Genomic DNA, 115343 nt, shown 5'->3' on the forward strand with positions numbered 1-115343 from the left:
TTTGGTAAAATTGAAATCTAGTTCCAATTCAAAATTCTTATAAGCTTTTGTGGTCACAATATCTCCTCCGTGTTCCGACTCACCTCCACCAGAAGCATGAACTGTTAATACACCATCTTTCATACTCCATCCTTTATTTGGAAAAGCATCACTTTTGGCACCTCTCCATCCTTTAGATGTTTTTCCGTCCCATAAAAGTTTCCAACCCTCTTTTTTTTCTTGAGCGGTTAATTCATTTGGAATATAACTAACCAATGGAGCTGTTAAATTTCCAAAATCAGGTTCCGACTTTAATTCTGTTACAGTAATATTTCTCCATTTGTTTAACTTACCTGCTTTGCCTTTGCTATTTCCGATACTATGAATTTGTAAGGCAAAACATCCTGTCTCAACCGTTTCTTCTAAAAGATTGGCAACATTGACTCCATTTAACCAAGTAGCAACATGGTGTTCATAGGCAATAACTTTTACTTTGTTCCATCCTTTTTTAGCAGCTGTTTTAGCTGAAGGATTATACTCTAATGGGTAACGCCAACCTTTTCTAGCTTGTTCATACAAACCACCAGACCAAGCTCTTTCAGAATCATCTGCTTCTACCTGCAAACCATAAAAATGATTCTCTTTCGTATTATGACTTCTAATTTGAACACCCGAATTTAAACCTTCACCAATTTGATATTCATATTCTAAAATAAAATTGGTGTACTCTTTTTTAGTAGCTAAAAAAGTAGTGGGTGTATTCATGGTTGAAACACCTATAATTATTTTGTCCTCAACTTTAAATTCTGCTTTTCCATTTAACACTTCCCACCCTCTTAAACTTTTTCCATTAAAAAGTGCTTTGGATTTTTGAGCATTTACGTTTAGCAGGGTTAAAGCTAAAGCTAATAAGGTAATTGTTTTTTTCATTGTTGCTTCTTGTTATAGTTTATAAAATTTTCTATTCTCTTTCAAATGTATTGAACAATAGAGGTGTTCGTGTTCCCACACGTAAATACTCCGAATTGCACCGTCTAAATTAACTCATTTGTCAAAAAGAACTATCTTTAACCAAAATTAACTGTACTTGTAACGGTTAATTTCACTAAAAAAAACTATTTTTCATCAAAAAAAAAGTATGCTTTCTAACGAAAAGAAAACAGAACTTACCGAAGAAATTTTAAAGAGTTCGCTCTTTATAAAATCACCCAAAAGCTCAGCATTGCTAAGGTATTTGGTAAAAGCAACCCTAGAGGATATTTATTTAAAAGAAGACATCATTGATCTCGAATTTTTTGGTGAAAAATCTGATTTTGACAGAAACAATCCTCGGGTACGTGTAAACATGTACAATCTTCGAAAAAAAATTGAAAAGTATTACGAGCAGGAAGGCAAAGAGTCTGTTTGGAGATTAATTCTTGAAAAAGGACAATACAAAGTTCACTTTGAAAAACAAATAAAACCAAAATCTTTCTTTCGGAAGGTGAAACCAAAATATTTGATTCCTTATATTTTGTTGCTCATCGTTACTTCCACCTATGTTTATCAAAATTACAGCACACATTATCCGAAAATTTGGAAGGTGTTTTTTACCAACGACAAACAGACTACCTTAATTATTGGAGATGTTTTTGGGATTTTAGGGAAAACAATAACAGGATCGTATGGATTTACCCGAGATTACGGTTTGAATAATATTAGTGACTACTTAAATCTAATTTCTAAAAAACCTGAATTAGAAAAAATAACGAGACCCTCTAATTACACCTATTCTTCTAGTATGGGAGTAATTTCTTGTCATTATTTAACCCAATTGTACAGTAAACATAATGCTGCATTTGACATCCGATTTTCTTCAAATACTTCCGTAGTAGATATAAAAAAAGGAAATATTATTTACGCAGGTCCTTTAAGAAATGAAAATAAATTTATTTCACTTTTTAATACCTTTAATACATATTTCACTATTGATGAAAGTAGAGTTCTTTACAAAGATTCCATCTCAAAGAAATATAAATTTTTCAGATCTGATAACGGAGGAAGAGACAATACCGACATGGCCATAGTTTCAAAATTTAAAGGTCCGTTTAACAATGAATATTTTTTATTCTTTTCAAACCACGATATTGGTGTCAAAGCTACTGTAGAAAAATTCACCAACTTAGATTCTTTAGCAGCCTTTGACAAAAAACACAAAATTGGAAACAAAAACTTTACTGCCGTATTTGAAGCCGAAGGAAAAGAAAGAACCAATTTAAACCTAGTTACTTTAAAGGTGGTTACTTTTTAATCCTATCAATACAAAGCAAAGCCCCCATTGGGAATTCCAATGGGGGCTTTTTTAAATGCTAAAATAGCATTCTACTTTTATTCGTATCCCGGATTTTCAATTAAAGCAGGGCTTCTTTGAATTCTATCTAATCCGATAGGAAAATAATAGTGATGGTCTTCAAATATTCTATCCCAACTATCCGTTGCCGTACCGGTTGTTGTATGAATAATTTCGTACATCCCAGGGTTGTCATAATCTTTTCTCCAACGCACACCTGAATATTTATTCCCTCTACGGTCTAATTCCAAATGCGCAATTCTCCATCTTCTTAAATCCCAATAGCGATGTTGTTCAAAAGCCAATTCTACAGCTCTTTCACTTTGAATTACCTCCCAAGAGATAGCTGGTTTATCAGGCATATTTACACGTCTACGAACTGTATTTAAAGCCTCTAACGCTTCTGCATCTTTCTCCAAAGCAAAAGCAGCTTCTGCTAGATTCAAATACATTTCTCCCAAACGAAACACCATATAATCAGTTCCTCCTAATTCAAATCCAGGACCTACCAAATATTCCTCATTTGATCTTTTTTTATTGAAAAAACCAGTACGTTCAATATCACGAGCAGGGCCTTTTGCAGGAACATCAATTCCATCTACATTAGCCGTCTTTAACTCTCCGTTCACATAAAGACCCTCATGCATCCAAACAGTTTGGCCTCCATAACTTGATTCAGGTAAAAATATATTGGCTCTACATCTAGGATCTTTTTTTCCTATAAAATCTGCCATATCATGAAAGACTCCTGGAACCAATGTAGTTCTATCTAATTTACCCGAAGAACCATCTGTATATTCATACATTTCAAATGTTTCTAAATAGGTATTCAAAAAAGTAGTTCCACTAACCACCGCTGGGGCATTCCAACGTTCCCAGTCTTCCGACTTAGAACCTTCACCTATAAAAACCTCAGCCATAATGGTTTCGTTATTCTGTTCCGCTTTGGTAAAAAGTTCATAGTACGATTTTTCAGCTTCCTCAAAACTGGCAGCTCCAGTACCATACAATGCAAAGCCTCCTTGTTCAATTATTTTTTTTGAAGCATCATAAGATAATTGCCAGTATTTATCAGCGTTATTTATTCCTAACAAACCATCTAATTGCATATTTCCAAATTCACCAACACTTCCTGCGTACATCATGGCTCTACTTTTTAAAGCTAAGACTGCCCAAGATGTTGGCCTTCCATATTCCAAATCCTTACCTTCCAATAGCGCTTCTGCAGCATCACATTCAGCAGCAATAAAGTCATACACTTCCTGTTCTGAATTTCTTGGAACCGATATTTCGTCGAAAGACAATTCTAACGACTGTGCGTTTTGTATAATTGGCACACCTCCATATCGTTTCACTTTTTGAAAATACACCCAAGCTCTTAAAAAGTGTAATTCTCCTAAACGAATATCTTTGTACTCTGTAGATAAGGTATTCGTCGTTTTGCTCAACTCTTCAATTCCGGTATTAATATCACGTACAAGGTCCCATTTCCAATACTCATTGGAACCATTTCCTGTTCCTTGGCTACTAAAAGCGCCTCTCGTAAACTGATATCCCGTTGGCCAACCTCCAAATGTTCTGCAATATCCACCAGCACAGGCGTCCACAACTAAAGCTCCTACATCACCATTTCCGGCACCTGGCAAAAAGTTAGTTCGCGCAAATACATTTGCCACAAACAAATCAGTTAAACCTTCATCTTTCCAAACATTTTCTTCAGAAAATATTCCTACTGCTGTTCTATCTAATGGATCTTCACAAGAGAATAAAATACTCGCAATTGTGAAAATTGTTATATATATTTTGATACTTTTCATACTTGTTAAATTTTAAATTATAGTCCAATATTTACACCTAAACTAATGTTCCTCTGCACAGGATAAGTCGCTACCCCATCATTCCCTCTTGCTTCAGGATCTAGGTCGAAAATACTTGAGGTCCTAAAGGTGAATAAATTATAACCAGACACATAGAGTCTCGCATTTTTTAAACCTACTTTACTTAAGAACTTTTTTGGAATACTATAACCCAAAGTGATTGATTTCAACCTCAAATAAGCACCGTTTCTTACATAAATATCTAACACCTGATTATTATGTATATTCAAACCCGAAGTATTAGGAGCGGGTAATTTTGCAACTGACGGGTTGTCTGCCGACCATGCATTATCTACTTGATATTGAAAAGGCACTTGACCTATACTCGTATTAGCTCCAAGCTCTCCTGTACTGGCTAAAACATCAAAATTACTAGCTCCTTGTAAAAGCATCGAAAAGTCAAATCCTTTATAATCAGCATTTACACCCAAACCAAAAAACAATTCTGGTGTTTGTCCTCTCCCAATTAATTCCTGATCTCTCCAGTCGATGTTTCCATCTTTATTTTTATCAACATACTTTACATCCCCTAAACTCGCTTCACCAATGCTAGGATCGTACGTAATTCCGTCATTGTCAATTTCTTCTTGAGTATCGTAAAAACCATCTGTTCTATAGCCAAAACGACGATTAGCCCATTGACCATTTTGTTGATTTATTCTAGCATCATCTGGCTCTTCTGCATCAAATTCTCTTTCCACATTGTCTACAATTTTCTCTCTAGTCCAAGTAACATTTCCTGAGATATTGTAGTTCAAATCGCCAATGCTATTTTTATGTGTCAACACCAATTCAAAACCTCTATTGTTTCTTATCCCTAAATTTTCTTGAGGTAAATTGGCTCCAAAAGTATCTGGAAATTGTTGCAATCTATTTCTTAAAAGCCCAGAACGTTTTCTATAAAACACATCAAACTCGACCCCTAACTGAGAATTCCACATATTGGCATCTACACCTAAATTATACGTTTTCATGGTTTCCCAAGTAATATTTGGATTTGCCAATCCGATAGTTCTTAACGATGTATTTACACCTGTAGTTCCATAAGCATAGGTATTTGCTCTACCATTTTGCAAACCAAATCCGCTTAAATAGTCAAAACTAGAAGTCCCATCAAATCCTAAACTAGCAAACGAAGTTCTCAATTTTAAAAAGTCAATGACTGGCGAATCTTCAAGAAATTTTTCTTTTGATAATAACCAACCTAAAGACACCCCTGGAAAATAGCCCCATCGTTTTGCTTCAGGAAATTGAATATTAGCATCTGCTCTAAACAAACCTTCGATTAAATACTTATTCATATAATCGTAGTTTACACGAGCAACAACTCCTTTACGTCCATTTTCAGAAACACTATCACCATTTTCTTGCGTACCTGTGGCAGCAAAAAGGTAAGGAATATCTGAAGATAAAAGATTTGTTCTACTGGCATTGAATGCATAATTATCGATATACCTATTCTCTAAAATCAATGCTCCAGCTAGATTATGGTCGTTAAAACTTCCTTTGTAATCCAATCCGATTTGTGTTGTTGTTTGCGAATAATTATTACTCCAAGAACTAACTAAATTCTCTGCGGTTGTAAAACCTTCAGTATTTTCACCTGTTTCAAAATTATGATGATAGGTAGTAAAAGGAACTCTGGTTAACCTATTTAATGAGTTTACCGTTTGGTGCGCAAGTGTTCCATTTACATTTAAACCTTCGATATAAGGCAGTTTGTATTTAAAATTTAATACGGCATCAAATTGCTTTCTTTTGGTATCATTTATACCTGTTATAGCACTTGTAGAATAAGCAACAGCATTACTTTCTAAAGGATGTGCTGCCGTTAACAAACTTGGATCTGGGTTCTGTTGAATGGTAGGATTCATGGAAGCCAAAAATCTAAAAATCCGCATATAACTATCATTATCACCAGAAATTCCACTTGGCCTTCCTGTTTCTTCTTCTCTGTATTTAAGATTTACTCCGATGTCTAATCTTGAATTAATTTCAGCATCAATGGTTGCTCCGACGTTGAATCTTTCAAATTTTCCATCACCAGATTCTAACAATGAGTTTTGTTCTAATTTACCAATAGACGTAAAATATTTTACTTTTTCCGTTCCACCTCTTACGTTGAAATTATGTTGCTCTGTTGTAGCCCAATCTTTTAAAACCACATCTTGCCAGTCGGTTCCCTTATAGCCTTCTTCCGTAGCTGCTTTATATTTGGCAATAGCTTCATCCGAATATGTTAAGTCTGCAACAGCAACACCTTCTAACAATTCTGCTTGTTGTTGGTATTTAGCAAAACTACTAGCACTTGCAAGTTTAGGCAAAAAGGTAGGTTGTTGAAAAGTAACACTCCCTGAGTAACTAATTTCTGGAGCACCAACTTTACCTCTTTTGGTGGTAACAAGCACCACTCCATTACCTGCTCTTGCCCCGTAAACCGCTGCAGAAGCATCTTTTAAAATGGAAATAGATTCTATTTCATTAGGATCCAATTGTTGGTAATCTCTAGGAACACCATCAACAATAACCAAAGCATTTCCAAATCCTCTAATACTAATATTTGCTTGATCTCCACCGGGCTGACCATTATTTTGGGTAACTACCAAACCTGGTAATCGACCGGCCAACATAGCACTTGTATTTGTTGAAGGAACGCTGGTTAGTACTTCAGACTTTACCGTTGCAATGGATCCAGTAATACTTTCTTTTTTTTGAGTTCCATACCCAACAATAACAACTTCTTCTAAACTAGCGGCATCTGGTTGCAATACAACTTTTACGCTTGTTTTATTTGTGATAGTAATGGATTGTGTTTTAAACCCAACATAAGATATTAGTAGGTTTGTTGTGCTTTCAGAAACGTTTATGGTAAAATTTCCATCAAAATCTGTAGTAGCTCCAGTTGTACTTCCTTCTGCTATAACAGAGGCACCGGGTAGTGGCATTCCGACCTCATCATGAACAGTTCCTGAAATTGTTTTTTGTTGCTCTTCAGCTTCTAAAGTCGCTAAAATATTCGTGTCTAACTTTAAAACAATATTTCTGTCGACAACCTCATAAACAACAGCTGTGTTTTTAAATAGGGAATCTAGTATATCAAAAATTAATTTTTTATCAACACGAACAGACACTTGCCTTTTGTAATCAATTTCTTCATCACTGTAAAAGAAATTAAATTCTGACCGAGCTTCAATTTGATTCAAAGCTTCCTCTACTGTAACATTTTCTAAGCTCAAAGTGATTTTTGTTTTTTGAGAATAGCTTGTTGCATGTATTTGAAACAGCGATAGTAAAAATAGAAATACGGTTAATTTCATTGTCAGATTTCTTCTTAAAAGAGCGTAAATCTTCCCTCTTAATTTAATAAGTTTTTTCATACTTTTGTGATAGTTTAAGTTATTTAAATGAATTGTTTAAATGCTTTATAGGGTCGGAGTATGTTGGCGCATATTTCGATCTTTTTTATAAAGACTTTTGGTTACTTGTTTTTAAGTCATATATAGTTTGTTTTAAGTTATTATTACTTTGTTTCCCTGAATTGTATAGTGTATATGGTAACTCCTTTTTAAGGTTTCTAATACTTGCACCAAAGTGGCGTCTTCAAATCTTCCTGTAAATACTCTTTCGTTTAGTTCAGCATTTTCAGTTTTAATGATCACATTGTATTTTCTTTCTAGCTTTACTGCCATGTCTCTAAATTTTATATGTTTAAAGACTAATATTCCTTTTATCCAATCGGTATAAAGAGAAGTATCCACTTCTTTTACCGTTAACTTTTGGTTCGATTTATTCCAAGCAGCTAATTCGCCAGGCGCTATTCGTTTCGTTTCACTTTTATTTTCTTCGGAGACATCAACGATACCCTCTATCAAAACTGTTTTAACTTCTAAGTCTTCTTGGTAGTTTGAAACATTAAATTTTGTTCCCGTGACACGGATATTCATTTCCTTTGCATTGACAACAAAAGGATTTTCTTTGTTTGATGTCACTTCAAAAAAGGCTTCACCATCTACAAAAACAAGACGCTCTTGATTTTTCAGAAAGCGCACAGGATAACGTAAGGTGGATCCTGAATTTATATGCACCTTGGTTCCGTCAGATAAAACCACTTGATAAGTTTTACCATAAGGCACTATTAATTTGTTATACACCAACTTCTCCTCACTGGCTCCAACAACATCTTGATAATCGATTCTTCGAGCATTATGAACGCCGATCGTTTTTCCATTGGCTTTAATGACTTTCTGTGATTCCGTAGTTTCTAAACGTACTGTTTTCCCCGATTCAAGTTCTAAAATAATTTCTTGAGTTGCCCCTATTTTACTATAGTTAGAAGGACTTTCATTTATTTGAATTATAAAAAAGTAGGCCATACCGATAAACCCGACAAAAATAGCCGCATATTTAAACGCCTTATTTAACCATCGATCTTCTTCCAATTTCAACGTACGCATTGTTTCGGCTAAAGATTTTTCTTTGTCAAACTTTTGCTTTGTATTCAATAGAAAATTCATTTCTACAAATGCATTGAAATATTCTTCGTTTTCCGATTGTTTCAACCATTCGTTTAAAAAAGCCAATTCTTTTTCAGTACTTTTATCTGCAAGATATTTAACGATAATCGTGTCAATTTCTCTATTGCTCATTCTTTAACATTTGTAGGTATGACGAATAATTTCTAAATTACCCTCGCTTAAAAACATACAAATTTTTATTTTTTTTGGCTAACCATAAATAATTAATGACCAAACAACAACCAAACCACTCATTATCAATACTTAACTTAAAAAAAGGAGATTCTAAAATTTTTAAAAAAATTTACTCAGAGTATTTTGAAAGCCTGTGTATTTATTTACTCAATTACACTCAGAACAGAGAATTAATTGAAGATATTGTACAAGATACTTTTATCAAACTTTGGCTAAACAAAGAAAAATTGAACATAAACACCTCCCTAAAAAGTTATTTATACAAGTCTGTTTTTCACAATTTTATTGACAACTACAGGGTCAAAAAAAAACGTGATCAATTTTTAGATGCGTATTACCAAGAGTCATTGATTAAGTTGGTAGAAATGGATACGGAAGAAAAGGAAAAAAGATTGTTTAAGTTAGAAACCTGTATTCAAAAACTTCCTGATAAATGTAAAAACGTATTTGTACATGCTAAGTTTCAGGGCATGAAACATAAGGAAATAGCCCATTTATTTGATATTTCTATCAAAACGGTAGAAGGTCATATTAGCAAAGCCTATTCCCTAATAAAAAAATGTTTTTCTTAAAAAAGGGCCTCTAACCAAGTGCTAAAACAACTTAATTAATAGCCCCTATTTTACGAAGCTATTGCAGGAAATGATTTACTCTATTTCCAACAATTCTTTTGTAGAAGCTTTTTCTTGAAGCTCCTCATATAATTTTTTATACATCTCTAGTCGTTTCTTTTGATACGTACCAGATTGTAAAAATAAATTGGGTTTATTTTCTTTGTTCCAAGCATTCCAAAGTTTTGCCAACTCTTTGCGTTTCTTTTTTTCTTTGAACACAATATCAGTAGATTCAAAAGGATCTTTTTCCATATCAAACAACTCAGGTTTTGAGGTAGGTTTGTTTAGTTTTAAAAATTTAGCATCTTCTGTTCTTACAGCCCAACCTCTTCCGTCGTCCATTCGCCAATACAAAGCATCGTGCGGAGAACCTTTCTTTTTACCTGTCAAATAGGGAATTAAATTTGTTCCTTCTAAAGCATAGCCAGAAGTATCTCCATGACCAACAGCAACTGCAGTAGCGGCAATATCTAAGGCAGACACCAAGCCTTTAAACTCACCATTTTTAAATTTTCCATTTGGCCAATTTACAATAAAAGGTACATGGCAACCTCCTTCATACATACTTCCTTTTCCTTCTCTAAAATTTCCGTTGCTGGCAAATCTTTCACCACCTTTTCTCGGACCTCCATTGTCGGATAAAAAGAAAATTAATGTGTTTTCATACTTACCAGATTTTTTTAAGGCATCTATTACAATTCCAATTCCTTGGTCTAACTCATCCACCATAGCAGCATAGACTCTTCTCTTTTTATCTTTTATATCTTTGTATTTCTCTATCGTTTCTTTTGGAGCTTCTAAAGGCAAATGGGGTGCATTATAAGCCAAATACAAACAAAAAGGGTCTTTTCCTTTAGATACAAATTTGGCCGCATCTTTACTTAGAGCTGTGGTTAAATATTCTGTAAACTCTCCTGCTTTGTTGTTTCTTGTCAATGGCCAGTAACTTCCTTCATTAGCACCGTAATGTGGTTTATTATCTTTCGAATTAATTAAAGGCATATGCGTTTTTACGTTTTGCGGAAAATACGAATGCCCACCCGATAAGAATCCATAGAAATAATCAAAACCTCTATTGTTTGGATGGAAAGGATCAGAACCTCCTAAATGCCATTTTCCAACAACTCCTGTTTTATAACCCGATTTATCCAATCGTTTTGCAAAAGTTTGTTCGGTTAAAGGCAACCCACAATACATATCATAATAGGAATTAGTCAAATTAATTTCCATTCCGAAACGAGCTTGGTAACGCCCAGTGACAAGCCCAGAACGAGAAGGTCCACAATAAGGATGTGTTACATACCCGTTTTTTATAATAACTCCTTGATTGGCCAACTTATCTAAGTTTGGCGTTTTTATATCTTTTGCCCCCGTAAAACCTAAATCTGCATAGCCCAAATCATCTGCTAGGATTACTAGAATATTTGGTTTTTCATTTTGAGCAAATGAGATTTGTACACTTATTAGAAGTGCTGCTACTGAAGCTAAAATACTTTTTTTCATCATTGTCAATTAAAGTTCCACAAAAATGAGACTTCTTCATGAAAACATAGAAAGCAAATGATTTTCTTTCTAACACAAATGATTAAAACCCAAAAAAGCAGAAAATAAATTCTGCTTTTTTGGGTGCTATGCTATTGAATTCTATTTTACTTTAATTTTATAAACAATGGCAGCATCGCCTTCTAGTGGTTTCTTTTTTGGAGAAGTTACTAATAAACCTTGACTCGTTTTCCTCCATGTAATTCTTTCTTTAGAACCTAAAACAGACACTGATTTAATTTTAAACTTTTTCGATTTTTCGGAAAATGTTTCGAGAACAATTTCTTTCTTAGAACCTGGCCATCCTAACTGAATTGCATACACATATTCGTCTTTTTTAGTATAGCGAACGTCTTGACTATTTAAGTCATTCAAGCCTGCTTTGATAGAACCATAAGCATTCCAATCATCATTTGGGTTTCTAACCAATTTAGTTGGCCCTTGTCCAAACTCAACAAATGGTTTTGTATTGTAAATTGCCTCTCCATATAATTTTAGCCAAGCACCAATACCTTCCATTGTTTTGGCTTGTTCCACAGGAATAACACCTTCAGCCATTGGGGCAGCTGCTAAAATCATCACCCCATTTTTACTAATTACTTCAGCTAAAATTCTTATGAGTTTTTTCGGATCAACAGCTGTACGTTTGTTTTTATTATAGCCCCAAGAACTTCCCAATTGAAAATCGGTCACCCAAACAAATGGCATAATATCTTCCATCGTCGCTCTTTCAACATTCACAAGCGCCAAATCTGTTGGAAAAAAGTCTCCTTTTGTGTTTACCACAACCTCTTTGTTTAACTCCTTAGCCTTGTTGAAATAGTTTGCTAAAAACTGTTTGCGATACTCTTCTTGAATATAGCCTTGCGCAAAATCCATCCAAATATAATCAGGACAATAGGTGTCTATTACCTCATTCAGTTTTCCTAACCATAAATCACATTCTTCCGTATAACTGATATTTCCATAAAGCAAGCGATATTTTTCATCTTGCGGAACTTCTGGATTCTTATACACCACATTGTGCTCACTTAATGGTCGAAGTGCACTGTTTTCTTTTTTAGGATAAAATAGCATATGAAAACCATGATGAAAAGTGGTCATAAACTTTAAGTCACGTTTTTTAACCTCCTCAGCAATAGCTTTAACAATATCAATTTTAGGTCCTTTGTCTTTCGAGTTCCATGGATTCACTTCGCTTTCCCACAAAGAAAATCCATCGTGATGCTCGGCAATTGTTCCTATAAATTTGGCTCCCATATGTTGAAACATGTCTACCCATCGTTTTGCAGAAAATTTTTCAGCTTTCCACTGAGGGATAAAATCATGATACTGATGCGCTCTTCCATAAGTTTTGGTGTGGTAATCGTAAACATCCTTACCCCAATTTTTTTGACGGTCTTTTTCATACATAAAACGACCATACCACTCATTTCCATTTGCAGGAACATTGTATACACCAAAATGAAAATACACCCCCAATTTGGCATTGGAAAACCACTCTGGAGCAGCCTTATGTTTATTTAAACTCTCCCATGTAGGAGTAAATTTTTCTTGTGCTGAAACTGTAGTAAAACCTATCAATAAGAGTGCGGCTACAAATTTATTTATTTTCATTTTTCATCTTTGAAATTAATAGTGCATCAAAAATGAACATTCTGAATGAAAAAGATAAAAACATATGGGTTTATTCCTAGTACAAACAATCAACAATTAAAAATATTGCTTTTAACATTATCCAAAGCCCATGAATTCTAAGCAAGCAGGTCTAGGGGTTTCCTGTATAGCTATTCTTAAGATACTTTATTCCATATGGTATAGCCTCCGGATAGATTTTTTAATTTTTTAAATCCTTTTGCTTTTAGCTGTAAAAAAGCCAAATACCCTCTCATTCCTTTGGCACAATAAACCACTGTTTCTTTTTCTTTGTCAAAACGACTCAAACTAAGTTTTCTGATCGCATCCAAAGGCAGGTTGATACTATTGGAAATTTTTCCGTTTTTTAGCACTTCATCAGGAGATCTCACATCTATGATCTGATATTTTTCTTTAGAGGAATCTTCCAAAGCTAATTTTAATTCCTCTACAGAAATTTCATCATAATCATCATTTAAAGCATTGCTACTGACAAAACCAGCCACCACCACAGGATCCTTAGCAGGAGAAAAAGGGGGTGCATAGGCCAAGTCTAAATTGCACAAATCTTCAATAGTTAATCCACCATAAATAGCGGTACTCATCACATCAATTCGCTTATCTACTCCGTGTTCACCATAGGCTTCACAGCCTAGTATTTTTCCTGTCGTCGCCTCGTAATAGGTTTCTATAATTATATCTTTTTGATTAGGAAAATACCCAGGCGTTGCCCCCGCAATGATCAAATTTGTTTTGAAATCAATTTGATGCTTTTTTAAATATTCTGGAGACAAGCCAGTTCTTCCCAACACGTTTTCAAAAACTTGAATAATAGCCGTTTTATAGCCCCCTTTAAATAGTTGATTTCCTCCTCCTGCATTTGCACCAGCAGCTCTACCGCCTTTGTTAGAATGGGTTCCAAGTGGTAAATAATCATGCTCGTTGGTCAAGGTGTTTTTAATACTTGCACAATCGCCGGCTGCATAAATATCAGGCAATGATGTCTCCATTTTTTCGTTCACTTTTAAAGCCCCATTACCAATATGTTCTGCTCCTTTTTCTAACAATAAATCTGTGTTAGGCTTGATTCCTACACTCATAATTAAAAAATCTGTTGCAATATTTTTTAAGGGAGTCACTACAGAAGTTATGACGCCTTCCTTCACCTCAACTTCCTTAACAAAAGTATTTGTTATTACCTCAACGCCGTGTTGTTCTAAAGTATTCTGAGCAAATTTCCGAAACTTTGAAGTCCACATAGGCAATACACCATCACCTCCTTCAATAAGAGTTACTTTTTTACCGAGCTCCACTAAATTTTCTACAACTTCTACCCCTATTAACCCCGCACCCATAATAGTAATATGCTCGGCTTGGTCAATCGCACCTTTCTTCATTATTTTATCAAAATCTTCTAGAGTTCTGCAAGGAGACCAATTAAGAGCATGTTCCAGATTAGTGATTTTTGGCACAATTGTTTTAGCCCCTGTGGTAAAAATTAATTTATCATAGCTATAGCTTGTTTTTGTCGTTCTAATTTTATGTTCCTTTGGCAATATCTCAATAACTTCTTCCTCTAAATGCACATCGATATTAAATCGATCTCTTAACAAATCGGCTTCAACAACTAGTAATTTTTCTCTTGTTTTAATAACACCCGATAAAGCATAAGGAATACCGCAAGTAGCATAACTAATATTTCTACATTTTTCAAACATCTTAATGTTTGCATTTTCATTCTGTCTTCTTGCTTTTGCCGCAGCAGAAGGCCCTGCTGAAAGACCTCCAATAACTATAATCTCTAATTTCATTTTCGATAATTTTCTTATAGCAAATGTAGACAAGTACAAAAACGAGTACAGTAACAAAAGTCACATAAAAGACTAAATTGTATTATTTTTCATCTTACAATTATATTTCCTTCTAAAACAGACGAATTTTGATCTTCTTGTAAAATGGTAACTCGGACTCTAGCTGTATCGTCTCTTTCCGCAAATTTTCTTGCATTGAAAGTCAGCATCGTTTTTTCGAATGGCGCCAAAATCGGAACTATACCTTTGATAAGTTCTTTCCATGTACCCTCTTTTAAATATTCAATCTTCATCTTTGAAGGCTCCGAATATACTTGTCCAAAATTTTGGACTTCAATTTCGACTTTCCAATTGTGTTTACTTACGCCATTTAAGACAGGGAATTTAGCCGACAAAGCTTGCATTTTATAATTTACCCATGGAAGACGCGCATAACCAAAAAGTAATTTTCCATTCTTCGTTTTTCCTAATAATTTCCCTGTGAAGTTTTCTTTCGTCAATCCATTGCCTTTGGCATTGAAAACCAAGACTAGATCATTTTCTAACTTTATTGTCTTTTTTATTTTCGAACCTCTTCCATAATTCACTTCTTCTGAAGCTCCAAAACGAAGTGACTTTAAATCTAAATCTTTGTGTGCATTGAAATTCTTTTCTGATTTTATTAAAACCTCGATACTCTTTGTGGAAGCATCCACCTTTTCTTTATTCAAAACTGTTAATAAACGACCAACAGTAAAAGGAATTCCAATATTTTTAGAACTATGGCTGTCACTTCCTTTGTCTTGTTTTTTTATGGTATCTGCCACAGCAAAATTTACTTGATAAGCACGTCCATATTCATCTTGTAACACTTTCATACGCTCAAATTTATACCAATCTTCAACTTGTCCATTTTCATAACGAGCAATTCCCGGCATATAAGCTTCACCAGTATCTTCTTTCCAATTGATTCCGTCTTTTGAGCGTAAATAATAAGCAATACGTCCCATCCAGTCATTTACGACCATATGGTACTGAATATTTGTTCTCCAAACCACAGGATCTTCATAATGCCCTTCATAAGGTGGATAGGTACTTTTTTCGCTAACTTGGTAATATGGAGGCAAACCTGATTCACTGAAATAAACTTCACCACCACGACAAACCATCAAATAAGATCCATCTTCACGTTGTGCAAAAGTGTTATTTGTCACATGATCTACAATAGCACGCTCTCTTTGGTCAAAAGTAAATTTTTGATATTCCCAAGGTCCGTCTAAGCTGGCTGACAAATAACCGCCACCATTTACATATATAAAATAACGCCCGTCTTTCAATTTATAAACTTCAGGATTGTGTCCTTTTCCAATGACTTCTTTAGGAGTAAAAGGTCCCATTGAACTTTCAGAAACAGCATGTACCACTTCAGATCGAGGCCACTCCATATGTCCTTTTTCAGAATCTTCACGCCAACGACATAAATACTGGTGGTACTTTCCGTTGGCATCTTTTAGTATATTCCCTCCCCAATAAGACCAAGTTGTATCTTCAATTCCATTTTGAATATATCTTGGTTTTACTGCTTTTGCTCCCCAAGTATCATGACTTAATTCACCCATAGCTGGCATGGGTAAAAAACGATCCATTAATCGTCCACCAAAAACCAATCCTTCCCAATGTTCAGGTCTAGAACGCTCAACATCCTGCGCTTGTATTTTGCCTATAAAAAGGAAAACAACCAATGCAATTACTATTTTCAATTGTTCTTTTTTCTTCATTTTATATTTTAATTAATTTTGATTGCCATTGTATCATTTCTCTAAAAATTGATATTTATATGCTCTATGATATTCTTTTGAAAATCATTTTGAACGCCAACAAATATCGTTTTAAAAAGCCTTAAAAATCAATTTACCACCTTAGCATAAACATAGCAATGAGCAATTTTCACTCATTTTTAAACACAGCATTAAAGATAAAGAAGTACTTTTATCATAGGCGTTATCAGCGGCATATACAATTACAAATCTTTCAATGAAGACATTTTTAAAAAAATACATCTTACAAATTGGCCTATTAACACTAATTTTATGTTTCGCGAAAAACAATCTTTACGCACAACAAAAAAAAGACAGTGTCCGTACCAAACTAGAATTAAAAATTTTGAAAGCCTTAGAAAATAAGGACACTTTAGAAATCATTAATTCAAAACTAGATCTTGTACAGCATTTTTCAGGAATTGGTTTGTACAGCCATAGCTATGATGAAATTTGGACATTGCTTGCCATGGTAGAATCTCCGAAATACACCATTCAAAAAACTGAAATTTTATACAGACTTATTACCCTTTATATGGTTTTGGAACACTATGAAAAAGCAGAAGAAAGCTATCAAAAAGCGAAAAAACTAGCCTTAGATCAAATTACAGATAAACAAACACAAATAGAATTACTCGCCAAATTATATACAAAAGGTGCTTGGATTCAACTAGAGGCTCACAAAAATTACTCAAAGGCCGAGCAACTAGCGCTAAAAAGCATCACCTATAGCAAACAATTAGAAAACTATAAAATTGCCGTTCATTATGGTCAATTACATCTTTCGCAAGTTTACTTAAACATGGGCGACTTAGCAAAAGCTAAAGCTTATCTTTTTAAAGTTAACGATGCCTATCCTTTACCCTTACAACCCATTCACGGTTTGTTATACGAGCGATTGGGCTTGTATTATAAAATGCAACAGAAACAGGATTCTGCCATTTATTATTATGAATTGAGTATTGCTGCAATTGACACCTATAATATTCATGCGGATAAAAAATTGCAGACTTTAAAAAACCTTTCAAAAATATATTCTCAAAAAGGGAATTACTCAAAAGCTTACCAAAAACTAACAGAGGCCTTTGCTTTAAGCGACCAATTATTTAACAGCAATAAATCGCAAAACAAGGAACTTTTTGAAATAAAGAATAAATATGAAATTCAACTTCAAAAACATAAAAACGAATTGCAAAAACAACGTCTTAGCTCATTAGAAAGAGAGCAATTATTCTGGCGTTTTAAAATAGTACTAATCATTACTGTTTTAAGTAGTTTTTTCGGCTTTGTATTTTATCACTTCAAAAGAAAAAATAAAATTAAAATCGTACAACAGCAACTTGAACTTCAAAAAAAAGAAGAAATTCTTGAATTGAAAAACAAAGAACTTTTGACCTCGGCTACCCAATTATTGGAACGAGATTCCTTGCAAACTGAAATTAAAAAACAGCTAGACAAGTTAAGCGTAAAAGGTGACAATATAGCCATTGTAAAAGAATTAAAAAGCTCGCTAAAAATTAATACAAATACCAAATGGAAGGAATTTGAATCGCATTTCACCTCTGTAAACGATGGTTTTTACACTTCCTTAAAATCAAAATTCCCGTTACTGACACCAACCGATTTAAAAATGTGTGCTTTTATAAAACTAGGTTTTAGCAGCAAAGACATGTCGCAAATTATGGGTTTAAGTGTTGAAGGAATTAATACTTCGAGAAGCAGATTGCGCAAAAAGATGCAACTTCCAAGAAAAACGATTCTTACCGAATTTTTACAAGCAATTCAATAAATGTCAAGCGCTAGCATAAAAAAATGAAATATTGAATGTGTTGATTTTTTTAAACACATTCAATATTCAAGCCTTCTACCTTCAACAGAAATAAACCAAACTATGCACTTTTTGAAGAAAAAAAATTCGCCCAAGAAAATGACATACATTATAGCTATTTCTGCCTATAGTGAGAATTTCGTTGGCTAGAGGCTTAGAAAAAAAGGAACCTAAACCTACCAAGCCAACCAATAACTAATATAATCCGTTTCTGAAATCCTTAACTAGACTTTCTAATTATTTCAGAGATTGTAAACGCAGGCTTTTCTCCAGGTGGTATAATTTTCACAGACTCATGTACTACCTGCCCCTTTCTTGTTTTAATTCTTAATCGCACTGGCTTTCCATATTCTGGAGGAATAGGGATTTTAATTTTTAATTTTCTTTGATTATTCAAAATCGTGTAGGTTTTAATAGCATTACCCGCCATAAAAGTTTCTACAATAGCTTCTTTTGAAGCCGATTTAAAACGCAACTCAGCATCCCAAGTATTCACATAAAATCCTGGATCTACAAAGGTAATTTCATATTCTACCCATTCGGAATTATCTGCTTTTATGCTTCCTGAGGAACCCATTTCAGTTTTATTTTTATACAAATAATCCCAATTCAATCCATGCTTCTTAGGGTCAAATTTATAAAAGGCACTTTTTTGCCCTACTTTAATTTTCGGAACAATTCCTCCTTTTACTTTCACCTTTTCAACAGCGGTAATATTGTCACTTGCATTTCCTACTAAAATTTCAAATTTACCTTCTTCAACAGTATATTGCTCTTTAGTTATATTGTAATACGTAAATGCTTCGTAAGGAATTTTAATTTCAATAGACTTTGACTGTCCAGCTTTTACAGCTACTTTCTGAAAACCTTTCAATGCTTTTTTAGGTGTTTTTTGAGAGGACTTTACATCTTTGACATAAACCTGAATTACTTCTTCACCATCCTCTTTACCAATATTTTTAACATTTGCAGTAATCGTTAAAAACTCCGACGGATTTAACGTTTTCTTATCTAAGGAAACGTTATTGATCTCAAAATCTGTATAACTCAAACCAAACCCAAAAGGATACAATGGCTTTCCTTCAAAATACATATAGGTTCTACCTTCTTGAATGTGATAATTCTCAAAATCGGGTAAGTCATTCACCGATTTATACCAAGTCGTATTCAATTTCCCACTTGGATTTACATTTCCAAACAATACATTAGCCAATGCATTTCCTTGCTCTTGTCCATTCGCCCAAGCACAAATTATTCCAGGTACATTTTTTTGTTCCCAACCAATTTCTGTGGATCCGCTTGGAATGACAGCCAAAATGACATTTTTATTAACTTTTCGAATCGCCTTAATCAACTCATGCTGGTTCCCAGGTAATTTTAAGGACATACGATCTGTATTCTCAGTTGAAGTATCTTCATCATTTCCAACTACCAAAACTACATAATTCGATTTTTTTGCCAAGGCTACAGCTTCCTTTATTTTTTGAGTATCGTCCACACCTTCTTTGATAGAACATCCCTCAGCATAAGACACCTTGCCTTTTGCTACATTTTTAATTCCTTGTAAAGGAGAGACTTTTGATTTAGGATTCCCAGAATAAATCCCCATCCAACACCTGTTCGCAAAAGGCCCAATAACTGCTAAATCCTCAATATCTTTTTTTAATGGTAAAATATTCTTTTCGTTTTTCAACAAAACTATCGTCTGCTCAGCAGCCTTTAAAGCCAAATTTTTATGTGCGTCGCATTCTAAAACACTGGTAGGAATTTGAGAATAAGGATTCAATTTTGGATCGTCAAAATCACCAATCATAAAACGCAATCTCAACAATCGTCGGACAGTAATATCTAATTCAGCTTCTGTAATCAACCCTTGCTCTAAAGCACTAGGTAATGCCTCCACAAAAGGAGCTTTTTTAACCTTATTTCGAAAACACTCTTGATCTACACCTGCTTTTATTGCCATTGCAGCGGCTTCTTCTTGAGTTTTGGCATATTTCATGCGCTTCTCAATGCCCTGTATTGCAGCCCAATCTGCAATCACATAACCTTCAAATCCCCATTCTTTTCTTAAAACATCGTTGACCAACCAATCATCCGCAGAACAAGGAACCCCATTTAGTCCATTTAAGGCAGTCATGATGCCGGTTGCCTTTTCATCAATTATACAGGTTTTGTATGCTGGAAAATAATATTCATACAAGTCTTTCTTCCCAATATAAGACTGTTTAATTTCTCTCTTATTCTCTATATTATTTGCGACATAATGCTTTACTGTGGTCACTGCTTTGATATACTTTGGATCATTCCCTTGCATCCCTCGGATATACATACGTGCAATTTCAGACATTAAAAAAGGATCCTCACTGTAACATTCCTCATTTCTACCCCACCTTGGATCTCTAGCCATATTTACAGTTGGAGAAAACATCATTACTTCTTTTTTACCCGCATTTTTTAGAGCTCTCGCTTCATTAGAAATTGCAGTTGCTACATCATACATTAAATCCGGGTTCCAGCTTGCTCCCATAGCATTGTTCTGAGGAAACTGGGTACAATTCCAACTAATGATTCCATGAAGTGCTTCCCCATACCATTCAAAATAGGGAATTCCTAATCTTTTAATTTCAGGAATTCTAGAGCCACAGTAATTGATTTTTTCTTCTAAAGTTAATTTAGATAATAGGTCATCAATACGAGTATCGAGATTTGCATTGGAATTTCTCCAAGTTTGCGAGTTTGCTAAATTCCCTATAATTAGGAAAAATAGAATCAAATGATTTGTTATAATTTTCATTTTAGGAATATTTTATCGATTACAATGAGAACAAGTTTACAAAGCTTTGAAAGTCTTCTATAAAATTTCATTAGAAAAACTGTATTCACAACTGTCATTTAACCGTTAAACACAAATCATGACTCACTAATTATCAATACACTAAAAACAAAAACCACTATTCCTTCAAATTTGGACTGAAAATATAGTTTTCAAAAAAACAGCTTCCTTTCCTTTCTATTACCAACTTCAAATTCTATTTTTGAAAAGGATGATTTCAATAGAAAAACGAAAAGAAATATACGAAGCATTAAACCGAATTCAAGGACATGAGCTGTTCAAACGCTCGTCTACTTATTCCTCTTTATTGACCTATTTGGTTGAAAAAGCTCTCGTTGGAGAAGATTTAAAAGAATACACCATTGGAACTGATTTATTTGGAGAGAATTATGAAAACGATAAAAATTATGGAACTGTTCGTTCAAAGATGTATAAGCTGCGTGAGAAACTCTCGAAATATTACGAAAATGATGGCAAGAAGGAACTTTTAATATTTGACATCAAAAAAGGGCAATACAATTTAACTTTTTTATCTGCTGATACTTATTTTGAATCAAAACCGAGAAAAGGCGAAAATTTAATCATCCCCATAAAACATCTTAAGATCGCTCTTGCTTTGCTTCTAATTGCCGTATTTTCCTTTTTTATTGTAAGAACTCTTATTACAAAACCAACATTTATTTGGGAGGCTTATTTTGAAAAAAAAGCAGAAAACTTGTTAATCATTTCTGATCAATTCATTGTTTATGAAAAAATGAAAGACGGGAAAATGTATGGAGTTTCATACCCAGAAATAAACAACTATAAGGACCTAATACAATACACACAAGAACATCCGAACAAAGATTTAAAAATAACAGATTATACTTTGATGTCTAAAATGGCACCTTATACTGTTAAAACATTAAGTAAGTGGTTTGATTTTAATGATAATGACTTTCATCTTCAACTGGAGAGTAAACTTAAATATGAAGATCTACAAAAGTATAATACTATTTTTATTGGTCAGTATAAAACTATGAATCTATCTAAATCTTTATTTCTGAAAGACAGTAAAGTATTTTCAACTTTTAAAGATGGATTTAAGTATAAAACTGACAGTATTGAAAAATTATACAATACCAAGTTTGGAACGAACCTAAATGTAGAATATGCTATGGTTTCCTACAATACTTCAGAAAGCGGCCATAGTGCCTTGTATTTTGTTTCAAACAATGACATTGGCGTACTGGCAACAGTAAGAAAATTCACAAGTAAAATTTGGCTTTCAGAATTTCAAAAACAATTACAAGGAACTACTAAACACTTTAATGCTTTATTTGAGGTTCGGGGAATAGAGAGAAATGATTTTAACTGTAAGTTAATGGAACTGGAAGTGCTTAACTAAATTTTTGAAGCTTGCTTTTTTAGGAATCATACAAATAAACATCTTCAAAACGCCTAACAGGTTTCAATTAACTAGTTTATTATTTTTTCAAAGCCCACATAGACAAATTATCAAATAAGATATCGGCCCCAGTTATTGTTGGACCAAATTTATTCAATTTAGCATGCCCTATTCCTTCAGATTTTAGTTGCGCTATTTTATCTCCTACCTTGCATTCTAAAACAGTGCCTTGTTTCGTTATAACCGCATGATACCAGTTCCCTTCTTCAAATTTCATTTTTACGAATGATTTTTTAGCATCTAAAAACGCTTTTAATTCCTTTTTTCTTTTAGGATTGTCTTTAATCTGATTTCTAATATTCAAATCCATCGTTCCGGTTTTATCGTCTTGCACCATAAAACCTCCTTTTGAAAAAGAAGCTCTACAAATGTGACCCGCCCAAACTGATTTGCAATCGCTATCATCCATAACAATATTAAATCGAGTTCCGCCTTTGAATTGAAAATCAAATTCAATGATCACATCTTTATAATCAAAATGAACTCTAGCAGTAGAACCATGCCCTGCACCTGCTATTTCTTTCGTCACCCAAACGCCATTTACTTTGCTAAAAGCACCCGTAAATTTTTCATGCACCGTCCATGTTTTGTCGTCTTCAGATTTGTCAAAATTATCAGCGAATAACAAATCTCCCTTTTCTACTTTTAAGGGAATAGTTTGAGCATTTACACTTATGAAACCATTTACAAAAAACAGTACTACTAGTAATTTTTTCATTTTTATTTTTTTAGTTTTATAAGCTTCCCATTCGCTTTAATATTCCTTGTTGTAGCATTTCGTACTTGATTCAAAATAACAGGTAAACGTTTGTCTTCTTTCAAAGTAGTTATGAAAAAATTCTCCAAGTTTAAACCGTTAATATGTCTTGCATATACACCATAAGCCGGTAACTCCTTCACAACATAAAACTCTGGCCACCTTTTCATATTATCATGGGTATATTCTTTTACATCCTTTTGTTTAGCATCTTCCTTATTTACACCTCCGGCTACAATAAAATCTACATTCGTAATTGATATATCTTCAATTTCATGACCAGGAATACCCGTTAAGAAAAAAGCAGAATGGCGATCTCCTTTAGAATTATCTACAACAATATTATCAAATTTCATATGATGCATTCTCTTTAAAGGTTCGTACTCTCCCTTTGGCGTATCAACACTTGCTGTTTGTTGACAAAAAGTCATAAATATTGGTCTTGGTACATTTTCCATTACTAAATTACTAAAAGTCATATGACTCATTTCTCCTCCTTCATTTTGTTGAATTTTAAGACCTGAATCTTGAATATCTTTAAAAGTACAGTTTGATACTGTAACATAACCGATATCTCCACGGGACAATAAGCCGATTCGCATACCTCCCCATTTTGTTGTGAAATTACAATTGTTAATTGTTATATTTTTACAAGGTTTGTGAGGCAAAGAAGCTTGTAAACAAATACAATCATCACTATTATCAAAGTTTGAATTACTTACACGTACATTCTGGCAGCCATCAAAGTCCAATCCATCGCCATTAAAATTTGCTCTACTTACAATGGTAATACCATCTACAGTAATATTGTTACAATACAACCAAGCTGTTGTCCAGGCAACTGGATTTATTAAATGAATATCTCGCATAGATATATTAGAACAATCTTTAAAACGAATTAGCATAGGTCGTTTCATTCTACCTTTGCGAGGAAAATATTTATAGTGTCCATTTCCATCAATAGTTCCATGCCCTTCAATTGCCATTGAGCTAGCATTTTCTGCATAAATCAAACAAGCATCTTTAGAAGGCTCTCTGCTGTACATGTTTTTATGAACGCCTTCCAAGGGGTAATCTGCTTGATTTGTACTTCCTTGTAATACTGTTCCATTATCAACATGCAATGTTACATTACTTTTCATAAAAATGGTTCCAATTACATAGACTCCTCCACCATCTACCATTACAGTTCCTCCTCCATTTTTATTACAATCGTCAATCGCTTTTTGAACTACAATTGTATTTAGTGTTAGTCCGTCATTTATAGCTCCATACTTAGCTATATTATATTCTCTTGCAAAAAGTGAGACTAAAGAAAATATCGATAAAAAAAGGCTTAATTTAAATTTACTCATAACTTAGTCTTATTTTATTTCTGGAAAATACCGCATTGAAGAATACCTTTTATAGGTATCAAAAATTTCTTTATTAGAACCCACAATTCGAGGATCCTTGCTTCTTTTTAACTCTGCTAGTAATTCTTTTTTAAGAGATTTTTCAATTTTATGAATTTCTGCAATCCCTGATAAATTATTCAAACATGCTGCATCAACCTTAATATTATATAGCTCGTATTCTGGTCTTTTATCAGTTGCTAAATCAAAATAATAGCCATAGTCTTTAGAATTCTTGTTTTTTGCTAGAAACGACTTTGAAGGAGATCCATCAATATCTGCATATACATTATCCACCAACTTGCCTTGTTTTTTTCCTTTTGGAAACATTTTTGGATCACCAGCAGGATTGCGTTCTGGTTTTAGATTCCAAATCAACAAATAATCGTCTTTTCGAATACTTCTTTGAGGGTATCCCATATTTTCATATCGTGCAGAAGTATGTCTTTCTCTTCCTGAATACACCGCTTTTTTAGAACTCAATTTCTTTTTTCCTTTCAATACTTTCAATAAGCTTTTTCCTGTAATGGGTTGCATATTAGAAGGAATTACTTGCGCAATTTCAAGAATGGTAGGTGCCAATTCTACAAAACCAACCGGCTGACTAATTCTTTTATTTATTGAAAATTCTTTTGGGTAACGAATTGCCAAAGGAACGTGAACTCCGTAATCATAACAATTGGCTTTGGCTCTTGGAAATGGCATTCCATTGTCTGCCGTGACAATAACCACTGTATTTTCTAATTCACCTATTTTCTCTAAATACGTTAACATCTTAGTCAAATGCAAATCGAACCACTCAATTTCTACGGCATAATCTAATAGATCCCCTTTTATCACATCGGTATCAGGAAAAAATGCTGGAACCTCAACGTCAGATAATTTTTTATTGTTTTTTTTCCAAGAATCCTTTTCATACCCTCTATGTGCCTCGTGACCTCCATACCAAAAGAAAAAGGGTTTATCTTCGTTTGCATTTTCCATGAAATATTTAAAATTTTCAAAATAATTTTTGTCACTTATTTTATTGGTTGGCCTTCTATCATTTGCCCCCTTATAAACAATTTTACTATGGTAGGTACCAGCCGCATCTCCTTTTCTCCACAGCTTATCTTTATCACTCGTAGCATATCTAAAAGGACTTACACCCTTCCCCGCAACACCTACTGCGTATCCATTGTTTTTTAATTCATCTGTAAATGGCACATATTTCTTCATCCAAGAAGAACCATGCTGACCCGATTGTTCATTTTGCCAATGATGTCTTCCTGTTACAATAGAACTTCTTGAAGGTGCACATCCAGGAGAGCCTGCATAGCAATTTTCAAAATAAATTCCTTCGCGCGCAACTCTGTCGAATGAAGGTGTGTTTACGAATTTACTGCCTGCAAAACTAGTGTGCGGATAGGATACATCATCACAAATGGCAAATAATATATTGGGTCTTTTCTTGTTTTTTTGTGCAGAAACCGAAATCGCTAAAACAAAAAACAATATTGCCAAACTCTTACTTTTTTTCATACTTCAATTTTAATAGATTATCCACTCTTGTTCCTTCTGGAACTTCTTTTACGTTTAATAATTCTCTTGCCTTCAACACCACATCTCCCGAATCCTTTTGCCAATTAAAAAGCACTTTACGATAATTTGAGGTCAGTTTTTTAAATTTTTCTTGGGAAGCTAAATTTTCTTCCGACTGGTCATCAGTGTTTAAGTCATACAATTCTTCTTTAGGCTTCTTTTCAAAATATGCTTTTTGTAAATCTGTCAATTTATTTTCTTTGTACAATTTTGCCATACTTTTAAAAGTCAATGCTCTTTTTGCATAACCATTAGAATTATAGGCTAACTCAGGAAAAAAATGATGAATGTATTGATAGTCCTTAGAAATCACCATTCTTGAACAATCAAAAACACCATCCATTCCGTCTTTAGTAGCAAATAGATATTTTCTGTTTTTTGGTGCTTCACTCAATAAATTCAAACCTTCCATCGTTTTTGGAATCGTTGTTTTAGCCACAGCGAGACAGGTTGGAGCTACATCAATAATACTAGCCAATTCAGAATTTACCGTGCCTTTTTTAATGTTGTTTGGCCAACGAATTATCATCGGAACTTTGGTACCTGTTGTCCATAACTGTTGTTTATGTCTTTGCAAAGTAGCCCCATGATCCGAAGCCAAAATAACAACCGTATTTTCGGATAAACCTTCTTTTTCAAGTGCTTGCAAAAACTTCCCAACCTCTACATCTAAATGTGAAACCGCATCCATACTAGCCGCTAAAACAGAACGAATTTCATCGGTATCTGCATAATGTGATGGAACTTTTATTTGGGTAGAATCTACCGCAACGCCATTTTCTTTTGCCCAAATTCTACCAGGAATAAATCCATGTTTCTTACCGGTTTCTATATTTGCATAAGCGAAAAAAGGTTGTTCCTTATCTTTTTTAGTCCATTGACCGCCTTTGAAATAAGTAGCAATGTCTTTAGGATTTATTATTTGAAGATGTTCAAAAACTTCCTTTCCACTTTCTCTGTTATTTTCTGGTTTCCCTCTGTCAAAATTTAAATCTGTCTTGGCAGTTGCCCCGTATATTTTATTGTACATAAGGTCTCCATCACTGATAAAATTAACCGTAAAATAACCTGCATCCTTCATTAACTCAGTAAGTATATGATACCCTTTGGGCAACTTATCTATATAAGAACTTCTATGATTTGCTGCTCCAATAGTTGATGCATAACAACCTGTAAACAAAGTGGTATGACTAGGACTACAAACTGTTGCTGCGGCGTAAGAACGTGTAAATAGCATTCCTTCCGAAGCGAGTTTGTCTATATTGGGAGTATGCACCAATTTATTTCCATAACATCCAAAATTAGGATCTAGATCGTCTAAAAATAAGATTAAGATATTAGGCCTATCATTGGACTTTACTTTTTTGTTTTTATTGAACGTGTTACAAGTAAATAAACAAACAAAAGCAAGTAATAAAAATGGACTATATTTCGACTTAAAGATCATGTTTTTCAAATTAATTCACTTCCAAAGACGTTGTTCTTGGTCTGATTTTTTCTTGTATCTCCCAGACTTCAGCATAATCATGTCCTAAACTTTTACAGTAACTTTTGGTTGTAGCGGTAGTTTCATCCCAAGCACTGTACAAAGTTTTTAGCTCTGAAGTTGTATTTGTATATTTTTTTCCTTGATCAACAATTCCATAATAAGACATCGGTAATTTATCCATTCCTAAAGATGTTTTCATTTTTGTTTTTTGCCTTTTTAAAGCTTCTATTATGTTTAAACCAATGCTTCTTCTTTCAGCTAAAAGGGATTGATACTTTTTGTCTTTTGATAATTTATTAAGAATTACATGTTGTGCTTTGGTATAATAAGGTTGATAATATTCGTGAGATTTTAAAGATGTATAAGCATCTGTTTCATCAATCCAATTTCTATAAACGACATCTAAAGAGTCGACCAATTTAGGATATTTATCAATTAAATTAGTTGTTTCCGTTCCATCAGAATTCAAATTATACAACTCCCAAGGTTCATCTTTTAAATGTAAAATAGCACCATCACCACCGTTAGCTACAATTTTCCAATCATTGGCAATTAACATTCTGCTTCCTTGAAAATATCCTTTAAAATTTTCTCTATTTACTGCTTGATTCTTAAAAGCAGGAACCAGACTTTTTCCTGATAAAGGCCTTATTTCCCATGATGTTTTTAATTGTCCTTCAGCGGGTACTTTCCAAATTTCACCTGCTGGATAATTTACTTTTGCCAATTCTAAAAATGTAGGCATTAAATCTACAAGATTTCCTTTTTGTCTGGTAATACTTCCTAGTTTTAAGTTTCCTTTTGGCCAACTTACAATAAAAGGAGTAACCTGTCCACCGTTAAACGTTGAGCGTTTGTAGTTTTTAAAAGGTGTATTGGCTGCGTTTGCCCACTCAATTCCTAATTTAGCTTGTGAGTTTTTTTCTCCAGGTTTATTATTTGGATTTTTACCATCCCACATATGACCTTCTGCATTTCCTCCATTATCTGATAGGAAAACAATCAACGTATTTTCCTTTTTACCTGTTTCTTCTAATCTCTCAATCAATTTTCCAATATTCTGATCCATTCTATCTATCATAGCAGCATAGGTTGCCATGGTTAAATCTGCAATATCTTTATTTTGATACTCTTGCCAAGAAGTTACTTTTTGGTCTCTTTTTGATAATTTCCAATCTGCTTGAACAATTCCCATTTTTTGTTGACGAACAAATCGATCTTTTCTAATTTTATCCCAACCTTTTAAATACTTGCCTCTGTATTTAGCAATATCTTCTGGCCAAGCTTGTAACGGATAATGTGGTGCATTGTAAGCGATATATAGAAAAAATGGATCGTTACTATTCTTTTGTTCTTCTAAATATTTTAAGGCTTTGTTGGTAAAAGCGTCTGTAGTATAAAAATTTTCTTTTAGCTCTGGCGGAAAGGAATCCAACTCCTTTGCATCTTCCATATACTTTTGACTAGCACCTGGTTTGAAATAATTAAAAGACCCACTAACAGTCCCAAAAAAATGATCAAACCCTCTTTTTACAGGATGTTCTTTCCCGTGCCACTTTCCAGACATCAATGTTGCATAACCTGCTTTCTTTAGCATTTCGGCAATAGTAACCCCATTTACTATTTGATCTGGAGGCCCAACACAACCGGTTTCTACAGGATACAAACCTGTTAACAATGAAGCTCTTGAGGGTGCACATTTAGAACCATTTATAAAATGTGTAAATCGTATACCTTCATCAGCTAGTTTGTCAATATTAGGTGTTTCAATTTCTCCTCCATAACAGCCAATATCAGAATACCCTAAATCATCTGCAAAAATGACGACAATGTTGGGTCTTCCATTTTGTGCAAAAACACCTTCTTTTGAAAACACTAATATTATTAAAATAATTAATAAGATGTTTTTATTCATTTTAAGTCGGCTTTATTTTTATCGTTAATTAATGCTTTTAATTCTGATACTTTTTTAGGAAAATCTTTTGATAAGTCTTTTATTTCTCCAAAATCTGTTGACAAATCAAACAAGCAGATTTGAAATTTTCCTTGAGTTTGATCCCATCCTTTGGTTTTGGCGATATGTAGTTTCCAATTTCCTTTACGGACGGCTTCTATTTTACCATTGGTTGCGTAATAGAAAAACACAGCATCTTTATTTTTAAATGATGACATGTTGAATAACAAATTGCTAACATCACGTCCGTCTATATTTTTAACTTCAGAAAATTTACTCTGTGTTATATTTACAACTGTTGGAAAAATATCCATAGCCGTAACCAATTCTTCATTGGTGGTATTAGCTGGTATTTTTCCTGGCCAAGTAGCAATAAGAGGCACTCGCATTCCACCTTCCCAAGTAGTTCCTTTGGATCCTTTTAATGGCGTTGCTTTTCCATGATTTGTCCCCATCCAAAACCCTTGATCAGGTCCATTGTCTGATGTAAATAAGATGAGTGTATTATTTGTAATTCCTTGAGCTTCTACTGTTTTTATAATTTCTCCCACACTCCAATCTAACTCTTGAATAGCATCTCCGTAACGACCATATTTACTTGAGTGCATAAAATCTGGAGACACATGTACCGGTGTATGTGGCATGGGATGTGCCAAATACAAGAAAAAAGGTTGATCAGAGTTTTTTGTAATAAATTCAACGGACTCTTTTGTAAATCGTTTGGTAAAAAATCGTTGATCCATACCTTCATCAACAATTTCTGTGTTTTTATACATGGGTAGAGGAGGGGCTTTGTAATTCTGGTTTGGATAATTTCTAGCATCCATATCATTAGAATAAGGAATTCCATAGTAATAATCAAACCCTTGATTGTTCGGCATGTACTCTGAAGTTTCGTGTCCTAAATGCCATTTTCCTATACAAGCTGTTTTGTATCCATTCGATTTTAGAACTTCTGTAATTGTTAATTCAGAAGGTAATAACCCTCCTTTAGAAAAAGGAAATAACACCCCTTTATGCATATTACTTTTGATGGGATAGTTGCCTGTAAGTAAAGCTGCTCTAGAGGGGGAACACACCGATGCTCCTACATAAAAATCTGTATAACGCATCCCGTTATTAGCCATGCTATCAAGATTTGGTGTTTTAAAAAACTCGGCTCCATAGCTTCCTAAATCTGCATAACCTAAATCATCTGCAAAAATGACAATGATATTTGGTTTCGTGTTTTGTGCACTAAGTGCGCTAACAGTAACTATAAACAACACAATTGATACTTTGAATATTTTCATTTTACCTTCTTTTTATTGAATTTGACAAGCAATATTTTTTTATAATACTTGCTGTATTATTTTCCTGTTAGTTTGATTTTAAATTAATGATTGAAGATTCCAATCCCTTTGAATTAACTGTAAGTTTTATTGAACCTGATTCCTTCGTTGATTGTAAGATTACCAAACATTTGCCGTTAAAAGCTGTTCTTTTATTTGCTTTAAAAGGTTCTAACCCCATATTGTCACCATTACCAACACCAGCTATAGTAGCAGCTCCTTCAATATCAAATTCTAATAAATTATTAGCAGTTGGAACTTCGTTTCCTTCTTTGTCAAAAATGGCACATTCAACATAAATTAAATCTTGCCCGTTAGCTTTCATTTCAGTTCTTCTGGTTTCAATTTTAATTTTTGAAGGTTTACCTGCTGTACGCACAATTTTTTCTGCTATAATTTTGCCATTTTTATACGAAATAGCTTTTAATTCCCCAGGATTGTAAACAACATTCCAAGTTTGGTATTCAACTTTATTTACATCATTTTTTTGTTTCCCTAACGATTTTCCATCTTGAAATAATTCAACCTCATCTCCATTGGTATACCCATAAACTTTTACATTTTTACCCTCCATTCCTTCTAAATTCCAATGTGGAAAAATGTGTACCATAGGTTTGTCTGTCCACTGACTTTGATAGAAATAAAAACCATCTTTTGGAAATCCAGCTAAATCAATAGGTGCAAATGAAGATGAACGTGCAGGCCAACCAAAAGGAATAACCTCCCCTAAATAATCCCAACCTGTCCAAATAAATAGCCCCATTAAAAATGGAGTTTCTTTAACCAATCTCCAAGCTTCCATACCATTTTCCCCACGAATATCTCTTTTTTCCACCCAATTAAAAGCATCCTCTTTTTCATACCCAAGCTTATCCCACCAAGCTGTTTTTGCACTATTATACAAATAGGTAGAACGTGGATAAAATGATTGAGCTGATTCGTGCTCAGTGATAACTGCCATAACATTCGGAAGCAATTCACGTTCTTGATCTAATCGAGCTTGTTTGATATAATTAAACCCATAAATATCACTTGTTGCAGCAGCTTCTTGGTTAGGGCGTTTAGGATCCCAGTAACCGTGCACTCCGTTTGTTGCGGGACGATAATCTAATTTATGAACAATAGCAACCAATCGCTTACCTATTGGCGCTCCTTCTGGAGCACGCATTTGATCAATTTCGTTACCAATACTCCACATAATTACTGAAGGATGGTTTCGATCTCTCAATATAAAATCCGTTAAATCTTTATCGGCCCATTTTTTAAATTGATGTGCATAATTATGAACGAGTAACTTTTTCTTTTCACCATTTTGAATCGTTGCGGGTTCTTTAGGTTTTTCCCATTCATCAAAAGCTTCATTCATTACTAAAAACCCCATTTCATCGCAAACATCCATAAATTCTTCAGAAAAAGGATTGTGTGCTGTTCGAACAGCATTACACCCCATTTCTCGTAATTTTTCCAATTGACGCTCTATAGTTCTCCTATAAACAGCTGCTCCTAACGGACCGCCATCGTGATGTAAGCAAACACCTTTTAATTTAACTACTTTGCCATTTAATTTGAAACCTTCCGTAGTACTGTATTCCAATTTTCTAATACCTGTGCTATTCGTTTCGGTATACACAATTTCATTATTCAGAAGTAATTCTGTTTTTACTGCATACAAATATGGATTATCTGTATTCCATAATTTCGGATTATCCACTTTTAATGCAGTCTTATATATTTTTGAATCATTGGCTGCTAAACTTTGATTTTCTTTTTTTGAAGCAACAACAATACCTTTTTTATCTATAATTGAAGTAACAATTTCAAATTCTTTAGACTTTTTAAAATCATTGTTTATAGTCGTTTCAATTTGAAGTGTAGCTTCATTTTTTAAAACATTTTTTGGAACTATATAATTACCCCAAACCGGAATATATAATTTATCAGTTGTAATTAATTTTACGTGTCGATAAATTCCTGTACCTGTATACCAACGTGAACCAGGTTGGTTAGAATTATCTAATTTTACGGTAATTACGTTCTCTTTTCCAAAGTTGATATATTGAGTCATATCATAATGAAAGGAGATATAGCCAAAAGGTCGTTTTCCTAATAAATGTCCATTTAAATAAACTTCTGAATTACGGTAAGCGCCATCAAAATAAATAACCATCCGTTTATTTTTTTGATCCTTAGGAACTGTAAATGATTTTCTGTAAACTACTTTTCCAGTTGGCAACCAACCACCTCTAGAAAATGAAGGATTGGCTTTACTAAAGCTCCCTTCAATACTCCAATCGTGTGGTAAATTTACGGTTCTCCAATCTGAATCATTAAAAGCTGGATTTTCTGTATTTGCTATTTCACCTGCATAAAACTTCCAGTCAAAATCAAAATTTTCATTTTTATTCCCTTCTGTCGATTTACTGCACGCTGTACAAACTACAAGCATTAAAAACAGCAAAATATTTATCGTATTTCTCACTTTGTTCTATTTAATTAATTTTTAATAATAATCCCAAAAATCGTACGGATACGCATTGTGCTCTTTGTAATCATTCAATTCAATGGCTTTCTCTTTCATTTCTTTTTGCATAGAAGTCAGTAAACTTTTGTATTCCGGTAAAAAAGAAAGATTGGTAGTTTCCCAAGGATCTTTTTTATAATTGAAAAGCAGTGTGGTTTTAGTACCTGCTATAAATTCTGTTTTCGACTTGTTATCTATATCGGGTGCTCTCACAAATTCTATCAATTTATACTCCCCCTTTCTAAAAGCTCTTTGGTGTTGTCTATAGGCATGATACGTATAATCTCTTACCTGCTTTTTTTCTCCATTAATTACAGGTAACAAACTTTTCCCCGATACTGAACTTGGTATTTTCACATTGGCAATGTCACAAACCGTTGGATAAATATCATGAATATAACTTAAGGCATCGAATCTTTTTCCGTTTCCTTTTATCTTTCCTGAAATAATAAAAGGTACATGAATTCCATCTTCATCATACACATTTTGTTTTCCCATCAAACCGTGATTTCCAACCCCCAATCCACTATCTCCAGACAATACAACAATGGTGTTTTCATACTGTCCTGTTTTTTTTAAACTCTCTACTACACGTCCTATTTGAGCATCTAAATGTGTAATAATTGCATAATAATCTGATAATTCTTTACGAGCAATTTCTGGAGTTCTTGGCCAAGGAGCTAAAGCCTCATCTCTAATTGCCATATGTCCGTTATCAAAAGGATGTTGCGGCATATAAGAGGGTAACAATTGCATCTTTTTTTCTGGATACATTTTTTTGTACTTCTTTGGAGCCTGACGAGGATCATGAGGTGCATGAAAAGCCAAATACATAAAAAACGGTTTTTCTTTTTTGTTTTTGGTCAAATAATCTATGGCTTCATCCGCATAAATTTCAGAAGTATGTGGCCCATCATCTTCATTATTAATTGGCCCTCTAACTTCTCCTTTGCGTACAGACCGTTTGACAATTTTTCCTTTTTTATCGTACTCAAAAATATAAGCTTCCTCTTTTTTGTAATTTCCATCTGCTCTCCATTTCCACAAAGGCATTCTGTAATGATCTACTAAATAAATACCTCTGCTCATAACAGAACCTCCACTGCTAAACATTCTTCCCAAAGATTGGTTGTCTTGATGCCATTTTCCCACTATATGTGCATTGTATCCTGCCTTTTGAAAAGTTTCGCCAATACTCACATGCTCTTTTGGAATAGTTCTTCCAATCCCTTTTAAATCGAATAATTTTCTTCCTGACAACAATTGCGCTCGACTCGGCATACATGTCCCACCAGCATAAGCGCCCATCAAATAGGTATTGGTAAATACCAATCCTTCATTGGCTAACTTATCAATATTAGGTGTTTTTACCGCTTCACCTGCCAAAGCATGGACTCCAGAATAGCGATGATCATCGGTGTAAATTAATAGTACGTTTGGTTTGGTTTCTTTATTCGTTTGCGCTTGAAGTTTCGCAACAACAAAAAAAATACTGATTATAAAATATAGGTTTCTCATCTGTCATTTATTTTGCTGCCAATAAAAAAATAAACTCGTTTTTATTGACAGCTCTTATTTTTCTGAATTGGGCTATTTGAGTTAACTACTCAAATGTACCATTCAAATAAAGCTATACTACAGACAAATGATTTTGTTTTAGTAATAAATGAGTTTTTTCTTATATATGTAGTTTATCAGTAGTTAAATTATCGGTGTTTTCATTCCATAAACCATTTCTAAACTTGAATAAGAAAATGCTTATTTCAGATTTAGCAAGGCTGACACCGTTAGAAATTTATAACCTTTGGCTTTATAAAAAGCAATAATTCGTGGCAAGGCTTCCAATGTTTTCTGCTTTTCGTGCATTAAAACAATAGCGCCATCTCCAAGTTTTGGCGATTCTGTTGCGGCAAAAACAATATCATCAACAGAAGTAATTTCTAAATAATCTTTTGTACCTACCGTTGCATTAATGGGAATTAATTTTTGAGCAACAAGCACCTCCATTACCCGGTCATCGTATTGCAATTTTGGCGCACGAAATAGCTTTGGACTGTAGTCAAATTCTCGTTTGAATTTTTCTTGAAAACCAATAATTTCTTTTTTAATTCCCTCCATTGATAATTTGGGTAGCACAGGATGCGTCATTGAATGATTTCCAATTTCATGACCTTCCTGTAGTGCTCGTTTTATTAGCTTTTTATTGCTTAGTTTGGATCCAATCATAAAAAAAGTAACCGGGACAGCTTCCTTTTTTAAGATCGTCAACATTTTTTTATGAATCTCAGGTTCTAGACCATCATCAAACGTTAAGGCCACTACTTTACCAGCCGACAAAACAGCTTTTATCGGTTTTATTTTTTGTGCGTTCCCCATAGCAACGACAAGAATCCATAAAATGGAAAACGCAATTTTCCTCATCATTATCTTTTTAAATTGTTATTTCTTAGGAAACATCTTTTCATACTTAGGTTTGTAACCTTCTTTTTTTGCTCCTTCGGGAATTGCACTTTCAAAGAATGCATCACGCGCTCTATAATATTCAGCATATACAGGATTACGCATTTCTACGTTATTCGCATCCCATTGTCCCCAAAGTTTTTTCATCTTCGCTGCTCGTTCCGCATTGGCACCCAAAATATTATTTTTTTCTTCTATATCCTTTTCCAAATTGAAAAGTTCAGGATTTGATTTTCCTTTCTGAATATACTTATAACCACCTGCTATTATCGATTTTGTTCCAAGAAAACGCCAGTACAAAGCTTCGTGCGGTGCATCCGATTTTTTTCCATTTAAAAATGGAATTAAATTAACCCCTTCCATTTCATTTCCAGAAATAGCATAACCACCGGCAACTTCAACAGCAGTCCGACTAATATCCAATGAAATAACAGGTTGCTTATAGACTTGTCCAGATTTAATTTTTGCAGGCCAAGAAGCGATAAAAGGAACATGAACTCCGCCTTCATAATAATCGGTTTTTCCTCCTCTAAAAGGTGCGTTTGAAGAACCATTTCCTTTATTAGGGCTTTTCTTACTTGATATTGGCCCACCATTATCGCTAAGGAAGAAAATCAGTGTGTTTTCACGCAATCCATTTTTTTCCAATGAAGTCACCACATCACCAATTCCTCGATCCATTACATCTACCATAGCCGCATAAACACGACGCTTTTTGTTTTTAATATGGGCATTACGCGCAATATCTTCTTTTGGTGCTTGCAAGGGTTGATGAGGAGCATTGTAAGAAAGAAACAAAAAGAAAGGTTTTTCCTTATTGTCTTCCACAAAATTTACCGCGTCCTTACTTAATGCTGTTGTTAAATAACCTTCAAAATTTGCAACCTGTTTATTACGCACTAATCCTTGTTTATAGCCAGTACCTATCGGTTCTGTTACATCTATTGTATAATAATCATGCCCACCATTTAAAAAACCATAGAAATAATCAAAACCTCTATTCATCGGATTATAAGGTGATGCTGATCCCAGATGCCATTTCCCTATAATTCCCGTAGTATAACCAGCCTCCTGAAGACGTTTTGGAAAAAGTTTCTCGTTAACGTCAATACCAGATATTGGATTCGCAGGATCAGATGGAGGATTGTGTTCAAAACCAAACCTGTGCTGGTATCGTCCTGCCAACAAACCAGCCCTACTTGGACCACAAAATGGATGTGTTATATACCCATTTTTAAAGACTACTCCAGAAGCCGCTAATTTATCTAAATTTGGGGTTTTAATATCTTTCGACCCCGAAAACCCAACATCAGCAAATCCCATATCATCTGCCATAAAAACAATAATATTTGGTGATTTAGTTTGAGCAAATAGATTTACAAAACTACTTAGCAAGGCTATACATATCAATTTCTTCATTTTTTTAAATTTATTATTCAATCCACACAAATTATAATTCCTATAATTTAGATGAAGTAATTTCTTTGAATCCTATTTTTTAATTTTCAATTTATAATCATGCGCACCAGGAGCGAAATTACTGTGATAAAATTTCGTATTAATCGCATTCATTCCTTTTCCCCAATTAATCTCAGCTCTATTATCACCCAAAACAATATCCATCAATTTTTTCTTCATTTGCTCAGCTACTTTTTTGTATTTTTTATCGAAGGCCAAATTGTTTATTTCTTGAGGATCTTTTTTCATATCAAAAAGCGCAGGATCTAACTCTTTATAAGGAGCCGATAAGGCCCATTCCATATTTTCACCTCGTTTTTTACTTGGGCGCGTTTGCATAGAAAACACATACTCTTTGGTTCTGATAAAAGCTCTTGGTCCTGTAACCGCATGACTTTCACCAATCACATAATCTCTTTTTGGTGCTTTTCCTTCAGCTATATTTGCCAAATCCATTCCATCTAAATAGCTGAATTTTTTATTTTTCAAATCTGCGCCAGCATACGCTAAAATAGTAGGAGCAATATCTACAAACTCTGTATAATCTCTTACTATTTTCCCTGCTGGAAATTGTTTTTTATCAGAAGAAATAACAACAATTGGATTGTGTGCATCAATATCCCAAGGGGTAAATTTTGAATAGGCACCATGCTCATTTAATTTCCAACCATGATCACCGTTTACATAAACCACCAACCAAGGTTGTTTTTTCTTTTTACTATATTCAATAAATGCATCTACTGATTCACCAACCAAAGCATCGCCATAGGCACAAAAAGCATAATAATCTTGAATCATTTTTAACTTCTGGGCTTTCGTAAAATCATTAGAATAAGCATTATTTACTTGCTTCTTAAGTTGTGTAGGCATGTTTTTCCATTCCTCTTTTGTCAATTCTGGAATTTTATAATTGTGCTTTTGAAAACGCTCTCTATATGCTAGTGGAGGAAGTACAGGCGTATGAGGAAAATCGTAACCGATATGACAAAATAATGGTTTACTAGGATCTACCCCTTTGTAAGTTGCTTTTCCTAAATTAAATTCTTTGTTTTCATTTTTTAAAAATTCAATAAAGGATGAGTTGTAATACCCATCTCGTGTTTTACCAGCAGGTCTTGGACTAACCCCTCCTAAAATTCCATCACTGTAAACCGTTTCTTTCTTTTTAGGCGTATGCTTGCGCAACAAATCCAATTGCTTGTAAATATTTTCAGCCATGCCTTTAAACTGCGGATTTTGTTCTTCTAATTCTTTAGAAAAATAGTGGTATTTCCCATCTTCCGTTTTTAAATACTTGATATTTCTAAAAGGTTTCTTTAATTTCTGACCATCAATTTCTTTTAACAAAGTCATTTTTCCCCATTCAGCCAAACCTTCATTACTCAAAGTTCTAGAATCAATATCGGTTTGATATATATTTGGAGAAACCGCTTTTCCGTTTTTAATCGTTCTTAAACGAACCCCTAACTTTCCTACATGCAATGTTTGATATCCTAGTTTCGCCATCTGTTCTGGCAAATGTGGATATGAATTATCTGAATTGTTATTATGGTATTCAAATTCATAAATTCCAGAGCGGAATGGGTAGCGACCATAATGCATAGAAGCACGAGAAGGTGCGCAACCTTGTGCTTGGCAATACGAATTAATAAATGTTGTGCCCATACTTGCCAAACGGTCAATGTTTGGCGATTCTACATAACCCAATTTACTATTTTCATTACCTGTCAACATTTTATTGAAAGCACGAACGGCATCATATCGATGATCATCTGTTAAAACCCAAAGTACATTTGGCTGTTTATTTTGCTGTGCTATTACTGTTTTACTTGCCATAAAAACAGCTGCAATTGTTAGTAGTATAAATCTTAGTTGTTTCATTGTAAATATTTTTCTTTTACGTTGTTTAATGCTTGCGAATTAAAATAGCATCGGCTTTGTTATACCAAGGGTTTTTAAATTGTCCTCCTTTAAATTTAAAGATTTCGCCATATTCACCTGATAAGGTATTGTACCATTGATAAGTTCCTGTTTTGGCAAAAAATGGAGATTTCCAGTTTATTGACGCTTGGTAATTGTACTTAGGCAGATACATTAAAAACACTCCTTTTTTATTGATTAACGTATACCCGCTATTGTTACTTTTTAGGTCAGGAACAAAATCTTGAAAAGGATATTTCTCAAAGAAATTCACAAAATATTTGTAGTACTGGTATTTCGGTTTTAATAGATTATCTGGCATATTGCTGGCATCATGAATCATAACATACCAAGAAGTACCTTGCCAATAATAAGTACTATAGGTTCCTGAAAAATTGATTAAATAATTTCTTCGCAAACAAATTTCTGGTGACACATAATCTCCAGGAAAAACTTCAAAAGGAGATTCTGCATACCCCCCATGCTCAATATTAAAAATAGGCTTGTTCGGAAAAGCTTCTCTAACTTTCAACATATCATGATAAATGGTAGCACTCCAATTTTGTGCTGAGATCATATCAACAGATTCAGGATTTTTAATACAAAAATCATATTCATGAACCGTCAATAATCTTTTATACGCATCTAGCTTTTTGATACGATCGATACGTTCTAATATGTATTTAGGAGAACAACGGGTTCGCTCATAAGCTTCTTTGGCAACATCCCAAACAACATTCGGATAGGCTTGGTATCTTTTAATGATATAGTCGAAATACATATTGTCTGCTTCTGTATTAGCGTTTGGCCAAGTCACCAATTTATTCCACACATAAATCATTAAATGCAAAGAAATATTTCTGTCTTGCATCATTTCAATGGTTCTATCCATTTGTTTGAAATAAGCTACATTCAAACGACTAAAATCAGGATTTTTATTAGTTCCTAAAAATGGATAGATTGACAAATCATCGCTATAATCAAATTGTGGATACTCCTTTAATTTTGGATCACGTTTCCACTTAGCTCCGTAAGAATAAACTGTTGTAACAATTTGATTGAATCTGTTTTTTTCTAAATCGTCCAATAAGAGTTTTGTTTTTGGCGCTGCTGTTTTATTTTCAAAATCCAATGCAAACAACCAATCACACTCATAAGCCATTTGCATATAAGGGGTGCCGTCTTCATAGTAAAAATGCTGTGGATTTTCAGGTTTTACAATAATTCCACCATGTTCTTTTTTGTTTTTGTTTTCCAACACATAAAAAGTTCCTTTTTTCTTGTTCAACTTTCTATTCTTAGAACTTGTGATATAAGACCACTCTCCAATTTTAGAAGAAGAAAACCTAAGAATCCATTCAGCACCACCATTATAAAAGCCAGGTACAGTTAATTCCGTTCCATCTTTGTGCTTAAAGATAGCTGTAAACTCTTCTATAAAAGGATTATTAGTTTTAGGTTTTGCCTTGAATTTAAAATCACGGACTTTCCATTGCTCTGCAACCTGTATTACACTTTTTTCTGATTCAGAAGCATTGACACTTGTAGCTATACAAAACATCAACAACATAAAAAGTATTTTTTTCATAAGATTGTTTTTATTCTTTAACTTCGTATTGTTTTCTTAGGTCTTGCAATTCCTTTTTCATAGAAAGCACTCGTTTTTTAGCTTTCATTTCTCCATAAGTGTTATTCATTTCTGAAGGATCTTTCTTTAAATCGTAAAATTCCCATTCTTCACCGTTGGGCACATCTTCGCCATAAAAACGAATTAATTTATACCGTTTGTTGGCAATTCCCTCATGTCTTCTAACAGAATGAGCACCTGGATATTCGTAATAATGGTAATACAAACTCTTACGCCAATCTTTCGGCTTTTTTCCTTTTAACAAGGGAAGAATACTTTTTCCTTGCATTTCTTTTGGCACTTCAACACCGGCAATGTCTAAAAAAGTTTCTGCAAAATCTATGTTCTGAACCAAGTCTGTATTTACAGAACCTGCTTTTACAGTTCCTGGCCATTTTACAATTAACGGCGTTCTAAAAGATTCTTCATACATAAAACGCTTATCGAACCAACCATGTTCTCCCATATAAAAACCTTGATCTGAAGAATACATCACAATCGTATTTTTATCCAATCCCGATTCTTTTAGGTAGTTCATCACACGGCCTATATTTTCATCAACACTATAAATACAACGCAAATAATCTTTCATGTACTCTTGGTATTTTATAGCCAATAAATCGTTTCCTGTAGCTTTTAAATTTTTGTATTTAGTTCTTCTGTCATCAAAACGCTCATCAATTCCCGATTTTTTAAACCACTCTTTTTCCAATGCTTTCATTTTCAAGTCACGATCCAAATTCATATCTGGTAAAATACTCAGTGTTTGTCCGTGAGCTGCAGCACCTTTGGTAGCAAAATCATCATGTAAATTTTTAGGCTCTGGAATATGAACATCTTCATACAGTGTCATATGTTCTTTTTTAGGAACCCATGGCCTATGAGGTGCTTTGTGATGAAACATAAGCATAAAGGGTTTGTCTTGTACGCGTTTATTTTGCAACCAATCTAAAGATTTATCGGTAATAATATCTGTGGTATATCCTTGGTATTGCTGCTTCCCTTTTTCTGATAATAAAATAGGATTAACATAGGAACCTTGTCCGATTAAAACTTCCCAATAATTGAAACCTTGCATTTTTCCATCCATATGAATTTTACCAATCATTGCTGTTTCATAACCGTTTTGTTGCAATAATTTTTGAAATTGTTGCTGGTCGTGATTGAAAACCGTTTTTTTGGTATTGTTAAATTTGCCATGCATATGACTCATTTTCCCGGTTAGTAACGTCGCCCTACTAGGAGCACAAATAGAATTTTCTACATAACATTTTTCAAAACGCATCCCTTCAGCTGCTAATTTATCAATATTAGGGGTTGGATTTAATCCTTGCAATCTGCCTCCATAAGCACCAATAGTTTGGTATGAATGATCATCTGTAAAAATCCAAATGATATTGGGTTTCGGTTTTTGAGCTTGTAGTTGTATTATTGTAAAAATTAGCAACAATGCAGTCTTAAAAAATAATTTCATGTTGTGGGCTTTTCTAGATATGTTTTACAAAAGAATTGATAAATCAACTTCACTTCCTCTTCAAATGTACCATATATAAAACTAATTTCACATATGACAACTACACAAGCATTATACAATTCCTTTTTTTGTACTTTTATGACCTTATAAAAACCTTTTGTTATACTCCATCGCTTGAAAAAGATAACCTCATACAAAACAGCCTATTACCAATTAACAAGTATGCTTGTTCTTTTCTTCGTGTTTATACACGGAAATGTAAATGCCCAGTCATCCATTAAGAACACTCAAAAAGATTCTATTTCCTATTATACAAGCAAAATTTCTAGGGCTCTCAATCAAGCCAATCTACCACAATACATTGCCTACAAGGATTTACAACGAAGTGCCCTCTTTTTTAAAAATGCAAAGCACTATGATCGGGTGGTACAATGTTTATTAACAATGGCCGACATTCAAAAGAAAAAAGGAAAAATGAGTCTTTCTTTTGATCACTTATGGGAAGGTTTGTATTGGGTAGAAAAAACAGAAAACGATACATACAAAGCCATTCTACACAGAAAATTATCACAGCTATACGATGCTTTTAACAAACAAGAAAAATCGCTATTCCACTCCGAACAAGCATTGGTGTTTTCAAAAAAACTACTTCTTAAAAAAAACAAACAGCCCGTTCAATTAAATTCGAGCTATTTAAATTTAGCCGTCAAACAGCGAAAACTTAAAAATTATGACAAAGCACATAGCTACTTAGATTCTTGTGCAGCCTTTCAAAATCAGATAAAAACATCAAGCTATGTTACTTTTGGAGTGGTTATGGAACGTGCCACTATTTATTTACTTCAAAACGATTATAAAAATGCCAATCGTATACTTCAAACCACCAAGCGCAAACATTTAGATAAAAATGCCAAACAAGACATACGCATCTACTATAATTTGGGACTTTTAAAATTGCATTTAAAAGAACAAGATAGCGCGGTTTATTATTTTGAAAAAAGTTTGAAATTAATTAATACTTCACATACCGAAAAAAACCTTTCTCCGCAGCTACTTGGTCCACTATCAGAAATTTACTTTTCAAAAAACAAGGCTAAAAAAGCCTATTCCTTTTTACGTCAGAAAAATAAAATTGCCGACAGTTTGACTCAAATAAAAACGGAGGTATACAGTGAATTGTTTGAAATAAAAAACTCATACCTAGCCACTTTACAGGAGAAGGAATCTATTTTATCACAAAAAAATAGCATTATTGAAAAAAATGAACAAACACAATTTTGGTTGAAAATAATAATCGTTCTTGTTCTTATTCTGGGTTCTGCATTGTTCTTTATCTCTAGAATTCGACTAAAATTAAAAAAGACTATTTTAGAAAAAAAGGAAGCCGCCTTAGAATCTAAATTATCCAAAGAAAAAAGCAAAGCCAAAATAAAACTAAAAAGCAAAGAGCTCACCTCCTATGCACTCCAATTAATTGATAAAGATAGTGCTATTGATGAGTTGTTAAAAGTATTAAAGGAAGCTGAACCTTCTTCTTATAAATCCTTATCGAACAAACATAAAAAAGGAGCTGCCGATTTATGGGATGAATTTAATTTACGTTTTACGGAAGTGAATCTAGATTTTTACAAACGTTTAAAAGTAAAGCATCCAAATTTTACCCCTACCGAACAAAAACATTTAGCACTGATCAAACTTAAATTTTCAACAAAAGAAATGGCCCGAATTTTAAATATCGAGCCACATAGTGTGCATATTTCAAGGTCTAGAATTCGAAAAAAAATAGGTTTGGAAAGAAATGATAGTTTGGAAGATTATGTAAATGATTTGTAAACACTTCTCTTAAAACCAAGATACCATTTCCTACTTAACTTAAGATTGTTATTTATTCTAACTTCCCAATTTCTCTTGTTCCAGTTCCCGATTTGACACCCACATTTAAATCGCCATACTCTTTACGAGCTTCCTCGGCTATGAGCATTATCTCTTCTACTTTTTCTGGATAAGTTTTAATCACATTGAACTGCTCACCTGGATCTCGCATCATATTGTACAGCTCCATTTCAGTGACTCTACTTTTTATTCTTTTTCCACCAACGCCATCTTTTCCTGGTTGTGCATTATAAGAACTATAGCTGTGAGGAAACACCAATTTCCAATTTCCTTTTCTTACTGCATTTAAATTGTTTTTCCCATAATAATATAAAATAGAAGTTCTTGGATCTTTGTCAAAATCGCCTTTCCAAAGAGCGGTAATATCTACACCATCAATTTCATTTTCAGACAATTTCCCTTTTGATACTGCGGCAAACGAAGGCAACAAATCAATGGCACAAGCCAATTTATTACAAACTTTTCCTGCCGGCGTTTTTCCTGGCCAACGAATAATAAAAGGCACTCGTTGTCCACCTTCCCAACTGGTTGTTTTTCCTTCTCGAAGTCCACCAGATGAACCAGCATGATTTCCGAAATTTAACCAAGGCCCATTGTCTGTTGTAAATATAAAAATGGTATTATCCGCAACGCCATTTTTCTCCAAAGCTTTCGCAATTTCGCCCACCGACCAATCAATTTCCATCATCACATCACCATACAAACCTTGCTTACTTTTTCCTCTAAATTTATCGGAAACCCCTAAAGGAATATGTCCCATGGTATGCGGCACATACATAAAAAAGGGCTCGTCCGATTTTCTATTGATAAAGTCGACGGCTTTTTCTGTATATAGTGTTGTTAGTTTATCCTGATCTTTTAAACTTGTAATTTCTCCTATTTTTTCATTTCCTTCAATTAATGGCAACTCTACCATTTTACTGCGCTTACTTTCTTTTGGTAATTTATGACCTGTCGCACTATTGTGTGGCCACATATCATTTGAATATGGAAGTCCCACATATTCATCAAAACCATGTTGCAAAGGCAAAAATTCTTTTTGCCAACCTAAATGCCATTTCCCAAAAATAGCGGTTGCATACCCTTGGTCTTTAAACATTTCTGCTAAGGTGTATTCTTTTTTATTTAAACCTACTTTATGATGTGGAAATAAAGCGCCAGAAATTCCAATTCTATTTGGATAGCAACCCGTTAAAATACCTGCTCTTGAAGCACTACATACGGGCTGAGCAGAATAAAAATTCGTAAATCGCATTCCTTCACTTGCCAATTGATCTAAATTTGGTGTTTCAAATCCAGTAGCTCCATAACAGCCCACATCTCCATAACCTTCATCATCTATAAAAATTAAAACCACATTGGGTTGTTCTGACTTTTGTTTTTGCGCATTGAGAAAACTAGCAGCTAAAACAATTAGTAATATGGAAATAGCGATTTTTTTCATGGTAAAATTTTAGAATTTTTGTTAAAAAAAGCACTCGTCTTTTTAGAATTCTAAACTTACTACAAATTATTGATTTCGTTTATTATTTTTCTAAGTTCTTAGTTTCGTTTTCAATTCGCACACGTTGTTTTTTACTCAAACTACGTTTGAAATAATCTTCTGGCGTATATTTAACTCTAGGCTCCTTCATTTCATGATCATTCAAATCTTGACTTAAATCACAATCAAAACGTGTTAACATAGAATGAAATTGTCCTTTTTTACCCAAACCAATAAAATGTGCCAATCCCCAAGTAATTCCTCTACCATCTTTGGTATCTGTAAAAGCATCAGGCACAAAAGGAGCGGCCGCATAAGGCATCATTTCAGTAATGGCAGCAATTTCAAAATTCACTCCATCTTTTGCAAACTGCACGGTATTATGCTCATTCCCATCTTTATAAACCAATGCTGCAATACCTTGTTTAAACGGAAACAAAGAGGTTTCGTGACCAGAAGAAATAACAGGATTTAAGGGATGTTTGGTAAAGGGTCCCAATGGATTGTCGGCAGTTGCCAAGCCTTGCATACGAATCCAATCTCCTTTGACTCCAAAATCAGATTTGTAGTACAAATAAATTTTTCCTTTGTAAACTAATGGATAGGGATCGTGGATTGAATATTCATCCCACTCTCCTTTAGCGCCATTCGGAATGACTATTTTGTTGTAAGCCGTCCAAGGTCCGTTAGGAGAATCGGCATAAGAAACAGCTACTGGACAATCGTCTCCTCTTTTTCCGCTAGCTTCCATAAACCCTTGGTAATACAAATAATATTTCCCTTTCCATTGTAAAATATCTGTTGTGGTTACCGATCTCCATCCAACAATGGGTTTCTCCGGTCTTTTAATTGCTACTCCTTGTTCTTCCCAAGTAAAACCATCGGTACTTGTAGCGTACCAAATTTCCGCCAAATCCCAATCTGAAGAAGGAATGACATCCGAAGATTTTTTTGCTCCTTGTGGAGGCGTTGGTGTATTTCTATAGGTATACCAAACATAATATTTTCCTTCATGGAAGATTACTTTTGAAGGATCTCTTCTACTAATGGTTCCATTGTGATTGTTATAATCAAACCCCTTTAAATCGGTGTATTTAAATTGAGAAAACAATTCATTTGCTTGCGGTTTTGGCGCAGGATAGGCATCATACAATCGATTCAATGCAGCACTCATTTCTCTGTTTGGTTTCTCCATAGGCAACCTATTTGGAAAGCCACTTAATTTTTCTGAATTCTCATTACCTGCTTCAACAGAAGTAGCTTCTTTGCCACAAGAAATTAATATGAACACTAGCAAAGCAGTAAAAATTTGATTCAATTTATTCGATTTTTTATACATCATTCGTTTTTGTTTTTTCCGTTATATATTGATTTACTTCTTCTAAGAAATAAATTGAAATTATTCTTTTTCTCGTCCTACTAATTTAAAAAACTGTCCTAAAATCAAACATATAATTCTACAGTAAATAAGCTTCAAATGAACTAATTAGGATACTATACAAACATTACTCACAATTAATAATTTAATTCATTATTTTAGAAGTAAATCCGAATATATTTAATTTCAATTTATAATCATGAGCTCCCGTAGCAAAATTGCTATAAAACACCTTTGTTACACTTCCCCATTTTTTTCAAACGATCAATATTTGGCGACTCGACATACCCAAGTTCACTCATTTCTCGATTGTGTAACATTTTATTAAATGCTCCCACTGCATCGTAACGATGATCGTTGGTCACAATCCAAAGAATATTTGGTTTATGATCTGGTTGTGGTTGCTTCTTTTTTCTTTTAAACTAAATCCCATTGTACCTAATACAATAATCGAATATATTGGAAGCAGTAAATGTTTAACCCTCATGTCGTTTGTTTTAAATTTAGTTTTTTTAAATCGAATAGTATTTCAAGTACGCTTTAACAATTGTTTAATCGAAACTTAGAAATTACATAAGCTCCTCAAAATTAACTCAAAACAAAAAACAATTGGGAAAATTGAACTAGACAAAGCCTGAACCTATACCTGAAACAGACTATACAAACATTACATAGACCAAATCATATAGCAAACTATTTTTTCAGAATTACACAAAATAAAAACGACTGTACTCCCTGAATAAATCCTAAATAGCTTCCTATTTATGCGAATTCACCCAGTAAAAACAGTCGCTTAAAAAATATTTAAAATGAATCTTATTTCAATTCAAATTTAAAAACCGTCGCCAATTTATTCATTTCTACCTCTGGAATTGTCAAATAAAAACTATCACTAGTAACTTCCCATTCTACAGAAGTATTACTTCCTAAAAGTGTTACCTTTTTTATTGGAGATGGTGGAATGTTACGATGATAACCTCCAATAGCTCTCATCTGAATTCTTTTTCCTTGTTCTGGTTGCCCTAAAAAGAAAACATATAGCGCTTTTTTATTTTTAGCAACCGTAAAGCGAACATCATCTGCCGTATACTCTACAGAAGAAGATTGTCCTGCATTGTGTCCTTCTCCTGTAGCTGCATTTCCAAATCCAAAAATATTATGAGGTCGCGTTCCATAAACTGCTTCTCCATGAACTTTCATCCAATCGCCAATTTCTTTTAACACATCTCTTTGTTCTTGATTGATCACTCCATCAGCAGTAGGAGACACATTTAACAATACCACTCCGTTTTTACTCCAAATATCAATCATATTTCTAAGCACTAAATCGGCCGTTTTGTACGGATGTCCTTCTACATACATCCATCTATTTTTTCCTAAGGTCATGTCCGTCATCCACGGAGTTGGCCAAGAATCTTTACGTCCTCCTTGTTCGTAATCTAACACACTATACGCTAAAGGTAAATCTTGTTGCTTATGCGCTAACATAACTTCTTTGTGATGTTTCATTCCATTGTTAAAATGATGAGCTGCCATTTCATTTCGCTTTTCTTCTGGAATTAAATTCAACCACGAGTCGTACCATAAAATATCTGGGCTGTATTTATCTACGACTTCATTTACTTGGTCTAGCCAATATTGATTGAATTCTTCTATTTTTTCAAAATTCCCAAACAACTTACGCAATTTAGGATCTGTAGTAGCTGTTGGTAAATCGGGGTGATAAACATAATGACTATCATACGCTGTTTTCCAATTTTCTGGTTTGTTTGCATTTCGTTGTCCGTTACGAGCATGATGAAACGTAGCAATTGTTTTTAATCCTTTCTTTTTTAAAGATTTAAAAATTTCTCCTAAAATATCTCGTTTAGGTCCCATATCAGCTGCATTCCAAGGATTCACTTCAGAATCCCACATCGCAAAACCATCGTGATGTTGTGCTACAGGCCCAGCAAATTTAGCCCCCGTTTGCTTAAATAGTTCTGCCCAATTATCTGGATCAAAATGAGAAGCTTTAAACATTGGAATAAAATCTTCGTATCCAAATTCAAAAATACTTCCGTAAGTTTTTTCATGATGCTTGCGAATTCCATTAGTATCCTTATACATATTGTGCGGATACCAAGCACTCCCAAAGGCAGGAACACTGTAAGGCCCCCAGTGGAAGTACATTCCCAACTTAGCATCTGCAAACCATTCTGGAGCAGCTCCGTGTTGTTTTAAAGATTCAAAAGTAGGCTTGTACACCTTTACTTTTTTTTCTTTTTTAGGAATACTGGTACAGCTCACCAAAACAACTGTTGCTATTCCTAAAATGTATTTTAAACTAGTTTGCATTTTTACGTTTTTGATTTTGTTCTTTAATTCTATTTTTTTGTTTTCCACTTAACCCATGTTGTTTGTAATGAAACTCTGGACTGTAATTGTAATAATGGTCTTTCATGTCTTGATCGTGAATTTCGGTACTTAAATCACAATCAAAACGAGTTAAAATAGAGTGTCTCCAGTTTCCTCCTGCATTGATAAAATGAGAAATTCCCCAAGTAATTCCTTTTCCATCTTTGGTATCTGTGAACGCATCAGGAATGTATGGTCCGGCCGCAACAGGTAACAATTCTGTAATGGCTGCAATTTCAAAATTCACCCAATCTTCGGCATACTGAATCGTATTGTGCTCTTGTCCATCTCTTTGAACAATCGCTGCTACTCCTTATTTAAAAGGAAACAATGTTGTTTCGTGCCCCGAATTAATTACCGGATTTAAAGGATGTTTTACAAAAGGCCCCAACGGATCTTCTGCAATTGCCAAACCTTGCATACGTATTTTTGAAGGCTTGAATTCTGGTCTTTTATCAAAATCACCTTTGTAATACATATAAATTTTCCCATCATGTACTAGCGGATAAGGATCATGTATAGAATATTGATCCCAAGAACCTTTGGGTCCGTTGGGCAATACGACTTTGTTGGTATGTGTCCACGGTCCATCAGGTGAATCCGCCCAAGCAACAGAAACTGGACAAAAATCTCCTCTTAACCCACTAGCTTCTTCAAAAGCTTGAAAGTATAAATAGTACTTCCCTTTCCATTTTAAAATATCTGTTGTGGTTACCGAACGCCAACCTGGTTGTGGCTTTGGTGGACGCCCCACTGCAATTCCTTGTTCTTTCCAAGTAAATCCATCTTCAGAAGTCGCATACCAAATATCTGCCAAATCCCAATCCGCAGATGGAATTACATCTGTAGCTTCTTTTGCATGTGACATTCCAACAGGTCGTACCGGAGATTTTCTACCTGTATACCAAACGTAATATTTTCCATTTTCAAAAATTACTTTAGAAGGATCTCGTCTTGTAATCGTTCCATCACCACCGTTGTAATCAAAACCTTTAAGCTTGGTGTATTTAAACTGTGAATACAATTCTGTTTGTTCTGGACGAATATTTTCATAAGCATCGTAATTACGAGCTACCGCTGCACTTAATTTACGGTTTGGTTTTTCTTTAGGAATAAAGAATGGAAACTTTTCCTCTACCTTGCTCACATTTTCTTTTGTTTGACAAGAACAAAGTATCAACATACCTATCAATACCGTTATATAATTTTTCATATTTAAAAATATTGTTTTAGTAAAACTCAAACGTTAAGTTGATACTAATCGGCTCATCATCATTTCCAAAATAGTTTTCAGAATTTCCTTGTGGACCCATAGCATCTCCTGTTTGGAATTTGGTTCCAATAGCTGGAATATTTTTTACAAAGGAAATGTCCCCTTTTGGAAACTGAGGAGAAACTCTTTTCCTAGGGTCTTCCTTCGGACTCTCTGGAGTTAGCATTCTAAGAAAAGTATTTTCAGAATTGCAATAGACCGTAAATCCATTGTTGTTTTTTCCTTTTAACTGAACCCAATTCAAACTAGAGAAAAACCCTTTAAATTCAGGATATACAAATCCAGATTCTCCCGTAACGGTATTGTTATAGTCGTTTTCCCATACTTGAAATTTTGTTCCTTTCATTCTATTTCTCCAAACACGGTACGGTCCATCTCCCAACCATTTCATCCCTGCAACTTCGGTTTCTGGAAAAGAAAATGTAATTCCTTTATAGCCTTTTACTATTTTTTTTCCTTTTATTTCTACATCTAAATTCAATAAACCATTTGCATAAACCGTCCAAGTAATTTTGTCTGAACTATATTCTTTATGACTTGCCCAAGCTGGAGATTTGTCTGACATTTCAAATACTGTAACAATTTCGACTCGGTTTTTCAGTTTCTTTATTTTTACCGATTCAATCTTGTCTTTATGCTCAAAAATAACAGGTCCATTGGTAAACGGAATCAACTTGTTTCCTTTTTTAACCTCTTGCAACAAACTTGTTTTTTCTGAAAATGAAAAATGAACTCCGTTTGCTTCTATATGAATCAATCCATCTGTTACCGAAGTTTTTAGCTTTCCTTTTTCTGAAAAATCAACAAGATTTTTGTTTATTTCCTTTGGTGTTTTTACAGGATAACTCCAAGTAAATATTTCCAATCCGTTTGGCGCCGTTGCCGTCATAGTCAGCACATCAGCCGTTTTCCAGTTTTTTGGCAAGGCTATTTTAAACGTCCCTTTTTCTGAAGGTTTTAAATCAGGCAAATCAATCGAGTTTTCTGAAATTATTTTGATTGTATCTATTCCGTTTGGCCCGTTAAACTGCCCCCATTTTGCCGTCATCTTGCATTCGTTTAAATGGGTATAATGAAATCTGTTTTCTACCCTAAAAACACCCGTGAAATCTGGTTTTATATAACGTTTTTCTATTGAAATAGGCGACCAAACTTCTTTGATGGTAAAATAACTCGCTTCTTTTTCTCCATAAGGTCCCACAATTCCGTCTGACGCATGATTTCCATCGGTATCTAATATTCCATTCTTATCTGTTCTAACCACTGCTTCGTCGGCAAAATCCCATAAAAATCCACCAGCCGACAAAGGCATGTTCCACATTTGTTGCCAATAATCCTCTAAACCCGCTCCATGACCACCATCATACAAACCATGTAAAAACTCCGTTGGAAAATAAATTTTATCTTTTGCATAAGTATCATAAGCAAACACATGATAACTCGGATAGTGCATGGTATTGGTTTTATTAAAAATATTCCAAGGGTGCAACACCTCTCTTTTTTGAATATCCCAAATAGCATAGTCATCGTCTAACTCGGTATTCCAACCTGTTTCATTTCCGTTGGCCCATAACAATATAGAAGGATGATTGACATCTCTAACCACAGTTTCTTTTACAATTTTTTCTCCTACTTCTGTATCTAAATGCGGAGAATGCCACGTACACACCTCATCAATTACAAACAAACCTATAGAGTCGCAAGCGGCCAAAAAATGTTTATCTGGAGGATAATGAGACATACGAACCGCATTCATATTCATATCTTTTATCATTTGTGCGTGTTTGATACTCAAAGTTTTTGAGGTAGTTCTACCCGATGAAGGATAAAAAGAATGCCTATTCACTCCTTTAAATTTGATACGTACCCCATTTACATAAATTCCATCTCCTTCTAAAACTTCAACCGTTCTAAAACCAATTCGCTCTTTTACTATGTGCAACACATGCTTGTTTTTATCTAAAAGCTGAATATTTAAATCGTATAAATTTGGTTGTTCTGGATTCCACGATTTGATGTTTTTTGCTTTTGTTGTTAAGGCCCATTTTCCTTTTTCTTGCATGCTTTTAGAAATAGACAACTCTTGTATTTTGTTTCCGTTAACATCCGATAAAAACAGGGCAACCGACTTTGCTTTTTTAGAATCTGTAAAAACATCGGTAACAATACTTCCATCTGCTTTGGCATCAATAGCCACACGACTGACATTTTCTTTTGGCAAAGCCTCTAAATAAACAGGTCGAAAGATGCCTCCAAAAATCCAAAAATCGGCATTGCGTTCTGCAAAATTGATAGAAGCATTTGCGGAAACCTTGTTTACTTTTACCTCTAAAAGATTCTCCTCATCGTACTTTAACAACTTAGAAATGGAATATTTGAACTCGTAAAAAGCACCTTGGTGAATTTCTCCCGCCAATTTTCCATTAATTTTCACTTCGGCATCTGTCATCACGCCTTCAAAAACAATTTTCACCTCTCTGTTCTTCCATTCTTTTGGAACCTTAAATTGATGTTTGTAAAGTCCATACTCCTTATAGATTGTTTTTTTAGATTTTTCATCGTGACCGTAATTATAATTTCCAAAACCTTGCAATTCCCAACAAGAAGGAACTCCAATTTTTGTCCACTCTTTACTTCCTCGTCCATCAGAACAATAAAAATCCCATGCTACCATGCTGTCTTTTCCTTTTCCTGATAAATATTGAATTGCTGTTTTCTTTGGATTGGCTTGTAAATTGTTGAATTTTTCAGTGTCAGTTTTCATTCCACTTACTGCAAAACTCAAAAGCAAGATAAGTAAGGTTAGTTTTTGATGTGTTTTTTTCATTTTATTTTATTGAAATTTGAAATAATTTTTTGCGTTGTAATAACTAATATCTTCCACCATTTTTTCTAATAGCTTCATATCGCTTGAGATCAATCCTTTTTTTAAATCGTTCCCCAATAAATTGCATAATATTCTTCTAAAATATTCATGTCTAGAATAGGATAAAAAACTTCTAGAATCGGTCAGCATACCAATAAAACGACTCAGCAAACCTAAATTAGACAAGGTATTCATTTGACTTTCCATTCCTGCTTTTTGATCTAAAAACCACCAACCGGTACCAAATTGAATTTTCCCTGGAACAGAACCATCTTGAAAATTGCCAATCATGGTTGCCACTACTTCATTGTGTGCCGGATTTAGATTGTAAATAATTGTTTTGCCCAATTGATCACTTCGATCCAATCGATCTAAAAATTTAGACATAGAACCTGCCACACTAATATCATGAATGGAGTCAAAACCCGCATCTGGCCCTAATTTCTCTAACAATCTACTGTTATTATTTCGAATAGCCCCATAATGGTATTGCTGTGTCCAACCTTTTTTATGATCCATCAAACCAAACTCGTACAACATGGCCGATTTGAATTTACGAATTTCTTTATTTGACAATTCAATTCCAGAACGAAGCTTGTAAAAAAAGGTTTTAATTTCTGATTCTTGATAGTCTTCTGCATAAAACTCCTCAATTCCGTGATCCGAAATTTTACAGCCCATGGCATCAAAAAAATCGTGACGTTGGTTCAAAGCTGCCATCAAATCTTCTAATGTATTTATTCGACTATTTGAAACTTTTTCTAAGCGATCTATGTATTCATTGTAAATATTCACCTCTTCTACCGCCATTGCTTTGTCGGGACGCCAAGTAGGCAAAACTCTGGTTGTACAATTACTTTCCGCAATTTGTTTGTGATATTCCAAAGAATCAATGGGGTCATCTGTGGTACACACCAATTCTACCTGCATCATTTTCATTAAGCCTTGCGGTTTGTAAGCCTCTGTTTTTAGTTTGTCATTGGCTAGGTCCCAAACTTCTTTGGCTGTATCAGCATTTAAAATACCTTCGTAACCAAAAAAAGATTTTAATTCCATATGGGTCCAGTGATACAAAGGATTTCTTAAAGTATACGGAACAGTTGCTGCCCATTTTTGAAATTTCTCCCAATCACTGGCATCACCAGTACAAAATTTTTCATCCACTCCATTGGTACGCATACTTCTCCATTTGTAATGGTCACCGTCTAACCACAAATGTGTCAGATTTCGAAAATTCTTATTCTCAGCAATCACCTTTGGGTCTAAATGACAGTGGTAATCAATAATAGGCATATGCACCGCCTTGTTATGATAGAGTTCCTTCGCTACCGAAGTTTCCAAAATAAAATCATCATCTAAAAATGTTCTCATGCGCTTGCATTTATTTTAATATCCTAAAGGAAACGGTCATTGGCTTTTTAAAACGAAATTTAAAAAACACTCCCTCAAATTTAGTCACACGCTTTTGTTTTCATAACTTTAACGCAGCTTTAACGGTAGCTATAACGGTTAATGAATCTTTAAATGCTCAGCAAATACAACGAATACTAAAAAAGACCATGCAACTGACCCCTTCGCAAAAACAAGAAATTGTTACTAAAATAAGAAATAGCAGTACCTTAAAAAATGCGCCGACAAGCAGTGCTTTATTGCAATATTTACATGAAGCTACCTTAAAAAACACGGTTTTAAAAGAAGGGGTTATTGACATAGAATTTTTTGGCAGCAAAGAAATTGAAGAGCGCAACAATCCTCGAGTTCGGGTAAATGTGTACAACTTAAGGAAGAAACTTGTGTCTTATTATACCGAAGAAGGCAAAGAAGATCTTTGGCGACTTTCCATAGAAAAAGGACAATACAAGGTAAGTTTTGCTAAATCTGAAATTTATACAAAACCGAAACGAAAAATAAATTGGAAGCAACTAATTCCTTATACAGGTTTGGTTATTGCCATTGCTACTATTATTTCAATGAATACCACGCCAAAAGCACCTAAAATTTGGAAAAGCTTTTTAGAAACAGAGGAGCATAGTAATTTATTTATCGGAGATCATTTTGGAATTACGGGAACTACCATTACCAATGGCTACGGTTGGACACGTGATTTTAATATCAATACCACCAATGAGTTTTACCAACTTTTAGACGCACAACCAGAGTTAAGAGATAAAATAAAACCGGCACAATATAGCTATAGCACCAGAATGAGTGCTATTACCACTCAGAAATTACAAGAGCTCTATCAGCAGCATGATCGGAAATTTGAAATTCGATTTTCTACACAAACTTCTATTCCCGAAATAAAAGAAAGAAATGCTATTTATGTAGGGCCTACCAAAAACAAAAATCAATTTCTTACTTTTTTTAATGAAGGGAATCCTTATTGTAAAATTAAAGAAGAGCAATTAGTTGTTTCCAAGCACCCGGAAATAAAGGACATAAAAATCCCATTAAATTCTAAAACCACAACGGAAGAATACGCAATTGTTTCAAAATATGCGAGCATTGGAAATAAAGAACATTTTGTGTTTTTTTCACAGCACGATATTGGTGTAAGTGCCACCGTAGCTTATTTTACAAATTTAGACAGCATTGCCCAGTTTGAAAAAAAGTACTTGCCCAAACACCAACATTTTACGGCCATTTATAAAGTCAAAGGTTTGAACAGAACAGACACTAATTTAAAATTAATTCAAGTCATTCCTTTTTAGACTTTATTTATTTTCGAGAAACTCAGTTAACACTTGTTTAAACACACTAACAGGTTGTGCTCCTGTAACGGCATTTTTTCTATTAAAAACAATGGTAGGCACAGAACGAACACCTAATTTTTGCCAATAGCCTTCCTGCTCTTTTACTTCGTTTCTTATTTCTTCGTTGTCTAATCTTGCCAAAGCTTCTTCAGCATTTAAACCTACGGCTAACAAAGCCTCTTTTAAAACAGTTCTTTTTGAAACATCTTTTCGCTCACTAAAAAAAGAAGCCGTTAGGCGCATTTTTAATTCTGTTTGCTTGCCAAATTCTTTTGCATATTCCAACAAAATATGGGCTTCAAAAGTATTTGCCATACGCATGTCTTCAAAAAAGTCAAAGTCAAAGCCTAGTTCAGCACCAGCTTCCGTCATTTGGTCTTGCGATTGTTTTTGTTGTTCTGACGTAGAACCATATTTTTCAGCAATATGTTCCTGTAAATTTTGACCTTCCACCGGCATATTCGGATTTAATTCAAAAGGCTGCCATTCAATTTCTACCTGATCTTCAATACCTAATTCAACAATTGCTTTTTCCAAACGTTTGTAACCAATGGTACACCAAGGGCATACAACATCAGAAACAATATCTATTTTTAATTTTTCTTTCATTTTAGTTTTGTTTTTAATTTATCATCCTTCATTGCCGCCGTCCTTTAAAATGAAGCAACCGTCGAACAAGGATTTTATAGTCGTTAAAATAAGGAAATACCTACATTAAAAAGAGTCGCTATTTGAAATAAATTCCTTCGTTAAGGACTTTAATTTTTTTTTCTTATTTCAATTTTGATAAGGCTGAAATAATTTCGGAAGGCTCTGCTCTATTTCTATAATCTTCGTCTAAAAAGGCATATTGAATGATTCCTTTTTGATCAATGACATAGGTGGCAGCTAAGGGCAACTGATTTCCTTCATCTCCATTATAAGCACTCAACCCAAAAGCTGTTTCGTAAATAGCTGCTACTTCTTTGGTGAGTTCAAAAACAACTCCAAATTCTTTTGCTACTTTATTGCCAACATCACTTAAAACCGAAAATTCTAAATTATTTTTTTCAGAAGTACTTAACGATTTGTCTGGTAATTCTGGTGTTAACGCTAATAAGCTTGCTCCTGCTTTTTGAAATTCAGGCAATTTTTCTTGTAAATAGTGCAAGGTAATATTGCAATAGGGACACCAGCCACCTCGGTACCAAGTCAATACCACTGGACCTTTTTTCAATTCTTCAGCTAAAGAAACAGATGTATTTAAAGCATTTTTTAAACTAAAATTAGGTGCTTTATCACCTATGGTTAAAGCTTTCTCTAATACGCCTGAATTTTTAACCGCTAAAATTCCATCGGCATAAATTTGAAGGCGTTCTTCTGTAAATTTTTTAGAAGCCTCATTTCGTTTGTTTTCTAATAAAGAGTCTAAAGTAGTTGACTTGTTCATGTAATTTTTTTTAAATATTTTATTTCAAACTTCTTTTTCTCAAGGAATGCGTTTCAAACTATTTGAAGACGACCAAACTTCCGCAAAAATCACGGAAGTTTGGTCACATTCACTTTGTATTATTTATAAACTTAAGAAGCTACATTTTCTTTTGTCCAAGCAAACTTTTGAAAAGGGGCATCTACAGGTGTATTGGCAATATGATTGGTATAGTTACTAATCACTTTTTGTGACAATCCTAAAATTACTTCTAATACTTGTTGCTCACCATAACCTACTGCATAAAATGCTTGTAATTCTTCTGGAGTTACATGTCCTCTATTTCTAGTAATTACTAAAGTTAAGGTACGTAAGGCTTCTAATTTCGGGTTTTCAAGTGGCGTTTCATTACGCAAAGCCTCTGAAATACTTTGATCCACTTTCATCATGTTTGCAATGGCCGTATGTGCAGGAACACAATAATGACATGCATGCTCTACATTAATTGTTTGCCAAACCACCGTTAACTCCTCTTTGTCAAATGAAGTCTCTGTAAATAATTTATGAATGGTTTGGTAGGCTTCTAAAATACCAGGAGCTCCTGCTAAAACACCATGTAAACCAGGTATCATTCCATTTGATTTTAAAGATTGTTCTAATAAAGCCTTGCTACCTTCAGGTGCTGATTCAATGTTGTGAATTTTTAAAGTTGTCATATTTTCTAATTTTTAATTTGTGATGAATTATTTTATTTCTGTTTTTATAAATTTTCAATAACTAAACAATCGGTTAGTTATTGTGTAAAAAAAATGTCAAAGATTTTTAAAGGTCATTTCTATATAATCTTCTATTTCTTTTTTATCATTTACACGGGTTGCTGCTGCCAAACCGTGTTTTGCTAAGACCAAAAAATTGGCTTGTTTTTGAAGCGTTTCGTCATTTTTAGTGCTATCCATTTTTAGTTTTTCAATAAATAAATTCTTCAAGCTTTTCATAAAAGAAGCCATTTGTTCTTTTATAATTTGATCTTCGCTTCCTGAAAATTCATTGTAAGTATTTGTCACCATACAGCCTTTTTCAAATCCTTGTTGGTACCCTATGGCCACCGAATCATAAAAAAATTGTTTGATATCTTCCACACCACCAGAAGCATTTTTAAATTTATCAAACATCGTTTTGGTCTTTTCTTGATAACATTTTAAGCTCTCTACAAAAACCCCATGTTTGTTTCCAAAACTGGCATAGATCGAAAATTTATTGATGCCCATTTGTTTTTCAAGCATCTGCATAGAAGTATTTTCATAGCCATTGCGCCAAAATAGGTACATCGCCTTTTCTATTACTTCTTCTTCGTTATATTGTTTTTTTCTTGCCATGATTTCTAACTACACAGCAAAACTAAACAATCGGTTAGTTATAAAAAAATATTTTCTGAATTTTAACACTTTGTTGGCTTTTAAACTTTCCCGTTCATCACTTCAAATTTGCAAGCACCCCCAAACTAAAACAACAACACACCACTGAACAACAGGTATTTATACCTATTATTTATTTATCTCAATCCTGAGATTAACGCTACATTTATTCATAACTAAATGTCTCATAACAGTTATTTATCTCAATCATTGCATGCATATGTATAAAACAGAAGAATAGCGCCCGCATTTCTTTTCTATTCCTTTTTTAAGCTGTAATTCTGTTGTCACAAGTTTTTAAAAACCTGTGACTTAACTAAATAAAATCAACCCTTAAAAACAAAAACCATGTTAAAAATGAAACACTTAAGTTATTGCCTATTGACTGTTTTCGTATTTCTTACTTATTCTTGTTCTACTATAGAGGAAATAGAAAATGAACTAGAAACGGAACAAAGTTCTATTGATGAAACAGTCCTCGATCCAAAATCTAAAAAACGGAATTTTAAAGCTCCTACTTCCACAGGACATCATTATGTTGAAAATTTAGAATATGTACTTGGCGATGTAAAGCAAGCGCAAATTACCAACGCGTATACCAATACAACAATTATTGACAACGCCTTAGATGGCTTTGAAGAAATGGGTGTAAATGGGATTCGTATTGCCATTTTTGCAGATAATGTAAACCCAAACGAAACCATGTATGATTATTTTTATACACAAGCCAAAGCAAGAGGTTTTAAAATATTTGCGAATCCTGCGCAAGGATCTGGAGGAGCCCGTATTGCCAATGGTATACTAAATGGGACAGTTGCTTCCGTTAAAAATTCAACAGCTACCAATGCTTTAATTACTCGTATAAAAGCTTTTGCTCAACAATATAGCTGCGATTGGATTAACCCTTTTAATGAAGATAGCCGTCCGGGAACCCTTTGGTATGCAGGCCAATTTAATAATATCTATTCCGCCTTGTACGGACAAGTAAACGGGGCAGAATTAATTGGCTCATGCGACTGGGGTATTGAAGCAGGTATTTTGTCTCTTCAGCAAACAAATATTAAAAATTATATTTCCATTGCTTCCACTCATAATTTAGGGTTTCAACATTCCTTATGGCCTGATTATATTGCTGCCGCAGGATCCTTGCCTGTTTGGGATTCAGAAACCAACAACAATGTAAAATATACAGGAGTGGCTACTCGAATTGACGCGGCCATTGCTGCCGGTGTAGATGGTATTGTTTTATACAATAGCTGGAATACGATTAACAATACTACAGGTGAATTAAAGTCTGCAGGACAAGATTTAAAAGATAAATTCACCCAATATTATTATCTAAAAAATAAGCAAAGTCTAAAAAAGATTAAACCTTATAGCGATGTTCTAGAAAACTCATTGATCGTTCAAGTTCCGAATTCTTGGTCAGGTACATTTTCACAATGGGAAATAGTTCCAACAGACAATGGTTATTTCCGTTTTAGAAATAGAGGCTCTAAAATGTATTTCCGTCCAACAAACAGCAATGATTATTCCGATATTTATTCCGTATCATCTTTTTCTGGTAGTGGAACACATGTGCAGTGGAAAACTGTAACCGCTAGCGATGGATATCTATTCATTCAAAACCGTGCAACTGGGAAAAATATAAGAAGCAGAAATGATGACGACATCGACATCAACAATAGTGAATCTGCAATAAAAATTAACCAAGCTCCTACTAGTTGGACTGGTGATAGAACAAAATGGGAATTGATAAAAGCGAATTAACAGCAACTCACAATCCCATAAATTAATAGATTTAGCAACTTCTACATATTAAAAACGAAAAGTCGCCTAAAACATACTGTTTCGGCGACTTTTATAAATATTAGGAATTTTATTGCTACTTATACAAACAACATCACTAGCGTTAATACAATTCCTGCCAAGGCAAAATACATCCCTTTTTTAAATACTGGCATTTTTGGGGTGTACATCCAAAATGCAGAAACCACAAAGAATAATAAGGAAGCTCCGAAAAAGAGATTTAAAAAATACAATGGGCTATTTGTTGTGGCTTTGTGCATATGCACCATTTTATCTAAAACAAAAGGCAACTCCATTTTTTTTAGGGTTGCAACACCCGTTTTTTGATTGTAATTTCCTTCTTTGAAATAAACAATACCTCCTTCTTTTTTTTCAACTTTTAACTTCATTTTTAATTTCGGACTTACTTGCTGTCCTGTTAAATTTGGTTCTAGTTGTTTTTCAATTAGGACTTCATTTTTTAAAAAGTTTGTTTTTCTGAAAACCAATACAACGCCGCTTAAAGCGTAAACCGCCATAATACCAGCTAAAAAATAACCAAGGTATCGGTGAATAATTCTCATTTTAAGGGAAGCGGGTGAATTCTTTTTTGCCATAAGCTATTTCTATTTTTAAGAGTGTATTTTTTACGTAGCCAAAATAAGCTCTTTTATGGAAATTTACCCTCCTTTTTTAAATAGAATTTCTAGCCTTTTTAAAGTATACAATTAGGTGATTTATTTAGTATTTAATTTCTAAATCCAATTGCCTACCTGATTCCAAAGCTTTTTTATCCATATTTGCACCAATGGCAATGCCAATACCCATGCCTAAGGGAATGCCCAAACCTATCAAACCCATATTTTCTGTAAATATACCTAGCGGAATACCAAAAATGGCCATACCCAAGCCCATACCAATAACCATCCAATTGTTGCGATAATGATTGATAGCCACAATTTTAAGATCTTTTTCTAAGAGAACAATAATATAGGACAAACATCTTTTGGTTTGCTTTTTCAATTCTAGATCTTCATCCGGAATTAAATTTAAGGAATAGATTGAAGCACTAATTGCGCTCATAACATTCTCTGGAATTTCTTTTTCTCGTAGTGCAAGCAAAAGATTTTCTAGTTGTGTATACGCATCAAAAAGCTTTTTGTTTTGTTCAATGCCGTTTCTCTTTTTCAATTCTTTTGTTGTCATCTTTTTCTTTTAAACTACCTACCAATTTTTATTTCTTTAGCATTTTTAAATATCCATAGCTTCTTTTTCATGGCATCCAAGCGTCCTATAAAACTATTGTCAAATTCGAATGCTTAAATTTAGTAATTATTTTTTTAGCTAAAACATTCGCTGTCTATTCTTTGATTCTACAAATCAAACTTAAATATCCGCAAATAAAAGACTAACAAACATGACTAAAAGTAAATAAAACTTTACATTTTAAAAAAATACACTACCTTTGTGTCAAACAAACTTTACAAAATCTTAAATTTTATTTTTATGAAAACAACAAATTGGGAAATTCAAGTTAAAAAAAACACGAAAAAATTAGCCATCTGGACAGCATTATGGACAAGCTCAATGGCACTGGCTACCTTTGGTCCAAAATTTATTTGGGATGAAAACACAATACTTACTATTCTTGCTGTTCTTTTAAACGCTTTATTAGGTTTGGGAATGATTTTGATGAATATCAGACATATTAATGCCTTAGATGATCTTCAAAAAAAAATACAATTAGACGCCATGGGAATAGCACTAGGAACGGGTGTTGTTGGAGGGTTAAGTTATTCTTTATTAGACATAACAAACCTTATTAGCAACGATGCTGAAATTTCTTTCCTAGTAATTTTTATGAGTGTTACTTATATGATAAGTTTACTAATTGGACAAAAGCGCTACAAATGAAAAATAGATTAAAAGTACTTCGAGCAGAATACAATTTCACGCAGGCCGACCTTGCCAACAAACTTGGCGTATCAAGACAGACTGTTAATGCAATTGAAAAAGGAAAATTTGATCCTAGTTTACCACTAGCCTTTAAAATGTCAAAATTATTTCAATTGTCTATTGAGGAAATTTTTCAAAATGAGGAATTGGAATAATAGCTATGAAAACTACTTCTGTTACAACGAGGATTTTTTCACACTCTACGCAACTGGCAAAGCCCCCTCCTTTCATTTAAATATCAAGCATTTATGTAAATACTTTTCCTTTATTTTTTATGTAAACTCAAAATAATTACTTTTATTTGTTTTCTGTAATTGGTTTACCAATATGGATAACCAATTTGTAAATTTTATTTTAACCAACGTTTCCATGAAGAATTCTATATCAAATTACCTACGTTTCTATGCCTTCTTTATTTTAGTAGCAAGTACAATAACACCTGCGCTAAGTCAAGTTCCTTCCGACTTTATGGAGAATTGCCAACAATGGAAAATTACCTACCCAACAGGAACTGAAGACAAAACCTTGTGTAACGAACCTAACAACGAATTCTTTTATGTAAACGAAGCTAATACGGCCATCGTTTTTCGTGCTCCTATTAGAAACGACAATGGAACCACTCCTAATTCTAGCAATATTCGTTCTGAGCTTCGTGAAAGAAAACCAGACGGAAGCGCTGATGTTTACTGGACTACCGAAGGAACACATAGCGTTTATGTTAAACAGGCCATTACGCATTTACCCATCAACAAATCGCAATTGGTAGCTACGCAAATTCATGGAAACAAAGAGGATGGTATTGATGATTCTATGGTAATGCGTTTGGAAGACACCCACCTATTCTTATCTTTTAATGGTGGAAAACTACGAAGTAATATTACTATTAAATCCAACTATGTGCTTGGAACCATTCATGAAGTTATTTTTTTAGTGGTGGACGATAAGCATTACTGCTATTATGCTGAAGATGGAAATCTTTTCAATGCTTACAACAACGGAACGGCAGAGGCCTACCTAATAAAAGATGGCGACAACGATTTTGTTATGGACTTGAACTACGATCAGTCTTATTTTAAAATTGGAAACTATACCCAAAGCAATGCAAATGCCGAAGGAACAGACACGGACAACCCAAATAATTATGGAGAGGTTTTGGTTTATGATTTTTCTGTTCAGCACGGAATACAAAACGTTTCAGGGGTTTCCTTAGCGCCAAATACAGCAAACCTTAGCCTTGGCAACAGTTTGCAATTAACACCAAGCATACGTCCGGCTAGTGCTACTAATTTGGGGGTAAGCTATTCAACCAGTGATGCTTCAATTGCCACGGTTAACGAAACCGGTTTGGTTACAGGCCTTGCCAAAGGAACGGCCACTATTACTGTAACCACCAATGATGGTGGCTTTACGGCTAGCAGCAATATTACTATTATAGCCGCTGCTTCGGGACCTAATTTGGCATTGCATGCGGCAACTACAGGAACGGGTACCGCAGATGGCGAAAATATTGTAAGCAACCTAGTAGATGATGAAACAGATACTCGTTGGTCGGTTTCTGGTTTTCCGCAAACGGCTACAATAAATTTAGGCACTGTGTATTCCCTAGGAAGAACGGAATTAGTTTGCTATTCAGACCGAGCGTATCAATTTACCGTATCAGCAGCAACTACAGAAAACGGTCCTTATACGGAACTTGTCAATCGTATTGAAAACACAACTCCTGGAACTTCTGAAAATCCGATTATTGATATTTTTTCTGCGGTAGATGCGCAATTCCTAAAAATTACCACAACTGGCGCAGCCACTTATTCGGGTTCTTGGGTAAGCTTGGCTGAATTCAGGGTTTTTGCAAGTGAGGCTTTGTCTATTGATACTTACCAAGATGTAACAGAAAACACCCTACTTTGGCCCAATCCGGCATCAAATTTTGTCAAGCTAAAAAACTTCCAAAATTTTGAATTCTTAGAAATTTACAATCAGCTGGGAACATTAATTAGCAGTCAGCCCCTTGAAACAGAAACTATAGCTATTTCAAATTTGAATTCTGGGCTCTATCTTTTTAAATTCATTGGAAAAAATAGCATTCTTGTAAAACCGTTGGTTAAAAAATAATCTTGCCAAACATTTTTTTGTTTTCGAATTAGATCTTTGTCAGTTCAAAAATTTGTGCTGATTGTTTTCTACTCATAGCACTTGGCATTGCCCGCATCATGGTATTCCGAAGGGCGCGAAGCACCGGATTAGATAGATGTGCCATTTTGCCTAAGATCCAACTTGCACTGACCACTTGATGGGCTTTGGCAATTCGTAGTTTTTGAAATTCTGCAAAGGCCTTGTGGACCTCATATTTTTGCAAACATTCCGACAATACATAGGCATCTTCAATGGCCTGACAGGCTCCTTGTCCCATATTGGGTGTGGTGGCATGTGCAGCGTCGCCAAGCAGACAAACATTTTGTTGATACCAATTGCCACTTGGTTTTAAATCGGAAATTTTAGCGGTGTGTATCTGTTGTTTATTGGTACTCTCAATCAAATTTTTAATGATAGGATGATAGGCATCAAAATAATTTTCAATCTGTGCCAACGATAATTCCTCAGCTTCTTTTTTAAAAGATTTTAACGCATACCAATACACTTTATTTTCCGCTATTTGCACAAAACCAAAACGCTCTGTTTTGCCCCAAGCTTCATTCAGCTCGTTTTTATAAGTCGCGGGCAGCCTAAAATCAGTGATTCCACGCCAACAAATTTGCTTGGCTTTTCGAATTTCATTCTCTGGAAATAATTCTTGTCGCACCTTGGAATGCAAACCATCTGCAGCAATTAATACTTCCGATTGTACTTCCTTTCCATTGTCAAATTGCAAAGTATGGCCTTGGGTATTTTTACAAATACCGGTCAGTTTGTGCTGTAAATGTATTTCTGTCGACTTTAATTCACGAATCAATAATTGCTGCAAAACACCTCTGTGAATGGCCGTATTTTTTACTTGGTATTTTTTCTCAAAATAACTCAAGTCTATGTTAGACAAGGGACTTAAATTGGCCTTGGTGATGTTCATGGCTGAAACTGGATTTCCAAGTTTTTCTATAGCCGTTTTTAAACCCAAATGCTGATATACTTGCATGGCATTGTTGGCTAAAATAATACCTGCCCCAACAGCTTGTATTTTTTCTGCTTGCTCAAAAACTCGAACGGTAAAACCTTTTTGTTCCAATGCAATGGCAGTTGTTAAACCTCCTATTCCTGCGCCTATAATGTCTATGGTCATATTGCGAATTAAGTTTTTATGCAATTAGTTTAACACCAAATAAATATTCATCTAAGTCATGTTCCGTACAGAAATGCACATCACTTTCTGTTTTACGTAAAAGGAAATTTATAAGATTTTCATGACTCGTAAATACTCTAAAGGAATATCCTTCATAATTATAAATATAAAAAACAGTACTTGTCGTTTTATCCGAAACTTCAATTATATCAATAGTTCTTGAAGCTCTTAAATATTCTGTATTTATGGTTTTAATTCTATTCATTTTAAAACTTCTACAAATTCTCCAACTACATTCATTTCCTTAGCATTATCCTCATTGATAACAATATCTTTATAAGTCGGTTCGAAAGAATTAGGCTTCAATAAAATTTCCAAATGTTCCCAACCTTCTTCCGTTACATTTTTCTGACTAGCAAAAGTTTTCACCGTAAAAGCAGAATTGAAATCTGGGTCTTGTATATCATGGTTTTCTATCAAAAAAATTTTACCCGAACGTGAACCCCCAGAATATTTCTTAAAAACACAAATAGAACCATTTGGAATTCTTTTATTCATTGATTCTCCAATAACTTTACAAGCGAAATAATCTGAATTCAAAGAATATTTTTCAGGAGCTTCAATTTGTGTATACGTTTTTTCAGATTGTAAATCAGAGAAATTCCCAGCAGCAGCATAAAAATCATACAACGGAATTGTAAACATTTTCTTTGGTTTAATCTCTTCTTTTACCTCGTCGACTTCAACATTATTTGATATAATATATTTATACAAATCCTCTGTAACAGGTTGTTCTAATTGAAATTTAAAATGTACAATTGGAGTTTTTCTATCAGGCATCACCGCTTGTTCTACAGAATTCGGAATTATAGAACAATCTCCCATAAAATAAAAATCAGTTCCTTCTCCGTCTCTTTTCTTTACAAAAAGTAATATTCGCTTAGAATCAACTACCTTTTTAATATCCTTACTATCAATCTTTCTACTCGATTTTGACTCCCATGCAAAAACAGATGGATTTACAAAATAGTCATTATATTTTATTGATGCTTCTATGTCATCCGATTTTTTATAAGTAACAAAACATGGTGTTTTTTCATCAACCGTCATGTATCCGTTTAAAACACTACTTAAATCTTTCTCCCAGTTCAACAAACGACAAACATCTTTCCGACCATATTTATTATATAACACTAAACCGTTCTTAAAATAATTTTCCTTAAAGTTTTTATTGAAGGAAATAATAGAATAATTTGCAGAATCTAATAAGTATTTTCTAAAATCATTTTGAGTTAAATGTTCTATAAAATCATTGTGAAATTTGAATATATCGTCCTCTAATACAAGAATATTTTTTTCCTTTCTAACAAATTCAAAATTTAAATTCCATAGGCAAGATTTTATGGTTTCGTCAGAAGGATAATAACCGTATTTATTATGTATTGCTTCTCCAAATTCTTTAAGACTAAGTTTTCCTTTTTCCAAAAGCACCTTTAGAATATAACTTTCCTCGATTCTTTTAGCATTATTAATCTCACGAGAGAACAACTCTAATAATTCGATCAATTCTTTATTCAAACTAGGTTCAAAATCTTTATCGGCTTTAACAACAAAATTATAATACGATTTGGAATATTGTACAAATAGAAAAGGGTCTCTAGTTTCGTTATTTACAAAGTCCACCATCATAGGTGTACAACCCAATCTGTATTTCAACAAGCTATAATCTTTTTTCAAGTCTGATAGAATTTTCATATTCGCAGAATCAATCGACTTGAATATTTTATCCTTGGAAATTTCATCAAAGTTAATTGTTGAAGAACCAGGAAGCATTTTACTACCTTCTGATATTAATTTTCTTAAAGTGTCTTTATTGAAAGATGTATCTCCATACAACGCAACAGGTATCAAGTAATTATTCTTGTGATTCCCAATAAAATCAACAATTGTTAAATACTCTTTTCCATTCGCTTTTCTTAAACCTCTTCCTAGTTGTTGCACAAATACAATTGCCGAATCTGTTGGCCTAATCATTAATATCTGATTAATTTTCGGAATATCTATTCCTTCATTAAAAATATCAACAGTAAAAATGTAATCTATTTTTTCATTTATATTATCCGACTCTAATAATCGAATAGCTTCAGCTCTTTCCGCTTCAGAATTACTACCCGACAAAGCAATAGTTTTAAAACCATTTAAATTGAATTTCTCAGACATCAACTTAGCTTCCGAATTTCTAGAACAAAAGATTAAACCTCTTATTATTCCATTGTCACTTCCATACAATTGTGCTTTTTCTATAATTTTTGAAACTCTTTCATCAGTTGTTAAAAGATTAAAATCCTTTGTATTTTCTAGCTCCTCATTATTCACTATTAAATCTGTAATTCCAAAATAATGAAATTGGCTAAGCATACCTTCTTCCATTGCTCGATTCAATCGAATTTCATATGCAATATTATGGTCAAACAAACTAAAAATATCATTTCCATCTGTACGCTCAGGAGTTGCTGTCATCCCTAATAAAAATTTCGGATTGAAATATTCTATTAATCGCAAATAAGAATCTGCACCTGACCTGTGTGATTCATCAATAATAATATAATCAAAATGGTCTTTGTCAAATTTTGATAAATGGTCTTCTCTAGAAATTGTTTGCACCGTAGAAAAAACAAAATCTGCATCTAAATCTCTATTATTTCCAGAGTATAGACCCAAAGTTTTTTTCTTCTTAAATATTTTTCGAAAAGTTTCCAAGGCCTTTTGAGCAATATTCAATCGATGAACAACGAATAATAATTTTTTAGGTTGAAATGCTTCTACATCAAAAGCGGCTAAATATGTTTTCCCTGTTCCTGTAGCTGAAATTATTAGTGCTTTAGTTTTTTCATCAATTCGTAAATTCTCTAAATTTTGAAGAGCTTCCGTCTGCATAGCATTTGGAACAATTTCCTCTGCTACTGTTTCTTCTGGAATTTCAATCTTTGATAACTTAGCTTTATTATAAATTATTTCATATTCTCTAATAAAATCGCTTGTTACTATTGTGGCCTCTTTAAAATCGATTTCAAATTCTGAAAGAACATTATTTACAATTTCACTGGAGTGTAAACCTGAAACTTTTAAATTCCATTCCTTATTTGTTGTTAAAGCGGAAGATGTCAAATTACTACTTCCAACAATAATATTATAATATTCCTTTGTTTTAAAAATATAACCTTTTGAATGCGCGTTATTCTTTGTTGATATTTTCAATTCAACATTGGTAAACTTCAACAGTTTTTTAAGAGCTTCTGGTTGTGTAAAATTTAAATATTGAGATACTAGTATTTTACCTTTGATTCCTTTTTCTTCTAAAACCAATAATTCATTTAACAACACAGCAATTCCACTTGTTGTTACAAATGCAACAGAAATAATAAACTCGTCACAAAAGCTTAATTCTTGAAGCAGTGTTGAAAGTACCTTTTCTTTAGGAATTTGTTTGTTTACTAATAATTTAGGCCGATATAAAACTTCCGACTCTGTTTCTTTATCTATAAATCCAGTATCTAGACTTCTTTTAAAGTCATTCTTAAATGAATCATTCATTATTCATCAGTTTTGAAACAATTGGTAAATCGGCAGCAGCCCAATCTAAACTAGCCAATTTTTCTTTTGGCAACCATTGATGTGAAATATGTTCATTTAAAGTAATAGCCATTGATTTTGGTTTACAAATAAAACTATGCATTGTTAGTTCAAAATCAGGGTATGTATGAGTAACAGTCAAATACAAATCATTGATATTTGGCTCAATATTTAATTCTTCAATAAGTTCTCTTTTAAGTGCTTCTTTTTTAGTTTCTCCACTTTCAATTTTCCCACCAGGAAATTCAAATTTTTTCGATATATATTCTAATGGACTTTTATCTCTTTGAGCGCATAATATTAAATCTTCATATATTATTATTGCCGCAACTACTTCAACTTTCTTCATTTATGTCTAGCTAATTTTTCCTTTCATTCAAATCTACAAAATAAACAGAAAACACCCCCAACAAAAAAGGCCTGAAAATAAATTTCAAGCCTTTTTAAATTTGTGGTAACATCAAAATAACTAATTCACATCTACCAAAACAATTTCTTTACGTTTGTCCTCGCTTCTTAATACAAACTTGATGTTTTTTGTTTCTAGTTTGTCAATATGTCTGGCATATACCCCATAGGCAGGCGTCGCTCCTAATTTGGTGAATTCAGGATATTCGGTTTCATTTTCTGGCACTACAATTTTTGCGTCTTCGGCAGTTCCACCTCCTGGCAAACTCACTTCAATATTTTCAAATTTGATACTTCCAATTTTATGATTGGGTGTTCCGGTAAAAAAGAAACCTGAAGTGGGTGTCAATCTTAATTTTGGCAAGTCAGAAACATAGGCTTTTATATTTCTAATGGTTACATTGTTAATAGAACCCACGGGCTTTTTAGCCACACCTCTATAGGTCAAACCTCTTTCTCCTAAACGGACAAAAATGGGCATTTCTACATTTTTCATGGTAATGTTTTCTATCAATACATTGTCGATATTGGCACCATCTACACTTAGCATTTTTATACCTCCACCTCTTGTGTCGTGAATAAAACAATCTCTTACCGTAATGTTTTTATAATCTCCCATAGATTCGGTTCCAAATTTAATGGCTCCCCAATGACTGCTAATTTTACAGTCGTATACTTCAATATCTGAAGAAGGTTTTGGACTGGTCGATTTAAAACAAATGGCATCGTCACCAGAATCAATGGTTGCATTTTTAATAACTCCATGCGTACTAGAATCTATATCAATGGCATCGTTATTTCTGTTGGCATGACTGTGAATGTCTATTCCGTCTATTTCAAATTCATCACATTGAAAAAGGTGCAAAGTCCAAGCGGCTGGTTGACGTAAATGAATGTCTTTCATTTTAACCTGTGTGGCACGTACCAAACGCACTAAAAACGGTCGGTTAGAATAACGAATATTGTTATTTACATATTTGCTGTCCTTAGAAATTATACTAGAAAAATCAGGTTTTATAATCGTCAAGCCTAATTTCTTGATTGTTTTTTTAACGTTTCCAGGAGTGAACATTTCACCTTGTCCGTTAATAGTTCCTTTACCGGTAATGGATACGTTGTGCACATCTATGGCGCCTATAAAACATTGTCCGCGAAACTGACCTGTGGCATCTATAAAAGGATCTACAACGGGGTAATCGTTGGGGTTGATACTTCCTAACAATACGGTGTTTTCAGTAATCTTAAAATTGACATTGTCTTTTAATAAAATGGTTCCCGACACAAAGGTTCCTCCGTCTACAAGTACAGTTCCTCCTCCTGCTTTGGAACAGGCGTCTACTGCTTTTTGAATGGCTTGGGTGTTTACTGTTTTATTGTCGTCAAGGGCGCCAAAATCTTTTACATTCCAAACACTTTGTTTCTGACAAGAAGAAGCAAATACTACGATTAGGAAACTGACAATTTTTACTAAATTTTTCATTTGTTATTTCTTAAATATTAAAACTTGAAATTTCTATATGTTACTGTACTTCAAAATTAACCTTCTCCTAGCTTTTTTTATAGAAGTATTGGCTTATATAAACAACATATGAACAAATAGAGTTATTATGTAGCTATTTAACAAGGTTAATTTACTAGACAAAAACACACAACTCCCAAAATTCTTAGTCTTTATCTAATTTTGAAAAGGCAATAAACAATTTTCCATCTGTTGTTTTTCCTAACAGTTTCCCTGCAAAATTTGCTGCTGTTAGTCCGTTTCCTGCACCGTCAAATTCTACCACTATGTCTTTTCCTTTCTTTTTTGTTTTACGGACTTTACAACCTCTTCCATAATCTACCTCTTCGGAAGCTCCATATCGTAACGAAGAAAAATCAATATCGGTTTGTGCATTGAAACCCTTTTCAGAGCGAATTAGAATTTTAATTTTTTTAGTCGTACTGGTAATACCTTGCTTGTTTAACAATGCAATTCTTTTGTGTTTGACCAAGGGTAAAATTATATTTTTAGAACTGTGTTTGTCTTTGGCCAAATCGTCGGCTTTGGGCACATCAATAACGGCTACCGACAAATGGGTGGCTCTTCCAAATTCATCTTGTAAAATATGCGGACGTTCCAATTTATACCAATGGGTTCGGGTTCCGTCTTCGTAACTGGTATTGTTTGGTGTATAAGCCGTACCTGGGTTAAATTTCCAATGAATGCCATCTGGCGAACGCAAATAAATAGCTCTGTAATCTAAAAAAGCATTGATCATCATATGGTATTGTATGTCATCTTTCCACAACACAGGATCTTCATAATTTGAATTGCGGTATTTTTCAGGAATCAAAGAATTTCCTTGCAAAGGTCCGGTCATAATTTGATAGGGTCCTAAAGGATTTTCTCCCTTGCTCAACATCATGCCCCCTCCTTTTGTTACAAATAAGAAACGTCCATCTTTTAAATGTACCCCTGATAAATTTCGTTCAAAACGATAAAATAGTTTCGGTTTTTCTAAAGTTGTATTCGTATCAATTTCCATAACCCCCAATCGTTTCCATGGGCCATTCATTGTTTTTGAATGAAACAAAGTCGCTTTCCAATTGATCAAAGAATACATCAAAAAAGAACCATCATTTAACAAAACTACATCTGGGTTGTGTCCCAATCCGTTGTTATATTCATAAGCGGTTTCTTCTTTTACCAAATAGGGACCTGTTGGTTTTTCTGACACCACATGGGCTACGGTAGAACGTGGCCACTCCCAGTGCCCTTTGGTAGCATTTGCAGGCCAGCGGGTCACATTCATATGGTATTTTCCATCCTTGTCTTTTACAGGTCGACCACCCCAATAACTCCATTCTGGATCTTCAACACCGTTGGTTACATCGCGGGGTACAACCGCTTCGGCGCCCCAAGTATTGGATCTTAGTTTTTTATGAATTGGCATAGGTAAAATCAAATCGCTAAAAGAAGCTCCGGAAACCATTTTCACTTTGGCTTTGATTACTTTTGAAGGCTGACTTTTATTTCCACTATAATCTTGCGCCACTACCACATAGGTATTTTGGATGTCTTTCACTGGGGTAAAATCTAAATACCAATTCTTCCCAATAGCATGGGCTATTTCTTGCAAGTTTTCTCCACGGGCATCTCCTCTAAACAAGGAATAATTCTGCACATCTTTATCGCTGCTTTTTTTCCAAGAAATTTTTATTTCAGAATCGAAAACCTCAGCCTTTACATTTGTTGGAGGTGCAGGAGCTATCTTGTCTTTTTTAGCAATAACAAGCTTATTGGATGCTCCCGATTCTTTTTCATCAAAACGTGTGACTACATAGGTATACGATACACCATTGATTGGATTTTTATCCAAAAAACTAGCCGTTGCTGTTGTTCCTATTTTTTTATAGCCTTCTTTTTCATGAAATTGTCGGTACACAAAATAGGTGCTATTTTCTTTTGCCAAGCTATCTTCCCAATGCAATTGAATACCGTCTTCTTTGGCTTCAGCCACTACTTTTGGTCCTTTGTTTTTGGCATCTAACACGCTAATATTTACATAATGTAAAAACACCTTGATTTCATCTTCTGAATAAAAAGTAACGCGAACAAATGGCAAACCTGCCAAAGCATCTTCCTTTGTCAAGGTATACACTCCGCTAAAATGCTCTACAATTTTATCAGAACCTTTGAGTGCTAATTCATTGGCTAAAACTCTTTCCTGGTTTCCAAAAACCAAACTGAAAGAAATTTTCCCTTGACTGATGTATTCCAAATCGGCACCAAAAGCCCAATTAATTTTATCTCCATTTTTTGGTGTTTGATAATTTGGATTGGTATTTAATATTTTCGATTCTGCGATTCCGACATCATTGTTGCTAAACAAGGTTCCATAATGCAAACCCATTCCATATTCCCCAAGTCCTTTTACATTTTTAGTCGTCCAAAATGGCGATTGTTTGGACTGTCGCCAATAGCCTCTAACCGCTTCAAAATTTCCATCATTGACATTACCATGCGGCGCATTGTCGCCTAACAAAACATGCTGAGCTTGCAGTCCAAAATGGAACCCAACACAAGCAACACAGACTAAAATCTTAAAAAAAAGCTTTCTCATACCTATAAATTATTTCAAAAAAAAGGCGGATAGCATTGCTTAAAAACTACCAGCCTTATGCTATATTCAAGTTTTTGTTTTAGAAAATAAAATTCCGAAAACCAACATTCTTAATTCTTATTGTCCATTTAAATAGTCCAATCTTCTCAATACCTGAGGCTCTTCTAATACGTTTGCATGCACTTTGTTCTTGTCTAAATGAAAACTGTAGTTCATGGCACAATCTTGCATCAATACGATAGAATTTAAAATCAACAAAGCTTCAGCACCGTCTCTAGAATCGTACAAAGCTTGCGTCATGCTATTGGCTGGGTTTTCTGTTTTCGACAAACCTAAAAACTCAGCGGCTCTTACTTTGTTGATCAATTCAGTATCGTTCTTGGCAATTTCTTTGATTTCACTGGCCAATTCTTTTGCTTCCGTTCCAAAAGCACTGGCACTGATCAACGCCCAATAACGCACCCAAGGATCATTTGCTTGCAAGGCTTTTTGAAGTTTCGACTTTGCTTTGTCAAAATCCAACAACATTAAATTCGAAGTCTTTAAATAGGTTTTGATGTCCTTTTTATGTTTTTGTCCAAAAGCTACCGGATTTTCAAAGGCATTTTTAATTAAATAAAACTCAGGATAAAAAGACAAATCGGGCATGCTTACAATACGCTTGTTCAAATTGGCTCTTAGTTCTTTGACTATTTTCTTGTATTCCGCTTTAGCAGCTAAATTATGCAACTCATAAGGATCTTTTTCCACATCGTACAATTCTTCGGCTTGTTTTGGCTCGAAAAATTTAGACTGGTCTGCATTTAATTTTCCTTCTTTGTACAACTTGATCCATTCCTGATAGCCCAACTGCTTGTAGCGGTAGTTGTTCATTAAGCCATCAAAATTAAAAGGCTCGTAGTTTCTGGTGTATTTGTATTTTCCTTTTCTTACCGCACGTACCATGTCGTATTTCTCATCCATACGGTTGGTATAACTAAAAGTCTCCGTACGCTTTGCCAAATTCTTAGCAGAAACTCCTTTTCCTAAAAACGGCTTTCCATCCATTTCCTTCGGAACCTCAACACCTGCCAAATTTAAAACCGTAGCACCAAAATCGATAAAACTGACAAAAGCATCATTTCTTGTACCTGCTTTTACGGCAACCAAATCTTTGAATTTAGTAGGAATATGTACCACCAACGGCACATGTACGCCCATTTCATTGATATAACCTTTGCTTCCTGGCAACACACCACCATGATCGCCATAATAGAAAATAAAGGTATTTTCATACAAGCCATCTGCTTTCAATTTTGCCACAACAGCTCCTAACTGTCGATCCATTTCTTGCATCTTATCATGGTAACGTGCATGGGTATAGCGAAACAAATCGGTTTGCGGATGGTTGGGTTGAATGACCATTTTAGAGGCATCCGTTTTTGTCCCTGCTTTTACATCAGCTTCTGTAAAATGCAAACGACTTTCATGGGTGGTTTCTATATTGTGTACATAGAAAAATGGTTGATTTGGTTTGCGATCTCTCCAAGTAGATTTTTTTGAAGACTTGTCCCACACCCCTTCACTGGTACTAATATTATAATCTTCTTTTGCATTGTTTGCTGTATAATAACCTGCTTTGCGCAAATACGCAGGAAACATATCCGTTCCCTCTGGCATTGGTACTTTTACCATTCTTCTGTGGTAATGTGTTGCCAATCTAGGTCCGTAAGAAGAAGAAATTAAGGTAGATCTTGCTGCACTACATACCGGTGTGTTTGAAAAAGCATGGTTAAAAACCACACCACTTTTTGCCAAACTTTCAATATTTGGGGTTTCAGCGCCGGTTGTATCATATAATTTTAAATAATGTTTGGAATTGTCTTCTGATACAATCCATACGATATTTGGTCTTTCTTCATTTTGGGCTTTTAAGGAACTCGTTCCTAATTGAAGCAAAACAACGACAAGCAAAAATTTAAATTTCATTTTCTTTTTTATTTATAATTCCAAGCAATTTACCTATTCTTCGAAAAACAAACCCCACCTAAAGCATTTTTAAGTAGGGTCGTTTTATCTCAATTTTGGCTGTATTTTAATTAATCTACATGCGATTCAACAGCACCACCAATGGCATTTTCTTTATAGCCTTCCAAAGTAATTTTGTAAGCATGTGCGTATTTAGAAGGTAAACTTGTTGGCGATTTGATCACCACTCCTCTTTCATCTCTTACCCATTCTACTGCTTCATCACTTCCTAACAATTCTATTTTTTCAATTTTAGAATTTAAGGCACCAATATCTGTACTTAACGATTTTAATACCGTCACCACTTTTGGTGCATCCATTACTGTGGCATACAAAATTTTCTCTCCCTTTTTTACATAACGGATGTCGTTATTTTTGTAGACAATTTTTAATTTTTCAATTTTATGACCACCTTCTGGCAAACGTGTTGGTCCTTCTCCAAAAACTTTCCAAGGACGTGTTCCGTAAATAGATTCTCCGTTTACTTCTAACCAAGCACCCATTTCTTCTAATAAATAAGCCATTTCTTTAGGAATAGATCCATCTGGATTTGGAGGTACATTTAACAACATACATCCATTTTTAGCCACAATATCAACAAGAATATCAACCAACTCATTTGGTGTTTTGTATTTTGCTCCTGGACGGAAAAACCATTGTCCCGGAGAAGTATCTGTCAACCAAACTTCTTGTTTCGGTTGGTTTGGTCTACCTCTTTCGTAGTCTTTAATGGCAGTGGCTTCTGGAAATGTAGATTCTTTATACGCCACAGCTACATCTTTACCCCATTGCTGACCTTTGTTGTAGTAGTAAGCCAAAAACTTTTGACGACTTTCTTCCGTCATATTTTCTAACCACCAGTCAAACCAAATTAAATCAGGTTGGTATACATCAATATATTCTTTCAGTTTTGCCCACCATTCTTTGTAAAAACGCTTGTCTGGAGTTTCAGAGTCTAAAGCATGCGGACTTGTATATAAGTCGTAATCTTTTGGGTTGATGTTTCCATGTGCGTGTGCAGGCGCAAAATATTGCCAAGTAAATGCATGGTGAAACGAAGCCATAAACTTCAATCCTGTTGCTTCAATTTCTTTTTTCAAAGCAGCTGAAGGATCAATACCTCCATAATTCATAGAATTCCAACGTGTAGATTTGGCATCCCACATAGCAAAATTATCATGGTGCATGGCTACAGGACCTGCAAACTTAGCCCCTGATAATTTGAACAATCTTGCCCATTCTTTGGCATCAAAACCTGTCGGTTTAAATTCTTCAATTATTTCGATATACCCTTTTTCTTTAGGATCTCCATATTTTTTGGTATGATGCACAAAATTGGTTGTAGGTTTGGCATTTTTTGTAGGCACTACCTTACCATCTGTATACATTTTCATACCATGCCAACCTGCATAATGTGTTTTTGGATCTGCTCCTACAAAAGCGTTAGAAACGGGTCCCCAATGTGCATAAATTCCAAATTTAGCATCTTGAAACCATTGTGGTTCTTCATTTACTTTCTCCAAAGATTTCCAATTTTCTTTGAACTTCTTTTGCGCTTCAACACTGTACGTAAAAACCGTACCGACAAGGGTCATAGCGAACACACATCTTTTCAGGTTGCTTAATTGCATATTTTTATTTTTAGTAATTTCCTATTTATAATTGCTCTCTGTTGAATTCGTTTCAACAAGTAACAAAACTACGTGTAACAGCTATATTTCTATTTAACAAATGATTTTGTTTGTAGCATAAATGTGTTTTTTTAGATTTTTGGTAGTATCTTTTTAGGAATCTCTATTTTTTTATCATCGGCACCTTTGGCAAAATCTGAGCGATTGTAATCGTTCTTTTTCACCCAGTTACTTTCAATACGACCATCACCTAGTGTAATATTTCCTAACTTTTTTCGGAACCAATCTGCCAATTCCTTGTATTCCGTATCGTTCGCCACATTGTTTCTTTCCATGGGATCTACACGCAAATCATAAAGTGCCATTTCTACATGAGCTCGTGGAGCATCTAAGCCCCATTTCACATCAATATTAGGTCGTTGTTTGTTACTTGCTTTGGCGTTGCTTTTTCTATTTCGCATAGAAAAGGAAAAATCTTTTGTTCGTAAAAATGCTCTTGGTCCAACCACATGATTGAATTCCCCTAGTACATAATCTCTAGTTAATTTTTTATCTGTCAACACTTCGGCTAAATCGTAACCATCTAAATATTCAAATTCTTGCTTAGACAAATCTGCACCACCAGCCGCAAGTACTGTTGGCATAATATCTACATATTCAGCAAAACCCGTAAATACTTTTCCAGCTTTGAATTTCTTTTCTTCTGAAGAAACCACAATTGCCGTGGTATGATTTGACAATTCCCAAGGTGAAAATTTAGCTTCAATACCTTGTTCTCCTAATTGCCAACCATGATCACCGCATACATATAGAATTAGATATTCTTGCTTGTTTTTCTTTGAATAATCTTTGAATGCTTGTATGGCTTTTCCTATTTGAGAATCTCCAAAAGCGCAAAAAGCATAATAATCACGAATGGCTTGTTGCTTTTCTTCATAGGTCATGGCATCCGTTTTCATTTTATCGTACAATTTCTTTAATTGTGCCGGTAATTTTTTCAGTTCCTTTTTATCAAATTCAGGAATGGCATATATTTTTCCTGCAAAACGATCTCTAAATTCCTTTGGAGGCATGACAGGTGTGTGTGGAAAATGATAACTTAAACTGGTAAAAAAAGGTTTGCTTGTTACAACTCCTTTCATTTGTTTCCCTACGGGGGAAAAATAATTTTTATTCGTATTGTTTAAATAAGCTAAAAACTCTCGGGTAATATTTCCATCCAAGGTTTTATCTGCGGGCATGGAATTTACCCCTCCAATAATTAAATCGGGATTGCTACGTGTGTACGCATATAAAATATCCAACTCTTCCTCAACCTCAGCTTTTGTTTTTTTCTCTTCGGCAGTCAATTCTTTCACTCTAGAAAAAGATTTATGTACACCATTAGGATAGTAAAAATTTACTCTTGAATCCAACTTCGTGTATTTGCCGTTTACTTTTCCCCACTCCGTACTATTGTCCCAGTCGGTTGTGTTTTTATTCCCCCTTAACTCGGTTGAATTTACATATTGCTCATAAAAATTCGTTTCTCCACGAATGGCTTTTGGCTCCCAATTAAAAATATAGTAGCCTTTTTTACCAAACATAGCCGTTTGATATCCTTGCTCTGCCATTACTTGCGGCATGGTTTTGTTAAAAAAATCGGTTTGATTGTGTGTTTTTTCAAAACCGTAAATTCCAGAATGGTGTGGATATTTACCCGTAATCATACTTCCCCTAGAAGGCGCACAAGCCGGTGAATTGCAATAAAAATTTGTAAAAACGGTTCCTTCTTTTGCCAAAGCATCTAAGTTTGGAGATTCCACATATCCTAAGGGGCTCTCTTTTTTACCTGATACAATTTCATTGTAATAGCTATTCGAATCCATACGTTGGTCATCCGTTACAATCCAAAGAACATTTGGTTTGGATTGGGCTTTTGTTTTTGACAAAAACACAAACGACACTAGCAATAGGAATGCTATTATTTTAAATTGGTTTTTCATTAGTGCTTGATTTTATTTTTTTTAGCTCTTGCTTTTTCTTGTTGTTTTAATACCGATTGGTAATCTCCTGTTAAATAAGGTTTCTTTTCAGCTGCATTAGCTTTTCTATCAAAGAGAATTTTATACTTCGGATAATCATGCTCTTTAACCACGTGCTTTGCCAAATGCTTCAGTTTTTTATCGTACAGCGAACGCATTTTTTTCAATTGCTTTTTATACGCTGGGTTTGAAGCCAAATTTGCCATTTCCAATCGATCTTTTCCTAAGTGAAATAATTCTTCTGTAGGCTCCATACGGTGATCGGCATATTGCCAATAAATATATTTCCAATCTTTTGTAACAACTGCCATTTCTTGAATTTCATCATTACCCCACATATTGGTCAGCGTTACGGCTTCTCTCCCAAACTTTTTAGGTTTGACTATTAAGGTTTGTAAGGCTTCACCATCCATGTTTTTAGGAATTTTTATGCCTGCGTAACTTAAAATCGTAGGCGCCATATCTATATTTCCTGTTACAACGTCTCTTTGTACTCCTTTATTTTCAGCCGTTCTTGGATCGTAAATAATTAAGGGAGATTTAGAAGCTTCTTCATAAGGCAATACTTTTCCTCCAAAACTATGCGCTCCGCAACTGTAACCATTGTCACTTGTAAAAATGATGATGGTATTCTCATCAACCCCCAATTCTTCTAAAGATTTACGAATCATTCCTAAAGAATAATCCACTCCATGAATTAACTGATTGTATTTTTGAATTGCCTCTTGGTAATTTTCTTCGGAATCTCTCCAAAAATCGTAGGCATTGTATTGTCGACCCGTTTTTGCTTGTGGCGCTAAATGTGTTGCATTTTCAGCTCCATAATTAGCGGGCTTCTTGTATTTTTTATTTTTATACACATAGTCGAAATACCTATCGGGTGTAAATGGCAAATGTGGTGCCTTATAACTAATAGACATGCAAAAAGGCTTACCTGATTGCTTTGCAGATTTTATAAAATCGTGCGCCCATGCTCCATAAGCCCTTGTACTGTGTGGGTATTTTTTAGCATAAGAAGCAATACACGGATTTTTTGCTGTTTGGTAATTTGTTTGTCCCGGACCTCCGCCCCATTGATCAAAAGCAGTTGTTGGCAAGGCATCATTCGTGCTTTCATTCCAATCATCACCATCAGAAACTGCAAAACCAAATTTCCCAGCAAAACCAGTATAATACCCCGCTCTTCTTAAAATTAATGGATATGAATTCTCGAATTTTTCTGGCTTCAAAGGACCGTGCATAAAATTACATCCTGTTTTGTACTCATACATACCTGTCATGATAGTGGCACGACTTGACATGCAAATAGCGGTTGTATTGTAGTGGTTCATAAACTGAACACCTTCACTAGCAAGGTTGTCCATATTTGGGGTGACCACCTGTGTATTTCCGTAACAGCCCGTCGCAATACTGGTTTGATCATCCGATAATAAAAAAATAATATTCGGACGCTTGTCGCTTTGTGCATAACAAAAACTACTCCATGAAAATAAAATGACTGCAACTGTATTTTTTAGCAAACCCATAGTTTTTTTTTACTGATTTAAAATTTAATATCACTTCCTAACAAAAATACCACTTGCTTAAGGCGCCGCTTTAAACAAATGATTTTGTTTCTAGCATAAATGGTTTTACTAGGCTGTATAAGTACATTACAAGAAATACGAGCCATACAAAATATTAGAATGTCTCCTCTAGAAGAGTCGAGAGCTTATAAATCTCGAAATCAATAATTTCGATTCCACTCGACCTGACATTATAAGAACATTTATTATGATGTAAAAATGCACCCAATTTTCATTAGATGCATCTTAAAAAAGGAAGTAAAATTAGAAACGGCATGTGCTATTTCAGAATGTGTTACCCAAACCCAACCCGGTGCTTTTGGCCAACGTGAGTAAAACATATGGTAAAGATTGTCTTCTCCTTTTACTAGAGAACCTCCCCAAATACTCATCGTATCATTGGAAAAAACAGATTTGGGTGAAACTTTTCCGAATTCAATTTTATAATTTTCTACACGTTTGGTTTTCTGTGGCGACTTGCTACAAGAAGTGAATAGTGCAATTGTAATTGCTAAGGATACTATATATTTCATACGATGTCATTTTTATGTATTTATGAAAACAAACCTTTTATCAAAATTTCGGAAACGTTTCCGAAAGGCTTATTTTTTTTAAAAAAAATTATCCAGTACAAAACTATAGTGCGTTTAGTTAGATTTTTCAAACTTAGAAAACAGACCTAGTCGTTTTATCAAAAACTGTTTACCAAAGATATTTCAATTATTTATGAGAATCTTAAACGAATGATTTTATTGCCGCTACATATGATTTTTCAAAGACTTAAAAACGACTATACAAATGCTAGACACAAAAAAAGCTGCCCAAATGGACAGCTTTTTTAAAAACTTATAAATAGTGTTTTATTTCTCTTCCTTTATAGCAGGCCAAACATTGTTTTTTTCATCAATATCAGCCATTCTTTTAGAAACATCAATTTCTGCTTTTACAACATCTTTGGTCGTAACAAAAGAATAATTAGGCAGTACCCACGACCAATCTGGCAATAATTTAGCCGAAGTAGCCTTCTCTCCTCTCATGGCCACTAATGGAATGTAAAACTCTTCCACAGAACCATCTGCATAGCTAACTTTTAAATCGATAGGCATAGGCATTCTTCCTAGTCTTTCTAGTAAAACTTCATTGCCATTTGTTACACTTACACTGTAATCAATTGTATTTGTTGTTTGTGTCCAATGGTTCAAATACCATTCTAAAGAAATACCAGAAATTTTTTCAGCACTTCTTTTGATATCATTTGGAACAGGATGTTTGAATTTAAAATCGGCATAATACTTTTTCAAACTTTCAGCTACATTTTCTTTTCCTATAATATATTCTAACTGACTTAAAAACAGGGCGCCTTTGCTATAGCTAGAAACCCCATAGGCATAATTAAACTTAAAGCAATCGGCATGCGTTGTTAAAGGTTCTTGAATTTTATAGTTTACCAAATTATAATAGCTCGAATAAGAACCTTCATTTGGATTTTCAGCTTTCCCTTCCAAAACTAGGTCTTCTGCTATATTGGAAATATAGGTTGTAAAACCTTCATCCATCCATGGATATTTTTGCTCATTGGTAGCCAATACAAACTGAAACCACGAGTGTGCCATTTCATGTGCTACAACACCCACCAAACTCCCGAACTCACGTTCTCCAGTTATTAAAGTACTCATAGCGTACTCCATACCACCATCTCCTCCTTGAATAACCGAATATTGCTTGTACGGATATGCTCCAATATGCTCGTTATAATAGGAAAGTAAGGCTGCCGTTTTTGGTTGCAATTCTTTCCAATTTTTCAAGTATTTCTTCTTCATATTCTTTTTATAAATAAAATGAAGTTTTGTACCTGAAGTCGTTTCTAAAATATCGTGTTTAAATTTAGGATCTGCGGCCCAAGTAAAATCGTGAACATTTGGCGCTTTGAAATGCCAAGTCAGTTTTTTACTTTTTGACTTTTTCACTTTTACACCTTCATCTTCATAGCCATGACCGACTTCATTGGCATTTTGTAAATAGCCAGAAGCACCAACGGTGTATTTTTTATCGATGTGTAATTTCACATCAAAATCACCCCAAACACCATGAAATTCTCTAGCGATATACGCATCTGCATGCCAACCTTCAAAATCATATTCCGCCATTTTAGGATACCATTGCGCCATAGAATAAGCAACACCTTCTTTGCTATCTCTTCCCGAACGTCTAATTTGCAAAGGTACTTGTCCTAAAAAGTCCATCGTAAAAACAACTGTTTCACCGGCTTTTATAGGTTTGTCTAATTCCACTTCTAAAACAGTTCCTTGGACTTTATATTCCAATGACACTCCGTCTTTTTCTAAAGAATTGACTTTCATAAAACCTATTTCATCTGGCTTTAAAATAGAAATCCGACTTTGAGTAATAGGCTTTTCCTTAGTCCCCACGTTGTTGGTCATTCTAGAATCAGGATCTTTGATGGTTTGCAATCGAATATCCATTTCGCTGTTTGGCTGAAAGGCATTGAAATACAAATGGTAAAAAACTTTTGTTAGCCTATCTGGAGAATTGTTGGTATAGGTCAATTTTTGCTTTCCAATAAATTGGTGCGATTTGACATCCATATCAATATCCATCTCATAAGAAACATGCTGCTGCCAATAAGAATTATTTTGTGCGTGCATGCCCAATGAAAACATGAAAACAGCTAGAAAGCAATACTTGATCATCATTTTTTATTTTTTTGAAACCATTGCTTCTGCCATTTTAACGGCATTGTAAGCATTTACAATTCTTCCTGAAACACATAAATCAGACAAATTTACCATTTCGTCTTTTGTTCCTGGTTTGATCAATTTGAAATTAATTTCTACACCAGAATTCATCAAAATATATTTTACTTGTTTGGCTGATAATTCAGGATAGTAAGAACGAATCATGGCAGCAACACCTGCCGTAGAAGGCGAAGCCATAGACGTACCACTTAAATACTTATAGGCACCATTAGGTACTGGAGCATATATTTTTACACCAGGAGCAAAAATATCTACATTCTTTTTTCCATAGTTAGAAAAGGTAGCCAACATATTTTTATCATAACTAGAGCCCATAGCACCAATTGTAATCATATTGTCTGAAATTTCTTTTGAAAGATCCGGCGCGTCATTTGGAAACGAAGCTTCTATATCAATATTTGCGGCATCATTTCCTGCTGCATTTACAATTAATACATCGTGCTTTTCAGCATATTTAATCGCATCATGTACCCAATCTGCATGTGGAGAATAGGCTTTTCCAAAACTGGTATTGATTACTTTTGCACCGTTATCTACAGCATATTTAAATCCAAGAGCCACATCCTTATCGTATTCATCACCATTAGGCACACAGCGTACAGACATTAATTTTACATTGGTAGCCACACCATCAACACCTTTCCCGTTGCCATTTTCTGCTAAAATAATTCCTGCCACATGGGTTCCATGAATTTCATCCGCCTGTCTGATCATCGGATTTCCATCACCATATACTTTGGTTTTTAAATTATTTTCATCATTATTTAATTCTTTTCTAGGATTAAAATCTAAATTGTAATGTGCATTTACTTGCGAGGTGTAATAATCAATTCCACCTTGAACTTGTTTCATTTGTTCGGCATAACTGGTACCACCTTTTAACAAACGAATGGTCATTTCCTTTTGCTTGATCAAACCTTCATCTGAAGTAACAATAGCTTCTACATCTTCCAAATTATAGGTTTCTTTTCCAGTTTGCTTTACCATGGCTTGGTGTGCCCCATTGTACAAACTGTAATAGAAATTAAATTGGTTTTTAGATTCCGATGCTTCTCCTAGTTTCTTATCAAAAATTTCTTTTAGCTTGATGTATTCGTCGTATTCTTTTTTGTCTTTTTTAGAAATATCCGCTGCAGTTTTACCGTCAAACTTTTTAGATTTTTCTTTAATGATTCTAGTAATTTCTAAATTCTCATCATAAATCTCCCCTAAAAAATTCCATCCATGAATGTCATCCACATACTTGTTTTTATCATCGTCAATTCCATTTCCAGGAATCTCCTTCGGATTTGTCCACAAAACGTTTTCTAAATCTTCATGTCCTAAATCTACTCCAGAATCATTGACAGCGACAATAATTTCTGTCGATTTTTTTCCTTTCAAAAACTCGTAGGCTTTGGCAATACTCATTCCCGGAATCGTATCATTACTAATATCTGCATGTCCCCAAGTCTGTCGTTGACCTTCGGTTAAAGCTGCTTTTTTTGACGGCAACTCAATGGCATTACTAACAGCTGCAGGAACGGCTATTCTGTGAATAGACTTACAACTTACTAAAGAAGCCATGACAAGGCTTGAAATGTAAAAAGTTTTTGAAATTCTCATATCTCTCTCTGTTTAATCTTTATTTAAATATATTTTTGAAGTCATAAGTGTTTTGCAACTTAATCCCTCGATCTGTTCTTTCTACGGTGCACAGTTCATTTGAAAAATCGTGTTCTAAAAACAAGTAATAATTTTCGTCTGCGGCTTTGTTTAAAAAAGCAGCTTTTTCATCCATGGTAAGTAAGGGTCGTGTATCATAACTCATTACATAAGGCAAAGGAATATGCCCTACTGTTGGTAACAAATCTGCTGCAAAAACTAGGGTTTTATCTTGGTAGGTTAGTTGTGGCAACATTTGTTTTTCCGTATGCCCATCCACTGTTAAAATTGAAAAACCGAGTTCTGAATCTGACAAAAAGTTTTCGCCTTTAAAATCGATAAATTCCAACTGACCGCTTTCTTGAATTGGTAGGATATTTTCACTTAAAAAAGAAGCTTTTTCTCTTGGATTTGGTTTCGTTGCCCAATCCCAATGACTTTTATTAGACCAATATTTTGCGTTTTTAAAAGCAGGTTCAAAACCCGTTTTGGTTTTATTCCATTGAATAGCCCCTCCACAATGATCAAAATGCAAATGTGTTAAAAAAACATCGGTAATATCATCTCTATGAAAACCTAAAGCCGCCAATGAAGTATCTAAAGTTGAAGTCCCCGATAAATAAAAATACCCGAAAAACTTTTCTGCTTGCTTATTACCGATTCCGGTATCTATTAAAATTAATCGTTTGCCATCTTCAATGAGCATACATCGCATGGTCAAATCAATCATATTATTTGAATCGGCAGGGTTGGTGCGTTGCCAAATACTTTTTGGAACAACCCCAAACATAGCACCTCCATCTAATTTCAGATTTCCGGTTTCAATTGGGTAAATTTTCAAGACGTTGTTTTTTTAAATTTTCTAGGTGTCATCGCTCGTGAAAACACATATATCGTAGCAAATTAAGATAAAATTACTAGATATTATAATCAAGCTTCATTTGTTAGATAAATCTTAACAATTGTTAGCTAGAACAGCCTAAAATTTCAATGAAAACTTAGGTGCTTTTTCTTTTCAAAAGAAATAGATGAAATAAAAATCCTTGGCTAAAAAATGCTACTACAAACCATAAACACTGCACCTTTCAAAATGTTTCTTTGTTTTTGCTTTGTGACAATTCTCTTTTACTTTATTTTTAACAAAAAACCCGTGAGCTAAAAGTCTTTTCAAAAAAATCTGATTTGAAAACCTACAAACAAGAACAAGCTCCTAATTCTGTTTACTGATGAATATAGAAACATTAATAAGTGAATTAAACTTTAAAGCTAGTAGAAGCTCTGGAGCTGGAGGGCAGCATGTAAATAAAGTATCTTCTAGGATCGAAGTTTTTTTTAACATCAACGAAACAGAAGCTCTTAATGAAAGAGAAAAAGAGAGGATTCTGTTAAAACTAAAGAATAAAATTAACAAAGAACAAACCCTTAGTCTAAGCTGCGAAGAAACCAGATCTCAACATAGAAATAAAGAATTGGTTACAGATCGCTTGATTAGTTTATTAAAAACAAACTTGATTCGTCCAAAAATAAGACGAAAAACAAAACCTACCCTAGCCTCTTTAAAGCGAAAAACTGAAAACAAAAAACGACTGTCTTCAAAAAAAGGTTTACGCAAACCTCCTAAATTAGAGTAATCATAAAAATCGGCAACAAAAACCTTATTTCAATTCTTAGTTTAACGACAAACAGTTCTTTTCATTTACATTTTCAATGCTACTTATTTCTCTCCTTTCAACCAAAGCATTTGAAAAGGCTGTAAAACAATATTGGCACTACTTATTTTTTCAACAGCACCTACGGCTAAAATATCCGTTAAAGGAAATGAAATTGATTCTGGCAAAACACATGCTACTTCTTCATCAGAAAAATTATGTAGGGCTAAAACTCTTTCTTTGCCGTTGATGCAACGTTGATCTACAGCAAAAATTGCAGTACCTAGATCTAAAAACTCAAAGGAACCAAAAGGATTAAAAGCGGCTTCATTGATACGAATAGAAATCAATCGCTTATAGCTATCCAACATTTTTTTTGCTAAAGTCCCTTCCCTTTCCAGTTCTTTTTCTAACCAATCAATATGGTATTTCTCTCTATTAATTGTTCTATTCACACCAGAATGCTTTACCCCATCGTGGTAATTTCTAGAACCCACCAAAGAATGGAAATAAATTCCTGGAACACCTGGCATAGCCAATACAGAAGCTTGTGCTAAAAACATTCTTTTGTAACGAAGCTCATCATTTTCTTTAGGATGTGTTAGCGCATCCATATAACTACAGTTCAATTCGTACGGACTTTTGCTTCCATCGGCATCGGTTTTATAAGAAACCAATCCACCATGTTCTTTTACCGAATCGCCAATAAATTGAACTTCTTCATCTGTTAAAATTCCTTTTACAGGTCGTAAGCCAATACCATCATGACTGGCAGTAAAATTAAAGAAACACACTTTATCACTTGGAAGCGCTAAGGTTTTTGCCCATTTGGTTAAAGTTTCTGTATTCTGATTTAAAATAGAATGCACCAATAATGGAGGCAAGGCAAAATTATACACCATTTGCGCTTCGTCATCACCACTTCCAAAATAGGAAACATTTTCATGATGTGGCACATTGGTTTCTGTAATAATAATAACTTCTGGCGCCACTTCATGCAGCACTTCTCGCATCAACTGAATCAACTCATGCGTTTGTTCTAGATGCACACATTCCGTTCCAATTTCTTTCCAAATAAAAGCAATCGCATCCAATCGAATTAGAGTTGCACCTTTTTCTACATAATAAAAAAGAGCATCCAATACATTTCTTAAAACTCTATGACTTTTATAATTTAAATCGACTTGATCTTTGCTAAAGGTTGTCCATACATGTCTAATTTTCCCATTGCTATCCACAAACTCACTCAGCAAAGGCAAAGCTCGTGGTCGTACTACCTTACTTAAATCTAGGGAAGGATCTACTTCTGTAAAAAAATCTTGAAAATACGGATCGCCTTCTAAAAAAGCTTTGAACCAATCGGAAAACTGAGAAATATGGTTGATCACGCCATCCACCATCAATCGGTATTCGCCACTAATTTCTTCAATTTCTTTCCACGACCCCATTTTAGGATCGACCGCCCCATAATTCACCACAGAAAATCCATCATCAGAAGAATACGGGTAAAATGGCAAAATATGTACAGAGTTTACAATTCCCTTTAAATGCTTATCCATAAAGTCTTTTAAGGTTTGTAATGAAGGTTCATAGTCTTTATTTACCTGGTCTCCATAAGTTATCAAAATGACATCTTTTTCACTTAATTGATAGTCCTTTGATTGAATTCTCGATTTGTATTTAAAAATCAAATCGATGATGCTATCCACAGCTCTATCCGCAATTTCAGGTGCGTATAGTTTGTGAAGTCTTTTATTTATTGTGTGTTCTTTGTCGGAAATATGTATCATAATTAGGCATTGTCTTTTCGAACGTATTCTACAAATTTTTCTGAAAATTGAGGCATTACAGACCTTACGGTAATCCATGAAGATAAAGAAGGAGTTCCCATTGGATCTTCATAAAATTCTTCTGAAGCTTCTTTGATGGCATCTTGAAAAGCCTCAACAGCTTTTATTTCTTTTTCTCTTACATAATCCAAAGCATTTAATTTGCTTAAGGCATTGTATTTTGAAATTTCAAATCTAGACTCTTGGAAATAGGTTGCTAACAAAGTTTTAAAAGAGCCTTTTGAAAAAACGACACCTTCTTGTGAGAGCACTCTAAATAGGGTTTTCGCAATATCATTAGACATTTTATAAATTCCATTTTGTCCACCCTGATCGCCAAGCTCTTGATGCTTGTGTTCATAACTTTCCATGATTTCGGTTTGACAAATTCTTCTGTTTGAGGTGTTTTTATACACCTCACTCAAAGTAGAAACTTCCAAGCCCCAAGTTGGTGAAATAGCGATACCACGAGCTAAGGATCTTATAAATGAAAATTCACCAGATAAAGAATATCGGAAGCTATCCATATAATCCAAATACTTATTTTTTCCATACACCTTCGTTAAAGATTTTATCAAAGGAGTGTACAACAATCGGGTAGCTCTACCGTGTAATTTATTGGTAACTCTTGAATAAAAACCCTTGTTAAATTCAAAATCCAACCCAGGATGCACAATAGGATAAAACAATCTGGCAGGCACTTCGCGGGTGTAATTTACAATATCACAATCGTGTAAAGCAAACGCATAGGCGTCTTTATCAGCCAAGGCACAGCCCAACATGGTCCAAACATTTCTACCTTTTCCAGGGGTGTCCAATCCAGGAAAACCTTCCGCAGTTAAATCGGCATACAATTCTTTTATTCTAGGCCCATCATTCCATAAAACATCTACCTTACAAGGCAAAACAGACATCATTTTTTTTACTTTGATAAATTGCTCCTCTGTGGCTTGATCCAAGCCTAAAATAATTTTGTAAAGATATTTTACATGTTTTAATTCGTCAATAATTTTATGCATCGACGGCGTTTCAAACTCGGAATACAGTGCAGGTAATAACAACACCATCCCCCTTCTCTTACTCAATTTCTCTAATTCGGCTTCTATGTTTTCAATGGTTCTACCTCCTAATTTTTGTAGGGTCGTAATGACGCCATTCTGAAAAAAATCTGACATTTTAGTTTATTTTTTTAAAATTATTATGAAATCCATCACGTTTGTACCAGAAATACCTGTTACAAAATCATAGCCTATTTGTTTAAAAAAAGTATTGCTATCACTCTTTTTTAAATAAGCCTGTGGATCTAGTTCCTTATTTTTTATTTCTTTATAGATTGCCGCATCTACAAAAGCACCTGTTGCTTCAGACCTTCCATCTATCCCATCACTTCCAGCGCTTAAAATGGCTATGTTTTCAGTTATACAATCTGACAAAAGCAATCGGAGTGCCAATTCTTGATTTCGTCCTCCATAACCGTTACCCTTTACTACCGTGGTTGTTTCTCCGCCAAACAGCAAACAAAAACTATTGTATTTGGCGTCATACTTTTTAATTGTGCTACTTATAAAATCGGCAGCAGTTACTGAATCCATTTCCAAAGTAGTGGTCACTATTTCCGTTTTTTCAACCTTAGGACTAATATATTTTTCAGCTTCTAGCAAAGCAATTTCATTGTTTCCAATAATATGATGTGGAAATTGACCGTTGTACATTGGTGCAGAACCAATGGTTTGCAAATCGTCACCAATCACATCACTTAAAACCAACACAACTCCTTTGGCTTTTGTCTGATCGGCTAATTTTCCTCCTTTTATTTCTGAAATGGATTTTCTTACTGTATTTAATGCTTTGATATCAATTCCAGAAGTCAAAAGTGCTGCAGATATTTTTCTAAAATCATCCAAAGTCAGTCCGCTTACAGGTTTTTCTATCATTGCTGAAGCCCCACCTGACAATAAGAAAACGAAAACATCATTTTCCTTTAATTGCGACATGCCTTCCAGTAATAAATCGGCCGCCGCTATACTTTTTTCAGAAACCAAAGGATGTGTAGAAGTAAAATGTTTGATGTATTGTAAATCTCCTGTTGAAGTAGACACAACAACACCACCAGAAATTTTATCTTTTAAAATAACCTCACATTCTTTCGCCATGTCAAAAGCTGCTTTTCCCACTCCAAAAACAAAAAACCGACCGTCATTTTCTACGATATAATCTGTAGTTGCAAGGCGAATTGTATTTCCATTAATGGCGATATTATCTTTTATCAAAGACACTGCTTTTACTTTTTCTAATGCCTTAAAGTAAATTTCTTCTAATTCAGTTCTATACATTTTTTAAAATCATTTCGTTCCAACCTTTAGCTCCTTTAAAACTCGACTTCTGTAGTTTTGCATTCATCAAATTCACATATTCTCCTTTATGATTTTGAATGGCAATGGGGATGTTTACACTATTTAATAAAGGAATATCGTTTTCCCCATCTCCCAAACCAATAGATTTCACTTCTTCTTGATACATTTCTTCAAAAATTGCGACACACATTTCAACAGCTCTGCCTTTGTCTTGATTTTCACCAATCAAATGGTAAAAGCGTCCGCCTTTGGTGATTTTCAAACCCTGCATTTCAGCAAGTTTTTCTAGTCGTTGCAAATCCGAATCTTTTTCCAATACAAAAGGTTCTGTAAAATTTCGTTGCTGGGCTGTTTTTGCATTTTCTTCCGACAAACCCGTAAGTTCCATCACTTTTTCAACAGTCATATCACTAAAACCTAGCAGACCAAATTCTTTTTTATGGTACTCATAAAAAGTCAATACTTGTTTATAAGAAACTCCAAGTTGCAATATATAATAGGCTTCAAAGGCTTCTAAGAAAGAAAAATCAAAACCCTTATAATTTTTAGGAATAAATAAGGCGGCACCATTTTCAACGATAAAAGGTTCTGCTACACCTACTTTCTGTTGCAGTAGTTCCACTTCTATTTTTGTTTTACTTGTGGTAAAAACTAAGGGAATTTCATTTTTAAAAATCTGTTCCAAAGCAGCTTTAGATGCCGCAAATGAATAATCATCGTGGTTTAAAAAAGTACCATCTAAATCTGTAAATACAATTGTTTTCATAGTTCAAATCCATATTTAAAACAACAGGACAATTGCAAGTAGAATGCTGTCTCTATTGAAAGTAGAAGCGACAACCGCTTTAACTTGCAACAAAACTAAATCATTTTTAAAGAAATAAACCTGTTAAAAAACAGGGTTTACCTTGCTCCTTTCCCACTTATAATTGAAATTAAATTTACCACGCGAGAATTTCAGAAAGAAAAGTATGTAAAACAAAAAACCATCTATCAGATGATAGATGGTTTTCCTTGGAGGCGTCGAGCGGATTCGAACCGCTGTAGATGGTTTTGCAGACCACTGCCTAGCCACTCGGCCACAACGCCATTGCGGATGCAAATTTAGTTATTTTTCCTGTTTGAACAAGAACTTTTTAATATAATTATTTTCTTCGCTTTGTAAGTACGATTGTTACCTGCTCCACATCCCCGCCAATTGGTGGATTTATCTTAGAAACAGAGACTTTTACCTTCTTTACAATTGCGATTTCATTCAATACTCTATCTAAAATTCTTTTGGCAACATGCTCTAATAATTCCGATCTTATCGCCATTTCTTGCTTTACAATCAAATTTAAATGCACATAATCTACCGTATCTGCCAATTTATCAGAAATAGATGAAGCTTTTAAATCGGCTTTTACTTCCACATCTACTCTATAATCTGAACCAATTTTTGCTTCTTCCTCTAAACAACCATGATACGCATATACACGAATGTTTTCTACTTTAATTGTTCCCATATTTTTATTTAGGCCACAAATTTAGCAAACAAAAAAAGAAAACCGCTTTTAAATCCCATTCTATTTTCCATAAAAAAATGTCGAAACAATTTTAGTATTTCGACATTTCTAAGAAACTAATCCAAAGAACCATCTCTTTTTCTTCGTTTCAATCCTGTGATGTGTTCTGCCATAAAACGTTGCATAAACGACATCTTCTTTAGTTCATTTGGGCGACTCAAGTCGGTGCGATAATTTTTTATTTTACGAATCATCTTCCCCGAATAATACTGTCTCCCCCAACCTGTTGGAGACTTCACTTCACGAGCATCACCTTCAAACAAACTAGCATCTAATGTTTGATCTGTCATAATTTTTCAATTTTAAAGTGAAACATGAGGAACTAGCTAGCGAAAAACGCAATCTATAAGTTACAAAAAATTGAGCCATTATTTGCATAAAACCCCTATTATTTTTACAAGTTCGCGCTTTAAAAGCCTTACTATTCTCACTAATTTCAGTAAATTTGCCACTTTAATTAACAATTCAACTTGTTGAAGATGACAGAAGAAAAAAAGTCTTTGAACTTTATAGAACAAATCATTGAAGAAGATTTAAACAATGGTTTATCGCAAGAAAAATTGCGTTTTCGTTTCCCCCCAGAACCGAATGGTTATTTACATATAGGGCATGCAGCTTCTATTTGTTTAAACTTTGGTTTGGGATTGAAATACAACGCCCCTGTAAACTTACGTTTCGACGATACAAACCCTGCCAAAGAAGAGCAGGAATATGTAGACGCTATTAGAAGAGATGTAAAATGGTTAGGGTTTCAATGGGATCAGGAATTCTTTTCATCAGACTATTTTCAGCAATTGTATGATTGGACCATTGAAATTATAAAAGACGGAAAAGCGTATATAGACAACCAATCTTCAGAAGATATGGCTACCCAAAAGGGAACGCCAACAACACTTGGAACCAACAGTCCGAATAGAGATCGTTCTGTTGAAGAAAATTTAGCGCTTTTTCAAAAAATGAAAGACGGCGAATTGGAAGAAGGTTCTCATGTGTTAAGAGCAAAAATTGACATGCAGCATGTAAACATGCATATGCGTGACCCAATTATGTATCGTATTTTAAAAAGAGAACACCATAGAACTGGAAATGATTGGTGTATTTACCCAATGTACGACTGGACACATGGTGAGTCAGATTATTTAGAACAAATTTCTCACTCTATTTGTACTTTAGAATTTAAAAGTCATAGAGATTTATACGATTGGTACGTAGACCAAGTTGTAGACACGAATAAACTAAGACCTAAACAACGTGAATTTGCCCGTAGAAACTTGAGCTATACGGTAATGAGCAAGCGTAAACTGTTACAATTGGTTGAAGAAGGCGTGGTAAACGGTTGGGATGACCCACGTATGCCAACTATTTCAGGTTTACGAAGAAGAGGATATACAGCCAATGCCATTCGAAAATTTAGCGAAACAGCTGGAATTTCAAAAAGAGACAATGTTACGGATGTTGCGCTATTAGAATATTGCATCAAAGATGATTTGAACAAATCGGCACCCCGTGTGATGGCTGTTTTAGATCCTTTAAAATTGGTCATTACCAATTACCCAGAAGGAAAAGAAGAGTGGGTAACTGCTGAAAACAACCCAGAAGACGAAAATGCAGGTACTAGAGAAGTTCCTTTTTCTAAAGAAATTTATATTGAAAAGGAAGATTTTAGAGAACAAGCCAATAAAAAATTCTTCCGTTTAAAATTAGGCGGTGAGGTTCGTTTGAAAAACACCTACATTATCAAAGCAAATGATGTTGTAAAAGACGCTTCAGGAAATATCACAGAAGTTCATTGTACCTATGATGAAGACTCTAAAAGTGGTAGCGGAACAGAAGCTAGTAAGCGTAGAGTAAAAGGAACCTTGCATTGGGTTTCTATTCAACATGCCGTAAAAGCGGAAGTTAGAATGTACGATCGTTTGTTTAGCGACGAAGCACCTGACAGTCATAAAGACAAAGATTTTAAAGAATTTATCAACCCAAATTCTTTAACAATAGGAAGTGCTTTTGTAGAGCCTAGTTTGACATCAGCGCTTGCTGGTGATAAATTCCAATTCCAAAGAAAAGGATATTTCTGTGCCGACCTAGACAGCAATGCTGAGCAATTAGTGTTTAACAAAACAGTTGGATTAACAGACTCATGGGCCAAACAAGAAAAAAAATCGAGCGCCCCTGCTAAAAATGATTCTTTTGAAAAAGTGGGACCAATTGCAGGTAAATTTTTAAAAGCAAGAAGTGACGAAGAGCGAGATGCCTTTAAAGCAGAAATTGCTGACTTGGCGAAAAACATTCCTTTTGACGCATTAATTGCCTCTTTCTCTACGGCAAAATCGAATAAAGAATTATTGTCTTGTTTGTTGGTGTTGCCTCATATAGAAACAAAAGAAGATGAAAACTTTGCTAGTTTTATAAAAACAAGCTTAGGATCTAACAATTCTACCATAAAAGTTGAAGTCGTTAAATATGTGATTAGCAATACTTGGTTGCTCACAAAATTTGACGCTCTTTTACAAAACTTAAAAACAGAAGATAAAAATCCTTTTGTAAGAAGTTTGTTGGAAGAAGCTTTGTAATACTTCATAGAGCCTGTCGAAATAGATATTAACTTCGACAGGCTTCTTTTTTAGCGCTAACAAATACTGTCTGCCTATTTAATAAGACCAACCTTAAAAGCATAAAAATGATTCAAACAGAAGAAACATTTATCTCGCAAACCATCCTTCATAAAATAGGAAACAAGCATACGGAAATAGACAATTTTGTTTCGAACAACTTGTTAAATACGGAAGATGAAGACTTGTATAAATTGTTGTTTTCTATGAGTTTGAAGCCGTTTGGTAAAATCAATGAATTTTACAATTTCACACATAGCACACATCTTTCAATGAATGAAATGTATACCTATTGCAGTGAAGTTTTTGAGGATCCAAATAATTTTATCACCAACAGTAAATACATAGCCCAACATTTATTTGAACAATCTTCACATCCTCAAATAAAAACAGGTGATTTGATTGTCTCTTATTTTTCAGATATTTTTATCAAAGGAGAATTGGTCGATGCTATCGGGATTTTAAAAATAGAAAAACGTACCGCTTTCTTTCAAACACAAAAAGATGGGAAGGATATTTTTTTAGAAATAGACAAAGGCATCAATCCAGGAAAAATTGACAAAGGTTGTTTGATTTTAAATACGGAAAAAGAAAATGGTTTTACCGTTTTAAGCATTGACAACAACAATTACGACGCCACTTATTGGAAGGAACATTTTTTAAATATAACCTACGCCGATGATGACAATGCACAAACCAAGCATTTTTTAGACATGTGTAAGACCTTTTCTAGCACGGTTGTAAAAGAAGAGTTAGGAAAACAAGAGCAGGCTGAATTTTTAAGCACTACTGTTGGTTATTTTTCAGAAAAAGATGTAGTGAGTCCTAAAGAATTTGAAGAAACTGTTTTTGCACATAACGACAGTATTCGAAATGCTTTTATTGAATACAAAGAATTGTTTGAAGACAAAAAACAAATTGATTTTTGGGATGAATTCCAGGTGTCAAATTCCGTATTTGAATCGCAAAAAAGGAAAATCAAAAATGAAATTAAGTTGGATACACATATCCAAATAAAATTAGATTTAGAAAATCCAGCTAGTACCAAGGAGTATTTAGAAAAAGGTTTTGATGAAGAAAAGCAAATGCATTTTTACAAGGTGTATTTTAACAACGAACTGTAATAAATCGAATTCCAAAATACTGCTGCTCCCTAAAAATACGTCAAGCTTTTTTAGAGCACTTTTACCGTCTTTAAAATAGCCTCCAACTCAAACATAAAATCACGTTTTTCAACAGAAGGTGCATAGGTAAATCCTTCTAAAACAATCCATCTTTTATTTGCCGTATCACGAAGGATAAAACTGACAAAGGGCCCAGCCATAAAATCATTCATCAATTCCCATTTACCATAGGTTTTAAAAGTATTTTTTTCATCTAAAGTTGTTTTGTAAACCCTAGGTTTTGTTGCTTTTTCAGTAATCATGTACATCCCTTCTTTGCTTCCAGGTAAAAACTTCTTCCCTATAGAATCTCTGATTTGAACCACTGTTTCTAAAATATTTTCTGGTTCATTTTCCATTGGAACCGAATACACCAAAATATTTGATCTCCCGTCTCCTTTTGCAATTCCTCCAGATAAATATTGACGTAGCCATAGAAATTCTCCAGTATCTTCAACCGTTCTAAAAAACGTAGGAATAGTCATTTCAACACCCAGCTGTGTTAAGGTTTTATACTTTCCTTTCGCGAAAGATTTTTTAGCAATTTTATCCTGAATATTCGCAATGTCCGATTTCTTAAATACAGCAATCAATTCATCTTTATACAAGTCAAGCGTATTTATAATTTCTTCTTCCGTAGGTCCTACAATTCTAACAATTTGTTGCGGCCTTGCGTAATGATCTCTTTTTGTTTGAAAGGCGTTTAGGGTATCTATTTCTACAATTAGAATATTTCTACTTGTTCTAAACATTTTCCCAAAAGAATTCGAAGGAATTTGAGAAACATCAAATTGATTTTCTTCTTGTGGCAAACCAATAACGGGAGTCATGATAATCTCCTTCAACTTTCCTCCTACTTCACCCTGCCATTTGCTATTGTCCATTACAATTAACAAATGGTTCATTCTTCCATTGGAATCAGAAATTACCGGTTTGGCATTTTTATTTTCACAACCCACCAATGCAACAAAAGTAAGCAGACCTAAAAGTATGTTTTTCATAGTATGTTTTTCTCAATTAAAAATTTGCAATTACAAGGATTTCTGATAAATATAGAGTTTTTTACCTGGCACAATATTCCCTCTATCACCAATACCATTCCAATCCTTCAATTCTTGTATGGTAATTTTTGGATATTTTTTTGAGATGCTCCAAAGTGAATCTCCTTTTTTTACGGTATAACTAATTTTCTCTCCTTTACCTGCCACAGGCTTCTTCGACTTTGTGCTGCTTGAAGTTTTTGCCACCGTAAAATTCAAACGCTTTGGATAAATCGTTAAGCGCTTACCGATACTAATATTAGAAGTACGCATGCTGTTCCATTTTTTTATATCCGAAACACGAACTCCGTATCTATTCGCAATTTTCCCCAAATAATCGCCGCTTTTAACCGTATAACGAATTCTTTGGCTCATTTCAAAATATTGCGGAAGTGGTTTTTCTCTTGCAGCTTCTTCTTTGGCCGCCAATTCATAAATCGCAGCTTCATTTTCTACAAAGGTCCCAATATGTTCTTTTGGCAACCGAATGGTATAATTTCGATCTTTTACAAAAGGAACGATGTCCAATTTGTATTCAGGGTTCAAAAATTGCAACATCTCCACACTTACATTCAAAGTTTCGTTTAATTGATCAAAAGTCAACAATCTTTTTGGTTGAATGGTATCTGTTGCAAAATGATATGTCATAGGTGCTACAGGTTGAATATTATGTTCTTCTGCATATTCAAAAATATACATGGTTGCATAAAATGCTGGTAAATACCCCGCTGTTTCCGAAGGTAAAAACGGACGAATATTCCAATAATTTCGGTGACCACCAGATCGTCTAATAGCTTTGGAAACATTTCCGGGTCCAGAATTATAGGCTGCTAAAGCCAAATCCCAGTCGTTAAAAGTTTTGTACAGACTTTCTAAATATTTACAAGCAGCTTCTGCAGATTTTACAGGGTCTTGACGTTCATCAACATACGAACTGATATTTAAGCCAAACTGTTTTCCCGTTTGATACATAAATTGCCAAATTCCCGTAGCGCCTACCCACGACTTTGCTCTAGGATTTAAAGCAGATTCCACAACCGCTAAATATTTTATTTCTAAAGGAATATCATACTTGTCCAAATATTTTTCAAACATTGGAAAATAGTATTTAGAACGAGCCATCATTTTAGGATAGTATTTAACTCTTGTTTTTAAATACGACTTGATCAATCTTTCCAAGTCTGGATTGTAAGCCAAGTCAAACGGAGTTTGAGCATCCAATAATTTCAATCGTTCTTTTAACAGCTCTGTTGACAGTTCAATATCTGCCATAGACACTTCCTTTTCTTGGCCTTCATAATAAACCGGTAAGGCTTCAAAAAGCGGAGAACTGTACATGGTTTCCAACCACAAGCTATCCACTACAACTGAATAATCTTCCAAAACTTCTTGTTTGGCGAGACTGTCCAATGCTACATCTTGAATTTGTAAGCTATCCAATACAAGCTCCTGTATTTTTAAACTATCTACATTTCTTACTATGGAATCAGATACCGCTTCTTGCGCATGCAAACTTCCCACCAACAACCCAAATATCAGGCTCAAACATTTTCCTTTTCTCATTCCTTATCGCAATAATTTGCAGATTTTTTTTATTCGTTTAAAAGCTTTGAGACTTCATCCAAATTCGGTGATAAAATAATTTCAATTCTTCTGTTCTTCGCTTTTCCTGCGGCAGAAGCATTGCTAGCTACAGGTACAAATTCTCCTCTACCTGCTGCCGTAATTTGTTTTGCTGAAACATTCGCTTTTTCTAAAATACGAACAATAGCCGTGGCTCTTTTAACAGATAAATCCCAATTGTCTTTAATTACGGGTCCGCTATACGGCACATTGTCTGTATGTCCTTCAATCAATACTTTGATATCAGGATTGTCGACCAACACACTTGCCAATTCTTTGACAGCATTTGCTCCATTAGCACCTACGGCCCAACTTCCAGAGTTGAACAATAATTTATTTTCCATAGAAACATATACATTTCCATTTTTATTAACTACCGTCAATCCCTTGCCTTCAAAACCTTTTAAAGCATTGGAAACTGCACTTTTTAAACGTTGCATTGCCGCTTCTTTATCAGCAATTAATTTTTCTAATTCATCTATTTTTTTTGAACGAGCCGTTAACTGTCCTTCTAAGGTTCTTAAACGTGCACCTTCTTCCATAAGTTCCGTTTCTTTTTCTTCTAATTTTGTTAGAAGATCTCTATTTTCTTTGGCATTAGAAGCCAAAGCCGAAGAACTATTAGAAGCTAATAAATCATAAGTCTTTTTTAATTCTTCGTACGATTTTCTTAAGGCGCCCGTTTCACGCTGCAAAGCTTTTTTATCTTGCTTCGCATTGGCATACTTTTCCTCTAATCCTTTTAAATAATCATCGTATTTATTTTTGTCAGCCAACAATTGATCATTTTTTTCTAACAATTCTTTTTTCTCATCTGACAACTGATTGTATTTATCTTCTAAATCGACAAATAATTTTTTTGAGACACATGAAGTTGACAATACGGCAACAACAAGTAAAATAACTGCATTTTTTATCATCTTATTAATTTTATAGGGTATTTACTCTTTTATTTCAACAACAATCGGACAGTGATCGGAATGTTTGGCTTCTGGCAAAATATACGCTCTTTCCAAACGATCTCTTAAAGATTCGGTAAGCATGTGGTAATCAATCCTCCAACCTTTATTATTATTTCTTGCGTTGGCGCGGTAACTCCACCAGCTATAATGATCGGGTTCTTTATTTAATTCTCTAAAACTATCTATAAATCCACTTTTAATAAAGTTTCCAATCCATTCTCTTTCCACGGGTAAAAACCCTGAAACACCTTTCATTTTTGGATTGTGAATATCAATTTCTTCATGACAAATATTATAATCACCACAAACAATTAAATTTGGCACTTCTTTTTTTAGCTCATTGGCATACTTCTGAAAATCGGCCATGTACTGTAATTTAAAATCCAAACGAGCATCATTGGTTCCAGAAGGCAAATACATACTCATAATAGAAACGGTTTCAAAATCGACTCTAATATTTCGACCTTCAAAATCCATGGTTTCTATACCGGTTCCATAAACTACATTTTTAGGTTCCGTTTTACATAAAATTGCCACACTACTGTAGCCTTTTTTTTGTGCAGAAAACCAATAATTGTAAGCATAACCTGCTTCTTCAAACAAACTTAAATCTAACTGCTCTTTATGTGCTTTTGTTTCTTGCAAACAAATTACATCAGGATTCGCAGCCGTCAACCATTCTATAAATCCTTTTTTAAGAGCTGCTCTAATTCCGTTTACGTTGTAAGATATTATTTTCATGTATGCGAATCTATTGTATTATTGATTTTTTGACTTGTATAAAAGTCGTAATTCTTTTCTTTTTATTTTGTTTGAAGCTGTGCGCGGCAAGTTATTAATTTTCACCAAATCTACCACTTTGAACAACGGATTTAATTCGGTTTTAATATATTTTTGTACTTTATTTAACGCTTCTTCCTTCGATATTTCTAGTGCTTCGACATAATACACAACTAAAGAACTTGGTCCACCTTCTTCTGGTGCCACAGCAATAGCTGCCGATTCTGTTACAAAATCCAAGCCATTAAGCAAGGCTTCAATTTGAACCGAACTTACTTTAATTCCTCCTAGATTCATGGCATCATCCACTCGACCGTTGGCTTTGTAATAACCATTGCTTACTATTTGCAATTCATCTCCATGCCTTCTTAATATTCTCCCTTGATAATTTGGAACTCCTTCGTAATAGGTTTTGTAATGATCTTTGTTCAAAAGCGTTGTTGAAAGTCCCATGATTGGGGGAATTAAAAATACTTCTCCCTCTTTTGCTTCCTTTCCTTCGGAATCTAACAAAACAAATTCACTGCCTAAGGTTTGACTAGAAAACTGACTGGGAATATTTTCTTGTACCAAAGTACTTGCTATATAGCCTCCACCAATTTCTGTTCCGCCACAATACTCAATAATCGGTTTATGATTTCCCAAAGACATTAAATAAGACATATCTTCCGGATTCGAAACTTCGCCTGTAGAACTAAAACACTTAATTGCCTCCCAATTGTAAAAACTCATTTGATTGGAAGCTCGCCACTGCTTTACAATACTTGGCACTACACCTAACATTGTAACTTTTGCTTCTTCAACAAATTTCCCAAATTCACTTTCCATAGGCGAACCAGCATACAACGCTATTGTTGCCTTGTTTATAAAAGCAGCAAACACCAACCAAGGGCCCATCATCCAACCTAAATTTGTAGGCCAACAAAGCACATCGTTTTTATGAATATCATGGTGGTAATATGCATCAGATGCTGATTTTATTGCTGTTGTATGATTCCAAGGAATTGCTTTTGGTGCTCCTGTAGTACCCGAAGAAAATAAAATGGTCATGGCAGCACTAGGGTTCCTTTTTACAGATGTAAACTGGGCATTAGAACTTAAAAAATCCTTCCAGTACACATCCTCTTCACTTTTTTCAATACTGTCTTTAACCGTATCAACCACCACTATTTTTATGGAAGTTGTTTTTTTTATTTTAGTGTATAATTCGTGTTTTTTTGCCCCTCGCATAAAAACATCTTGCGTACAAATTAATTTGGGTTGGGTTATTTCAAGTCGCACTTTAATTTCTTCTTCTGAAAAACTATCGGCAATAGTGGCCACAACTAAGCCTGCTTTGATTGCAGCCAAATATAGGGTAACCGCCTCTAAAGTCATGGGCATATAAATAGCAACCACATCACCCAACTGCAAGCCTTCTGCTAGCAAACCATTGGCTGTTTTATCAACCAAAGCTTCCAATTGCTTTTGCGAAATTTTCAGCAAGTCTCCGTTTTCATCTTGACAAATAATTGCTGTCCCATTTTCTTTGTTTTGAAAACAAGAATCTACAATATTCATTTTTGCACCATACAGCCATTTTGCCTTTTCCACACCTTGAGAAATATTGACAATTTCTTTGTATTTCACTTCCTGAATGATCTCCAAATTAGCGACGGTTTCTCTCCAAAAAGTTTCTTTTTTTTCCACAGACCATTTCCAAAATTCATCATAGCTTGTAAAGCCAAATGTTTGCATCATTTTGTAAATATTTGTGCTTTTAAGTATCGGTTTTGAGGGGTTCCAATGTTTCATAATTCGTTGTTAGGAAAAACTTAAAAATACAAAAAAAGTGCAAACGAAAACCGCTTGCACTTTTATCTTAAAATATGTTTTTCACCTTAAAAATCAGTCTCTTCCACGGTGGTATTTATATTCGAATCTTGCTCAGAACCCATCCCTGTTTCAGGTGCACTTGCACAATCTACTTGTACCGTTAGGTTTTCTGGTTTTTCAAAATCTTCTTGACTGATATTCAAATCTGGATCGGCATAACATTTTCTCATAAACAAAGCCCAAGTCGGTAAAGACATGGTTGCTCCTTGCCCCTGCTTTATATTTGCAAAATGAACAATAGAATCGTCACCACCTGTCCAAACACCTGTAGCTAAATTAGGAACAACTCCCATAAACCAACCATCTGTATGATTTTGAGTCGTTCCAGTTTTCCCAGCAATCGGATTGGTAAACTCATACGGATAACCTGTCGACACATTATCAGGATAACTTCCCCATTTTCCACGTAAACGAACACCAGAGCCACCTTCCGTAACCCCTTTTAGTAATTCTAAAACTACATAAGCAGATTCTTCACTTAATACTTGGTTTGTTTTTGGTGTAAATTCCTGTAATACGGTTCCATTTTTATCTTCAATACGCAATACCATCATTTGGTTTACACGCAATCCTTTATTGGCAAACATAGAATAAGCGCCTACCATTTCGTACAAACTCACATCTGCGGTTCCCAAAGCAATAGAAGGATATGCAGGAATATCAGAGGTAATACCAGCTCTTCTTGCCAAACGAACTACCGTTTTTGGACCAACTTCATGAATCAATCTAGCTGTAATAACATTTACAGAATTGGCCAACGCATCTTTTAATGTTAGCTCCCCTCCGTACTTATCTCCAGCGTTTCTCGGCGTCCAATCTTCGTCCATACCATAAGCCTCTTTTGGCACAGTATAGGGTGTATTCGGATATTTTTCACAAGGTGATTTCCCCAACTGATCAATAGCAGAGGCATATACAAAAGGTTTAAAAGTAGATCCTACTTGACGTTTTCCTTGCTTTACATGATCATACTGAAAAGATTTGTAATTAATTCCACCTACCCATGCTTTTACATGTCCAGTTTGTGGCTCAACAGACAACAGACCTGTATGTAAAAAATGCTTGTAATAACGGATAGAATCATACGGACTCATAACAGTGTCCTTTGTTCCTTTCCAAGAAAACACTTTCATTTTTTCTTTTACTTTGAACAACTTATCAATCTCTTTTCTAGATTTCCCAGCAGCTTTTAATTGACGATAGCGCTGTGTGCTTCGTACGCCCAAATCCATAATTCTATCAATAGAACCTTTATGGTCTTCTGATTCATAAAAAGGAGCTGTTGGATTTCTTTTCTGTTCTTTAAAAAAGACGCGTTGTAAATTGGATACATGTTCCTGTACCGCCTCTTCTGCATATTGCTGCATACGAGAATCAATGGTTACATATATTTTCAATCCATCTCGATACAAATTATGATAGGTTCCATCAGCTTTAGGATTATTTTTCACCCAAGTTTTCATGTAATCTCTAACATATTCTCTAAAATACGTCGCCATACCATCATAATGTTCTTCTGGCGAGAAGTTCAATTCCATTGGTAATTTCTGTAAAGAATCTTTTTCTTTTTCCGAAATGACTCCATTTCTAAACAACTGAGCAAATACCTGATCTCTTCTTCCTAAAGATTTAGCTCTAGAAATTTCTCTTTTCGGATTGTATTGTCTCGGATTTTTTAACATGGCGACTAAAACCGCAGATTCTTCAATTTTCAAATCCTTAGGTTCTTTGCCAAAATAAATACGAGAAGCCGAACGAATTCCGATGGCTCTGTACAAGAAATCGAACTTATTAAAGTACATGGTTAAAATTTCTTGCTTTGTATACTGACGCTCTAAGCGAATGGCAATGATCCATTCTTTGGATTTTTGAATAATTCTCCAAACAATATTTTTAGATCCTTCACCGTGAAACAATAATTTGGCCAATTGCTGAGTAACCGTGCTAGCACCACCGCCTTTGCCAAGCTTTGAAACAGCTCTTGCAAAACTTTGAAAATCGATTCCTGCATGCTCAAAAAAACGTTCGTCCTCAGTAGAAACTAAGGCTTGTACTAAATTTTCAGGTAAATCTTTATACTTAACAGGCGTTCTATTTTCAATAGCAATTTTACCCAATGTCTTTCCGTCACTAGATATAATTTCTGTTGCCAAATTGTGTTCAGGATTTTCTAACTCTTCAAATGTAGGAAGTTCTCCAAACACACCTAATGAAGTTAATAAAAACAGTAAGAATATGGAACCAAAACCACTTCCTACAGCAATCCAAAACCACTTGGTGTATTTTTTTAAAGATGGGTTTGTTTTTTTGACGATTTTTTTTGCACTTTTCTTAGCCATTGATCACTTTTTACTCTTTTGATTCTATTCTAAAACCTATGTCGGTAATTCCTTCTAATAATTGTATTCCTGAAATTTCATTTCTTTTTCTCATGGCTTGTTCAATTGTAATTGTATACAGACCTGAATTTGGAAAAACGAAATCTTCTTTAAAAAAAAGTTTGCTGCTTTTTAAATCTGTAAACCCTTCTCCAAGCCAATTTCCACTTACATCTGCCATCTCATATTCCAAGGTATCAATAACGGAAAAACCTGTAGGATATTCTAATTCAGTTATTAAAAAAAGGTTACTAAATGGATACTTGTTATTATTTCGAACATTGATAAACAGCTGATTACTAGAAATGGTATCCTGAATATCAAAGTCGAAACTAATTTTATGTTCTTGCTCCCATCCATTAGCCCCTACCGATTTATAAGTATCATATTTTCTTTTTGAATCGCAACTTGTAAAAAAAACAAGTGCTATCAATAAAAACGATATACTACGCATCTTTCTTCGGATTAGAATCTGGCTTGTTATTCGGATTTGGCTTTCTTCTACGATTGTTATTTCGTCTTGGTTTAGGCCTTGTTCCTTCAGCAGGTCCGTTTTTTTGAGCCTGAGGTTTCTTTTCTCCTTGTGGCTTTTTCGCTTGCGGTTGGGCTTTGGCTACTTGAGCTCCCTCTCCTTGTGGTTTATTATTGGCTCTATTTTTATTTTGTGGTCTTCTTTTCTTTGGTGGACCTTGTCTTTTTTCTTGAGGATTCGCCCCTTGTTTTGCTGCTGGAGCTCCTCCTTCTTTGTTCGGATTGTTATTTCTTCTAGGTTTATTATTGGCCCTAGGACTTCCGGTATTTGTCGCAGGTTTTGCAGCATTCGGATTTTGTCCAGTTCTAGGTTTGCGTTTTTTATTATTTCTACGCTTATTCGTTTTTGGCTTATCAAAACGCGTCAAACTATCTTGTCCAACTACATTTTCAAAATCAATTTTTGTTTCAACCACCAATTCAGATTCTAACTCTTCAAGTGTTGCTCCTTTTTCACCCGCTTTGTTCAACGTAATTATTTCGTTTACTTGCTCTAGTGTTAATTGGAACCATTTAGATCCCTCTTCTTTAGAAGTATACCATAACAGACCTTTGAAAATATCCATTTTCACGAAATAAGCTCTTCCTTTTTCAGTTTCAAGAACTGTATCTTGTTTTGGGAAACCTTTTAAAGCATCTAAATAAGAATCTAATTCAAAGTTCAAACAACATTTTAGTTTTCCACATTGTCCGGCTAATTTTTGTGGATTTAAGGATAGTTGTTGGTAACGTGCCGAAGCAGTATTTACTTTTCTAAAATCTGTCAACCAAGTTGAGCAACACAATTCTCTACCACAAGAACCTACACCTCCTAAACGAGCTGCTTCTTGTCGTAAACCAACTTGTTTCATTTCAATACGCACTCTAAACGCACTGGCTAAGTCTTTAATAAGCTGTCTAAAATCAACTCTTTCTTCTGCGGTATAATAAAAAGTTGCTTTGTTTCCATCTCCCTGAAATTCAATATCTGATAGTTTCATTTTTAAGCCCAATCGACCTAAAATTTCTCTACCTCTTTTTTGAGTTTCTTCTTCTTTTGCTCTGGCAGCTTGCCAAATTTCAATATCTTTTTGAGTGGCTTTTCTGTATATTTTTTTTATTTCTTCGCTATCTTCAGCAACTTTTTTCTTTTTCATTTGCACACGTACCAGTTCTCCTGTTAAAGAAACGGTACCGATATCGTGCCCTGGCGAGCCTTCTACAGCAATCACCTCTCCAATCGTCAATTGAAAATTATTTACATTTCTAAAAAAATGTTTTCTTCCGTTTTTAAAACGAACTTCAACAAGATCTAAAGGTTTTTGACCGCTCGGCAGCGCCATATTTGATAACCAATCGAAGACAGCAAGTTTTTCACTTCCGCTTCCACAGGTTCCTGTTCCACAATTCCCATTACTTTTGCAACCCTTTGGTACTCCATTTTCTGTTGTACCACAACTTCCACATGCCATTTAAGTATATATATTATAGAAAAGTCTAGGACTTTTTTCTGTTCATAATTTGATTATCAGACCGATACAAATGCAAAGTCTGACCTTCACTAATCAGTAAATATAGGCAATCTAAGTTAAAAAGTAAATTTAAATTTCTCACAAAAAAAAGACCTCACAATTGAGGTCTTTTAAATACTCTTAAATTATTTTTTAACGATAAATAATAATTAATTATTTTTTAAATTTTAAAGCTTCCGATCTTCCTTTTTTAAAAATTTTATTACTATTTCCTTTTCCTTTGCGCAGTTCTTTTTGCTCTTCAAAAGGCAATGCCGCAATTTCTTTGCAAGCTTCTGAACAACAAGTATTCATTTTTTCTTTGCAAGAATTGCATTGAATAAATAACAAATGACAAGCTTCATTGTCGCAATTTACATGTTCATCACAAGGGGTTCCACATTGATGGCAATTAGAAACAACATCATCAGAAATACGTTCTGCTCTTCGATGGTCAAAAACAAAATTCTTTCCTTTGAATTTATTTTCTACCCCTGTTTCTTCAACCTGGCGTACATAATTAATAATACCACCTTCTAACTGAAAAACATTTTTAAAACCTTTGTGTTTGTAATAAGCACTCGCTTTTTCACAACGAATTCCACCCGTACAATACATCAACAAATTTTTATCTTCCTTATGATCTTTTAAGTCTTCTTCAATCAAATCCAAAGAATCTCTAAAGGTATCTACATCTGGCGTTACAGCTCCATCAAAATGACCAATTTCACTTTCGTAATGGTTTCGCATATCTACACAAACCGTGTTCGGATCTTCTAACATTTTGTTGAATTCCTCTGCTTTTAAATGCACCCCAATGTCCGTTACATCAAATGTTGCATCTTCTAAACCATCGGCAACAATTTTGTTACGCACTTTTATTTTCAGCTTTAAAAAAGACTTATTGTCGTGTTCAACAGCAACATTCAAACGAATATCCTTTAAAAAAGAAATAGCATCCAATTGTTCTTTTAATTCCAAGAAGTTTTCAGCAGGAACAGAAATTTGTGCATTGATTCCTTCATAGGAGACATAGGTTCTACCTAACACTTCTAATTGATCCCATTCTAGGAATAGTTTATCTCTAAATAGTTGAGGATTTTCTATCTTGTGGTATTGATAGAAAGAAATTGTTAGACGGTCTTTTCCCGCCTCATCGATTAATTGCGCACGTTCTTCGGCGCTTAACTTATTGTACAGTTGCATGCTATACCAATTTTAGTTAGACAAATATTTTTTGCAAAAATACTAATTCCTTAGGAGTCTAACGCCTCCTGCTTCAATAAATTTCTAGCCATTCTATTTGTGAAAAATAATTACAATTCAATAAAATTTGATAAAAATTAAACAAATACATTAATTTCTACACAACAGGCTGTGCTATAACGTATAAAAGTGTAATCTTTGCAGTCTGAAATAAACAATTAAAATAGAATAAAATGAAAATAGCTGTAGTTGGTGCTACTGGAATGGTAGGAACTGTAATGTTAAAAGTATTGGCAGAAAGAAATTTTCCTGTAACAGAATTGATTCCTGTTGCATCTGCTAAATCGGCGGGTAAAAAATTAGCTTTTAAAGGAAAAGACTATACAGTTGTTACTTTAGAAGATGCTGTTGCTATGAATGCAGATATTGCTTTATTTTCTGCTGGTGGAGATACATCTTTAGAATGGGCGCCAAAATTTGCTGCAGCGGGAACTACCGTTGTAGACAATTCATCTGCATGGAGAATGGATCCTACTAAAAAATTAGTAGTCCCTGAAATTAACGGTGATGTTTTAACAAAAGAAGATAAAATTATAGCAAACCCAAACTGTTCTACAATTCAATTAGTTATGGCTTTGGCTCCTTTACATGCTAAATACCAAATGAGACGTTTAATTATTTCTACTTACCAATCTGTTTCTGGTACAGGAGTAAAAGCGGTTCAACAATTAGAAAACGAAACAAAAGGGATCAAAGGTGAAATGGCTTACCCTTATCCAATTAACAGAAATGCGATTCCTCATTGTGATGTATTCATGGAAAATGGATACACTAAAGAAGAAATGAAATTGGTTAAAGAACCTAAGAAAATTTTACGTGATGATTCATTTGCTGTAACAGCAACTGCGGTTCGTATTCCTACCGCTGGTGGGCATTCAGAATCTGTAAACGTAGAGTTTGTAAACGATTTTGATTTAGCAGACGTTCGTCAATTGTTACACGATTTCCCAGGAGTTGTTGTACAAGACAATTTAGATACAAATACGTATCCTATGCCAGCATATGCTCATGATAAGGATGAAGTTTTTGTAGGTCGTATCCGTAGAGATGAATCTTTACCAAATACATTAAATATGTGGATTGTTGCTGACAACTTAAGAAAAGGTGCTGCGACTAATACCGTTCAAATTGCTGAATATTTAGTAGCAAACGACTTGGTGTAAAACTCCGAACATGTTATAGATGATCTTAAAATCCCTATTGAATATTTTCAATAGGGATTTTTTTTAAGAAAATATTTCAAAACCAATAAAAAAACTAGAGATACATCCATAAGACTTAGTACTACGGATACAATTTCAGAAAACCAAAAAATCAATATTTCTAATCTAAACCCAGGAATATACTTGATTCGTATAACTTCAAACAATAAATCTTTTACACAAAAGGTTGTGATTCAACAATTCTTAATGAATCTCTAAGAAATCCCTCTTCACAAAAGAGAAGAGGAATTTCTTGTTTTATTCAAAAAATAAAAACTCCTTAAAATTTAAAAATTAAAAGTGCTATCCAAATATATCGTATTTTCAGTGTTGCTAATGAAAACACATCAAATGCTGAATACACTTAAATCTCTTCTAATAATTGGCGCATTACTCCTTTTTAACGCTTGCCATTCTTTAAAAAAAACAGCAAACAACAACACAAAACGTAACGGTCCTTATAAAACATACCATACCAATGGACTTGTAAATTCTAAACACACCTATAAAAATGGTGAAATTATTGATGCTGTCTATTATTATGAAACTGGTGAATTAAAAACTGACTATAGTTATAGCAAAGGCAAACGCCACGGAAAAGCATACAGGTATTTCGAGACTGGCGAAAAAAAACAAGACATCCTTTATAAAAATGGAGAACGTGACGGAATTACAAGTCAATACTATAAAAATGGAAAAATAGAATTTAATTGGCACTATCGAAAAGGCAAAATAGTTTTTTCTAATGGTTTTTATGAAACCGGTGAAAAAAAATATCAGTACGCCTACAAAAATGGATTGCGCGAAGGAAAAGGCGAAAAATATTTTAAAGATGGTACTCTAGCATTTAGCTGGCAGTATGAAAAAGGCTTGTTAATCGATTGTATTAAATACCATGATACTGGCGAAAAAAAGCAAGAGTTCCAATACAAAAACGGGAAGCTACATGGCCAATCCTTGCAGTACTATAAAATAGGACTTGTAGAAACGATATGGGAATTTTACGAAGGCAAAACCATAAATTCAACTAGTTATTACAAAACGGGAACAAAGAAAAAAATAAGAAGTTACAAAAATGGTAAAATGGATGGCAAAACCGTACAGTATTACCCGGATGGAAAATTAGAAATTGTTTGGATTTATGACCAAGGACAACTTTTAGATATGGATGGTTATTACAAAAATAAGCAAAAAAAATACGAGCATTTCTACAAAAACGGAAAACGACATGGCATTTCCTATTCCTATTATCCCAATGGAAATTTGTTATCGGAGATAGATTTTACCTTAGGAAAACCCTTAACACAGAACAACTATTATCTTTCGGGCAACATAAAACAAATTCACCAATATAAAAACGGAATAAAAAATAAAACCACTAAACAATACGATGAAAATGGAAAACTACTGTCGTTGAGCATATACGAAGATGGCAAACTGATAAAAAAAACCAATTATCCACATTAGTATATTTTAAATATTTTTAAAATTATTTATTCAACAATGAAATCCCATACCTGACCAATACTTGCCGCCTCATGATTGTCTTTCACCACAACCTTCCAATAATAAGTTCCTGCACTCATAGAAGCCGTCGTATACGTCTTTGAAGTACCATCACTTAATACTTTTGTTGTTGGCGGGTTTTGCGTTCCTAAGTACACATCGTATGTTAAAACATCATCTGCATCTGGATCATTTGCATTCCATTGTAAAGTTGCCGAATTTCCTGTAATCGTTGATTCCAATGCTGGACTTATTAATTCTGCTGCATAAGGCAAATGATTTTCTTCAGCATAGCCTTCGGTATAAAATTGAAAAACAGAAGAAAATTCACTTTCTCCATCCGTATCATCTTTAGCTTTCATTCTCCAAAAATAAGTCGTTGCTCTCTCTAAACTCGCTGTTACAGTAGTTGTTGTAAGACTCATATAATTTGCTACTTTATTGCTAAACTGATTGTCTGTAGCAATTTCCAAAACATATTTTACAGGATCCCCGTCACTATCTACAGAAGGTTCCCATTCAAAAACAACCTCACTAACGGCACACAAATAATTATTTGTTGGCAAGGTTAATTCAGGCACTGTAGGCTTACTATTATCAGCTGGTCCATCACCACCTCCACAAGAAACAACAGCCATACTCAATACACTTATCGCAATAATTTTATGAATTATTTTCATCTTTTATTTTTTTAGAATCTTAATTATTTCCGGTCTTTCCAAACCTAAACGTACACTATAAACTCCTGAAGCTAAATTTGTAAAATCGACTTCAATCTTCCCATTTTCTACTTTATAATTTCCAGTAAATATCAACTTAGAAAGACTGTTGTAAATAGCCACAGATAGTATTTTTTTCATGGTTGAAACTTGAACTACTGCTGTATTATTTATCGGGTTTGGATACACAGTACTCTTTTGATCTATTTTTGTTGAAAAAACACCTTCACAATCCTTTCCTGTTTTTAGCTCAAAAGTATCTCCATTCAAAGCATCCACAGAAAAAACAGGAGCAACTGTTGTTAAAACAGACAAACCATTTTTATAAACGGTATAAGGCGCAGTACCTTCTTTTACCTCTATCTCTAGCTGATTGTATTTTATGTTGGTTTTTGCTTCAAGAGTACTTCCTGATGCAATGTTTAATTGATAGCATTGTTTTTCAGTCGTACCCAAGTTTGTAACACACAAACTGTACGACCCCACAGTTAAGTTTTGAAGACTCGTATTCTGTACAAATTCGATCTCTTTTTCTCCTAGTACAGCTTTGTAATTTCCATCTAAACCTGCTTCAATTTCAATACTCCCATTATTTTTACCTACACAAGTTTCACCCGTAACTTTTATGTTGTAATGACTACCCGTTATTTCCTTTTTTGAGACCTCCAAAAACAACACCTCTTCTGGTTCCAATTCTAAGACACTTTGTGTACTCGTTTTTCCGTTTAACAGATGTAAAACTTCTATAGATCCATTATGACCTTTAAAGCCTAAATCTAGGGTCGCTTTTGTTTTCCCAATATTTACTATACTAATCACATTTCGACCATCACTTGTTGTAAAAGAACGCCAAGTACAGCCTTTATGACCTCCAGTATTTGTTTCTGACAAGGTTAGCTCAGGAAACCTATTATTTGTTTCCATTAAGGCAAGTGCTTTCGTTTTTATAGCTTCAAAAGAACTCACCGTTTGCAAAGTCCCACTATTTTGTTGCAAACTTTTGGAATGGTTTCTTCCGTACTCATCTTTGGTCAAACTTAAGGCATCTTTTATTATGACACCGCCTTTATCTAAATAAGACTGTAAGGCATCTAATTCATCAACAGTAACAAATTCTGTGTCATAAATTAAAATAACATCCCAATCTGAATTGTCCTGTTCTTTGATAATATCTTCCGTAGCGAATCCAATCGACAAACCTTCAAAAAACAAAGATTCGTACAACTTAAATTCACTGTCCATATGGTCAGTTTTATTTATAGCAGAAGTTTTCGAATCAAAAATTCGAATAGACTTTCTTAGGTTTTGCAATTGCGTAATTTCTTCTGCATAAGAATTCAAATCCATTAATGTTGCCGTAACCTCATTAATTACTCTTGGCTGCTGGTTGTTAGAGCCGGCATAACCATTTCCAGAATTATTTCGAATAGAACCATCATCTCTTCTAGCCCAAAACCAAGTTTGCACGGCATTTAAACCATGAATATATCCCAACCAATAGGTCATTCTAGCATAAGATGGTTTTTGATACAAATCTCTTGATCTCCCTGTCGATAAAAAATGACCTTCCGAATTGTAATTGATTTTATTTGGACTTACAGATTTTACAAAATCATAAGACATACACAATTCTCTCCACTCAAAATTGTAATGCGATTCCCATTCTTGAGTACCACCCCACATATAGTTATTGTGGCAGCCGGCATCGTTTCCAATAATATCACTTTGCCTAGTCAAGGTTTCAAAATCAATTCCATGATCACGCCCATCATTACTCCATAAATTTGGCATGATTTTAATATGTGTCTTTGCGTTCGGGTCGTATTTTTTTACCTCACTCTGCAAAAAAGCAAACCATTCCGAAACTCTGAAAAAATTAAATTGCTGCCAATCGTACCACATAGGGGTGCCTTTCAAATTTCTTTCAATAGGAATGTCAATTGTAACCGCATCAAAAGAAGCAAAACCAGTCCCCCACAAAGTATTTAAATCGGAAATACTAGCATGTTTTGTTTGCAACCAAGTTCTAAATTTCACCTTAGAATATTCAGATACAGGTCCACTTGCCCAAACATCTTTATCACCATCTTTTGTAGTAAAAAAATGAGGCTCATTGGTTAACATATACCCCAACTTTACATAATTTTTCCCTACCATTTTAGGAACCGTACCACTCAATAAATGTCCCATCATTTCACGAGCTCCAGGATTGTCTATATCATAAGATGTATAGGTATCTTCTCGCATTTTAAAACCAGGTCCATACTTTGTTTCTGCCCAATTCGGTGGACTTTTATGATTCACAAACATACTTCCAAAAGTTCCTGTCGCTTTGGAATTTAAATCGTTTATTACCGATGATTTGATTGTTCCATTTTCATCTGAAACATGTGAAGGTGCAAGAAAAAAACCATCTCTTTGACCAAAATATTCGTTCAATTCTGGAGTATATGGTTTCCATGTATAGTCTTCTAAAAAAACAGGCTTTCCTTCGCTCTTTAATTGATTTCCTTCGATGCTAATTTTTGTCCAATCTATTCGAGGAATTTTCTTTCTTACAATTTCTCCGGATTTTATTTTTTTAGCCGTTGAAATCGCCTCATCTAACATCAAGATGATTTCTGAACGTTCAAAATCTGGTAAATTTTGAGCCATTTCTGAAGCGTTTGCTTTATAACGACTTACCATAGAAAAATAGTCGGTATTTTCTGAAATATTTGCCTGATCCCAATTGGCATATTTTAAATATACCTCAGC

81 protein-coding genes, 1 tRNA gene and 1 pseudogene (2 of these 83 running past the window's edge) are annotated in these 115343 nt (G+C 34.3%); 16 read left to right on the forward strand and 67 right to left on the reverse strand.

Annotation, left to right across the window (positions count from 1 at the left end; translation table 11 throughout):
• Positions 1-909, reverse strand: partial view of a 3-keto-disaccharide hydrolase gene (locus FGM02_RS03440; RefSeq protein WP_139956922.1) — the 5' portion only. It extends 453 nt beyond the left edge of the window; 909 of the gene's 1362 nt are visible here — the first part of the coding sequence; it begins with the start codon at positions 907-909; its stop codon lies beyond the left edge, outside the window.
• A 208-nt stretch (positions 910-1117) separates the two neighbouring features.
• Between FGM02_RS03440 and FGM02_RS03445 the strand changes: the two genes are divergently transcribed.
• A complete protein-coding gene (locus FGM02_RS03445; RefSeq protein ID WP_139956923.1) occupies positions 1118-2269 on the forward strand; it encodes a helix-turn-helix domain-containing protein in 1152 nt (383 codons plus the stop codon).
• A 77-nt stretch (positions 2270-2346) separates the two neighbouring features.
• Here the strand turns inward: FGM02_RS03445 and FGM02_RS03450 are convergent, their stop codons facing one another.
• The 3 genes from FGM02_RS03450 to FGM02_RS03460 all read right to left on the reverse strand — a co-directional run bounded on the left by FGM02_RS03450 (position 2347) and on the right by FGM02_RS03460 (position 8831).
• Entirely contained in the window at positions 2347-4125 is a 1779-nt protein-coding gene (locus FGM02_RS03450; RefSeq protein WP_139956924.1) for a RagB/SusD family nutrient uptake outer membrane protein, read from the reverse strand.
• 17 nt (positions 4126-4142) lie between these two features.
• Positions 4143-7562: a TonB-dependent receptor gene (locus FGM02_RS03455; protein ID WP_139956925.1), complete on the reverse strand. Its 3420-nt coding sequence runs from the start codon at positions 7560-7562 to the stop codon at positions 4143-4145.
• A 132-nt stretch (positions 7563-7694) separates the two neighbouring features.
• Positions 7695-8831 carry a FecR family protein gene (locus FGM02_RS03460; protein WP_139956926.1) on the reverse strand — a complete coding sequence of 379 codons (1137 nt, stop codon included), beginning with the start codon at positions 8829-8831 and terminating at the stop codon, positions 7695-7697.
• Between the two features lie 95 nt (positions 8832-8926).
• Between FGM02_RS03460 and FGM02_RS03465 the strand changes: the two genes are divergently transcribed.
• On the forward strand, positions 8927-9466 hold the full coding sequence (locus FGM02_RS03465) for an RNA polymerase sigma factor (protein ID WP_139956927.1): 540 nt from the start codon (positions 8927-8929) through the stop codon (positions 9464-9466).
• Between the two features lie 75 nt (positions 9467-9541).
• Here FGM02_RS03465 and FGM02_RS03470 read toward each other — a convergent pair whose 3' ends face one another.
• From FGM02_RS03470 to FGM02_RS03485, 4 genes are all read right to left on the reverse strand, one after another.
• A complete protein-coding gene (locus FGM02_RS03470) occupies positions 9542-11014 on the reverse strand; it encodes a sulfatase family protein (protein ID WP_208021469.1) in 1473 nt (490 codons plus the stop codon).
• A 138-nt stretch (positions 11015-11152) separates the two neighbouring features.
• Positions 11153-12667, reverse strand: coding sequence for an alpha-L-fucosidase (locus tag FGM02_RS03475; RefSeq protein WP_139956928.1), 1515 nt, complete (start codon positions 12665-12667; stop codon positions 11153-11155).
• A 176-nt stretch (positions 12668-12843) separates the two neighbouring features.
• A complete protein-coding gene (locus FGM02_RS03480) occupies positions 12844-14496 on the reverse strand; it encodes an FAD-dependent oxidoreductase (protein WP_139956929.1) in 1653 nt (550 codons plus the stop codon).
• Positions 14497-14585: 89 nt separating this feature from the next.
• A complete protein-coding gene (locus tag FGM02_RS03485; RefSeq protein WP_139956930.1) occupies positions 14586-16253 on the reverse strand; it encodes a glycoside hydrolase family protein in 1668 nt (555 codons plus the stop codon).
• Between the two features lie 256 nt (positions 16254-16509).
• Here FGM02_RS03485 and FGM02_RS03490 point away from each other — a divergent pair, with 256 nt between their 5' ends.
• The gene (locus FGM02_RS03490; RefSeq protein WP_139956931.1) at positions 16510-18081 is read left to right on the forward strand and encodes a tetratricopeptide repeat protein; all 1572 of its coding nucleotides are present in this window, start codon (positions 16510-16512) and stop codon (positions 18079-18081) included.
• Positions 18082-18340: 259 nt separating this feature from the next.
• Here the strand turns inward: FGM02_RS03490 and FGM02_RS03495 are convergent, their stop codons facing one another.
• The gene (locus FGM02_RS03495; protein ID WP_139956932.1) at positions 18341-20917 is read right to left on the reverse strand and encodes a glycoside hydrolase family 3 C-terminal domain-containing protein; all 2577 of its coding nucleotides are present in this window, start codon (positions 20915-20917) and stop codon (positions 18341-18343) included.
• A gap of 250 nt (positions 20918-21167) precedes the next feature.
• Here FGM02_RS03495 and FGM02_RS03500 point away from each other — a divergent pair, with 250 nt between their 5' ends.
• Positions 21168-22343: a hypothetical protein gene (locus FGM02_RS03500; RefSeq protein ID WP_139956933.1), complete on the forward strand. Its 1176-nt coding sequence runs from the start codon at positions 21168-21170 to the stop codon at positions 22341-22343.
• A 79-nt stretch (positions 22344-22422) separates the two neighbouring features.
• Here the strand turns inward: FGM02_RS03500 and FGM02_RS03505 are convergent, their stop codons facing one another.
• The 13 genes from FGM02_RS03505 to FGM02_RS03565 form a co-directional block, all read right to left on the reverse strand.
• On the reverse strand, positions 22423-23121 hold the full coding sequence (locus FGM02_RS03505) for a hypothetical protein (RefSeq protein ID WP_139956934.1): 699 nt from the start codon (positions 23119-23121) through the stop codon (positions 22423-22425).
• Between the two features lie 2 nt (positions 23122-23123).
• On the reverse strand, positions 23124-24515 hold the full coding sequence (locus FGM02_RS03510; RefSeq protein ID WP_139956935.1) for a glycoside hydrolase family 28 protein: 1392 nt from the start codon (positions 24513-24515) through the stop codon (positions 23124-23126).
• A gap of 9 nt (positions 24516-24524) precedes the next feature.
• Complete coding sequence (locus FGM02_RS03515) at positions 24525-26075, reverse strand: sulfatase family protein (RefSeq protein ID WP_139956936.1); 1551 nt, start codon at positions 26073-26075, stop codon at positions 24525-24527.
• Positions 26062-27582: a sulfatase family protein gene (locus tag FGM02_RS03520; RefSeq protein WP_139956937.1), complete on the reverse strand. Its 1521-nt coding sequence runs from the start codon at positions 27580-27582 to the stop codon at positions 26062-26064. The genes FGM02_RS03515 and FGM02_RS03520 overlap by 14 nt, the downstream gene beginning before the upstream one ends.
• Positions 27583-27592: 10 nt before the next feature.
• On the reverse strand, positions 27593-29539 hold the full coding sequence (locus FGM02_RS03525; RefSeq protein ID WP_139956938.1) for an arylsulfatase: 1947 nt from the start codon (positions 29537-29539) through the stop codon (positions 27593-27595).
• On the reverse strand, positions 29536-30870 hold the full coding sequence (locus tag FGM02_RS03530) for a sulfatase family protein (RefSeq protein ID WP_139956939.1): 1335 nt from the start codon (positions 30868-30870) through the stop codon (positions 29536-29538). Before FGM02_RS03530 ends, FGM02_RS03525 begins: the two co-directional genes overlap by 4 nt.
• 67 nt (positions 30871-30937) lie before the next feature.
• A complete protein-coding gene (locus FGM02_RS03535) occupies positions 30938-33388 on the reverse strand; it encodes a sugar-binding domain-containing protein (protein ID WP_243739344.1) in 2451 nt (816 codons plus the stop codon).
• Positions 33389-33409: 21 nt separating this feature from the next.
• Entirely contained in the window at positions 33410-34948 is a 1539-nt protein-coding gene (locus tag FGM02_RS03540; protein ID WP_139956940.1) for a sulfatase-like hydrolase/transferase, read from the reverse strand.
• A 240-nt stretch (positions 34949-35188) separates the two neighbouring features.
• Positions 35189-35851 carry a polysaccharide deacetylase family protein gene (locus FGM02_RS03545; RefSeq protein WP_166461126.1) on the reverse strand — a complete coding sequence of 221 codons (663 nt, stop codon included), beginning with the start codon at positions 35849-35851 and terminating at the stop codon, positions 35189-35191.
• A gap of 18 nt (positions 35852-35869) precedes the next feature.
• Positions 35870-37309, reverse strand: coding sequence for a sulfatase-like hydrolase/transferase (locus FGM02_RS03550; RefSeq protein WP_139956942.1), 1440 nt, complete (start codon positions 37307-37309; stop codon positions 35870-35872).
• A gap of 72 nt (positions 37310-37381) precedes the next feature.
• Complete coding sequence (locus FGM02_RS03555) at positions 37382-39229, reverse strand: sulfatase-like hydrolase/transferase (RefSeq protein WP_139956943.1); 1848 nt, start codon at positions 39227-39229, stop codon at positions 37382-37384.
• 25 nt (positions 39230-39254) lie between these two features.
• Positions 39255-40856, reverse strand: coding sequence for a DUF5060 domain-containing protein (locus FGM02_RS03560; RefSeq protein WP_139956944.1), 1602 nt, complete (start codon positions 40854-40856; stop codon positions 39255-39257).
• Between the two features lie 10 nt (positions 40857-40866).
• Positions 40867-42369, reverse strand: coding sequence for a sulfatase family protein (locus FGM02_RS03565; RefSeq protein WP_139956945.1), 1503 nt, complete (start codon positions 42367-42369; stop codon positions 40867-40869).
• A 174-nt stretch (positions 42370-42543) separates the two neighbouring features.
• On the opposite strand from FGM02_RS03565, the gene FGM02_RS03570 reads away from it, so the two are divergent.
• The gene (locus FGM02_RS03570; protein WP_139956946.1) at positions 42544-44202 is read left to right on the forward strand and encodes a helix-turn-helix domain-containing protein; all 1659 of its coding nucleotides are present in this window, start codon (positions 42544-42546) and stop codon (positions 44200-44202) included.
• A 52-nt stretch (positions 44203-44254) separates the two neighbouring features.
• Here the strand turns inward: FGM02_RS03570 and FGM02_RS03575 are convergent, their stop codons facing one another.
• The 7 genes and pseudogenes from FGM02_RS03575 to uxaC all read right to left on the reverse strand — a co-directional run bounded on the left by FGM02_RS03575 (position 44255) and on the right by uxaC (position 55030).
• Positions 44255-45706, reverse strand: a complete 1452-nt coding sequence (locus FGM02_RS03575) for a sulfatase family protein (protein WP_139956947.1) — start codon at positions 45704-45706, stop codon at positions 44255-44257.
• Positions 45707-45788: 82 nt separating this feature from the next.
• Positions 45789-47087, reverse strand: coding sequence for a glycoside hydrolase family 117 protein (locus tag FGM02_RS03580; RefSeq protein ID WP_243739345.1), 1299 nt, complete (start codon positions 47085-47087; stop codon positions 45789-45791).
• Positions 47088-47344: 257 nt separating this feature from the next.
• Positions 47345-47488: a hypothetical protein gene (locus FGM02_RS18020; protein WP_166461127.1), complete on the reverse strand. Its 144-nt coding sequence runs from the start codon at positions 47486-47488 to the stop codon at positions 47345-47347.
• A 451-nt stretch (positions 47489-47939) separates the two neighbouring features.
• Positions 47940-49460, reverse strand: a complete 1521-nt coding sequence (locus tag FGM02_RS03585; protein WP_139956948.1) for an alpha-L-fucosidase — start codon at positions 49458-49460, stop codon at positions 47940-47942.
• Positions 49450-50733 (reverse strand): annotated as a pseudogene (locus tag FGM02_RS03590) (glycoside hydrolase family 117 protein). Before FGM02_RS03590 ends, FGM02_RS03585 begins: the two are co-directional and overlap by 11 nt.
• Positions 50734-50749: 16 nt before the next feature.
• On the reverse strand, positions 50750-53620 hold the full coding sequence (locus FGM02_RS03595) for a glycoside hydrolase family 2 protein (RefSeq protein ID WP_139956949.1): 2871 nt from the start codon (positions 53618-53620) through the stop codon (positions 50750-50752).
• 6 nt (positions 53621-53626) lie between these two features.
• Complete coding sequence (gene uxaC, locus FGM02_RS03600; protein WP_139956950.1) at positions 53627-55030, reverse strand: glucuronate isomerase; 1404 nt, start codon at positions 55028-55030, stop codon at positions 53627-53629.
• Positions 55031-55218: 188 nt separating this feature from the next.
• On the opposite strand from uxaC, the gene FGM02_RS03605 reads away from it, so the two are divergent.
• The gene (locus FGM02_RS03605) at positions 55219-56370 is read left to right on the forward strand and encodes a helix-turn-helix domain-containing protein (protein WP_139956951.1); all 1152 of its coding nucleotides are present in this window, start codon (positions 55219-55221) and stop codon (positions 56368-56370) included.
• Between the two features lie 3 nt (positions 56371-56373).
• Here FGM02_RS03605 and FGM02_RS03610 read toward each other — a convergent pair whose 3' ends face one another.
• The 4 genes from FGM02_RS03610 to FGM02_RS03625 form a co-directional block, all read right to left on the reverse strand.
• Positions 56374-57021: a DsbA family oxidoreductase gene (locus FGM02_RS03610; protein ID WP_139956952.1), complete on the reverse strand. Its 648-nt coding sequence runs from the start codon at positions 57019-57021 to the stop codon at positions 56374-56376.
• 163 nt (positions 57022-57184) lie between these two features.
• The gene (locus FGM02_RS03615; protein WP_139956953.1) at positions 57185-57841 is read right to left on the reverse strand and encodes a peroxiredoxin-like family protein; all 657 of its coding nucleotides are present in this window, start codon (positions 57839-57841) and stop codon (positions 57185-57187) included.
• Positions 57842-57972: 131 nt separating this feature from the next.
• The gene (locus FGM02_RS03620; protein WP_139956954.1) at positions 57973-58536 is read right to left on the reverse strand and encodes a carboxymuconolactone decarboxylase family protein; all 564 of its coding nucleotides are present in this window, start codon (positions 58534-58536) and stop codon (positions 57973-57975) included.
• Between the two features lie 96 nt (positions 58537-58632).
• Positions 58633-59196: a TetR/AcrR family transcriptional regulator gene (locus tag FGM02_RS03625; protein ID WP_139956955.1), complete on the reverse strand. Its 564-nt coding sequence runs from the start codon at positions 59194-59196 to the stop codon at positions 58633-58635.
• Positions 59197-59592: 396 nt separating this feature from the next.
• Between FGM02_RS03625 and FGM02_RS03630 the strand changes: the two genes are divergently transcribed.
• Positions 59593-61005 carry an RICIN domain-containing protein gene (locus tag FGM02_RS03630; RefSeq protein WP_139956956.1) on the forward strand — a complete coding sequence of 471 codons (1413 nt, stop codon included), beginning with the start codon at positions 59593-59595 and terminating at the stop codon, positions 61003-61005.
• Positions 61006-61124: 119 nt separating this feature from the next.
• Here FGM02_RS03630 and FGM02_RS03635 read toward each other — a convergent pair whose 3' ends face one another.
• Positions 61125-61640: a hypothetical protein gene (locus tag FGM02_RS03635; protein WP_139956957.1), complete on the reverse strand. Its 516-nt coding sequence runs from the start codon at positions 61638-61640 to the stop codon at positions 61125-61127.
• A 124-nt stretch (positions 61641-61764) separates the two neighbouring features.
• Entirely contained in the window at positions 61765-62229 is a 465-nt protein-coding gene (locus FGM02_RS03640; RefSeq protein ID WP_243739346.1) for a hypothetical protein, read from the reverse strand.
• Positions 62230-62529: 300 nt separating this feature from the next.
• Between FGM02_RS03640 and FGM02_RS03645 the strand changes: the two genes are divergently transcribed.
• The 3 genes from FGM02_RS03645 to FGM02_RS18355 all read left to right on the forward strand — a co-directional run bounded on the left by FGM02_RS03645 (position 62530) and on the right by FGM02_RS18355 (position 65091).
• Complete coding sequence (locus tag FGM02_RS03645; protein WP_139956958.1) at positions 62530-62937, forward strand: hypothetical protein; 408 nt, start codon at positions 62530-62532, stop codon at positions 62935-62937.
• Positions 62934-63134 carry a helix-turn-helix transcriptional regulator gene (locus FGM02_RS03650; protein WP_139956959.1) on the forward strand — a complete coding sequence of 67 codons (201 nt, stop codon included), beginning with the start codon at positions 62934-62936 and terminating at the stop codon, positions 63132-63134. The genes FGM02_RS03645 and FGM02_RS03650 overlap by 4 nt, the downstream gene beginning before the upstream one ends.
• A gap of 214 nt (positions 63135-63348) precedes the next feature.
• Complete coding sequence (locus FGM02_RS18355) at positions 63349-65091, forward strand: polysaccharide lyase family 7 protein (RefSeq protein WP_317133618.1); 1743 nt, start codon at positions 63349-63351, stop codon at positions 65089-65091.
• Between the two features lie 28 nt (positions 65092-65119).
• Here the strand turns inward: FGM02_RS18355 and FGM02_RS03660 are convergent, their stop codons facing one another.
• The 14 genes from FGM02_RS03660 to FGM02_RS03725 form a co-directional block, all read right to left on the reverse strand.
• Complete coding sequence (locus FGM02_RS03660; RefSeq protein WP_139956961.1) at positions 65120-66253, reverse strand: FAD-dependent monooxygenase; 1134 nt, start codon at positions 66251-66253, stop codon at positions 65120-65122.
• 16 nt (positions 66254-66269) lie between these two features.
• Positions 66270-66518, reverse strand: coding sequence for a hypothetical protein (locus tag FGM02_RS03665; protein ID WP_139956962.1), 249 nt, complete (start codon positions 66516-66518; stop codon positions 66270-66272).
• Positions 66515-69847, reverse strand: a complete 3333-nt coding sequence (locus FGM02_RS03670) for a DUF3427 domain-containing protein (protein WP_139956963.1) — start codon at positions 69845-69847, stop codon at positions 66515-66517. The genes FGM02_RS03665 and FGM02_RS03670 overlap by 4 nt, the downstream gene beginning before the upstream one ends.
• Positions 69840-70235: a (deoxy)nucleoside triphosphate pyrophosphohydrolase gene (locus tag FGM02_RS03675; RefSeq protein WP_139956964.1), complete on the reverse strand. Its 396-nt coding sequence runs from the start codon at positions 70233-70235 to the stop codon at positions 69840-69842. Before FGM02_RS03675 ends, FGM02_RS03670 begins: the two co-directional genes overlap by 8 nt.
• Positions 70236-70355: 120 nt before the next feature.
• Positions 70356-71774, reverse strand: a complete 1419-nt coding sequence (locus tag FGM02_RS03680) for a glycoside hydrolase family 28 protein (RefSeq protein ID WP_139956965.1) — start codon at positions 71772-71774, stop codon at positions 70356-70358.
• A 184-nt stretch (positions 71775-71958) separates the two neighbouring features.
• A complete protein-coding gene (locus FGM02_RS03685; protein ID WP_139956966.1) occupies positions 71959-74397 on the reverse strand; it encodes a hypothetical protein in 2439 nt (812 codons plus the stop codon).
• Positions 74398-74514: 117 nt separating this feature from the next.
• A complete protein-coding gene (locus FGM02_RS03690) occupies positions 74515-76365 on the reverse strand; it encodes a sulfatase-like hydrolase/transferase (protein ID WP_139956967.1) in 1851 nt (616 codons plus the stop codon).
• Between the two features lie 110 nt (positions 76366-76475).
• Complete coding sequence (locus tag FGM02_RS03695) at positions 76476-78035, reverse strand: alpha-L-fucosidase (RefSeq protein WP_139956968.1); 1560 nt, start codon at positions 78033-78035, stop codon at positions 76476-76478.
• 131 nt (positions 78036-78166) lie between these two features.
• Complete coding sequence (locus FGM02_RS03700) at positions 78167-80020, reverse strand: sulfatase-like hydrolase/transferase (protein ID WP_139956969.1); 1854 nt, start codon at positions 80018-80020, stop codon at positions 78167-78169.
• The gene (locus tag FGM02_RS03705) at positions 80020-81585 is read right to left on the reverse strand and encodes a sulfatase family protein (RefSeq protein WP_139956970.1); all 1566 of its coding nucleotides are present in this window, start codon (positions 81583-81585) and stop codon (positions 80020-80022) included. The genes FGM02_RS03700 and FGM02_RS03705 overlap by 1 nt, the downstream gene beginning before the upstream one ends.
• A gap of 245 nt (positions 81586-81830) precedes the next feature.
• Positions 81831-82157, reverse strand: a complete 327-nt coding sequence (locus FGM02_RS18170) for a hypothetical protein (RefSeq protein ID WP_208021470.1) — start codon at positions 82155-82157, stop codon at positions 81831-81833.
• A gap of 327 nt (positions 82158-82484) precedes the next feature.
• A complete protein-coding gene (locus FGM02_RS03715) occupies positions 82485-84338 on the reverse strand; it encodes a M1 family metallopeptidase (RefSeq protein ID WP_394344432.1) in 1854 nt (617 codons plus the stop codon).
• A gap of 3 nt (positions 84339-84341) precedes the next feature.
• A complete protein-coding gene (locus FGM02_RS03720; RefSeq protein ID WP_139956971.1) occupies positions 84342-86006 on the reverse strand; it encodes a S8 family peptidase in 1665 nt (554 codons plus the stop codon).
• A gap of 19 nt (positions 86007-86025) precedes the next feature.
• Positions 86026-86886, reverse strand: coding sequence for an MBL fold metallo-hydrolase (locus FGM02_RS03725; protein ID WP_139956972.1), 861 nt, complete (start codon positions 86884-86886; stop codon positions 86026-86028).
• Positions 86887-87271: 385 nt separating this feature from the next.
• Here FGM02_RS03725 and arfB point away from each other — a divergent pair, with 385 nt between their 5' ends.
• The gene (gene arfB / locus FGM02_RS03730; protein WP_139956973.1) at positions 87272-87676 is read left to right on the forward strand and encodes an alternative ribosome rescue aminoacyl-tRNA hydrolase ArfB; all 405 of its coding nucleotides are present in this window, start codon (positions 87272-87274) and stop codon (positions 87674-87676) included.
• 83 nt (positions 87677-87759) lie between these two features.
• Here arfB and FGM02_RS03735 read toward each other — a convergent pair whose 3' ends face one another.
• From FGM02_RS03735 to FGM02_RS03765, 7 genes are all read right to left on the reverse strand, one after another.
• A complete protein-coding gene (locus FGM02_RS03735; protein WP_139956974.1) occupies positions 87760-89484 on the reverse strand; it encodes a sugar phosphorylase in 1725 nt (574 codons plus the stop codon).
• Between the two features lie 2 nt (positions 89485-89486).
• Positions 89487-90698, reverse strand: a complete 1212-nt coding sequence (locus FGM02_RS03740) for a glycosyltransferase family protein (protein WP_139956975.1) — start codon at positions 90696-90698, stop codon at positions 89487-89489.
• A gap of 6 nt (positions 90699-90704) precedes the next feature.
• On the reverse strand, positions 90705-91856 hold the full coding sequence (locus FGM02_RS03745; protein ID WP_139956976.1) for a glycerate kinase type-2 family protein: 1152 nt from the start codon (positions 91854-91856) through the stop codon (positions 90705-90707).
• The gene (locus tag FGM02_RS03750; protein WP_139956977.1) at positions 91849-92643 is read right to left on the reverse strand and encodes an HAD-IIB family hydrolase; all 795 of its coding nucleotides are present in this window, start codon (positions 92641-92643) and stop codon (positions 91849-91851) included. The genes FGM02_RS03745 and FGM02_RS03750 overlap by 8 nt, the downstream gene beginning before the upstream one ends.
• 249 nt (positions 92644-92892) lie before the next feature.
• Positions 92893-92966 (reverse strand) — tRNA-Cys (locus FGM02_RS03755).
• A gap of 56 nt (positions 92967-93022) precedes the next feature.
• A complete protein-coding gene (folB, locus tag FGM02_RS03760) occupies positions 93023-93382 on the reverse strand; it encodes a dihydroneopterin aldolase (RefSeq protein ID WP_139956978.1) in 360 nt (119 codons plus the stop codon).
• A gap of 116 nt (positions 93383-93498) precedes the next feature.
• A complete protein-coding gene (locus FGM02_RS03765; RefSeq protein WP_139956979.1) occupies positions 93499-93732 on the reverse strand; it encodes a hypothetical protein in 234 nt (77 codons plus the stop codon).
• Between the two features lie 189 nt (positions 93733-93921).
• Here FGM02_RS03765 and FGM02_RS03770 point away from each other — a divergent pair, with 189 nt between their 5' ends.
• On the forward strand, positions 93922-96012 hold the full coding sequence (locus FGM02_RS03770) for a glutamine--tRNA ligase/YqeY domain fusion protein (protein ID WP_139956980.1): 2091 nt from the start codon (positions 93922-93924) through the stop codon (positions 96010-96012).
• Positions 96013-96119: 107 nt separating this feature from the next.
• Positions 96120-97175, forward strand: a complete 1056-nt coding sequence (locus FGM02_RS03775; RefSeq protein WP_139956981.1) for a nucleoid-associated protein — start codon at positions 96120-96122, stop codon at positions 97173-97175.
• A 50-nt stretch (positions 97176-97225) separates the two neighbouring features.
• Here the strand turns inward: FGM02_RS03775 and FGM02_RS03780 are convergent, their stop codons facing one another.
• From FGM02_RS03780 to trhO, 9 genes are all read right to left on the reverse strand, one after another.
• A complete protein-coding gene (locus FGM02_RS03780; protein WP_139956982.1) occupies positions 97226-98215 on the reverse strand; it encodes a DUF4837 family protein in 990 nt (329 codons plus the stop codon).
• Between the two features lie 30 nt (positions 98216-98245).
• Positions 98246-99817, reverse strand: a complete 1572-nt coding sequence (locus FGM02_RS03785; protein ID WP_139956983.1) for a lytic transglycosylase domain-containing protein — start codon at positions 99815-99817, stop codon at positions 98246-98248.
• A gap of 29 nt (positions 99818-99846) precedes the next feature.
• Positions 99847-100797, reverse strand: a complete 951-nt coding sequence (locus FGM02_RS03790; protein WP_139956984.1) for an OmpA/MotB family protein — start codon at positions 100795-100797, stop codon at positions 99847-99849.
• 21 nt (positions 100798-100818) lie between these two features.
• Positions 100819-101580: an exodeoxyribonuclease III gene (locus tag FGM02_RS03795; RefSeq protein ID WP_139956985.1), complete on the reverse strand. Its 762-nt coding sequence runs from the start codon at positions 101578-101580 to the stop codon at positions 100819-100821.
• Between the two features lie 18 nt (positions 101581-101598).
• Positions 101599-103413, reverse strand: a complete 1815-nt coding sequence (locus FGM02_RS03800) for an AMP-binding protein (protein ID WP_139956986.1) — start codon at positions 103411-103413, stop codon at positions 101599-101601.
• A gap of 86 nt (positions 103414-103499) precedes the next feature.
• Positions 103500-105833, reverse strand: a complete 2334-nt coding sequence (locus FGM02_RS03805; protein WP_139956987.1) for a penicillin-binding protein 1A — start codon at positions 105831-105833, stop codon at positions 103500-103502.
• 10 nt (positions 105834-105843) lie between these two features.
• Entirely contained in the window at positions 105844-106326 is a 483-nt protein-coding gene (locus tag FGM02_RS03810) for a gliding motility lipoprotein GldH (protein WP_139956988.1), read from the reverse strand.
• Positions 106319-107854 carry a PSP1 domain-containing protein gene (ricT, locus tag FGM02_RS03815; protein WP_139956989.1) on the reverse strand — a complete coding sequence of 512 codons (1536 nt, stop codon included), beginning with the start codon at positions 107852-107854 and terminating at the stop codon, positions 106319-106321. The genes FGM02_RS03810 and ricT overlap by 8 nt, the downstream gene beginning before the upstream one ends.
• A 213-nt stretch (positions 107855-108067) precedes the next feature.
• Complete coding sequence (gene trhO, locus FGM02_RS03820; protein ID WP_139956990.1) at positions 108068-109099, reverse strand: oxygen-dependent tRNA uridine(34) hydroxylase TrhO; 1032 nt, start codon at positions 109097-109099, stop codon at positions 108068-108070.
• Positions 109100-109332: 233 nt separating this feature from the next.
• On the opposite strand from trhO, the gene FGM02_RS03825 reads away from it, so the two are divergent.
• The 3 genes from FGM02_RS03825 to FGM02_RS03835 all read left to right on the forward strand — a co-directional run bounded on the left by FGM02_RS03825 (position 109333) and on the right by FGM02_RS03835 (position 111828).
• Positions 109333-110322: an aspartate-semialdehyde dehydrogenase gene (locus FGM02_RS03825; RefSeq protein WP_139956991.1), complete on the forward strand. Its 990-nt coding sequence runs from the start codon at positions 109333-109335 to the stop codon at positions 110320-110322.
• 108 nt (positions 110323-110430) lie between these two features.
• Positions 110431-110580 (forward strand): T9SS type A sorting domain-containing protein, encoded by a 150-nt coding sequence (locus tag FGM02_RS18400; protein WP_139957754.1) that lies wholly within the window; start codon positions 110431-110433, stop codon positions 110578-110580.
• A gap of 132 nt (positions 110581-110712) precedes the next feature.
• Positions 110713-111828, forward strand: a complete 1116-nt coding sequence (locus FGM02_RS03835; RefSeq protein WP_166461128.1) for a toxin-antitoxin system YwqK family antitoxin — start codon at positions 110713-110715, stop codon at positions 111826-111828.
• 26 nt (positions 111829-111854) lie between these two features.
• Here the strand turns inward: FGM02_RS03835 and FGM02_RS03840 are convergent, their stop codons facing one another.
• Together FGM02_RS03840 and FGM02_RS03845 are read right to left on the reverse strand one after the other, a co-directional pair.
• Positions 111855-112547, reverse strand: a complete 693-nt coding sequence (locus FGM02_RS03840) for a fibronectin type III domain-containing protein (RefSeq protein ID WP_139956993.1) — start codon at positions 112545-112547, stop codon at positions 111855-111857.
• A 3-nt stretch (positions 112548-112550) separates the two neighbouring features.
• On the reverse strand, positions 112551-115343 hold the 3' portion of the coding sequence (locus FGM02_RS03845) for a beta-galactosidase (RefSeq protein ID WP_166461129.1). 174 nt of this gene lie beyond the right edge of the window; 2793 of the gene's 2967 nt are visible here — the last part of the coding sequence; its start codon lies beyond the right edge, outside the window; its stop codon occupies positions 112551-112553.

The sequence above is a fragment of the Flavicella sediminum genome (assembly GCF_006381105.1).
In the GTDB taxonomy this organism is placed as follows: domain Bacteria; phylum Bacteroidota; class Bacteroidia; order Flavobacteriales; family Flavobacteriaceae; genus Flavicella; species Flavicella sediminum.

Excerpts from the sequence above, each read along its gene's own strand:
- FGM02_RS03610 (WP_139956952.1), bottom strand. The coding sequence starts at position 57,021 with ATGAAAGAAAAATTAAAAATAGATATTGTTTCTGATGTTGTATGCCCT.
- FGM02_RS03665 (WP_139956962.1), bottom strand. The coding sequence starts at position 66,518 with ATGAATAGAATTAAAACCATAAATACAGAATATTTAAGAGCTTCAAGA.
- FGM02_RS03530 (WP_139956939.1), bottom strand. The coding sequence starts at position 30,870 with ATGAAAATATTCAAAGTATCAATTGTGTTGTTTATAGTTACTGTTAGC.
- FGM02_RS03685 (WP_139956966.1), bottom strand. The coding sequence starts at position 74,397 with ATGAGAAAGCTTTTTTTTAAGATTTTAGTCTGTGTTGCTTGTGTTGGG.
- FGM02_RS03805 (WP_139956987.1), bottom strand. The coding sequence starts at position 105,833 with ATGGCTAAGAAAAGTGCAAAAAAAATCGTCAAAAAAACAAACCCATCT.
- FGM02_RS03675 (WP_139956964.1), bottom strand. The coding sequence starts at position 70,235 with ATGAAGAAAGTTGAAGTAGTTGCGGCAATAATAATATATGAAGATTTA.
- FGM02_RS03470 (WP_208021469.1), bottom strand. The coding sequence starts at position 11,014 with ATGATGAAAAAAAGTATTTTAGCTTCAGTAGCAGCACTTCTAATAAGT.
- FGM02_RS03635 (WP_139956957.1), bottom strand. The coding sequence starts at position 61,640 with ATGGCAAAAAAGAATTCACCCGCTTCCCTTAAAATGAGAATTATTCAC.
- FGM02_RS03465 (WP_139956927.1), top strand. The coding sequence starts at position 8,927 with ATGACCAAACAACAACCAAACCACTCATTATCAATACTTAACTTAAAA.
- FGM02_RS03585 (WP_139956948.1), bottom strand. The coding sequence starts at position 49,460 with ATGCAAACTAGTTTAAAATACATTTTAGGAATAGCAACAGTTGTTTTG.
- FGM02_RS03445 (WP_139956923.1), top strand. The coding sequence starts at position 1,118 with ATGCTTTCTAACGAAAAGAAAACAGAACTTACCGAAGAAATTTTAAAG.
- FGM02_RS18170 (WP_208021470.1), bottom strand. The coding sequence starts at position 82,157 with ATGAAATATATAGTATCCTTAGCAATTACAATTGCACTATTCACTTCT.
- FGM02_RS03540 (WP_139956940.1), bottom strand. The coding sequence starts at position 34,948 with ATGAGAAACCTATATTTTATAATCAGTATTTTTTTTGTTGTTGCGAAA.
- FGM02_RS03595 (WP_139956949.1), bottom strand. The coding sequence starts at position 53,620 with ATGAAAAAAACACATCAAAAACTAACCTTACTTATCTTGCTTTTGAGT.
- FGM02_RS03525 (WP_139956938.1), bottom strand. The coding sequence starts at position 29,539 with ATGAATAAAAACATCTTATTAATTATTTTAATAATATTAGTGTTTTCA.
- folB (WP_139956978.1), bottom strand. The coding sequence starts at position 93,382 with ATGGGAACAATTAAAGTAGAAAACATTCGTGTATATGCGTATCATGGT.
- FGM02_RS03795 (WP_139956985.1), bottom strand. The coding sequence starts at position 101,580 with ATGAAAATAATATCTTACAACGTAAACGGAATTAGAGCAGCTCTTAAA.
- FGM02_RS03775 (WP_139956981.1), top strand. The coding sequence starts at position 96,120 with ATGATTCAAACAGAAGAAACATTTATCTCGCAAACCATCCTTCATAAA.
- uxaC (WP_139956950.1), bottom strand. The coding sequence starts at position 55,030 with ATGAGAACATTTTTAGATGATGATTTTATTTTGGAAACTTCGGTAGCG.
- FGM02_RS03680 (WP_139956965.1), bottom strand. The coding sequence starts at position 71,774 with ATGAAAAATTTAGTAAAAATTGTCAGTTTCCTAATCGTAGTATTTGCT.
- FGM02_RS03810 (WP_139956988.1), bottom strand. The coding sequence starts at position 106,326 with ATGCGTAGTATATCGTTTTTATTGATAGCACTTGTTTTTTTTACAAGT.
- FGM02_RS03660 (WP_139956961.1), bottom strand. The coding sequence starts at position 66,253 with ATGACCATAGACATTATAGGCGCAGGAATAGGAGGTTTAACAACTGCC.
- FGM02_RS03575 (WP_139956947.1), bottom strand. The coding sequence starts at position 45,706 with ATGAAAAAAATCGCTATTTCCATATTACTAATTGTTTTAGCTGCTAGT.
- FGM02_RS03630 (WP_139956956.1), top strand. The coding sequence starts at position 59,593 with ATGAAACACTTAAGTTATTGCCTATTGACTGTTTTCGTATTTCTTACT.
- FGM02_RS03790 (WP_139956984.1), bottom strand. The coding sequence starts at position 100,797 with ATGATAAAAAATGCAGTTATTTTACTTGTTGTTGCCGTATTGTCAACT.
- FGM02_RS03740 (WP_139956975.1), bottom strand. The coding sequence starts at position 90,698 with ATGTCAGATTTTTTTCAGAATGGCGTCATTACGACCCTACAAAAATTA.
- FGM02_RS03750 (WP_139956977.1), bottom strand. The coding sequence starts at position 92,643 with ATGAAAACAATTGTATTTACAGATTTAGATGGTACTTTTTTAAACCAC.
- FGM02_RS03450 (WP_139956924.1), bottom strand. The coding sequence starts at position 4,125 with ATGAAAAGTATCAAAATATATATAACAATTTTCACAATTGCGAGTATT.
- FGM02_RS03640 (WP_243739346.1), bottom strand. The coding sequence starts at position 62,229 with ATGACAACAAAAGAATTGAAAAAGAGAAACGGCATTGAACAAAACAAA.
- FGM02_RS03480 (WP_139956929.1), bottom strand. The coding sequence starts at position 14,496 with ATGAAATTAGAGATTATAGTTATTGGAGGTCTTTCAGCAGGGCCTTCT.
- FGM02_RS03700 (WP_139956969.1), bottom strand. The coding sequence starts at position 80,020 with ATGAAAAACCAATTTAAAATAATAGCATTCCTATTGCTAGTGTCGTTT.
- FGM02_RS03650 (WP_139956959.1), top strand. The coding sequence starts at position 62,934 with ATGAAAAATAGATTAAAAGTACTTCGAGCAGAATACAATTTCACGCAG.
- FGM02_RS03500 (WP_139956933.1), top strand. The coding sequence starts at position 21,168 with ATGATTTCAATAGAAAAACGAAAAGAAATATACGAAGCATTAAACCGA.
- FGM02_RS03785 (WP_139956983.1), bottom strand. The coding sequence starts at position 99,817 with ATGAGAAAAGGAAAATGTTTGAGCCTGATATTTGGGTTGTTGGTGGGA.
- FGM02_RS03840 (WP_139956993.1), bottom strand. The coding sequence starts at position 112,547 with ATGAAAATAATTCATAAAATTATTGCGATAAGTGTATTGAGTATGGCT.
- FGM02_RS03645 (WP_139956958.1), top strand. The coding sequence starts at position 62,530 with ATGAAAACAACAAATTGGGAAATTCAAGTTAAAAAAAACACGAAAAAA.
- FGM02_RS03835 (WP_166461128.1), top strand. The coding sequence starts at position 110,713 with ATGCTGAATACACTTAAATCTCTTCTAATAATTGGCGCATTACTCCTT.
- FGM02_RS03485 (WP_139956930.1), bottom strand. The coding sequence starts at position 16,253 with ATGAAGAAAAAAGAACAATTGAAAATAGTAATTGCATTGGTTGTTTTC.
- FGM02_RS03715 (WP_394344432.1), bottom strand. The coding sequence starts at position 84,338 with ATGATGATCAAGTATTGCTTTCTAGCTGTTTTCATGTTTTCATTGGGC.
- FGM02_RS03515 (WP_139956936.1), bottom strand. The coding sequence starts at position 26,075 with ATGAAAAAAAGTAAGAGTTTGGCAATATTGTTTTTTGTTTTAGCGATT.
- arfB (WP_139956973.1), top strand. The coding sequence starts at position 87,272 with ATGAATATAGAAACATTAATAAGTGAATTAAACTTTAAAGCTAGTAGA.
- FGM02_RS03580 (WP_243739345.1), bottom strand. The coding sequence starts at position 47,087 with ATGATGTATAAAAAATCGAATAAATTGAATCAAATTTTTACTGCTTTG.
- FGM02_RS03800 (WP_139956986.1), bottom strand. The coding sequence starts at position 103,413 with ATGAAACATTGGAACCCCTCAAAACCGATACTTAAAAGCACAAATATT.
- FGM02_RS03545 (WP_166461126.1), bottom strand. The coding sequence starts at position 35,851 with ATGAGGAAAATTGCGTTTTCCATTTTATGGATTCTTGTCGTTGCTATG.
- FGM02_RS03765 (WP_139956979.1), bottom strand. The coding sequence starts at position 93,732 with ATGACAGATCAAACATTAGATGCTAGTTTGTTTGAAGGTGATGCTCGT.
- FGM02_RS03460 (WP_139956926.1), bottom strand. The coding sequence starts at position 8,831 with ATGAGCAATAGAGAAATTGACACGATTATCGTTAAATATCTTGCAGAT.
- FGM02_RS03550 (WP_139956942.1), bottom strand. The coding sequence starts at position 37,309 with ATGAAGAAATTGATATGTATAGCCTTGCTAAGTAGTTTTGTAAATCTA.
- FGM02_RS03490 (WP_139956931.1), top strand. The coding sequence starts at position 16,510 with ATGAAGACATTTTTAAAAAAATACATCTTACAAATTGGCCTATTAACA.
- FGM02_RS03695 (WP_139956968.1), bottom strand. The coding sequence starts at position 78,035 with ATGCAATTAAGCAACCTGAAAAGATGTGTGTTCGCTATGACCCTTGTC.
- FGM02_RS03565 (WP_139956945.1), bottom strand. The coding sequence starts at position 42,369 with ATGAAATTATTTTTTAAGACTGCATTGTTGCTAATTTTTACAATAATA.
- FGM02_RS03455 (WP_139956925.1), bottom strand. The coding sequence starts at position 7,562 with ATGAAAAAACTTATTAAATTAAGAGGGAAGATTTACGCTCTTTTAAGA.
- FGM02_RS03495 (WP_139956932.1), bottom strand. The coding sequence starts at position 20,917 with ATGAAAATTATAACAAATCATTTGATTCTATTTTTCCTAATTATAGGG.
- FGM02_RS03705 (WP_139956970.1), bottom strand. The coding sequence starts at position 81,585 with ATGGGTTTGCTAAAAAATACAGTTGCAGTCATTTTATTTTCATGGAGT.
- FGM02_RS03625 (WP_139956955.1), bottom strand. The coding sequence starts at position 59,196 with ATGGCAAGAAAAAAACAATATAACGAAGAAGAAGTAATAGAAAAGGCG.
- FGM02_RS03690 (WP_139956967.1), bottom strand. The coding sequence starts at position 76,365 with ATGAAATTTAAATTTTTGCTTGTCGTTGTTTTGCTTCAATTAGGAACG.
- FGM02_RS03825 (WP_139956991.1), top strand. The coding sequence starts at position 109,333 with ATGAAAATAGCTGTAGTTGGTGCTACTGGAATGGTAGGAACTGTAATG.
- ricT (WP_139956989.1), bottom strand. The coding sequence starts at position 107,854 with ATGGCATGTGGAAGTTGTGGTACAACAGAAAATGGAGTACCAAAGGGT.
- trhO (WP_139956990.1), bottom strand. The coding sequence starts at position 109,099 with ATGCAACTGTACAATAAGTTAAGCGCCGAAGAACGTGCGCAATTAATC.
- FGM02_RS03720 (WP_139956971.1), bottom strand. The coding sequence starts at position 86,006 with ATGAGAATTTCAAAAACTTTTTACATTTCAAGCCTTGTCATGGCTTCT.
- FGM02_RS03620 (WP_139956954.1), bottom strand. The coding sequence starts at position 58,536 with ATGACAACTTTAAAAATTCACAACATTGAATCAGCACCTGAAGGTAGC.
- FGM02_RS03615 (WP_139956953.1), bottom strand. The coding sequence starts at position 57,841 with ATGAACAAGTCAACTACTTTAGACTCTTTATTAGAAAACAAACGAAAT.
- FGM02_RS03770 (WP_139956980.1), top strand. The coding sequence starts at position 93,922 with ATGACAGAAGAAAAAAAGTCTTTGAACTTTATAGAACAAATCATTGAA.
- FGM02_RS03510 (WP_139956935.1), bottom strand. The coding sequence starts at position 24,515 with ATGAGTAAATTTAAATTAAGCCTTTTTTTATCGATATTTTCTTTAGTC.
- FGM02_RS03780 (WP_139956982.1), bottom strand. The coding sequence starts at position 98,215 with ATGAAAAACATACTTTTAGGTCTGCTTACTTTTGTTGCATTGGTGGGT.
- FGM02_RS18355 (WP_317133618.1), top strand. The coding sequence starts at position 63,349 with ATGAAGAATTCTATATCAAATTACCTACGTTTCTATGCCTTCTTTATT.
- FGM02_RS03520 (WP_139956937.1), bottom strand. The coding sequence starts at position 27,582 with ATGATCTTTAAGTCGAAATATAGTCCATTTTTATTACTTGCTTTTGTT.
- FGM02_RS03670 (WP_139956963.1), bottom strand. The coding sequence starts at position 69,847 with ATGAATGATTCATTTAAGAATGACTTTAAAAGAAGTCTAGATACTGGA.
- FGM02_RS03605 (WP_139956951.1), top strand. The coding sequence starts at position 55,219 with ATGCAACTGACCCCTTCGCAAAAACAAGAAATTGTTACTAAAATAAGA.
- FGM02_RS03560 (WP_139956944.1), bottom strand. The coding sequence starts at position 40,856 with ATGAAAAAAATACTTTTTATGTTGTTGATGTTTTGTATAGCTACAAGT.
- FGM02_RS03555 (WP_139956943.1), bottom strand. The coding sequence starts at position 39,229 with ATGAAACAACTAAGATTTATACTACTAACAATTGCAGCTGTTTTTATG.
- FGM02_RS03475 (WP_139956928.1), bottom strand. The coding sequence starts at position 12,667 with ATGAAAATAAATAAATTTGTAGCCGCACTCTTATTGATAGGTTTTACT.
- FGM02_RS03745 (WP_139956976.1), bottom strand. The coding sequence starts at position 91,856 with ATGTATAGAACTGAATTAGAAGAAATTTACTTTAAGGCATTAGAAAAA.
- FGM02_RS03505 (WP_139956934.1), bottom strand. The coding sequence starts at position 23,121 with ATGAAAAAATTACTAGTAGTACTGTTTTTTGTAAATGGTTTCATAAGT.
- FGM02_RS03735 (WP_139956974.1), bottom strand. The coding sequence starts at position 89,484 with ATGATACATATTTCCGACAAAGAACACACAATAAATAAAAGACTTCAC.